The organism is Thermogladius calderae 1633, assembly GCF_000264495.1.
Taxonomy (GTDB): domain Archaea; phylum Thermoproteota; class Thermoprotei_A; order Sulfolobales; family Desulfurococcaceae; genus Thermogladius; species Thermogladius calderae.
The window spans coordinates 340382-452162 of sequence record NC_017954.1; the positions used below are offsets into that span (position 1 = coordinate 340382).

At 54.1% G+C, this 111781-nt stretch carries 132 protein-coding genes, 8 tRNA genes and 2 rRNA genes (2 of these 142 cut by a window edge); 98 read left to right on the top strand and 44 right to left on the bottom strand.

Annotated features, from left to right (window positions below):
- A protein-coding gene (locus TCELL_RS01890; protein ID WP_014737040.1) for a cation diffusion facilitator family transporter crosses the window boundary here: on the top strand, positions 1–704 show its 3' portion. 190 nt of this gene lie to the left of the window's left edge; the window shows 704 of its 894 coding nt (coding positions 191–894); the start codon falls outside the window, past its left edge; it ends in the stop codon at positions 702–704.
- A gap of 8 nt (positions 705–712) precedes the next feature.
- On the opposite strand, the gene TCELL_RS01895 is transcribed toward TCELL_RS01890, so the two are convergent.
- Positions 713–1273 carry a chromate transporter gene (locus TCELL_RS01895; protein WP_014737041.1) on the bottom strand — a complete coding sequence of 187 codons (561 nt, stop codon included), beginning with the start codon at positions 1271–1273 and terminating at the stop codon, positions 713–715.
- 187 nt (positions 1274–1460) lie between these two features.
- Between TCELL_RS01895 and TCELL_RS01900 the strand changes: the two genes are divergently transcribed.
- On the top strand, positions 1461–4574 hold the full coding sequence (locus TCELL_RS01900) for a DEAD/DEAH box helicase (RefSeq protein ID WP_014737042.1): 3114 nt from the start codon (positions 1461–1463) through the stop codon (positions 4572–4574).
- Positions 4575–4604: 30 nt separating this feature from the next.
- On the opposite strand, the gene TCELL_RS01905 is transcribed toward TCELL_RS01900, so the two are convergent.
- Positions 4605–4961, bottom strand: a complete 357-nt coding sequence (locus TCELL_RS01905) for a hypothetical protein (protein WP_162097822.1) — start codon at positions 4959–4961, stop codon at positions 4605–4607.
- 88 nt (positions 4962–5049) lie between these two features.
- Here TCELL_RS01905 and TCELL_RS01910 point away from each other — a divergent pair.
- Positions 5050–5152: transfer RNA gene (locus TCELL_RS01910), tRNA-Glu, on the top strand.
- Between the two features lie 18 nt (positions 5153–5170).
- Here TCELL_RS01910 and dcd read toward each other — a convergent pair.
- From dcd to TCELL_RS01935, 5 genes are all read right to left on the bottom strand, one after another.
- A complete protein-coding gene (dcd, locus tag TCELL_RS01915) occupies positions 5171–5698 on the bottom strand; it encodes a dCTP deaminase (RefSeq protein WP_014737044.1) in 528 nt (175 codons plus the stop codon).
- A gap of 312 nt (positions 5699–6010) precedes the next feature.
- Positions 6011–6928 carry an FAD-dependent thymidylate synthase gene (thyX, locus tag TCELL_RS01920; RefSeq protein WP_014737045.1) on the bottom strand — a complete coding sequence of 306 codons (918 nt, stop codon included), beginning with the start codon at positions 6926–6928 and terminating at the stop codon, positions 6011–6013.
- Between the two features lie 53 nt (positions 6929–6981).
- A complete protein-coding gene (locus TCELL_RS01925) occupies positions 6982–7743 on the bottom strand; it encodes an anaerobic ribonucleoside-triphosphate reductase activating protein (RefSeq protein ID WP_014737046.1) in 762 nt (253 codons plus the stop codon).
- A gap of 27 nt (positions 7744–7770) precedes the next feature.
- A complete protein-coding gene (locus tag TCELL_RS01930) occupies positions 7771–9681 on the bottom strand; it encodes an anaerobic ribonucleoside triphosphate reductase (protein ID WP_014737047.1) in 1911 nt (636 codons plus the stop codon).
- Between the two features lie 173 nt (positions 9682–9854).
- Entirely contained in the window at positions 9855–10544 is a 690-nt protein-coding gene (locus TCELL_RS01935; protein WP_238529031.1) for a 16S rRNA methyltransferase, read from the bottom strand.
- On the opposite strand from TCELL_RS01935, the gene TCELL_RS01940 reads away from it, so the two are divergent.
- From TCELL_RS01940 to TCELL_RS02025, 18 genes are all read left to right on the top strand, one after another.
- Positions 10528–10977: a ribonuclease P protein component 4 gene (locus TCELL_RS01940; protein ID WP_157864682.1), complete on the top strand. Its 450-nt coding sequence runs from the start codon at positions 10528–10530 to the stop codon at positions 10975–10977. The two genes, TCELL_RS01935 and TCELL_RS01940, sit on opposite strands and share 17 nt — an antisense overlap.
- A complete protein-coding gene (locus tag TCELL_RS01945; protein WP_083829948.1) occupies positions 10908–11219 on the top strand; it encodes a YhbY family RNA-binding protein in 312 nt (103 codons plus the stop codon). The genes TCELL_RS01940 and TCELL_RS01945 overlap by 70 nt, the downstream gene beginning before the upstream one ends.
- 60 nt (positions 11220–11279) lie before the next feature.
- Complete coding sequence (locus tag TCELL_RS01950; RefSeq protein ID WP_014737051.1) at positions 11280–11747, top strand: 30S ribosomal protein S19e; 468 nt, start codon at positions 11280–11282, stop codon at positions 11745–11747.
- A gap of 50 nt (positions 11748–11797) precedes the next feature.
- Positions 11798–12127: a DNA-binding protein gene (locus tag TCELL_RS01955; protein WP_014737052.1), complete on the top strand. Its 330-nt coding sequence runs from the start codon at positions 11798–11800 to the stop codon at positions 12125–12127.
- 2 nt (positions 12128–12129) lie between these two features.
- Positions 12130–12285 carry a 50S ribosomal protein L39e gene (locus TCELL_RS01960; protein WP_014737053.1) on the top strand — a complete coding sequence of 52 codons (156 nt, stop codon included), beginning with the start codon at positions 12130–12132 and terminating at the stop codon, positions 12283–12285.
- A 12-nt stretch (positions 12286–12297) separates the two neighbouring features.
- Positions 12298–12591 carry a 50S ribosomal protein L31e gene (locus tag TCELL_RS01965; protein ID WP_014737054.1) on the top strand — a complete coding sequence of 98 codons (294 nt, stop codon included), beginning with the start codon at positions 12298–12300 and terminating at the stop codon, positions 12589–12591.
- A gap of 24 nt (positions 12592–12615) precedes the next feature.
- Positions 12616–13293, top strand: coding sequence for a translation initiation factor IF-6 (locus TCELL_RS01970; RefSeq protein WP_014737055.1), 678 nt, complete (start codon positions 12616–12618; stop codon positions 13291–13293).
- Positions 13293–13556: a 50S ribosomal protein L18Ae gene (rpl18a, locus tag TCELL_RS01975; RefSeq protein WP_014737056.1), complete on the top strand. Its 264-nt coding sequence runs from the start codon at positions 13293–13295 to the stop codon at positions 13554–13556. Before TCELL_RS01970 ends, rpl18a begins: the two co-directional genes overlap by 1 nt.
- The gene (gene pfdA / locus TCELL_RS01980) at positions 13553–14038 is read left to right on the top strand and encodes a prefoldin subunit alpha (protein ID WP_014737057.1); all 486 of its coding nucleotides are present in this window, start codon (positions 13553–13555) and stop codon (positions 14036–14038) included. Before rpl18a ends, pfdA begins: the two co-directional genes overlap by 4 nt.
- A 23-nt stretch (positions 14039–14061) precedes the next feature.
- Entirely contained in the window at positions 14062–14946 is an 885-nt protein-coding gene (gene ftsY, locus TCELL_RS01985; RefSeq protein WP_014737058.1) for a signal recognition particle-docking protein FtsY, read from the top strand.
- A gap of 11 nt (positions 14947–14957) precedes the next feature.
- Complete coding sequence (locus TCELL_RS01990; protein WP_014737059.1) at positions 14958–15143, top strand: protein translocase SEC61 complex subunit gamma; 186 nt, start codon at positions 14958–14960, stop codon at positions 15141–15143.
- 4 nt (positions 15144–15147) lie between these two features.
- Positions 15148–15621, top strand: a complete 474-nt coding sequence (locus tag TCELL_RS01995) for a transcription elongation factor Spt5 (protein WP_014737060.1) — start codon at positions 15148–15150, stop codon at positions 15619–15621.
- A gap of 2 nt (positions 15622–15623) precedes the next feature.
- Entirely contained in the window at positions 15624–16136 is a 513-nt protein-coding gene (locus TCELL_RS02000) for a 50S ribosomal protein L11 (protein WP_014737061.1), read from the top strand.
- Positions 16136–16780: a 50S ribosomal protein L1 gene (locus tag TCELL_RS02005; RefSeq protein ID WP_014737062.1), complete on the top strand. Its 645-nt coding sequence runs from the start codon at positions 16136–16138 to the stop codon at positions 16778–16780. Before TCELL_RS02000 ends, TCELL_RS02005 begins: the two co-directional genes overlap by 1 nt.
- 1 nt (position 16781) lies before the next feature.
- A complete protein-coding gene (locus TCELL_RS02010; protein ID WP_238529032.1) occupies positions 16782–17807 on the top strand; it encodes a 50S ribosomal protein L10 in 1026 nt (341 codons plus the stop codon).
- Between the two features lie 86 nt (positions 17808–17893).
- Positions 17894–18223: a 50S ribosomal protein P1 gene (gene rpl12p / locus TCELL_RS02015; RefSeq protein WP_048163561.1), complete on the top strand. Its 330-nt coding sequence runs from the start codon at positions 17894–17896 to the stop codon at positions 18221–18223.
- Between the two features lie 89 nt (positions 18224–18312).
- Entirely contained in the window at positions 18313–21018 is a 2706-nt protein-coding gene (gene alaS, locus TCELL_RS02020; RefSeq protein ID WP_014737065.1) for an alanine--tRNA ligase, read from the top strand.
- Between the two features lie 58 nt (positions 21019–21076).
- Positions 21077–21151: transfer RNA gene (locus tag TCELL_RS02025), tRNA-Arg, on the top strand.
- 108 nt (positions 21152–21259) lie between these two features.
- On the opposite strand, the gene TCELL_RS02030 is transcribed toward TCELL_RS02025, so the two are convergent.
- On the bottom strand, positions 21260–22537 hold the full coding sequence (locus tag TCELL_RS02030; protein WP_014737066.1) for a tRNA (N(6)-L-threonylcarbamoyladenosine(37)-C(2))-methylthiotransferase: 1278 nt from the start codon (positions 22535–22537) through the stop codon (positions 21260–21262).
- A 76-nt stretch (positions 22538–22613) separates the two neighbouring features.
- Here TCELL_RS02030 and TCELL_RS02035 point away from each other — a divergent pair, with 76 nt between their 5' ends.
- The 11 genes from TCELL_RS02035 to TCELL_RS02085 all read left to right on the top strand — a co-directional run bounded on the left by TCELL_RS02035 (position 22614) and on the right by TCELL_RS02085 (position 30065).
- A complete protein-coding gene (locus tag TCELL_RS02035) occupies positions 22614–23045 on the top strand; it encodes a translation initiation factor IF-2 subunit beta (protein WP_048163564.1) in 432 nt (143 codons plus the stop codon).
- Positions 23042–23365 carry a DUF424 domain-containing protein gene (locus tag TCELL_RS02040; RefSeq protein ID WP_048162930.1) on the top strand — a complete coding sequence of 108 codons (324 nt, stop codon included), beginning with the start codon at positions 23042–23044 and terminating at the stop codon, positions 23363–23365. The genes TCELL_RS02035 and TCELL_RS02040 overlap by 4 nt, the downstream gene beginning before the upstream one ends.
- Before the next feature lie 24 nt (positions 23366–23389).
- Positions 23390–24439: a 60S ribosomal export protein NMD3 gene (locus tag TCELL_RS02045; protein ID WP_014737069.1), complete on the top strand. Its 1050-nt coding sequence runs from the start codon at positions 23390–23392 to the stop codon at positions 24437–24439.
- 7 nt (positions 24440–24446) lie between these two features.
- A complete protein-coding gene (locus TCELL_RS02050) occupies positions 24447–24779 on the top strand; it encodes a translation initiation factor aIF-1A (protein ID WP_014737070.1) in 333 nt (110 codons plus the stop codon).
- Complete coding sequence (locus TCELL_RS02055) at positions 24776–25558, top strand: serine protein kinase RIO (RefSeq protein ID WP_014737071.1); 783 nt, start codon at positions 24776–24778, stop codon at positions 25556–25558. Before TCELL_RS02050 ends, TCELL_RS02055 begins: the two co-directional genes overlap by 4 nt.
- Positions 25531–26142, top strand: coding sequence for a KH domain-containing protein (locus tag TCELL_RS02060; protein ID WP_014737072.1), 612 nt, complete (start codon positions 25531–25533; stop codon positions 26140–26142). The genes TCELL_RS02055 and TCELL_RS02060 overlap by 28 nt, the downstream gene beginning before the upstream one ends.
- 193 nt (positions 26143–26335) lie before the next feature.
- Positions 26336–27466 (top strand): hypothetical protein, encoded by a 1131-nt coding sequence (locus TCELL_RS02065; RefSeq protein WP_014737073.1) that lies wholly within the window; start codon positions 26336–26338, stop codon positions 27464–27466.
- Entirely contained in the window at positions 27444–27707 is a 264-nt protein-coding gene (locus TCELL_RS02070) for a hypothetical protein (protein ID WP_014737074.1), read from the top strand. Before TCELL_RS02065 ends, TCELL_RS02070 begins: the two co-directional genes overlap by 23 nt.
- Before the next feature lie 56 nt (positions 27708–27763).
- Positions 27764–28402, top strand: coding sequence for a 30S ribosomal protein S3ae (locus tag TCELL_RS02075; RefSeq protein WP_014737075.1), 639 nt, complete (start codon positions 27764–27766; stop codon positions 28400–28402).
- A gap of 54 nt (positions 28403–28456) precedes the next feature.
- Positions 28457–29731 carry a bifunctional sugar-1-phosphate nucleotidylyltransferase/acetyltransferase gene (gene glmU, locus TCELL_RS02080; protein ID WP_014737076.1) on the top strand — a complete coding sequence of 425 codons (1275 nt, stop codon included), beginning with the start codon at positions 28457–28459 and terminating at the stop codon, positions 29729–29731.
- Positions 29721–30065, top strand: coding sequence for a DUF2095 family protein (locus TCELL_RS02085; RefSeq protein WP_014737077.1), 345 nt, complete (start codon positions 29721–29723; stop codon positions 30063–30065). The genes glmU and TCELL_RS02085 overlap by 11 nt, the downstream gene beginning before the upstream one ends.
- Before the next feature lie 14 nt (positions 30066–30079).
- Here the strand turns inward: TCELL_RS02085 and TCELL_RS02090 are convergent, their stop codons facing one another.
- Positions 30080–31309: a redox-regulated ATPase YchF gene (locus TCELL_RS02090; protein ID WP_048162937.1), complete on the bottom strand. Its 1230-nt coding sequence runs from the start codon at positions 31307–31309 to the stop codon at positions 30080–30082.
- A 127-nt stretch (positions 31310–31436) separates the two neighbouring features.
- On the opposite strand from TCELL_RS02090, the gene TCELL_RS02095 reads away from it, so the two are divergent.
- The 16 genes from TCELL_RS02095 to TCELL_RS02170 all read left to right on the top strand — a co-directional run bounded on the left by TCELL_RS02095 (position 31437) and on the right by TCELL_RS02170 (position 41757).
- Positions 31437–32093 (top strand): 50S ribosomal protein L15e, encoded by a 657-nt coding sequence (locus TCELL_RS02095; protein ID WP_014737080.1) that lies wholly within the window; start codon positions 31437–31439, stop codon positions 32091–32093.
- Positions 32066–32527 carry an RNA-binding domain-containing protein gene (locus tag TCELL_RS02100; protein ID WP_014737081.1) on the top strand — a complete coding sequence of 154 codons (462 nt, stop codon included), beginning with the start codon at positions 32066–32068 and terminating at the stop codon, positions 32525–32527. Before TCELL_RS02095 ends, TCELL_RS02100 begins: the two co-directional genes overlap by 28 nt.
- 45 nt (positions 32528–32572) lie before the next feature.
- Entirely contained in the window at positions 32573–33154 is a 582-nt protein-coding gene (locus TCELL_RS02105; protein ID WP_014737082.1) for an RNase P subunit p30 family protein, read from the top strand.
- A 1-nt stretch (position 33155) separates the two neighbouring features.
- Entirely contained in the window at positions 33156–33596 is a 441-nt protein-coding gene (locus tag TCELL_RS02110) for an Rpp14/Pop5 family protein (protein ID WP_014737083.1), read from the top strand.
- Between the two features lie 140 nt (positions 33597–33736).
- Positions 33737–33821 (top strand) — tRNA-Leu (locus TCELL_RS02115).
- A 79-nt stretch (positions 33822–33900) separates the two neighbouring features.
- Positions 33901–34644 (top strand): archaeal proteasome endopeptidase complex subunit alpha, encoded by a 744-nt coding sequence (gene psmA, locus TCELL_RS02120; RefSeq protein WP_014737084.1) that lies wholly within the window; start codon positions 33901–33903, stop codon positions 34642–34644.
- Positions 34645–34742: 98 nt separating this feature from the next.
- The gene (locus tag TCELL_RS02125) at positions 34743–35438 is read left to right on the top strand and encodes a ribosome assembly factor SBDS (RefSeq protein ID WP_048162939.1); all 696 of its coding nucleotides are present in this window, start codon (positions 34743–34745) and stop codon (positions 35436–35438) included.
- A complete protein-coding gene (gene rrp4 / locus TCELL_RS02130; protein WP_014737086.1) occupies positions 35435–36160 on the top strand; it encodes an exosome complex RNA-binding protein Rrp4 in 726 nt (241 codons plus the stop codon). The genes TCELL_RS02125 and rrp4 overlap by 4 nt, the downstream gene beginning before the upstream one ends.
- 1 nt (position 36161) lies before the next feature.
- Complete coding sequence (gene rrp41, locus TCELL_RS02135) at positions 36162–36890, top strand: exosome complex exonuclease Rrp41 (protein ID WP_014737087.1); 729 nt, start codon at positions 36162–36164, stop codon at positions 36888–36890.
- 10 nt (positions 36891–36900) lie between these two features.
- Complete coding sequence (gene rrp42 / locus TCELL_RS02140) at positions 36901–37749, top strand: exosome complex protein Rrp42 (RefSeq protein WP_014737088.1); 849 nt, start codon at positions 36901–36903, stop codon at positions 37747–37749.
- Positions 37750–37763: 14 nt separating this feature from the next.
- On the top strand, positions 37764–38024 hold the full coding sequence (locus TCELL_RS02145) for a 50S ribosomal protein L37ae (protein WP_048162941.1): 261 nt from the start codon (positions 37764–37766) through the stop codon (positions 38022–38024).
- A gap of 6 nt (positions 38025–38030) precedes the next feature.
- Positions 38031–38579 (top strand): Brix domain-containing protein, encoded by a 549-nt coding sequence (locus TCELL_RS02150; RefSeq protein WP_014737090.1) that lies wholly within the window; start codon positions 38031–38033, stop codon positions 38577–38579.
- Positions 38563–38808: a KEOPS complex subunit Pcc1 gene (locus tag TCELL_RS02155; protein ID WP_014737091.1), complete on the top strand. Its 246-nt coding sequence runs from the start codon at positions 38563–38565 to the stop codon at positions 38806–38808. Before TCELL_RS02150 ends, TCELL_RS02155 begins: the two co-directional genes overlap by 17 nt.
- Positions 38805–39179 (top strand): prefoldin subunit beta, encoded by a 375-nt coding sequence (locus tag TCELL_RS02160; protein WP_014737092.1) that lies wholly within the window; start codon positions 38805–38807, stop codon positions 39177–39179. The genes TCELL_RS02155 and TCELL_RS02160 overlap by 4 nt, the downstream gene beginning before the upstream one ends.
- Positions 39180–39219: 40 nt before the next feature.
- On the top strand, positions 39220–39477 hold the full coding sequence (locus tag TCELL_RS02165; protein ID WP_238529033.1) for a hypothetical protein: 258 nt from the start codon (positions 39220–39222) through the stop codon (positions 39475–39477).
- A 69-nt stretch (positions 39478–39546) separates the two neighbouring features.
- Entirely contained in the window at positions 39547–41757 is a 2211-nt protein-coding gene (locus TCELL_RS02170; protein WP_014737094.1) for an elongation factor EF-2, read from the top strand.
- A gap of 65 nt (positions 41758–41822) precedes the next feature.
- On the opposite strand, the gene TCELL_RS02175 is transcribed toward TCELL_RS02170, so the two are convergent.
- Positions 41823–41920, bottom strand: a tRNA-Asn gene (locus tag TCELL_RS02175).
- 127 nt (positions 41921–42047) lie between these two features.
- Between TCELL_RS02175 and TCELL_RS02180 the strand changes: the two genes are divergently transcribed.
- The gene (locus TCELL_RS02180; RefSeq protein WP_048162942.1) at positions 42048–42287 is read left to right on the top strand and encodes a MarR family transcriptional regulator; all 240 of its coding nucleotides are present in this window, start codon (positions 42048–42050) and stop codon (positions 42285–42287) included.
- Here the strand turns inward: TCELL_RS02180 and TCELL_RS02185 are convergent.
- Positions 42240–43514 (bottom strand): MBL fold metallo-hydrolase, encoded by a 1275-nt coding sequence (locus TCELL_RS02185; RefSeq protein WP_014737095.1) that lies wholly within the window; start codon positions 43512–43514, stop codon positions 42240–42242. The genes TCELL_RS02180 and TCELL_RS02185 overlap by 48 nt on opposite strands.
- An 86-nt stretch (positions 43515–43600) precedes the next feature.
- On the opposite strand from TCELL_RS02185, the gene TCELL_RS02190 reads away from it, so the two are divergent.
- From TCELL_RS02190 to TCELL_RS02210, 5 genes are all read left to right on the top strand, one after another.
- Positions 43601–43981, top strand: a complete 381-nt coding sequence (locus tag TCELL_RS02190; protein WP_014737096.1) for a nascent polypeptide-associated complex protein — start codon at positions 43601–43603, stop codon at positions 43979–43981.
- Positions 43968–46556 carry a DNA-directed DNA polymerase I gene (locus TCELL_RS02195; protein ID WP_014737097.1) on the top strand — a complete coding sequence of 863 codons (2589 nt, stop codon included), beginning with the start codon at positions 43968–43970 and terminating at the stop codon, positions 46554–46556. The genes TCELL_RS02190 and TCELL_RS02195 overlap by 14 nt, the downstream gene beginning before the upstream one ends.
- A 69-nt stretch (positions 46557–46625) precedes the next feature.
- A complete protein-coding gene (locus tag TCELL_RS02200) occupies positions 46626–46913 on the top strand; it encodes a 30S ribosomal protein S26e (RefSeq protein WP_014737098.1) in 288 nt (95 codons plus the stop codon).
- A 62-nt stretch (positions 46914–46975) separates the two neighbouring features.
- Positions 46976–47287, top strand: coding sequence for a hypothetical protein (locus TCELL_RS02205; protein ID WP_014737099.1), 312 nt, complete (start codon positions 46976–46978; stop codon positions 47285–47287).
- A gap of 43 nt (positions 47288–47330) precedes the next feature.
- Positions 47331–47810: a protein-lysine N-methyltransferase gene (locus TCELL_RS02210; RefSeq protein WP_014737100.1), complete on the top strand. Its 480-nt coding sequence runs from the start codon at positions 47331–47333 to the stop codon at positions 47808–47810.
- Here TCELL_RS02210 and TCELL_RS02215 read toward each other — a convergent pair whose 3' ends face one another.
- Complete coding sequence (locus tag TCELL_RS02215; RefSeq protein WP_014737101.1) at positions 47811–48575, bottom strand: tRNA (adenine-N1)-methyltransferase; 765 nt, start codon at positions 48573–48575, stop codon at positions 47811–47813.
- 142 nt (positions 48576–48717) lie between these two features.
- On the opposite strand from TCELL_RS02215, the gene TCELL_RS02220 reads away from it, so the two are divergent.
- Positions 48718–49158 carry an ASCH domain-containing protein gene (locus TCELL_RS02220; protein WP_048162943.1) on the top strand — a complete coding sequence of 147 codons (441 nt, stop codon included), beginning with the start codon at positions 48718–48720 and terminating at the stop codon, positions 49156–49158.
- Positions 49159–49171: 13 nt separating this feature from the next.
- Here the strand turns inward: TCELL_RS02220 and TCELL_RS02225 are convergent, their stop codons facing one another.
- Entirely contained in the window at positions 49172–49351 is a 180-nt protein-coding gene (locus TCELL_RS02225; RefSeq protein ID WP_048162946.1) for a ribbon-helix-helix domain-containing protein, read from the bottom strand.
- Between the two features lie 66 nt (positions 49352–49417).
- The gene (locus TCELL_RS02230; protein WP_014737104.1) at positions 49418–50863 is read right to left on the bottom strand and encodes a glycosyltransferase family 39 protein; all 1446 of its coding nucleotides are present in this window, start codon (positions 50861–50863) and stop codon (positions 49418–49420) included.
- A gap of 69 nt (positions 50864–50932) precedes the next feature.
- Between TCELL_RS02230 and TCELL_RS02235 the strand changes: the two genes are divergently transcribed.
- Both TCELL_RS02235 and TCELL_RS02240 read left to right on the top strand, forming a co-directional pair.
- Positions 50933–52210, top strand: coding sequence for a hypothetical protein (locus TCELL_RS02235; RefSeq protein ID WP_014737105.1), 1278 nt, complete (start codon positions 50933–50935; stop codon positions 52208–52210).
- 22 nt (positions 52211–52232) lie between these two features.
- Positions 52233–52316, top strand: a tRNA-Ser gene (locus TCELL_RS02240).
- Between the two features lie 160 nt (positions 52317–52476).
- Here TCELL_RS02240 and TCELL_RS02245 read toward each other — a convergent pair.
- The 3 genes from TCELL_RS02245 to TCELL_RS02255 form a co-directional block, all read right to left on the bottom strand.
- On the bottom strand, positions 52477–53514 hold the full coding sequence (locus tag TCELL_RS02245; RefSeq protein ID WP_014737106.1) for a molybdopterin-binding protein: 1038 nt from the start codon (positions 53512–53514) through the stop codon (positions 52477–52479).
- 70 nt (positions 53515–53584) lie between these two features.
- Positions 53585–53890 carry a carboxymuconolactone decarboxylase family protein gene (locus tag TCELL_RS02250; RefSeq protein WP_420834838.1) on the bottom strand — a complete coding sequence of 102 codons (306 nt, stop codon included), beginning with the start codon at positions 53888–53890 and terminating at the stop codon, positions 53585–53587.
- A 94-nt stretch (positions 53891–53984) separates the two neighbouring features.
- Positions 53985–54263, bottom strand: coding sequence for an ATP cone domain-containing protein (locus TCELL_RS02255; RefSeq protein WP_157864683.1), 279 nt, complete (start codon positions 54261–54263; stop codon positions 53985–53987).
- 173 nt (positions 54264–54436) lie between these two features.
- Between TCELL_RS02255 and TCELL_RS02260 the strand changes: the two genes are divergently transcribed.
- Positions 54437–55384 (top strand): NAD-dependent epimerase/dehydratase family protein, encoded by a 948-nt coding sequence (locus tag TCELL_RS02260; RefSeq protein ID WP_048162950.1) that lies wholly within the window; start codon positions 54437–54439, stop codon positions 55382–55384.
- Positions 55385–55465: 81 nt separating this feature from the next.
- The gene (locus TCELL_RS02265) at positions 55466–56653 is read left to right on the top strand and encodes a glycine C-acetyltransferase (protein ID WP_048163576.1); all 1188 of its coding nucleotides are present in this window, start codon (positions 55466–55468) and stop codon (positions 56651–56653) included.
- A gap of 3 nt (positions 56654–56656) precedes the next feature.
- Here TCELL_RS02265 and TCELL_RS02270 read toward each other — a convergent pair whose 3' ends face one another.
- From TCELL_RS02270 to TCELL_RS02340, 15 genes are all read right to left on the bottom strand, one after another.
- Positions 56657–57187 carry a DUF1616 domain-containing protein gene (locus TCELL_RS02270; RefSeq protein ID WP_014737111.1) on the bottom strand — a complete coding sequence of 177 codons (531 nt, stop codon included), beginning with the start codon at positions 57185–57187 and terminating at the stop codon, positions 56657–56659.
- Entirely contained in the window at positions 57184–57666 is a 483-nt protein-coding gene (locus tag TCELL_RS02275) for a DUF1616 domain-containing protein (protein ID WP_014737112.1), read from the bottom strand. Before TCELL_RS02275 ends, TCELL_RS02270 begins: the two co-directional genes overlap by 4 nt.
- Entirely contained in the window at positions 57663–59330 is a 1668-nt protein-coding gene (locus TCELL_RS07475) for a DUF58 domain-containing protein (protein WP_202945697.1), read from the bottom strand. The genes TCELL_RS02275 and TCELL_RS07475 overlap by 4 nt, the downstream gene beginning before the upstream one ends.
- A gap of 49 nt (positions 59331–59379) precedes the next feature.
- On the bottom strand, positions 59380–60225 hold the full coding sequence (locus tag TCELL_RS02285; RefSeq protein WP_014737114.1) for a hypothetical protein: 846 nt from the start codon (positions 60223–60225) through the stop codon (positions 59380–59382).
- On the bottom strand, positions 60212–61930 hold the full coding sequence (locus TCELL_RS02290) for a hypothetical protein (protein ID WP_014737115.1): 1719 nt from the start codon (positions 61928–61930) through the stop codon (positions 60212–60214). Before TCELL_RS02290 ends, TCELL_RS02285 begins: the two co-directional genes overlap by 14 nt.
- On the bottom strand, positions 61927–62178 hold the full coding sequence (locus TCELL_RS02295) for a hypothetical protein (protein WP_014737116.1): 252 nt from the start codon (positions 62176–62178) through the stop codon (positions 61927–61929). Before TCELL_RS02295 ends, TCELL_RS02290 begins: the two co-directional genes overlap by 4 nt.
- A gap of 1 nt (position 62179) precedes the next feature.
- On the bottom strand, positions 62180–62839 hold the full coding sequence (locus TCELL_RS02300) for a hypothetical protein (RefSeq protein ID WP_048162958.1): 660 nt from the start codon (positions 62837–62839) through the stop codon (positions 62180–62182).
- On the bottom strand, positions 62836–63483 hold the full coding sequence (locus TCELL_RS02305; protein WP_014737118.1) for a hypothetical protein: 648 nt from the start codon (positions 63481–63483) through the stop codon (positions 62836–62838). Before TCELL_RS02305 ends, TCELL_RS02300 begins: the two co-directional genes overlap by 4 nt.
- Before the next feature lie 10 nt (positions 63484–63493).
- Positions 63494–64468: an AAA family ATPase gene (locus TCELL_RS02310; RefSeq protein ID WP_014737119.1), complete on the bottom strand. Its 975-nt coding sequence runs from the start codon at positions 64466–64468 to the stop codon at positions 63494–63496.
- 32 nt (positions 64469–64500) lie between these two features.
- Positions 64501–64947 carry a hypothetical protein gene (locus TCELL_RS02315; RefSeq protein WP_014737120.1) on the bottom strand — a complete coding sequence of 149 codons (447 nt, stop codon included), beginning with the start codon at positions 64945–64947 and terminating at the stop codon, positions 64501–64503.
- 24 nt (positions 64948–64971) lie between these two features.
- Positions 64972–65637: an ABC transporter ATP-binding protein gene (locus TCELL_RS02320; RefSeq protein WP_014737121.1), complete on the bottom strand. Its 666-nt coding sequence runs from the start codon at positions 65635–65637 to the stop codon at positions 64972–64974.
- A 26-nt stretch (positions 65638–65663) separates the two neighbouring features.
- Positions 65664–67169, bottom strand: a complete 1506-nt coding sequence (locus tag TCELL_RS02325; RefSeq protein ID WP_014737122.1) for a hypothetical protein — start codon at positions 67167–67169, stop codon at positions 65664–65666.
- Positions 67153–68286, bottom strand: coding sequence for a hypothetical protein (locus TCELL_RS02330; RefSeq protein ID WP_014737123.1), 1134 nt, complete (start codon positions 68284–68286; stop codon positions 67153–67155). The genes TCELL_RS02325 and TCELL_RS02330 overlap by 17 nt, the downstream gene beginning before the upstream one ends.
- Positions 68283–69143 (bottom strand): hypothetical protein, encoded by an 861-nt coding sequence (locus TCELL_RS02335; RefSeq protein WP_014737124.1) that lies wholly within the window; start codon positions 69141–69143, stop codon positions 68283–68285. Before TCELL_RS02335 ends, TCELL_RS02330 begins: the two co-directional genes overlap by 4 nt.
- A 19-nt stretch (positions 69144–69162) precedes the next feature.
- Positions 69163–69260: transfer RNA gene (locus tag TCELL_RS02340), tRNA-Leu, on the bottom strand.
- Positions 69261–69412: 152 nt separating this feature from the next.
- Here TCELL_RS02340 and TCELL_RS02345 point away from each other — a divergent pair.
- The 11 genes from TCELL_RS02345 to TCELL_RS02395 all read left to right on the top strand — a co-directional run bounded on the left by TCELL_RS02345 (position 69413) and on the right by TCELL_RS02395 (position 76297).
- Positions 69413–69934, top strand: a complete 522-nt coding sequence (locus TCELL_RS02345; protein ID WP_014737125.1) for a 50S ribosomal protein L16 — start codon at positions 69413–69415, stop codon at positions 69932–69934.
- Between the two features lie 45 nt (positions 69935–69979).
- Positions 69980–70990 (top strand): diphthamide biosynthesis enzyme Dph2, encoded by a 1011-nt coding sequence (gene dph2, locus TCELL_RS02350; RefSeq protein ID WP_014737126.1) that lies wholly within the window; start codon positions 69980–69982, stop codon positions 70988–70990.
- A complete protein-coding gene (locus TCELL_RS02355; protein WP_048162960.1) occupies positions 70965–71624 on the top strand; it encodes an METTL5 family protein in 660 nt (219 codons plus the stop codon). Before dph2 ends, TCELL_RS02355 begins: the two co-directional genes overlap by 26 nt.
- Positions 71621–72187 carry an exosome complex RNA-binding protein Csl4 gene (locus TCELL_RS02360; protein ID WP_014737128.1) on the top strand — a complete coding sequence of 189 codons (567 nt, stop codon included), beginning with the start codon at positions 71621–71623 and terminating at the stop codon, positions 72185–72187. Before TCELL_RS02355 ends, TCELL_RS02360 begins: the two co-directional genes overlap by 4 nt.
- Positions 72187–72807 carry a DUF2067 family protein gene (locus TCELL_RS02365; RefSeq protein WP_014737129.1) on the top strand — a complete coding sequence of 207 codons (621 nt, stop codon included), beginning with the start codon at positions 72187–72189 and terminating at the stop codon, positions 72805–72807. Before TCELL_RS02360 ends, TCELL_RS02365 begins: the two co-directional genes overlap by 1 nt.
- A gap of 26 nt (positions 72808–72833) precedes the next feature.
- Entirely contained in the window at positions 72834–73109 is a 276-nt protein-coding gene (locus tag TCELL_RS02370) for an RpoL/Rpb11 RNA polymerase subunit family protein (protein ID WP_014737130.1), read from the top strand.
- A gap of 82 nt (positions 73110–73191) precedes the next feature.
- Positions 73192–73494 carry a hypothetical protein gene (locus tag TCELL_RS02375; RefSeq protein WP_014737131.1) on the top strand — a complete coding sequence of 101 codons (303 nt, stop codon included), beginning with the start codon at positions 73192–73194 and terminating at the stop codon, positions 73492–73494.
- Positions 73494–73805: a transcription factor S gene (locus TCELL_RS02380; protein WP_014737132.1), complete on the top strand. Its 312-nt coding sequence runs from the start codon at positions 73494–73496 to the stop codon at positions 73803–73805. The genes TCELL_RS02375 and TCELL_RS02380 overlap by 1 nt, the downstream gene beginning before the upstream one ends.
- Positions 73806–73897: 92 nt before the next feature.
- Positions 73898–74647, top strand: a complete 750-nt coding sequence (locus TCELL_RS02385; RefSeq protein WP_014737133.1) for a DNA polymerase sliding clamp — start codon at positions 73898–73900, stop codon at positions 74645–74647.
- Positions 74625–75791, top strand: a complete 1167-nt coding sequence (locus TCELL_RS02390; protein ID WP_014737134.1) for a DNA primase small subunit domain-containing protein — start codon at positions 74625–74627, stop codon at positions 75789–75791. The genes TCELL_RS02385 and TCELL_RS02390 overlap by 23 nt, the downstream gene beginning before the upstream one ends.
- Positions 75788–76297 (top strand): hypothetical protein, encoded by a 510-nt coding sequence (locus tag TCELL_RS02395; RefSeq protein ID WP_014737135.1) that lies wholly within the window; start codon positions 75788–75790, stop codon positions 76295–76297. The genes TCELL_RS02390 and TCELL_RS02395 overlap by 4 nt, the downstream gene beginning before the upstream one ends.
- On the opposite strand, the gene TCELL_RS07295 is transcribed toward TCELL_RS02395, so the two are convergent.
- Complete coding sequence (locus TCELL_RS07295) at positions 76265–76663, bottom strand: hypothetical protein (protein WP_052307203.1); 399 nt, start codon at positions 76661–76663, stop codon at positions 76265–76267. The genes TCELL_RS02395 and TCELL_RS07295 overlap by 33 nt on opposite strands.
- A gap of 56 nt (positions 76664–76719) precedes the next feature.
- Between TCELL_RS07295 and TCELL_RS02405 the strand changes: the two genes are divergently transcribed.
- The 10 genes from TCELL_RS02405 (at position 76720) to TCELL_RS02445 (ending at position 88462) form a co-directional block, all read left to right on the top strand.
- Positions 76720–78720 (top strand): hypothetical protein, encoded by a 2001-nt coding sequence (locus TCELL_RS02405; protein ID WP_162097824.1) that lies wholly within the window; start codon positions 76720–76722, stop codon positions 78718–78720.
- 1 nt (position 78721) lies between these two features.
- Entirely contained in the window at positions 78722–79519 is a 798-nt protein-coding gene (locus TCELL_RS02410) for a translation initiation factor IF-2 subunit alpha (RefSeq protein WP_014737137.1), read from the top strand.
- Positions 79516–79716, top strand: coding sequence for an RNA-protein complex protein Nop10 (locus tag TCELL_RS02415; protein ID WP_014737138.1), 201 nt, complete (start codon positions 79516–79518; stop codon positions 79714–79716). Before TCELL_RS02410 ends, TCELL_RS02415 begins: the two co-directional genes overlap by 4 nt.
- Positions 79717–79760: 44 nt before the next feature.
- Positions 79761–79835, top strand: a tRNA-Asp gene (locus TCELL_RS02420).
- Positions 79836–79906: 71 nt separating this feature from the next.
- The gene (locus TCELL_RS02425; protein ID WP_014737139.1) at positions 79907–80635 is read left to right on the top strand and encodes a phosphoglycolate phosphatase; all 729 of its coding nucleotides are present in this window, start codon (positions 79907–79909) and stop codon (positions 80633–80635) included.
- Positions 80632–81285, top strand: a complete 654-nt coding sequence (locus tag TCELL_RS02430) for an HAD family hydrolase (RefSeq protein WP_014737140.1) — start codon at positions 80632–80634, stop codon at positions 81283–81285. The genes TCELL_RS02425 and TCELL_RS02430 overlap by 4 nt, the downstream gene beginning before the upstream one ends.
- 74 nt (positions 81286–81359) lie before the next feature.
- The gene (locus tag TCELL_RS07480) at positions 81360–81509 is read left to right on the top strand and encodes a hypothetical protein (RefSeq protein WP_157864685.1); all 150 of its coding nucleotides are present in this window, start codon (positions 81360–81362) and stop codon (positions 81507–81509) included.
- A gap of 453 nt (positions 81510–81962) precedes the next feature.
- Positions 81963–83462: ribosomal RNA gene (locus tag TCELL_RS02435) — 16S ribosomal RNA — on the top strand.
- 197 nt (positions 83463–83659) lie between these two features.
- Positions 83660–87342 (top strand): 23S ribosomal RNA (locus TCELL_RS02440).
- Together the 16S and 23S rRNA genes form the textbook arrangement of a ribosomal RNA operon.
- Before the next feature lie 247 nt (positions 87343–87589).
- Complete coding sequence (locus tag TCELL_RS02445) at positions 87590–88462, top strand: geranylgeranylglycerol-phosphate geranylgeranyltransferase (RefSeq protein WP_162097825.1); 873 nt, start codon at positions 87590–87592, stop codon at positions 88460–88462.
- Here TCELL_RS02445 and TCELL_RS02450 read toward each other — a convergent pair.
- Positions 88451–89449 carry a bifunctional phosphoglucose/phosphomannose isomerase gene (locus TCELL_RS02450; RefSeq protein WP_014737144.1) on the bottom strand — a complete coding sequence of 333 codons (999 nt, stop codon included), beginning with the start codon at positions 89447–89449 and terminating at the stop codon, positions 88451–88453. The genes TCELL_RS02445 and TCELL_RS02450 overlap by 12 nt on opposite strands.
- A 64-nt stretch (positions 89450–89513) precedes the next feature.
- Between TCELL_RS02450 and TCELL_RS02455 the strand changes: the two genes are divergently transcribed.
- On the top strand, positions 89514–90146 hold the full coding sequence (locus TCELL_RS02455) for a hypothetical protein (protein ID WP_014737145.1): 633 nt from the start codon (positions 89514–89516) through the stop codon (positions 90144–90146).
- 6 nt (positions 90147–90152) lie between these two features.
- Here the strand turns inward: TCELL_RS02455 and TCELL_RS02460 are convergent, their stop codons facing one another.
- Positions 90153–90428 (bottom strand): hypothetical protein, encoded by a 276-nt coding sequence (locus tag TCELL_RS02460; protein ID WP_014737146.1) that lies wholly within the window; start codon positions 90426–90428, stop codon positions 90153–90155.
- 306 nt (positions 90429–90734) lie between these two features.
- Between TCELL_RS02460 and TCELL_RS02465 the strand changes: the two genes are divergently transcribed.
- The 6 genes from TCELL_RS02465 (at position 90735) to TCELL_RS02490 (ending at position 98060) form a co-directional block, all read left to right on the top strand.
- Positions 90735–92339, top strand: coding sequence for a hypothetical protein (locus tag TCELL_RS02465; protein ID WP_048162963.1), 1605 nt, complete (start codon positions 90735–90737; stop codon positions 92337–92339).
- An 80-nt stretch (positions 92340–92419) separates the two neighbouring features.
- Positions 92420–93346: an N-glycosylase/DNA lyase gene (locus tag TCELL_RS02470; RefSeq protein ID WP_157864686.1), complete on the top strand. Its 927-nt coding sequence runs from the start codon at positions 92420–92422 to the stop codon at positions 93344–93346.
- 34 nt (positions 93347–93380) lie between these two features.
- Positions 93381–93980: an HD domain-containing protein gene (locus TCELL_RS02475; protein WP_014737149.1), complete on the top strand. Its 600-nt coding sequence runs from the start codon at positions 93381–93383 to the stop codon at positions 93978–93980.
- Between the two features lie 85 nt (positions 93981–94065).
- Positions 94066–95202: a radical SAM protein gene (locus TCELL_RS02480; protein ID WP_014737150.1), complete on the top strand. Its 1137-nt coding sequence runs from the start codon at positions 94066–94068 to the stop codon at positions 95200–95202.
- Between the two features lie 3 nt (positions 95203–95205).
- Complete coding sequence (locus tag TCELL_RS02485) at positions 95206–95571, top strand: hypothetical protein (RefSeq protein ID WP_014737151.1); 366 nt, start codon at positions 95206–95208, stop codon at positions 95569–95571.
- Between the two features lie 62 nt (positions 95572–95633).
- Positions 95634–98060 carry a valine--tRNA ligase gene (locus TCELL_RS02490; RefSeq protein WP_014737152.1) on the top strand — a complete coding sequence of 809 codons (2427 nt, stop codon included), beginning with the start codon at positions 95634–95636 and terminating at the stop codon, positions 98058–98060.
- A 12-nt stretch (positions 98061–98072) separates the two neighbouring features.
- Here TCELL_RS02490 and TCELL_RS02495 read toward each other — a convergent pair whose 3' ends face one another.
- On the bottom strand, positions 98073–98771 hold the full coding sequence (locus TCELL_RS02495; protein WP_014737153.1) for a metallophosphoesterase family protein: 699 nt from the start codon (positions 98769–98771) through the stop codon (positions 98073–98075).
- Between the two features lie 73 nt (positions 98772–98844).
- Between TCELL_RS02495 and TCELL_RS02500 the strand changes: the two genes are divergently transcribed.
- Positions 98845–99114 (top strand): hypothetical protein, encoded by a 270-nt coding sequence (locus TCELL_RS02500; RefSeq protein ID WP_014737154.1) that lies wholly within the window; start codon positions 98845–98847, stop codon positions 99112–99114.
- Here TCELL_RS02500 and TCELL_RS07620 read toward each other — a convergent pair.
- Positions 99065–99283 carry an ATP-binding protein gene (locus TCELL_RS07620; protein ID WP_083829956.1) on the bottom strand — a complete coding sequence of 73 codons (219 nt, stop codon included), beginning with the start codon at positions 99281–99283 and terminating at the stop codon, positions 99065–99067. The genes TCELL_RS02500 and TCELL_RS07620 overlap by 50 nt on opposite strands.
- 67 nt (positions 99284–99350) lie before the next feature.
- Here TCELL_RS07620 and TCELL_RS02505 point away from each other — a divergent pair, with 67 nt between their 5' ends.
- Positions 99351–100025 carry a CehA/McbA family metallohydrolase gene (locus tag TCELL_RS02505; RefSeq protein WP_014737155.1) on the top strand — a complete coding sequence of 225 codons (675 nt, stop codon included), beginning with the start codon at positions 99351–99353 and terminating at the stop codon, positions 100023–100025.
- A 2-nt stretch (positions 100026–100027) separates the two neighbouring features.
- On the opposite strand, the gene TCELL_RS02510 is transcribed toward TCELL_RS02505, so the two are convergent.
- The 6 genes from TCELL_RS02510 to TCELL_RS02535 all read right to left on the bottom strand — a co-directional run bounded on the left by TCELL_RS02510 (position 100028) and on the right by TCELL_RS02535 (position 104647).
- Positions 100028–100894 carry a hypothetical protein gene (locus TCELL_RS02510; RefSeq protein WP_048162965.1) on the bottom strand — a complete coding sequence of 289 codons (867 nt, stop codon included), beginning with the start codon at positions 100892–100894 and terminating at the stop codon, positions 100028–100030.
- Between the two features lie 93 nt (positions 100895–100987).
- Complete coding sequence (locus tag TCELL_RS02515; RefSeq protein ID WP_014737157.1) at positions 100988–101878, bottom strand: ATP-grasp domain-containing protein; 891 nt, start codon at positions 101876–101878, stop codon at positions 100988–100990.
- On the bottom strand, positions 101875–102234 hold the full coding sequence (locus tag TCELL_RS02520; RefSeq protein ID WP_238529034.1) for a hypothetical protein: 360 nt from the start codon (positions 102232–102234) through the stop codon (positions 101875–101877). The genes TCELL_RS02515 and TCELL_RS02520 overlap by 4 nt, the downstream gene beginning before the upstream one ends.
- Before the next feature lie 24 nt (positions 102235–102258).
- Positions 102259–103170, bottom strand: a complete 912-nt coding sequence (locus TCELL_RS02525) for a hypothetical protein (RefSeq protein WP_048162966.1) — start codon at positions 103168–103170, stop codon at positions 102259–102261.
- Positions 103137–103958 (bottom strand): S-methyl-5'-thioadenosine phosphorylase, encoded by an 822-nt coding sequence (locus TCELL_RS02530; RefSeq protein WP_014737160.1) that lies wholly within the window; start codon positions 103956–103958, stop codon positions 103137–103139. The genes TCELL_RS02525 and TCELL_RS02530 overlap by 34 nt, the downstream gene beginning before the upstream one ends.
- Before the next feature lie 2 nt (positions 103959–103960).
- The gene (locus TCELL_RS02535) at positions 103961–104647 is read right to left on the bottom strand and encodes a phosphoribosyltransferase (protein WP_048162968.1); all 687 of its coding nucleotides are present in this window, start codon (positions 104645–104647) and stop codon (positions 103961–103963) included.
- 55 nt (positions 104648–104702) lie between these two features.
- Here TCELL_RS02535 and TCELL_RS02540 point away from each other — a divergent pair, with 55 nt between their 5' ends.
- Entirely contained in the window at positions 104703–105887 is a 1185-nt protein-coding gene (locus TCELL_RS02540) for an MFS transporter (RefSeq protein ID WP_014737162.1), read from the top strand.
- Here TCELL_RS02540 and TCELL_RS02545 read toward each other — a convergent pair.
- Positions 105877–106437, bottom strand: coding sequence for a flavin reductase family protein (locus TCELL_RS02545; RefSeq protein WP_238529035.1), 561 nt, complete (start codon positions 106435–106437; stop codon positions 105877–105879). The genes TCELL_RS02540 and TCELL_RS02545 overlap by 11 nt on opposite strands.
- 98 nt (positions 106438–106535) lie before the next feature.
- Between TCELL_RS02545 and TCELL_RS02550 the strand changes: the two genes are divergently transcribed.
- The 8 genes from TCELL_RS02550 to TCELL_RS02585 all read left to right on the top strand — a co-directional run.
- A tRNA-Leu gene (locus tag TCELL_RS02550) sits at positions 106536–106620 on the top strand.
- Positions 106621–106677: 57 nt separating this feature from the next.
- Complete coding sequence (locus TCELL_RS02555) at positions 106678–108021, top strand: signal recognition particle protein Srp54 (protein ID WP_014737164.1); 1344 nt, start codon at positions 106678–106680, stop codon at positions 108019–108021.
- 77 nt (positions 108022–108098) lie between these two features.
- Complete coding sequence (locus TCELL_RS02560) at positions 108099–109412, top strand: tRNA pseudouridine(54/55) synthase Pus10 (RefSeq protein WP_014737165.1); 1314 nt, start codon at positions 108099–108101, stop codon at positions 109410–109412.
- 44 nt (positions 109413–109456) lie between these two features.
- Entirely contained in the window at positions 109457–109759 is a 303-nt protein-coding gene (locus TCELL_RS02565; protein ID WP_014737166.1) for a 50S ribosomal protein L21e, read from the top strand.
- Between the two features lie 5 nt (positions 109760–109764).
- Positions 109765–110127, top strand: a complete 363-nt coding sequence (locus TCELL_RS02570; RefSeq protein ID WP_014737167.1) for an RNA polymerase Rpb4 — start codon at positions 109765–109767, stop codon at positions 110125–110127.
- 143 nt (positions 110128–110270) lie between these two features.
- Complete coding sequence (locus TCELL_RS02575; RefSeq protein WP_048163597.1) at positions 110271–110852, top strand: DUF655 domain-containing protein; 582 nt, start codon at positions 110271–110273, stop codon at positions 110850–110852.
- Positions 110836–111669, top strand: a complete 834-nt coding sequence (locus tag TCELL_RS07300; RefSeq protein WP_083829959.1) for an rRNA adenine N-6-methyltransferase family protein — start codon at positions 110836–110838, stop codon at positions 111667–111669. The genes TCELL_RS02575 and TCELL_RS07300 overlap by 17 nt, the downstream gene beginning before the upstream one ends.
- 17 nt (positions 111670–111686) lie before the next feature.
- Positions 111687–111781: the beginning of a methyltransferase gene (locus TCELL_RS02585; protein ID WP_014737170.1), read on the top strand. The gene runs 487 nt beyond the window's last position; 95 of the gene's 582 nt are visible here — the first part of the coding sequence; its start codon is at positions 111687–111689; the stop codon falls past the right edge of the window.

Genomic DNA, 111781 nt, shown 5'->3' on the forward strand with positions numbered 1-111781 from the left:
ACACAAAGCCCGACGAGGAGCACCCCTTCGGCCATGGAAGAGCCGAGGAAGTGGCCGCCATCATAATAGGTGTACTGCTCTGTGTGGTGGGGTACGAGTTCGCTGTATCCAGCTATGATAGGCTCGTCTCTAGGGAGACACTAGTGTACTCGCTCACACTAGTCTTGGTTCTACTGGTCTCCGCAGCTGTCAAGGAAGCCCTGGCCATGTGGGCTTTCAGGCTGGGGGAAAAGTTTAACTCTGAGTCCATAAAAGGTGATGCGTGGCACCACAGGAGCGACGCAATAGCGACTGGGCTACTAGCTCTCGCTATATTGACAGCCGGTGGCACGTACTGGTGGGTCGACGGCGTAATGGGGTTGGTGGTATCGGCCTTCATAGTGGTGACAGGGGGCAAGATCGTCCTCGACGCCTCGAGCGTCTTACTTGGTAGAGCCCCGTCGAGGGAGGAAGTAGAGGAGATAGTAAGCGTGGTCAAGAAAGTGAGCCCGAAAGTCCAGAGCGTACACCACATACACGTACACAAGTACGGCGAACACACAGAGGTGACCCTCCACGTGCACTTACCGGACGACATGTCTCTCTCGGAGGCGCACGAGATAGCTACTTTAATAGAAGACGTTTTGAGGAAAGAGCTCGGGTATGAGGCTACAGTACACGTAGAGCCGGCCAGTGCTAAAAGACTCAAAAACCACGCCGACTAAGTCCCGGTTTACAACCCGAGTATTAGTCTGATAAGTATGCTCAACCCCGCCGAGGCGAGGATCACATATATTGGATGTAGTCTCGCTAGGTATAGTAGCGCGAAGGCTATCACGAATATGACCGCCGAGATCACGTCGATAAAGGGAGGTCTCTCGACGACGAGGACGCTCCTGCCGACGGTTACTAGCGCGTAGAGTATGAGCGCTACCACGGCGGAGTTTATACCTCTGAACACAATTCTAGCCGCCTCTGTGAACATGTAGCGCGTAAGGAACATCGCTATTACTAGTATCACCAGATAGGGGGGCACTACCACGCCCATAGTAGCAAGTATCGAGCCGGGTATGCCCCCTAGCTTGTAGCCGATGTAAGTCGCGGAGTTAATCGCTATGGGACCCGGCGTACTCTCTGCGATACCTAGTATTTTGACGAACTCGTCCTCGCTAATCCACTTGTTGATCTCAACTAGCTCCTTGTACAATAACGCTATCCCACCATACCCTCCGCCGAACATGAAGAACCCTATCTTCATGAACTCTAGGAACAACTGGAGTAGGCTAACACCCATCTCATAAGTCACCTAAACATAAAGACTCGGGGCTATCTATTAAACTAGGGCTCGTAGTCTAAGCAAATACCAGTTACGCAGACTCGTGTAGAGCATGGAGGTAGGGCGAGGCGGCCAGAAACGGGGCGTAGGAGTGGTAAATTAGGGCCTCCCCCCATTTGATTAATAGGTGTCAGGAGTACAGAGTATGAGAGTCGATACTAAGGCTCTGCTCGAAAGGCTGGGCTACAAGTACTACTACGAGGTAGAGGAGGCTTCTAACCCAGACTACGTGGACGTGAAGTTTTCGGACTTGGTGCCCGAGTTTAGCGGGCTGAGCATAGGGGGTAAGAGACTCTACAGGCACCAGCTCGAAGCTCTTGAAGCCTTGAAGAACGGTGAGAACGTTATACTGATCTCCGGCACCGGTAGCGGTAAAACTGAGGCGTGGGTCTTATACGTCTTGGACCAGGTTAGAAGGGGCACACCCCTCAAGGTAATAGCCGTCTACCCGACGCTAGCGCTCGCGAACGACCAAGTTAAGAGGATAGCAAATTACTCTGGCCTGTTGAAAATCGGGTTCACACAGCTCGACAGTATACGGGTCAAGCGGCTGTCCGCGGGAGGGAGGAGAAGGCTGGTCGAAGAGCTAGGGAAGGTCAAAATCGTGGTGACAAACCCGGCTTTCCTCTTAAACGACTTGAAAAAGTTCCTCATAACCCAGAGTTCGGCGCTCTTACACAACTTCTACAAGGGTCTAGACTTACTCGTTATCGACGAGATAGACTTTTACGGTCCTCGCAGTTTAGCCCTCCTACTAGCTATACTCAAAATTCTAGGGAAGGTGTCGGACAAGAAGCCTCAAGTCGCCGTGCTAGGGGCGACGATATCCAACCCGGAGGATCTCGGCCTATTCCTAGAGGAGGTCACTCGAAGGAAGTACCGTGTAATTAGGGGTAAGCCGTTCAGGGTCGAAAACAGGACTTACATTGTCCTAGGTAAAAACCTCAGGGAGATATGGGAGAGGTTGAGGCGCGAAGTAGAGAGGCCTGAGCTGAGGGGCAGAATCCCCCCGGAAGTAAGGGTGGCCATGGAAAAATTCGACGTTTTTGCCGAGAAGCCGTACTTCTACCTCCAGTTCCTCGAGTCGCTGGGATTAGAAGTGCCCCCGATTCACCCAGACTACGTTGAAATACTGAAGGGCTATTTCGAAGACGACTACGTCACAATCGTTTTCACTAAGGGTATAAGCCAAGCAGAGGAGGTTTTGAGGGACCTCAAAAACAAGTTAGGAGAAGGAATTCCTGCCGCGACACACCATCACCTGGTACCGAAGGAGAAACGGGAGGAAATAGAGGAGAAAACGAGGAAGGGGTTTATCAAGCTGTTGATATCCCCCAGAACTCTCTCACAGGGGATAGACATTGGCGAGGTAGCCAGGGTGGTCCACCTAGGTCTGCCTGACGACGTTAGGGAGTACTACCAGCGAGAGGGGAGGAAAGGGAGGAGAGCCGAGCTGGGCTACTCGGAAACCGTAATAATACCCACTGGTCGGTGGGACAGAGAACTGCTCGCCAACGGCTTTGAGGCGCTCAAAGAGTGGCTTAACCTCGGAGCCGAGAAGACGATAATCAACCCGAGGAACCTGTATCTCCACTTGTTCCTTGGCCTGACGAAGCTCTTGTCACCGTGGTTTAAAGAGGAGTTGAGTGAGCTCGAGAAGGAGGCCTTAGAGAAAGCAGGTCTGCTCTCGAGCGACAGAGTCAGCTTAGACTACCTGAGAAGAGTCTACGAAAAAATCAACTTCTACGAGTATGCTCCACCGTACGGTATCAAGAGGTACCTGGTAAAGGGCGGCGAAGAGGTGGCCTTAGAACCGATAGGACACTGCGACCTCGTAGAGAGGTTTCAGCCGGGTTGCATCGACTACGGGGAGGAGGCAATAGTTGTTTCCCTAGAGAAGGCTGCGAGTACGAGACGGGTCGCGAGGGTGATAGAGAAAGGTTTCAGGGAGATAGACTTCTACCAGGACGACGCGTTCAGGCTCGCCTTGGAAGAGTACAGGTACATAAAGGACGGGTGGGGCGAGAAGCCGAACATACTGAGGGACATCCTAGCTGGAAGAATATCGTCTTACGAGCTCTGCGTGGTCTACGTGCCCTCGAGGGGGTTCGGGGTCTACAAGAAAGTCCCAAACCGCTGTATATGGACAGTGAGGTCCGAGAAACCCAAGTCGATAAGGGTCGGGGGAGAGACCATCGTCTTCTACGATAGGAGGAACATATACCTCCCAACTCCGACAGGAGGCGAGTACAGGGACTTCACCTACGGATACAAGTTTGACGTAGACCCCGCAGAGAACGCTGAGCTCCTCAAGCTGGCCCTCGCCAGCCTGATGATAATTCTCAGGAAGAGGCTCGGTATAGCCTTCGAGACCATAATGTACGATGTCGTCAAAGTCGGTGAGACGAAGTACTTCAACCTCCACGAACCCGAGTCAGCGGGTCTAATAGACAGCATAGACTGGGACACCGTTAGGAGGGCTGTTGAAGAATACACATTCACACCGCTCGACAGAATATTGCTATCCCAGATAGACGAACTAGCGTACTCTACACTAGTCTCGTACGAGTTTAACTGGGAGGTCGTCAGGCAGGAGGTCCTTAGGGTCATTGATTACATTGTTGCCAAAAAGAAGCTCCCGCTTCTCGTGAGGGGGGTCAGGGTGAAAATCCCGAAACCTAGCAAGGCTTTGAAGATAGGCGCCCTCTACGCGTTTACGGAGGTGTCAGGCGAGGACTCCCCTAGACCGGTGATGATCGCGGGGCTCAGCTTCTTCGACGGCGAAGACGCGTACAACGTCGTGGAGTCCTACCCGCCAATACCCTACATTAAGCCGCCGGAGTCGTTAAGGTCTCTCGAGGCACTCATAGCCGAGAAAGTCGACTACGAGGACTACAAGCTCGTGGTCGAGTCCAAAGATAAGACGTTAGAGCAACTAAAGAAGGCCAATCTCAGAACATTGGTCAGAGTACTCGAAAACGCTGAGCCCGGTAAGCTGATCGATATAAGGGAGGTAGGTAGACCAGAATGGCTCAGGGGCCTGAGCTTGAGAGACGCCCTTGTCGAGACGGGGTTGCTCACGCCAGGTGTCAGTATCGAGAGCGTGTCCCTGTCGATTACACGCGTTTTCGAGAAGGGTAAAATGTATCCAGAGACCAAGAACGTCATAGAGGCGTTCCTAGGGGAGCAGTCTAGGTCCTTGTACTTAAGCTACCTACTCCTCACCTCGTCGGAAGTAGAGAAAGCGAGAACCGAGTAGAGAAGGGTCCCCGTATAGTATTGGCTAGGGTCAGACGCCCCCACCATTACTGTGCTGCTCGTGTTTCTTGAATGCGCCGGCTATCTCGTCCCACCAGATGAATAGAATGCCCAAGACTATTATTTGTCCAATGTCGGGGTAGAGTGTCGAGCCCTTGCTAGTCGACTCCGTGATGAGTAGTGGTAGGACTGTTAACTGGACGCCAGTAGAGGTAACGACGAGATAGATCACAGTGTAATGTAGGATTACTACCACTAGACCAAGTATGGTAACGACGACTCTGAGTAGAGGACCTCTGAGTAGGGATGAGAGGATTATCAGCACGACTACGAGGGCTCCGACGATCGATGATAGCTCGTATACGGGGCCGGGCGAGAACACGCTCAACACCGTGTCAAGCCGTCGAGCTGGGGGCTAATGTTAAATAGGGGAGGCATTGAAATTTAAAACTCCTCTATTTATAGATTTAGAAGGAGCCGCCGTAGTATAGCCCGGTCAAGTATGCGGGCCTCTCGAGCCCGTGACACCCTAGGCCCGTGAGGGTGCGGGACACCCGGGTTCAAATCCCGGCGGCGGCACTAGGAATAAAGTCTCCTCTAGCTCTTGTCCTTTAACGCTGGTGTTACACCACGTTGACCCTGGTACTTGCCACTGTAAGGCTTGTAGACAGGGCTACTCGTTCTAAGGAAAACTACGTGGAGGAAACGCTGGCCAGGGTACACTTTAACGGAGTTGGGACCTCCAACGATTTCAATAGTCACCTCTCCTTTGAACCCGGCGTCTATCACTGTAGGAGGTATGTAGATACCGGCTCTAGCGAAGGTACTCCTCAGATTGACCAGACCGACGAGATCGGCTGGCAGCTCCACCCATTCCAGGGTTGTTGTTAGGACGTGTTCGTACGGCTTTATTAGAAATCCCCCCTCGCCGACTCTCTCACACTCAAGGAAGTCTGTTACGTTCATCTCCCTCGTGTCTATTACACCCCCCGTCTTAAACCTGCAGAACTCGTCCCCGAACCTCAGGTCAACGCCGTTCTCTCTCACAGTATCCTCGTGAAGAGGGTTTATCACGAGGAGTTTCTTTTCGAGATAGACCTTGATATCCCAATCGCTCAGGATCATAACGTCACCTCGTACCACTACTATCTACTACCTATCGTTACTCATTAAAGGGTTGGGTTAGGCGAGATGTAGTTCATCTCAGTTCAGGAAGACACAAGGACAATTCTCAAGTAGAAGTTCTCGTATATGGTCTCCGACCTGAAGTTTGCGGGGACAACGCTCTGGTAGTTCGTTGGCAGAACAACTATCACGGTCCCGTTTTCTCTTACAGCGAGCTCTATAACAGGGATTTGTTAGCGGTCGCGCGTTACACCAATGCCCAATAGGGTATTTAATAACCTTCAGTATACTAGTGGAGTCTACTTCGTGAACTCAGCTTGTCCGTGTGTACCTCTGGAACTCCGAGACCGAGTAGAAGAGACACTCTTGTATTTTGTCTCTCGGCACCAGCTCAGGGCATCTCTCAATTGTGAAAGAGCACTTCTTACCCGCGAAGTCCTCTAGGCTACACGGACTGCTTCTGGCTCTGTTCTCCATGAGGACACAGCGTGGGCCGGAGAATTTGAATATGAGGGGGTCGACCTTAACGAGCTCTTCTCTTACAGCCCAGGCAACCCACCTGATCTCCCACTGGGCTCTGCTACAAGTCCTTAATGGTATGAATACCTCGAGTAATTCCCGGGCGTTCATGCTCACAATGACCCTTGTCTTCACGGCCTGGGGTAGGAGGAACCTAGCGTCCTCGTAAATAACCCCGCTTTTGAGAACCTCGTAGTAGTCTCTAACGCTCTCAAGCAACCTCTCCAGAAACACCCTGTTCTTAAGCTCGACAACCTTTGGGGGCACGATGAAGGCCTCGCCGACAACGTCTAGGAGAGTATCGAAGTCTAGCCCCATCTCGAGGAGCCTGTCTATCACCTCGACCTCGCCAACGTCATCGCCCGTCAACCCAGTTACTTCTCTGGCTCTAGACACCAAACTTCTCAGGTACTTGTCGCTGTACCTCTGGCTTAGCTGGGAAAACGAGGCATGCCTGTGCCTAACCAGTTGGTGGCTACACACCCTGCTGCAAACAACCTCGAACACGTAGATGCTGTGCTCTAGTGGGCTACCGTGCCCTCTCTTAACCAACTCGGTAATCCACGTCTCTATTTTGTTTTCGTCCATTTTCTCCGCGATACTCTCGAAGTCTTTCGGCGTAATGGTGAGCTTAGCCGAGATGGCAATGAGTTTCTGCGCGTCGGGTAGTCTAGCTACAAGCCTGGCCGAAGGGTAGTGTTTAGTTGGCATCCAGCTATCCTACCGGCACCAGGTATCGCTGGCAGGGATTAAAACGGTGTATTTCAGCTGGACAACCACTTTTTTACCCTTACGCGGAAGCCCAGCTTGGTTACCGTCTCGGCAACCCCGTCTAGTAGACCGTTGTCCGGGTTACAGAAGAGCTTGCACCACTCAGGGTCTCTCGGCGTGGTAACCGGCTCACCGAGTAGCGGCTGGACAACAACAATAAGCTTGCCGATTTTGGACAGGTAGGGTTGGATTTTAACCAGGTATTCTGCTACGAGGGCTGGTTTACTAAACTTGGTAATAGGGATTCTCAGCTCTAGAGGTACACCGTAGTCGGCTACGAGCATAAGCCCTCTTTCGTATAGAGACCATAACTTCGAGGCCGTCTCGGAGTCGTGTCCGTACATGACTTCAGGAGGGAGCTTCAGGTCCGTGGCAATGTGGTCAACTAGCCCCTCTTTGAGGAGCCTACTCAGTGGTGAATACAACGTTAAGTTTGTGTTAACGCTGGTCCTCCCCCCTATGTTGTTCTTCACCAATCTGAGTAATCTACCCAGCTCATACCACTGTACTAGGGGCTCTCCACCGGTCACGTGAAGGTAGTCGACCAGCATCTTGGCCGCGTTTAGTTCGTCAAGCAATCTCTCGATATCAAGGAGTCTACACCTCTCCGGGTTGTTCACGGCGAGTTTCCAGTTATGGCAGAAGGGGCATCTCAAATTACAGCCACAGAGCCATAGGGTGAAAGTGACTGAGTCTACAACGTCGACTAGACTAACATTCTTCCAACCAGCTCCTACAAGTCTGATGTCCTCCATAACAAAAACCCGTTCATGACCCTCGCGCTACGCGTAGTGCTTTCTAGTCCAGAACTCCTTCCTCCTGTACGGGTTCCAGTTCTTCAGTGGTCTGTAGTACCCTATGATCCTGCTCCAGATCTCCACGTTTGTGTTGCCACACACCGGGCACTTAGTGTATAGGCCGGTAAAGGTCCTATTACACGAGGGGCAGTATGTCAGGGCAGGTGTGAAGCTCCAGTAAACGATGTCCGTCTCCATGATCCTCTTGGCGAGCTTTGCGAGGGCTTCCGGCTCCGGTTCTTCGCCGAGGAATATGTGCATCATAACTCCTCCTGTGAAATACTTCTGGACTCTAGCCTCAATCTCTATCCTCTCGGCTAGATCGATTTCGCCATAGTACGGCGCTATACTTGTACTGTACACCGGGTTCTCCGGGTCGGGAAGGTACTCGGCTAGCTCGGGGTACAGCTTCATATCAATAGAGGCCATCTTAGGCGACGCGGACTCCGCGGGGACCTCCTCCACGTTCCACGGTGTACCGGCCTCCCTCATCCACTCCCTTGCGTGGCTGGTCGCGAACTCCACCATTTTCCTCATCAACTCGGCGGCTCTCAACCAGTCTTTCCTAGACCCCTCGAGCCATAGTTTGGGTTCTCCCATGTAGATCGCGGCGGCCTCGGGTAGTCCTACTAAACCAATGGTGTTGAAGTGGCTAGAGGGGAACTCAGGCATGTACTCCAGTATCATACTGTAGAGACCCGGGTACTGCTTCATGAGCTTCACGTACCTCTGCCTGAACCAGTCGACAGTCTCTTTTACCAGCTCGAGCCTCTCCTCGTATAACTCCCAGAACTTGGACTCCTCTCTCTGGGACTCGAGTACAACCCTAGGTAGGTTAACGTCGACGACGTTCACGCTACCTGTTATGTCTGGCATAGCCCATAGCCCTCCGAACCTCTGCCTCTCCAGCTTACTCCAGTACTCCTCCTCAGCCTCCTCGAGGTCCTTCCTCGTAAGCGAACTACCCTTTAGGCTGAAGCCTCCTGTCTTAGAGTACGCGTACATGAGCTCGTTTCTGTCGATGGCAATCCTGCAGCACATCGCGAAAGACCCGTCGGGGTCGACAACCCTCGTGTTGAGCCAGTAGAAGCTACCCCTCTTAGCCGCGGTCTTGAACACTAGCTCGTGAATCTCGGGGTCGTCCCAGATCCAAGAGGCAGTGGTCATGAGCGTCGGTATAGGGAACGTAAACGGCTGTCCAACGGCGTCGCCCTCCATGAGCAGTTCGAACATCGCCTTCAAGAACGTCTTGGCCTCGTCCTCGTATGCCCCGAGAGGCTCGACCTTCTTTCCGTCGTACACGGCGTAATCTCCCTCAAGAGCCTTCTTGGCAGCGTTCATTGTGACGGTAAAGTTTGTGAACGGTGTTTGCATACCGACTCTAGTCGGGTAGTTGAGGTTGAAGAGCAACCTCTGTATTTGTTGCTTAACGGTCTTGAAGTCCAGCTTGTCGTTTCTAATAAATGGACCAGCATACCACTCAACGCTTGAGAATGCTTGAGCACCAGTGAAGTAGTGCTGTAGGGTTATCAGGTAGTTGGCGATGTGGTCTACATAGGTATCGAAGTGTTTGGCCGGCCTCGACACGACTGTGAAAGTCTTCAGGCCCTTCTCCAGAAGCCTGCTAACACTGTGGCCCGAGCAGTATGGTATGTATATACTGTAGGGTAGCTTGTGGATGTATATCAGCCCCGCCTTATGGGCTTTCAGAATTCTCGAGGGTATCAAGTCCAGTAGGTCTTTTTTCATATACTCCTCGAGTAGGTAGCTGAAGAAACCTGTAGGACCCATATACCTGTTAGCGTTCTCGTTTACGTCTAAACTATTCCATCTAGCGTACTCTACTAGTGGGTCGACCTTGCTCTCTATTTTATGACTCACGATCTGCTGATCCATGAAAATTTCACCTGATCCAAACCCTTGAAAAGTATTCTTGCTGTTAAACTATTGGTTTTAGTAGGTTTAAAAGAGAGTGATAATTTCGTTATTATACCTAATTATTAAACACCGTAGAAGTGAAAGATCACCATTTTGGATTATTTGATCTAGATCTAACAATAATTATTTAGTTAAGGGCTTAATAAACCTAGCTTTACTTCAAATGCTGTGATCAGACGCGATGCCACGATCCATGTCGGCAACGACTCTTTGTAGATGGAATATTTCACTGTAGCGATCTGAAGTGTTTTTGTATCGAAGTCCCCCTGTTGGAATCCCCCTATACCTACGGCGTAGTTGTTCTCCAGGGCCTCCGTTACTATGGTGTTAAGCCCTTTGGGCTCGCCCCTCTCCCAGAGTAGTATAATACCTTTTAAGCCGTTTCTACGAGCGAAGTCCTCTAGACCGTAGTCTTCAATCTTGATCAGGGGCTCACCTTCCCCAGGGGGGACTCTACCCTCGGATAAAAGTTGCTCCATTAGTCCCACAAACCTGTTGTAGTTGCGGGGTATTCTCACGCCCGTCTTGAAAGATATGATACGTCCATGGTAGGTGTGGACGAACACGTTGACTAGACCACTCCTGCCAGCCGGCCCGTCGAGGACCTGTAGAAGAGTCGTGTGGACTATGTCTGGGCGCCCCCTCTTAACCCAGTCTCTGAGCTTCCTGGCAGCGTGGTAGTGGATAGAGATATCGAGTAGTACCCTGGACGGGTCTTTATCCCGCCTTCTCGCGTTTTTAACAACGGATTGTTCGCGCCTTATCTCTGGCGGTACGAGCTCGAGCCCGGACTCTAGGAGTAGTATGGTCAGTGTCTTCACACTCTCCACCTCGTCGAATGAGATCGCGGGAGGTGGTTTATTTAGCACGCTCTTCAGCAAGAGTCTAAATAGGGTTAGCGGAGGCACGGTTTTGAAAGACGTCCTCAGGGACATAGCGAAGGAGAGAATGGTCATACTCTACGACATGGCGCTAAAAGCGGTTAGGAGCGGCGACAAGGACTTGGCGAGAAGGTACGTCGAGTTATTGGTCGACATCGCTGGTAAGAGCCGGACGAGGCCGCCCAAGAGTATTAGGAGAGGGTACTGCAGGAGGTGTTACATACCTTTAATACCCGGGTTAACAGCAAGGTATAGGATAGTTAGCGAGGGTAAGGGCTCAAGGCTGGTTGTTACATGCCTAGAGTGCGGTTGGAGAAGGAGGTTCATGATAAAATCAAGGAGGAGGTCAGGAAGAGACTCGAGGGCAAGGTAGATGTACAACTAGGTAAAAGGGGTATTACAGAGGGTTTTGTGAAAGAAGTTAAGACGAGGTTGAGTAAGAGGGGCGTGGTGAAGGTCCGTGTGCTCAAGTCTTATCTAAGGGCAAGCGGGTCTGATGTAGAGGAGATAGCTAGAGAGATTGCCTCGAGAACCGGCGGCGTCGTTAGAGACGTTAGGGGGCACACGTTTATCATTGTTAAGAAGCGCGGCGCCGACTCGGCAGCTGTCTATTAACATTTAAAACACCTTAACGATTTTAAACTACATCTAGCTTGCTTAAGGGAGTGCTTTGGGATGGTCAACGCGCTGGAGGTCCCAGCAGACAGGCTAATAAAGAGACTGGCCGCGTACTTGAAAGAGAACGTGCCAGAGGTCAAGCCGCCCAGTTGGTACTTGTTTGTTAAAACCGGCTGCTTCAAGGAGAGGCCGCCTTCGGACCCGGACTGGTGGTACGTTAGGGCCGCGAGTATACTCAGAAAGATGTACAAGGCCGGCGAGCCGGTCGGGCTGACCGAGCTGAGAGTCGTCTACGGCGGTAGGCAGAGGAGGGGTGTCAGACCCCCTCACTTTAGGAAGGCTGGCGGAGGTGTAATCAGGAAGATCCTCCAGCAGCTCGAGCAGGCACAGCTGGTGAGGAGAACCCGTAAAGGTAGGGTACTCACCCCGCAGGCTATAGCGATAATGGACAGGGTGGCGCTCGAGGTAGCGAGGGAGTACGCTAGGGAGAATCCCGAGTACGCCAGGTACCTAGCTACCACCTAAGCCTTAAGAGGATCAAAAACAGTTTTAGACAACTAGGTGGGTGCTTCGTCGTGGCGGCTGGCTACGAAGACGAGGAGTTAGAGGAGATCAAGAGGAGGAAGCTCGCCGAGTTGCAAAGAAAGATGGAGGAGGAGAGGCAGCGCAGAGCGCAGATCGATGCGGCGCTCCGGCAGATCTTGACGCCCGAGGCTAGGGAGAGGCTGGCAAACTTGAGGCTCGTTAAACCGGAGCTAGCACAGGCCCTGGAGGAGCAGTTAATCAACTTGGCTAGGAGTGGGAGAGTTAAAATACCCATAACCGATGATTTTCTCAAGAGACTGCTCGCAGAAATATACGAGCAGACACATAGGGATACAAAGATTGAGATAAGGAGGAAGTGAATATGGCCCGCTTCAAACCCCTAGCCAGGAAGCTCAGGTTAGCAGCTGCCCTTAAGAGTAATAGACCCATACCTATCTGGGTCACGCTCAAGACGAACAGGAGGGTTAGGAGGGCCTTTAGGCTGAGACACTGGCGTAGGAGCAAGCTGAAACTGTGAGGGGTGGTATAGTTGAGCGAGGCACAAGTCAAGAGGTCTGTCCACATAATACCACTTTCCCGCGTCTACTTCGGTAGAAGAATGAACAGAGCTGACAGAGCCGTCAGACTCGTAAAAAAGTATGTTGCGAGGCACTATAAACAAGCCGAGAAGATAGTCATCGACCCTCTGGTGAACAAGCTCATCTGGTCGAGGGGGAGAGAGAAGCCCCCTAGAAGAGTAGTGGTCGAAATAAGGTATAACCCCGAGGAGAAGACGGCAAAGGTGCTGCTGGCTAGGAGTACTCGCAAGACAAAGAACGCGTGAAACTCAACTAGGTGTTTTAATTATATGGAGATTGTGAAGCTGAGCGTTTATGGTAACTCGAATATAGGGGTCTACATTTTCGTAAACAACGAGATCGCACTTGTACCCCCGGGTCTCCCACGGGACGACCTGGAGATGATCAGCGAGATACTGGGCGTAAACATTCTCGAGTTCAGAGTAGCTGGCAGTCCTCTCAATGGAGTTTTTGTGGCGGGAAACGACAACGGGATCTTGCTCCCCTATTTTGTCCACAGCTCGGAAATAGACTGGTTGAAGAAGGAGGTCTCTAGGTACGGTCTCGAAGTGAGAACCCTGAAGTCCCGTGTCACGGCGTTGGGGAATGCGATACTCCTCAACAACAAGGCGGGTATTGTGTCTCCGGATTTCTCAGAGGAAGATGTGAAAGAGATGGTAGAAGTGCTGCGTATCAACGTGGTAAGGAGGAGCCTGATGAACCTCCCCATACCCGGTAGCTTAGGTGTCGTGAACGACTTTGGAGGTATAGTTCACCCCGACTTACCTGAGGACGAAGTAGGTTTCGTCAAACAGGTTCTAGGAGTCACAGTTGAGAAGGCTACAGTCAACGCTGGAGTTCCGTTTATAAAGAGTGGATTAATTGCTAATAATAGGGGTGTCATAGTCGGGGGCATAACAACGGGCCCCGAGATACTGAGGATAAAGAGGGGTTTCGGTGGTGGCTGATGGGAGAGGTGAAGGTTTACAGGGTTACGGGTAGAATGCTCGTCAGCCACGACAGGTACCCTACATGGCAGAAGTTCACGAAGGAGGTTAGGGCCTTGACAAGAGAGCAAGCCCTGGAGAAAGTCTACTCCTTGCTGGGGAGCAATCACAAACTCAGGAGGAAACACATAGTTGTTGAGAAAATCGAGGAGATACCGCTCGAGGAGGCTATGGACCCGCACGTGCGGGAGCTTCTGAAGGTCGAGAGGCTGGTAGTTAAATGAGTAAGAAGCCGGGTGAAGAGGGGAGGGCTGTATCCCTAGAGGAACTAGTTGCGAGAGCTGAGGAGTTGAAGGAGTACGCTGGCGCGTTGCAGTCGGCACTAAACACCTACCTGACACAGTACGCAGAGTTACAGCTGGTTCTAGACACTCTGAGAAACCTGCCACAAGGAGAAACCCAGATATACGTCCTCTTAAATAGGCTCGGCTCTGCTATGGTACCGGCTGTAGTGAAAGACGGTTGGGACAAAAATGTAATAGTGAACCTGGGCCTAAACTACTACGCAAAGGCGAGTAGGGACCAAGGCGTCAGCCTGCTGGAAAAAAGGCTACAGGCGGTGAAGAGGATCGTTGACAAACTGCAGAGGGACTACAAGTCTGTACTAGAGGAGTACTCGTACATCCAGCAAATCCTCACCCAGGTATTTGCTCAACTACAGTCTAGGCAAGCAGGTTCTACCAGCGTAGAAAGCGGAAGTAGATAATAGAGAACCTATAGGGTGTTTTCTTGTTTCGTAGGCTCAAGAGTGTCTTCTCAAACTTCGTCGAGAGAGTTGCGTCAATAGCGTTCTCAAAGGAGAAGCTACTAGGCGAGCTAGAGGAGCTGAAGCTAGAATTATTGTCGAACGACGTCGCTCTAGAAGTAGCGGAGGACATATCAAGCAAGCTTAACAAGGCTATAGAGGACAACGTGGTCAAGTCTAGAGAAAAGCTCGTAGAGTACTTGAAGGAGACTATCCTAGGCTACTTCCGCGAAGCAGGTAGTATCGAGTTCGACAAGGCTGTTAGAAGCGAGAGGCCTTTCAAAATAGTCTTCCTAGGCGTAAACGGTGTCGGCAAAACCACCACTATAGCCAAGATAGCCTACTACCTTAAAGAGAAGGGCTTGAAGCCCTTGATGGTGGCCGCGGATACCTTTAGGGCTGGAGCTCAAGAACAGCTGAAGATACATGGGGACAGAATAGGGGTCCCAGTCTTTACGGGTAGGTATGGGGTGAGCCCTGCCTCGGTGGCGTTCGATAGCATAGCATATGCGAAGAGCAGGGGCTTCGACGTGGTACTCATCGACACAGCTGGTAGAATGCACACAGACGTAGACTTGGTTGAGGAGTTGAGGAAGGTAGTGAAGGTCGTTAAGCCACACATGAAAATACTCGTAGTAGACGCCTTAACAGGGAACGACGCTATAGAACAGGCACGGTTCTTCAACGAGAAAGTAGGCGTAGACGCTGTTGTGATAGCTAAAGTAGATGCTTACGAGCAGGGGGGTGTCCCCGTGAGCATAGTCTACGCGATTAAGAAGCCAATCCTGTTTATAGGCGTCGGCCAGGACTACAAAGATTTAAAACTGTTTGACCCAATTGAGTACCTGGAAAGAATTTTACCCGCTTAGAAAGGGTGTCCGTGTTGGACTTGCGGGAGATGGTCGACCAGTGGAAGAAAATTTTCACTCTCGCGTCTAAACCCGAGAGAGACGATTTCATGACCACGCTCAAGTTGAGTTTACTTGGTATGGCTATCGTAGGGGGTATCGCGTTTATCATAAGAGTGATCTTCTACGCCTTCCTCTTCCCACAGATAGCGGGGTAGCAGTATGTCCTCGGAGGAGGCTAAGATATATGCGGTAAGGACCACCGTAGGGCGTGAGCTGGACGTAGTCCTCATCCTGGAGAGGAGGATAAAGGAGCTGGCAGAAAAAGGCGAGGACGTCGGCATAGCCAGCCTGATAATACCCCCTGGTGTAAGAGGTTACATTTTCATCGAGGCTACAAAGCCCACGGGCATATACAAGGTCATATCCGAGGTAAAGCACTTGAAGAGCTCGTCTCTCATACTAGTATCCAAGGAGGAGATAGAGAGGCTCATCAAGCCAAAGCCGGTAGTGGAGTCCATCAAAGTCGGCGACATAGTAGAGATCGTGAGAGGGCCGTTCAAGGGCATGAGAGCTCAGGTCACCAACGTGGATAAGAATAAAAACATGCTTACGGTTAGCATTTTAGAAGCTACTCACGCGATACCTATAACTATCTCAGGTGAGTACGTGAAGCCTGTTAAGAAGGGTGATTAGCCGTGGGTAAGAAAGTCGTTAGGGTTATGGTGGAGGGCGGGAAGGCTAACCCTGGTCCGCCACTGGGTCCAACCCTGTCCTCTCTTAAGTTGAACGTGCAGGAGGTCGTAAAGGCGATCAACGAAGCCACGAAGGGATTCGAGGGTCTCAGCGTCCCCGTCGAGATCCATGTAGACACCTCGACTAAGAAGTACGAGATCAAAGTAGGCGTACCCACCACGACAGCCCTTCTATTGAAGGAAGCGGGGGCTAGCCAGTTCACAGGTGACCCGGCTCACCAGAAGATAGGCGATCTAAAGATGGAGCAGGTCATCAAAGTGGCCATCTTGAAGAAGGATAAACTGACCGCTAGGACCCTCCGGTCCGCGGTCAAGACCGTTCTCGGTACAGCCAGGTCGATAGGTCTGACCGTGGATGGTAAGGACCCCAAGGAGGTGCAGAAGCTTGTTGACGAAGGTTTTTACGACGAGTTACTAAAGAAGTTTGAGACCGAGTGGGAGAAAGAGGTGTCTTGATGCCCATAACCAAGGAGATGCTTGTCCAGGCTGTAGAAAAGGCGGTATCGCACAAGCACGCTAACTTCAAGGAGACCGTGGAGCTGATAATAGTACTGAGAGACGTGAATGTGAAGGAGCTGGGCGGTAAAGTGAGAGAAACGGTGTTCCTGCCCAAGGGGAGGGGCAAAGAACGTAAAGTGTGTGTTGTGGCTGACGGCGAGATGGCGGAGAGAGCTAGGCAGGCAGGAGCTCACATGGTTCTTACGCCGGCCGACCTCCAGGGTATGACAAAAAAGAACGCAAAGAAGATTGCAGACACGTGTGATTGGGTTCTAGTCAAGACGGATCTAATGGCTGTCGTGGGTAGAACTCTCGGGCCGGCTCTTGGCCCCAGAGGTAAGGCACCGGTACCTGTCCCGCCCGGCTCGGACATGGTGGCCCTGATGAACAGGTTCAAGAACGCTGTGTTGGCCAGGCTAAAGGACCAGCCACAAGTAATGACTTCTATAGGCACTGCTGACATGAAACCCGAGGACTTAGCCGAGAACGCACTCGCCGTGATCTCGGCCGTGGAGACAAAGCTTCCCCAAGGTGTAGCCAATATCGACAAGGTTATAGTCAAGACTACGATGGGGATACCCGTAGAGGTTAGAGGTGTCTAGTGTGCCAGCCCTCATGCAGAAAAGAGAGATCCCTGAGTGGAAAGTCAAGCAAGTAAAGGAGCTAGCAGAGGAGATCAAAAGGCACAAAACGATCCTCGTAGCGGACCTCACAGGTTTCCCTACGAACAAGCTTCAGGAGCTGAGAAAGAAGATAGGCAAGGTAGCATTTATCAAGGTCGTAAAGCCGAAGCTACTAGCCATCTCGCTGAGGGAAGCCGGGATAGACCCCGAGAAGACGGGTCTAACGAAGTACTTGACGGGCCAAGTAGCCCTCCTATTATCAGACATTAACGCGTTCGAGCTCAACAGCCTTCTCGAGAAGCACAAGTCGTACACGTACTACAAGCCCGGCGACGTGGCGTCGAGCGAGATCGTTATACCGGAAGGGGACACAGGCATACCTCCAGGACCTATGTTGAGCGTGTTCGGGAGGCTTAAAATACCAACAAAAGTCGTTGGGAACTCTATTCAAATAGCCAAGGACACGGTCGTGGCTAAACCGGGCGACCAGATATCACCGGAGCTAGCCAGCCTACTCCAGAAATTGGACCTCCCCTTAAAGGAGGTCAAGCTGAGAGTCAAAGTGGCTTACGACGGCGGGATCCTCATCCCCGGCGATAGACTGGCGTTGAATGTCGACGAGTACGTAGAGCTCTTGAAGGTAGCGGCTCTGGACTACCTGAAGGTAGGCGTCGAGATAGCGTGGCCGGAGCCCGACATCCTAAGGCTAACCCTGGTGAAAGCCCACAGACAGGCACTAGGTCTAGCAGTAGAGACAGCCTTCGTGACCCCTGACACCGTGGAGCACATTATTAGGGTCGCTGAGAGTAAGGCCCTGGCGCTAGCAGCGGCCGTGTCAGAGAAGGCACCAGAACTGGGACTCAAGGTCAGCGTGGTTCAGCAACCATCTCAGCCTCAGCAGCAGGCTACCGAGAAGAAGGAGGAAGAGAAGAAAGAGGAGGAGAAGCAGGAGACGATCAGCGAAGAGCAACTGGCTGAAGGGCTCGGAGCCCTCTTCGGGATGTAGCCTATTTGGTTCACGATAGTTTTAAAACCCTTGCATTAATTTAAAAAGCCCTGAAACAATCTACAATGCGTGTAGAGGTGATGTCTATAGAGTACATCTATGCTTCCCTACTACTCTATAGAGCCGGCAAGGAGATAAATGAGGAAAACGTGAAGAAGGTCCTGGAAGCAGCTGGTGTAGCCGTAGACGAGGTAAGGGTTAAGTCCCTCGTTGCGGCGCTCAAGACGATCGACATAGGCAAGGTGCTAGAGCAAGCACTAGCGGCGCCTGTTGCGGCAGCCCCAGTAGCTCAGCCGGTACAGCCTCAGCAGCAGGCTGCCGAGAAGAAGGAGGAAGAGAAGAAAGAGGAGGAGAAGCAGGAGACGATCAGCGAAGAGCAACTGGCTGAAGGGCTCGGAGCCCTCTTCGGGATGTAACACACCCCAGTTCTACTCCCACGAAGCAGCAGAAGTATTTTAATATAACAGCGGGTTTCTATACTCTTTGATGCCTACCGGGGGTATTCTTGTCTACAAGCGACATAGACCTAGGATACTTGAGGAGGTACGGGTACGAGAAGTACAGGTGCATCAAGTGCGAAGGAGTAATATGGAGTACGAGACCTCGAGAGACGTGCCCCGATAGACCCTGCTCTAAGTACGAGTTCCTCTACAAGGACTATAAGAACCTGAGACCTCTCTCCCTCCGAGAGGTTAGGAGCAGGTTCATCGACTTCCTCGTAAGGAGAGGCCACGAGGTCGTCGACCCCTATCCTGTACTAGCAAAGTGGCGCGACGACCTCTACTTGACGATTGCGTCGATAATAGTCTTCCAGCCGCACGTGACCGACGGTCTCGTCGATCCACCCTACAACCCTCTCGTGATAGTTCAGCCGTCGATCAGGCTGACAGACATAGACAACGTCGGGCTCACTTTCGGTAGGCACATGACTAGTTTCGAAATGGGGGGCATGCACGCCTTCAACAAGCCCGGTAAGTTTGTTTACTGGGTCGAGGGAGTCCTAGACAACACGATAGACTTCTTCACAAAGGAGATCGGGCTGAGCATGGACGACATAGTCTTCAAAGAGTCTTGGTGGGAGGGAGGGGGCAACGCTGGCCCAGCCCCCGAAGTGCTGGTCGACGGTCTAGAGGTGGCTACGCTCGTATTCATGAAGTATAAGGACGCAGGTGGTAGGTGGGTAGACAACCCCGTACTAGTCGTCGACTGCGGGTATGGTATCGAGAGGATCACGTGGCTTACTCAGAGAACCCCGACCGGCTTCCACGCAGTGTACGGTAGCCTGGTAGGCAAGTTCAAAGACCTCCTCGGGGTCGAGGAGCCCCCTAGCGATGTCCTGAAGAAGATCGTGTACGAGACTAGCGACAAGGAGATATCCTCTGTGAGCGAACTCCTAGACCTCGCTACCAAGTTGGGCTTCGGCGAGTACGCTAAAGACTTAGAGAGGAGCGTCTACACGTACTCTATACTCGACCATACGAGGACGCTAGCTCTAATGCTCGCGGACGGGATAGTCCCGTCAAATACAGGAGAAGGCTACTTAGCGAGGCTAGTGGCTAGAAGGCTCGCGAGGAACGTACTACTCGCTGGCGTGGAGCTTAGCAAGGTAAGAGACGTTGTACTGGAGCTAATCAACGCCCAGATAAACTACTGGACCGGGGACTACGTCTTCGGCAAGCTGGCTGGTAGAAGAGACTACATCCTGGAAGTGGCACAGGCGGAGATAGGCAAGTTCGTTGACACGTTAGTCGAGAGCGAGAGCCTTGTTAGGAAAATCGTCTCCAGGAAAAAGCAGCTGGGCCTAGAAGACCTGATCTCGATATACGACTCTTACGGTATACCCCCGGAGATAGTTGTCGAGAAAGCCAGGTCTCTGGGCACCAACGTCCAGTTACCACCAGACTTCTACTCGGTCGTGGCAGCGAGGCACTCTGCGCCGCCGAGGCTAGCGAAGCAGGTCGAGAAGCAGGAGGAGTTCGAGTGGGCGAGTAACCTGTGGGAGACGGTGCCGGAGTTCCACATCGACCCCTATAAGAAGAGCACGGAGGCTAGAGTGCTAGGCGTTAAAGGTAGGCTGGTGGTCTTGGACAGGACAGTGATCTATCCGAGGTCGGGTGGGCAGGACTACGACACGGGCATCGTGAGGTTTGGCGAAGAAGTCTACAGGGTTCTCGAGGCGTACAAGTTCGGGAACGTCATAGTCCACGTGCTAGACCGTGAGCCCTCTCTCAGACCAGGTGACACCGTCGTAGTCGAGGTTGACTGGGGTAGGAGGTATAGGCTTATGAGACACCACACGGCGACCCACATAGTTCTCGCAGCCGCCAGGAAGGTACTGGGAGAACACGTTTGGCAAGCCGGCGCCGAGAAGACCGTCGAGAAGGCTAGGCTAGACATAACCCACTACAAGCCCCTGTCAAAAGAGGATGTAGAGGCCATAGAGAAAGAGGCTAATAGAATAGTCGACTTAAGGATCGATCTAAACTTCAACACCTTGAGTAGGTTTGACGCTGAGAAGAAGTACGGGATTAGGCTGTACCAGGGTGGTTCGGTCTATTCGAGTAACGTAAGAGTCGTCGAGATACCAGGTTTCGACGCTCAAGCGTGTTACGGGACGCACGTCAAGAACACAGCCGAGGTCGGCGGGATAAAGATAATCAACGTGGACAGGATACAGGAGGGCGTTGTCAGGCTGGAGTTTGTATCGGCAACCAGGATACCAGAGGTCATGAGAGACTTCATGGATGAAGAGCAGAAAGCCCTGAGTATCCTGGGCGGGGACAACATAGTTGCGGCTGCCGAGAGAATAGTAAACGAGCTCAAGGAAAAGACATCCCTCTTAAGCAGGTACAGGGGTCTCCTCAAGGAGATCCTCCTCGAGAGGAGCGTTGTGAGCGCGAGTTGCGGGTTCGAGTACTACTTCGTCCTCATACCGATAGAGGACGAGGCGCTTAGGAAGGAAGTCGTTGAAGAGGCCGCCTTGAAGAGGAGAGCAATGGTTGTCGTCTTAATGGGCGACTTACTCGAGATAGCGGTAGACCCTACTAAGGCGAGAGAGAGGGGTTTGGACCTCACAAAAGTGGTAAAGGAGCTCGGTCAGTACGGTAAAGGCGGGGGTAAACCAGACCACGTGATAGTCAAGCTATTCAAGCCCACAGACCCCGGTCTTATCAACCATGTAATCGAGAAGGCTGTTTGCTCCAGTAAATAGCCTCGAAGGCGTCGCGCTCATTCTTTTAAACCGGTTTAACTCATAGAAGCATAAAGGCGGGCCCGTCGCCTAGCCAGGATAGGGCGCCGGCCTTCTAAGCCGGAGGCCCGGGGTTCGAATCCCCGCGGGCCCGCTTGGGCAGAATATCTCATCTTAAGGATTAACCCCGTCGCGGGGAGACTACGCCCACTTCTAGACTGAACTCAAGAAAACACGCGTGAAAGCCGTTGGACGGAGTTGTCTAGTTTATTACGTAGCCGCGTAAGTCGAAGAATGTGGCTTCACTAATCGCTACCTTAACCCACCTCCCGTAGTCTAGATCCTCCTCCGATCTCAGGACGACCGGTATGTAGTTTTCAAGCCTACACACCCAGCCTTTTTCTTTTTCTGTGGTGAAGCAGTTCTGAACCGTGTTGACGTACCTCTGTTTGTCTTCGAGACCCACCTGTTCTATTACTCTCAGTGCTTGGAGCACACGTGATTTCTTTGTCTGAGTAGGGATCTGGGGTAGAGACGTGGCTAGCGTCCTAGGTCTTATACTGTAAGCCGCTAGGTGTACTCTTTCGAACCTTAGCTTCTTGATGACTTCTACTGTGTCCTGGAAGTCCTCGTCCGTCTCGTGTGGGAAGCCGACGAGTATGTCGGTGGCGATACTAATGCCCGGGATCTTGCTCTTCAGTTCCTCGACGTAATCGATGTACTCTTCAACGGTGTACTTCCTCCCCATAAGCTTAAGTATCCTGTTACTGCCCGATTGGAGGGGTATATGGAGGAACTTGTAGACTTTCCTATGCTGTAGGGCTTCCACGAGGTCGTCTAGGATGTAGCTCAAGTGTTCGGGGTTGAGCATGCCAACCCTTACCATGAAGTCCCCCTCGACCTCAGCCACGGACTCGATTAACTCCGGCAATTTCCGGGTCTTGTAGAGGTCGATCCCGTATGTGCCGAGGTCCATGCCGGTGAGTTCTATCTCTACAGCACCAAGCCTGACAGCTTCTTCGACAGCCTTCTTGACGTCCTCGATGGGGTGGCTTACGAGCACCCTCCTAGCGTGTTTCACGATGCAGAAAGTGCAGTTGCCCAGGCAGCCCTCCTGTGCGGGTATTGGAGCTATTCTACCCGTCAAGAAGACACCTATAGACCCCCTGCTCCTAAGCCCTGTCAACAAGACGACTCTAGAGTTGGACTCGACGGCGAGGTATATTTTGTCGGCGTTCTGAGGCGAGACGATACTGGCGTCAGGCGCCAGCTTGGCTACCTTATAGGGCTGGGCCTTGGCGAGGCAGCCCGCGACCACTAGTTTTTTACCGCTCTCCTTAGCTAGTCTGTAAAGCTCGGCGATCCTCCTCGCCATCCTATACTCGGTATCGAGCCTTACAGTACACGTGTTGATCACTAGGGCGTCAGCGCTGGTAGGGTCGTCTACTATACCATGCCCCCTATCGGTGAGAACTCTCTTCATTAATGCCTCGTCGCTCTTGTTCAAAGCACATCCATAGGTCTCTAGGTATACTTTCATCTAGTCTTCCTCAACGTTACTTTGAATGAGAGTTATTAAAGCCCTATTAACCATTAAATCTAGGAGCGTGGTCTTGATGTCAAAACGTGCTAGGGACTACGCCTACGAGGAACTACTCGAGAGAGCCTACAGTAGGCTCCCGCAGAAGACCAGTAGTGGCGAAGTCTTCGAGGTGCCCAAGGCGGAAGTTACAGTTGTAGGCGGTAAGACTATAATAACGAACTTCAGGAAAATAGCCGACGTTCTAGCACGCGACGAGTCTCTCCTCCAGCACTACTACATCAAGGAGCTGGGTGTACCAGCTGTGATCAACGAGGCGGGCCAACTGGTGCTGCAGGGTAAGTTCAATGCTATAGTGATTAACAAGTTCCTAGACATGTTCGTGAAGAAGTACGTTAGATGCCCGACCTGTGGTAGCTATCACACCAAGCTGATAAGGAAGGGCAAGGTCTTTGTTCTCAAGTGTGAGGCGTGCGGCGCCGAGACAACAGTGGAGGCGTTCAAATGAGCGTTCGTGAAGTCGCGGTGAGGGTGTACGTCAAGACCTACAACACGGAGAGCGGGCTTCTTGTAGCAGCGTGCGACGAGGACGTTTTGGGGCTTAGGCTTGTAGACGAGTCACGGGGTATCAACTTCTACGTGGACCCGTCTTTCTTTAAAGGAGAGGTCTTGGACGTTGATAAAGCCGTGAAAGTCCTAAGGAAGGCTAGTATGGCGAACATTGTGGGTAACAGTATCGTGGGGCGGGCTATAAGCGAGGGCCTTGTCAGAGAGGATACCGTGCTTGTTGTGAACGGCGTTAAAGTAGCTATGTTCGTAACCTTGTAGGCGTCCCAGGAGCGGTGGGTCGTAGTGAGGTACTGCCTAAATTGCGGTAGAGAAGTCTCTGACGAAGACTACGTCAACGGCTACTGCATAGATTGTTTCAGGAAGATTGGAAACCCCTTTACTAAACAAGTCTCTCTGGAGCTAAAGGTCTGTAGTAGATGCGGCTCAATATTCTATAAGGGCGAGTGGCACCAGGATAGCATGGAAAACATAGTCAGGAGGTACCTCCTCGACAACCAGGCCAAGTACATGATAGCCTCGGCAGAGCTGATCTCGGTGGAGCCCTCGGGCGAGCCTAGGGAGTCCGCTAAAGGGGTTTACGTCCAGAACTGGTTATTTGGGATAGTTCTGAACAAGAAGCATTTCGTGCAGTTCAACCAAGACGTCAGGATATCCGTTTCAAGAACCATATGCCCGAGGTGTTTGGCTCGTGCCAGCAGGAAAATCTCGGCCGTAGTACAAGTCAGGGGAGTTAATGCTCAAGCTCACAGAGGCTTAGTGGAGGGGGTTATCATGTCAAACCCGGGTTACAGCGAGTACTTGGTAGACGTAGAAGACGCCCCGAACGGGTTTGACATAAGGTTCGTCGACCAGCTTCCTGCTCGGAGGTTGGCATACGAGCTGGCTAGGTTGCTAGGGGGTCATGTGAAAGAGACCTTCAAGTCGACCAGGTACGACGCGCGGAAAGGTGTTTGGCAGGGTATACACACGTTCTCGGTCAGGCTTCCCGATGTCACAGAGGGCTCTATAGTCAGATACGGCGGTGAGCTGTGGGTGGTGAAGAAACTCGACGTAAGAGGGATCCAGTTAGAAGCGGTTTCTTCCTCTAGGAGAACGACTGTACCGTTATCGGAGTACTGGAGTGGACACCTCTCTATCGTCGAGAACTACTACGTTAAGGGGGTGTACGAGGTGGTTGCTGTGGACAAGTCTATGGTCTATTTGCTGGACCGCGACTCGGGGGAGGTAAAGGAGTTCCTGTTGACAAACATACCGTTTCAGGTCAAGCAGGGTGATTACGTTAAAATACTTGTTATAGATGATAAAGAGTATGTCTTGAAGTATGGTCAATAGGGTGATTATGCTGTCGAGGAAATCAGTTGGGGAGCCGAGCAGTAAAGAACCACCTCTTCCCGGCGAGGGGACTATAATTTGCGGTGTCATCAAACACCTCGGTGGCGACTACGTGCTGGCTAAGTGCATGGACGGAGTTGACAGGAAGCTACGAATACCGGGAAAAATGAGGAGGCGCGTGTGGATTAGCGAGGGAGACATCGTGCTCGCGGGCGTGTGGGACTTCTCTCCAGAAAAAGGCGAGGTGTTGTACAAGTACGGTAGGAGCGAGCTAGAGAAACTGATGGAGAAGGGTGTTGTGACGAAGGAGTTTATCGACGCGATCAGTGAACTTGTATGACTAAGGGTCATGAGAAGCGGATTAAAGACGACGATTTATTCGAGACCGTAGAAGAGGTTTTTGACACCAGAACTGTTCTGAACGTTGTCGAGTTGATGAGGAGGAAGGTCATCAAGAGGCTGGCTGGTACTATAAGCGCTGGTAAAGAGTCTAGGATTTACTTAGGCTACACCTACGACGATAAACCTGTGGCCGTGAAGATATACCTGACAAGTAGTGCTGAGTTCAGGAAAGGGATGTGGAAGTATATAGCAGGAGACCCTAGGTTCGCCGGCTTCTCGCCGCGTAATACGCGTGAACTCGTGTACGCTTGGGCTAGGAAAGAGTTCAGGAACTTGGCGAGGCTTTACGAGGCGGGTGTAAGGGTTCCAAGGCCTATTAGCGTCTACAACAACGTGCTCGTAATGGAGTTCATAGGCGAGGACGGCCTCAGATACCCGTTACTGGTCGAAGCTTACAGAGACTTAGAGTTGGAGGAGCTCGAGAAGATACACGACAAAGTCTTGGAGGAACTCGAGAAAATGGTCTGCAGGGCTAGGCTGGTCCACGGCGACCTGTCGGAGTTCAACATCATGGTGACCCCCGACGCAGACGTGGTCATAATAGACGTTAGCCAAGCACTCGACGTAGGGCACCCCAACGCGCTTGAATTCCTAAGGAGAGACGTAGAGAGAGTTGAGAGCTTCTTCAAGGATGAGGTAGGGCTTAATAGCGTTAAAGACCCTAATAGTATCCTCGAGGTACTACTCAAATGTCTGGAGAAGAGAAAGGTAGAATGATTATAGGGGTCACGAAACTTTACGAGAAAATCCCCTTGGAGAGGATTGGAGTCTTAATAGGTAACGAGGGGAGGGTTAAGAGAGAGATCGAGGAGAAGACTAGGACTAGGTTAACCGTAGACTCGACCAGCGGTATGGTCATAATTGAGCCAGCGTTTCCTTCAACAACGACATATGAGCTGATGAAGGCGAGGGAGATCGTCAGAGCGATCGCCAGCGGCTTTTCGCCCGATAAAGCCATGAGCCTCCTAGGGGAAGACCAGGTCTTGATGATCATCGAGCTCAAGCAGTACGTAGGCGACAAGCCTAACCATATACAGAGGATCCTTGGAAGGGTGATCGGGGAAGGGGGTAAAGCAAGAAGGGTTCTAGAGGAGATGACCGGCACGTATATCTCGGTATACGACACTAATGTAGCCATCATAGGCGACTACGAGTCGGCCCAGGTAGCGAGAGCAGCAGTGGAGATGCTAATCGAGGGTAGAAGGCACAGTACAGTCTACTCATACATTGAGAGAGAGATGGACAAGCTGAAGAGAAGGAGAATGAGGGAGCTATGGAGGCCTAAAGAAGAAGCTGGATGAGGGTCGAACCTCAGTAGCGGGCCTCGTCAGCACGTCCAATCTACGCTTAAACCCGGATTCCCTCTTCATCGGCTTGGCGTCATCTTCTTTAATTAGACCTCGCGGGATATAAACTTGAGGTACAGGCTAGGGGCACACAAGCAGGCAATTGCCGGTGTACACGTTTTCGACCGGGTAGTCCGGAGGGGTTTGCTTGAGCTCTATTGAGCAGGTGTTTTCGAAGAGTTTTATAAGAGTAGTGCCCCGTATAGACCTCGACTCTATTCTAGCAGCTAGTACTATGCTTCACAACTTGTCTGAGCGCGGGGTCGATGTTGCCATTAGCTTCGACACTACGAGCATATTGGAAGGGAGAGAGGAAGTAGTCCTTCTAGGCTTGCCGCAGCCCAAGGGGGCTAAGGCTATCGTCCTAGGCAAGCACCCGAACTCTACGTTGACAGGGTCTGTTGTCTACGAGATGGAGAGGAAGTTTGGTGTTCACGCCTGGGACAAGGTCTTATCAATCGCGGCAGGCGTTTACGAGGGCGTGGATGTTGGGAGGGAAGGCCCTAAAGGGGTCGAGAAATCGATTCTTAACGAGCTCTTAACCAAGGGCTTGATAGAGCAAGAACTGGGCTTCAGGGTATGGGGGTACAAGAGAGTGAGTATACTGAAGGCGTTGACAAGAACGATAATTCCTCCTTTGCCCGGCTTGACCGGTAGAGAGGAAGTCGTAATGAAGATGCTGGCAGAGCTAAAGTTGCAACCGGGAATGAGGGCTTCCGAGACGGGGGTTGAGCAGGACCCAAACCTACTAAGGAAGTTCATCCTGTTGCTGGAGTCGAATATCGTGGGCGACAAGGCTCTTAAAGAGAAAATAGAACGTAGGCTGGTTGGTTACGTTTACACGACGACCATAGATGGGACTCTAGTCGACCTCGTCGAGCTGTTGGGGGCCTTCTTGGTGTTCCTGAGCCTTGTAAAGGGGGCGCCTTACCAACTACTCGAGGTGACACTCCACCAGAGACTCGCCTACGACTTCCTCAACGTATACGAGGACGCAATCGACATAGTAGCCAGGGCTATGTCTACCCCCCTCGCCAGCCCCAGTAGAGTTACCGAGATGCCCGAGCCGTTGAATAGGCCTGAACTACTCGTAGAGGCGCTAAGGTTCATCTACCCGATCGAGTCCAGGAAACCGATTATTGTCAGAAGGGACGGGGAGTTGATGACGACCGTTGGCGAGCTCTTGAGAGTCGGCTACCCGGTAGAGGAGGTTTACGAGAGTTGCGGTCCCGACCAGCTGTGTAGGGTCAGAGAGGATGGAAGTCTCGTTAAGGCTTAGTATCGAGCTAAACGCAAGGGAGGCAAGGTCTGTATACGTCTCGCTTAAGCCTGACAACGAGTACCCTGGTCGTGACCTATATATAGAGGATCGCGTAGTCGAGAGAGACGGTAAAGGGGTTTACATTCTGGAGGTTAAATGCCAAAGTAAGGAGACCTGCTTAAACACAGTTAAGGGGACAATAGACGAAGTGCTTGCTCTAGTGAGCGTAGTGGTCAAAATTGGGGACTTAGTGCACTGAAAGCTTAAAAGTTAGTAAACTAATCTGCTTTTAACCCGAAGAGAAGGGATGCTTACATGGCGGCCAGAAAGGGAGTGATCAAGGACAAGTGGAAGTTGAAAAAGTGGTTCAACATAGTGGCACCTCAATCGTTCGGAGGCGTTGTTCTGGCTACTACACCGTCTGATGACCCTATGAAGCTGATCGGTAGGACTGTTGAGACTACATTGTACGATCTAACGGGCGACATATCGCAGGTTCACGTGAAGCTATACTTCCAGGTAGTCGACGTTCAAGGAGACCAGGCCATTACCAGGTTCAAGGGCCACGAGCTGGCTAGAGACTACATGAGAAGCCTTATAAGGAGGAAGAGTAGCAAGATACAGGGGATTTTCGACGTTACGACAAAAGACGGTTATGTTGTCCGGCTAACGATCGTCACCTTGACAAGCTTTAGGTGTAACACCAGCCAAAAGAAGGCGATTAGGAGGATTATGAGAGAGTATATCTACGAGAAAGCGTCGAGCTTGACACTGGACGAGTTGGTCAATGAGATACTGGGAGGCAAGGTGTCCGCCGACATAGCCGAGAGGACCAGGAAAATATACCCTGTTAGAAGAGTAGAGGTCTACAAGAGCAAGCTCCTCATGGTACCCGGCCCCGCCGGTCCTCAACCGGCCAAGGTCATCTCACCGATACAGAAAGGTGCTGTGTAAGACTTTTTACGAGTAGGCTACATATAGTGCTCACAGTGGTTTATTTTGAAAGCGGTGATCCTAGCCGCGGGTAAAGGGGAGAGACTGAGACCGATCACCGAGACCAGGCCTAAGCCTCTGATACCTATACTGTGTAAACCACTACTCGCGTGGCAACTTGAGTGGATCGAAGGCTTGGGCGGTCTAGTCGACGAGGTTATAATCGTAGTGGGCGACATGAAAGACAAGGTAATAGAGTTTCTATCGAAGACTGCGGCAAACAAGAAAATAAGGGTTGTCGAACAGGAGCAACAGCTTGGTACAGCCCACGCTGTCTTAAGGGCCGTGGAGGGGGTCGAGGAGGAAGAGGACGTTCTCATCGTATATGGAGATGTGTTTTTGGGTAAACCGGAGTTGCTACTCGAGGTAGCCAAGCGGGAGGGCAATGCGATACTGGGCGCGGAGGTGGACGACCCCAGTCAGTATGGGGTGCTATTAACAAAAGGCGAAGACTCGCTAGATAAAATCTTGGAGAAGCCCAAGGAACACCTCTCTAAAGTGGTCAACGCTGGGGTGTACAAGCTCAGGGTGGGAGATATACTCTCGAACAGGGACATACAGTTTAGCCCGCGTGGAGAGCTGGAGTTCACAGACATAGTTAACAAGATAGCGAGCGTAAGCGATGTAAGGGTTGTTACAGCGCCGAGAGGGAGCTGGATAGACATAGGGTTACCGTGGCAGGTCATCGAGGCAAATAAAACCGCCCTTAGCAACCTGAGAGGACAAAACATAAAGGGGGTAGTGGAGCAACCTGTCGTGATACACGGTGACGTCTACATAGGCGAGGAGAGCCAAATAAAGGCGTTCACCTACATCGAGGGCCCGGTTTACGTAGGCAGAAGAGTAAGGGTGGGCCCCTCTGCTAGACTTAGACCTTACAGCGTGATATGCGACGGCTCAGTGATAGGGTTCTCCGTGGAAGTGAAAGAGAGCGTTATCTTCGAGAACGTCCACGCAAATCACCTGTCCTACATCGGGGATAGTATTGTGTGCGAAGGAGTGAACCTGGGGGCAGGGACGGTCACGGCTAACTTGAGGTTCGACGAAAAAACCGTTAAGATGAGGATTAAGGACAAGGTCGTCGACTCTGGTAGGAAAAAACTTGGTAGCGTGATTGGGGGCTACGCGAAGACCGGCATAAACGTCTCGCTAATGCCAGGGGTGAAGGTGGGTTCCTTCTCGTGGATATATCCAGGAGTCGTGGTTACGGGCGACGTACCGCAGAAAACGATATTAAAGCCCGAGACTAAGGCTAGAGTTGATGTGATGAAGTTTGAGAATGAGCACTGATGAGTTCAGAAGAAAGTACCCGAACCTCGCTAAGGAGATACTGGACGGGCAGTATGAGGGTATCAGGCTGACTGTAGACCAGGGCTTCTCCGATCCATGGCATGGTTATCTTCCTAACGTCTACGACTACTTAAGGAGGTGTAAGGACGAGAACGAGGCAGTAGAGGTCATAGAGTACCTGGTGAAGCGCGGCGAGATACCTCTAGAGGAAGGCGAGGAGCTGAAACGAGTAGTCCGAGAGCACGGGTTAGCGTACTTCGGGGAGAGGAAGTCTCACGACTACTACTACAAGGTGGCTCAACGTTACTGGAAGTCCTTAAGGAAGAACAGGTGACAGCGCTATAGACGTCAACGTCTCGATTTGGCTGAAACGACCTTAATGACGTCGCCGTACTTGAGCTGGTAGTCCTCGCCGACTCTCTCCTTAGTACGTGCATTAATAGCGTACAAGAACCCTTCACCCAGGTCTGTGTGTATCATGTACGCGAGCTCCTTGGCTGTAGTCCCCCATGGAACTAGGTAGACATCAGGTAACACGTTGCCGTGGTGGTCTGTGTACTTGTTAGCATCCTCGACAGGGTAAACGGGTATTAAGCGTAGCACTTCGAATACAGCTTTGTTCAATAGCGACTGAACCCCGGTGCTACCATAGACTCTTAAGACGCTTTCTTCTATGAGCTCCAGCGCCCTCTTGTACTGTCCCGATAGCTTCTTTTCGTCGACAACCCTAAACGAGGGGTCTCCGGGCAGGTACTCTACGACTCCGTCTGCTGCGAGTTTCCTCAGCAACAACTCTGCGAGGGAGCTTACAGGTACTACGCTCTCTTTGCCGAAGACCTCTACGAGCCTCCTAACATTCTCGCTAGCCTCCGGCACATCTATTTTGTTGGCTGCTATAACTATCGGCTTGCTCAGCCTTCTAACAGCTAGGCTAAAGGACCTGACATCGTCCAGCGACCAGTTCTTCAAGTTCTTGCTTTCCAAATCCACTTCTCTTAGGGCCTCGACGATGTGTTGTTTCCTTATGGATAATCCCGATAGGCTTCTCGCTAGTAGGTCGACCTGGTCCACGGTACTGTGGAGGCTCCGCTGGATTTTAGTCTCCCAGAGCTTCTTGACGACGCCCCAGAACCACTCGTCAATCTCGGCCTGAATAAGTTTGACCTCTTCTACCGGGTCGAATGAACCAGGTCGTACAGGCCTCCCTTCGGGGTCAGTGGATCCGGCCGCGTCGACAACGTGGATCAACACGTCTGCTTGGCGAAGGTCATCCATGAACTTGTTGCCGAGCCCTCTACCTTGGCTCGCCCCTGGTATCAGTCCAGCCACGTCCATAATCTTAACCGGCACGAACCGCTCGCCCCTAATACAGGCACCCGTCCTAGGGTTGCACGAGGGTAGGTTTAGTTCTACGTGGGCGCATCTTATCCTGATGTACCCAACTCCCACATTGGGCTCAATAGTCGTAAACGGGTGGTTCGCTATCTTCACAGTCGCGAGCGTCATAGCGGAGAAGAGCGTTGATTTACCGACGTTCGTCTTACCCACAATACCGATGAGGCGCTCTGGTGGAGGCATGACACTCCACTACAACATTTAGGGGGGTGAACACGCCCTCTTAAAATGTGTGGCCCGATCCAATCTTATATAAGTTTTTTAAGCTTGTATAACGGTTAGAGTGTAGAGTCAGGTAGCGGTGGGCCGAATGGCCAAGAGCATGTACCACTACATTGCGATGCTGTGGAAGAAGCCCTACGAAGGAACCATGAAAGACTTGATGAGAGAGCGGTTGATGAAGTGGAGGAGAGAAGCGGCTGTAACTAGAGTGGAGAAACCTACTCGTCTTAACAGAGCGAGAGAGCTGGGTTACAAGGCTAAAGTAGGGTTTATTGTGGTAAGGGTCAGAGTAAGGAAGGGTGGACTAAGGAAGCAGCGACCCTCGAGTGGTCGTAGACCCAAGCGGATGGGTGTCTACGGTTATGCGCCTGCGAAGAGCCTGAGACTGGTAGCAGAAGAGAGAGCCGCGAGGAAGTACCCGGGCTTGGAGGTGCTGAACAGCTACTACGTCGGCGAGGACGGCAGATACAAGTGGTACGAGGTCATACTCGTCGACCCCAACCACCCGTCTATCTGTAAAGACCCGGAGGTAAACTGGGTCTGCGAACCGCAGAACAGAGGGAGGGTATTCAGGGGTCTAACCAGTGCTGGCAAGAAAATGAGGGGTCTGAGGAAGAGTAGGGGGCTGAAGGGCACTCATAAGCACAAGTGGAAGAAGAAAGCCAAAGAGAGGAGGCTGAAGAAGAGGCACGAGGCTAGTAGGGGAGCAAGAGAACCTTGGAGCGAGGCAGAAAAGAAGAAGTAAAACTCGGTGTAAAAGAGGTAGAGGTATCTACACACTGCCACGCGACGGAAGACTGTTCGAGAGTCCTGGTAGCTCTCCACAACGTTATACCCGCCGAGCTTAGAGACCGCGTGAGAGTCGAAGAAGAGGACCTAGAGGGCTTCTACGGGAACAGGATAAAGGTCATGAAGATTAGAGTCGGAGAGAAAGGCGTGCTCGAGAACATACTGAGAAACCTGGGCAAGACCGATAGGTCTCTACTAAACGCCTCGCTAGACCTGAGGTTTGATGGGAGAACTGGGAGGTTTTTCATAAGACTCGACAAGCAGAGCCTCTTTCAAGGCAAATTCGTCTTGAACGACGCCGACGACGTGGTCAAGGTAGTCGTCCACTTTAAGGGCTTAAAGAACGTGAACGAGTTAAGGTCTCTCCTCGACTCGATCCCCGGGGAGTGAGGTAGGAGGCTCTACGAGCATAGGGGTGGTTTTACGCTAATCGACTTGTGGCTGAAAGACTACAAGCTAGTAGATGAGGCTAAGAGACTTGGGTACAAGGTGGTTTCGGTCGAGGGGTTAGACTCAGGCGAGGTGTCAGTGGACCCCAACGTTTTCTCGAAGGTCGTCGTAGTCTCGGACAACATAGGTAATCTTAAGAGCGCTCTTGCCGGTCTCAAGAAACCCAAAACCGTTGTGAGCGTCGTTCCACTGAATGTCGAAGTAGCAAGGTGGGTAGCCCACGATAGACGCGTCGACAGCATTATCATGACGTCGAGGAACCAGGTTGTGTTTGACAAGAAGCAGGCGTCGGTTATGAAGTACTACAATAAGCCCCTTGAGGTACCGTTTACGGAGATAAGGGGGACGAACGAGAATAACCTCGCAGGGTTCGTTAAAAGACTCAAGTTGATGATCTCCAGGAAGGTGCCAGTCATAGTATCGAGCGGTGCTAGTGACGTTCTCGAATACCATCACCCCTTGGTGGTCTTGTCGTTTATCGTGAAACTATTAGACGTGGACTACGAGACGGCGAAGGCAATGCTTTCTACGCATCCTTACAAAGTCCTCACTAGAACGGCGATCTGACGTGGACATTTACCAGTTATTATCGGTCCTCTCTATAATACTGTCGGGAATCTCTCTCGTCACCGTTCTCGTAGTTCTCTTAGACCCGACGGTAGTTTGCAAGGCATTTACGTGGTTGTCGCGTGCTAGGAGAGTCGGAAGGTACAGGAAGAGGTACCTCGCCATAATGTACTACCCTCCAGGTCGCTTTAAGGAAACAGGGGAGTTGGAGAAGGCTTTGAGATCGGTTGTGATGAGGTCTTTCGGAGTTGTCTACTTAGCTAGTATAGACCCCAAGGTTGTATACTTCGACCCGGGCGGGTCTAAGGCTATAGTGAGGTTCAATGGTAGGTTTAAGGTCGAGTTTCTAGCTTCTCTAGCGGCTTCTAGTGAGCTGGGTTTCAAAATAATACCCGTGGGTATAGCAGGCACGTTTAAGTCTGCGAAGAAGAAGCTTGGTTGACTGCCTAATTTAATAACTCCGGACTGCATTAGACTTCACCAGATGATGAAGCCGCTCCAACATGACAAGTGAAGAACTCGCGACGAACTGAGTTCTCGTCTCAAGCTTAAAACCCAGGTTAAGTAAAGTACTTGTTGAGAGCGGGGGTGCCCGAGCCAGGCCAAAGGGGGCGGACTTAAGATCCGCTGGTGTAGACCTGCGTGGGTTCAAATCCCACCCCCCGCACTAACCGGGCTGATAACGACTTGAGACCCAATTCTTATAAAACCCTTGATTCATTGAGTACAAATCAGCGGTGGTTTAGATGAGTTTCGGGATATCAGCGGCGGCCTACGACAGGGCGATCACGATATTCTCACCCGACGGACGTATATACCAGGTTGAGTACGCTTTCGAGTCTGTTAGAAGAGGCTGGACTACAGTTGGGTTGAAGAGCAAAACAGCGGCAATGGTTGTTGTGGAGAAGAAGAAAATAGCGCCTCTAGTTGACGAGAATTTGATACAGAAGATATTCAAAATAGACGACCACGTTGGCTCGAGTTTCGCTGGTATCGCGAGCGACGGGCGCGTCTTGATCGAGTATGCTAGGCAGGTAGCCTTGTTACATAGGCTGTATTACGACGAGCCAGCCCCCATAGAGTACCTTGCGAAGAGGGTATGCGACGTGAAGCAGGCTTACACGCAACACGCAGGTGTTAGGCCTTTCGGTGTAGCAGTGATATTCGCAGGCATAGACGAACAGGGGACGCAACTCTTTATGACAGAGCCTAGTGGGAGATACCTCAGCTACTACGCCGTGGCCATCGGTGAGAAAGCCAACGCGGTATCGGAGTTCATGGAGAAGAACTACAAGTACGACATGAGCGTAGAGGAGACGATCAAGCTCGGAATACAGGCTATCGCCTCGGTGCTCGATGCAAAGCCCTCTAGTGAGTTCATCGAGGCCGGCTACGTTGACACCGACTCCAGGAAATTCAAGATAATGAGCAGACAGGAGATAGACGACGTGTTAAAGCAGCTGGCAAAGGAAGGAAAAGTGAAAATGTGAAACACCACCTTCTCATCAGTACCTAGAGTGTAATACAGGAAGTTATTTTACCCTGTTAGTTAAAGAATCTGTAGTTTAGTGTAGAAGAGTGATGTGTTTTGACAGATAAATACGTGATAGTGAGGCTCGAGGAGAAGGGGCACAGGTTTGAAGTGTTGGTTAACCCGGATTTAGCTCTGAAAGTAAAGGAGGGGAAGCCTGTTAACGTAGACGATCTTCTCGTAGGTGACTTCATTTACAAGGATGCGAGGAAGGGGTTGAAGGCGTCACCCGAGAGCCTGAGGGAGGTTTTTAAGACAGACGATGTCAGACAAATAGCCCTCGAGATCGTTCGGAGAGGCGAGATTCAGCTGACGGCTGAGCAGAGGCGGAAATTTGTCGAGGAGAAAAAGAAGCAGATCATAACCCTTATATCAAAAAACGCCGTGGACCCAAAGACTAAACTTCCAATACCTCAGAAGAGGATCGAATTGGCAATTGAGCAGGCAAAGGTTTCGATAGACCCATTCAAGCCCCCCGAGGCTCAAATGGAGGAGATCCTTTCTAAGATTGCGCGGGTGATACCAATAAAGATCGCCAAGGCGTACCTCAGTGTGAGGATTCCACCAGAGTATGCTGGGAAGATCCATAAGCCGATTACGCAGCTAGGCGAGGTAAAGAAGTCGACTTGGATGAATGACGGTAGTTTATTAATGGAGATAGAAATACCGGCAGGCATGCAACAGGAGTTCATAGACAAGGTGAACAGTTTAACAAAGGGTACGGCACAGGTCAAAATTATTAGCGTGGGTTGAGAGACTTGAAGCTCAAGGTCTACGTAGCGGATAGGCAGATTGTTAGGCCGGGGGATACTCTAGCCGAAATAGAGGAGGACGGGAACCAAGGCTTTAAGAGGCTACCGGAGAAGCACGTATACCTAGTAAACAACAAGATTTACTCCGACGCCTACGGGGTTGCCTCGGTCTCCGAGAACGACATAGCTGTCATACCATTCAACACTGTGTACTACCCTAGAAGAGACGACGTCGTGATCGGCGTTATCGAGGGGATCGGGATAACAGCTTGGGAAGTCAACATCAGGAGCCCGTATAAGGCCTACTTGAACGCGAGCGACGCTATAGAGAATTTTAACCCCTTATACCACGACTTGAAGTCCTACCTGGACGTAGGTGACATGGTACTAGCCAAGATCGTCGCCTTTGACAGGACGAGAGACCCCCTCCTCACGATAAGAGGTAAAGGTCTTGGCAAGATCATCGAGGGCATCGTAATAGAGGTTAAACCGAGTAGGATCCCTCGGATAATAGGCAAGAAGGGCAGTATGTTCAATTTGCTGACAACGAAAACGGGTTGCGACATAACAGTCGCCCAGAACGGCTTCATATGGGCGAAGTGCCCGGACGAGTACAGGGGGGAGGTTTTAACCCAGGCTATTAAGATAATAGAGGAAAAGCCACATGCGAGGGGCTTAACGGAGGAGGTAAAGCAGTTCCTGGAACAAAAACTGGGTGGTTAATGTGTCGGAATCTAAACCCAAGCTAATCCGCGAGGACGGGTTGAGGGTCGACGGTAGGAAACCAGACGAACTGAGGCCCATAAGAATGGAGATAGGCGTACTGAAGAACGCGAACGGCTCCGCCCTAGTTGAGTACGGTGGAACAAAAGTTCTAGCAGCTGTGTACGGACCTAGAGAGGTAATACCCAAGGCTGTGCAGCTCCCGGACAGAGCCGTACTAAGGGTGAGGTACCATATGGCCCCGTTCTCGACCACAGAACACAAATCGCCTGCTCCTACAAGGAGAGAGATAGAGTTGTCCAAAGTCATAAGAGAAGCGCTGGAGTCAGTGGTATTCGCAGACCAGTTCCCCAGAGCCAGCATAGACGTGTTCATTGAGGTGATACAGGCCGACGGCGGTACAAGGACGGCCGGGTTGACAGCAGCGTCGTTGGCGCTAGCCGACGCGGGCATACCAATGAAAGACTTAGTGGCCGGGGTCGCGGTGGGCAAAGTAGAGGGGGTCCTAGTACTAGACATAAACGAGCTTGAGGACGAGTACGGCGAGGCAGACCTGCCTGTAGGGTATGCTGTGGGCATTGGCGAGATAGTCCTACTTCAGCTGAACGGTGTTCTAACAGTGGAAGAGTTCAAGAAGGCCATTGAACTCGCGAAGAGGGGGGCCGAGAAAGTGTATGCTTTGATGAAGGAGACGTTGCACAAGAAGTATTTGTCCGCACTAGAGTCGTGAGGTGGGCTCTATGTCGATAACTCCTCAAAGAGAGCCTATAATGCCCAAGATAAGGGCTGAGACAATAGTAAGGATGCTGAAGAAGGGTGAACGTATAGACAACAGGGGTCTTCACGACTACAGGAACATCTCGGTAAGCGTCGGCATAATAAGTAAGGCGGAAGGAAGCGCCCTAGTGAAGCTGGGGGGTACGCAGGTTATAGCGGGTGTGAAAGCGGAGCTGGGCACGCCTTTCGAGGATAGGCCGAATGAGGGGGTTTTACAGGTTCACGCCGAATTCGTACCACTAGCCTCCCCCTCCTTCGAGCCCGGACCCCCGAACGAGGAGGCGATAGAGGTCGCAAGGGTAATAGACAGGAGTCTCAGAGAGCCTAAGGTAGTAGACCTATCTAAGCTGGTGATCCAACCAGGTAGGCTAGCGTGGGTTATATACGACGACGTCTACGTGATAGACCACGACGGGAACATACTAGATACCGGAATGATAGCGTCCATGATAGCCCTCGCCACGTCGAAGTTACCTAGACTCGACACAACAGCGGAGGGCATCAAAGTCGTCTACGGGACCAAGGATACACCTCTACCGATAAACACTCTCGTGACAACGGTAACCATGGGCGTGCTAGGTGATATTCTGGTCGTAGACCCGTCGCTCGAGGAGGAGAGCGTGATAGACACGTTCTTGTCGATCTCGGTGGACGAGAAGGGACGTATAGTAGGCCTACAGAAGAGAGGGCCGAGAAGTATCACGCCTAAAACGTTGGACTCTGCTGTCGAAATAGCTTTAAAGGCTGGCGAACAAGTCTTAAGCTTTATAAGGAGGGTTATAAGCAATCCACAAGAGTACACGAAGTGGTAGACCAGGTGTTGCTTATGGGAAGGACGAAGGTCGTTGGTCCCGCCGGTAGGTTCGGGGCGAGGTATGGCTCTACTTTGAGGAAGAAGGTTAGGGACGTATTGCTCAAGAGGTATTCTCCCCAGCAGTGCCCCTTCTGTGGCTACACGGGTGGAGTGGTGAGAGTGTCGGTCGGTCTGTGGACTTGTAGAAAGTGCGGAGCCGTTTGGGCCGGCGGCGCGTACTACCACAGGACAGAGATCAGCAAGTACTTTCCCAAGGTTGTTGTAAGGGAGTAGAAGGGGTTGTTTTTAGTTACTACGTCGCATCGCCCGAGCCAGAGACTCAGGTCTTTCGTTAAAGACCTCACCCTCGTCTTACCCGGCTCTGTCAGAGTTACCAGAGGTAAAAGAAGACTCCTTGATCTAGCCTACCTCGCGTTGCTATTGAAAAAGAAGTATCTAGTTGTAGCCGCGAATAAGAAGGGAAACCCGGCGGTTATTCACGTCTATGTAGTCCACTACGATGCCGAGGGTAAAGTCGCGGCGTCGAGGTACTTTGACGTCCTCCTAGGTGGCGTAAGGCTCTCCAGAGAGGGAGGAGCCAAGTTAACGACCCCCATAACATCATACAGTAGCGTCGACGAGTCGAACTGCTCTAGCAGTAAGTGCCTAGAACTAGCAGGGTTATTGATGAGCTTACTTAGGGACTTCATCAACAAGTCGTCAGCCTTCAAGATATCTCTACACGACGAGGGGGGTAATGTAACGGTTAAAATACTTTCTCGGAATGGAGATGTAGTCGGCCCCGTGTTAAAGGTGAGGGGCTTCAAGACTTATGGAGAACAAGGTTGAGCTCGAGGTAAGAGGTCTCGACGAGAACATCACTAGGTCCATCGTGGAGTCTCTGCGGCCAGAGATAGAGAGCCTACCGGAGGCCTGCAGAGGCGAGCTAGAGTTGAAGGAGTCTACGCTCAGGGTCGTTGTATCGTGTACTAGGATAGGTCTTTTAAGAGCGGTTGTTAATAGTATAATAAGTACCATATCAATGCTTATGGAGTTAAAGGCGGTGATCGAGGAATGAGCGAGCAGAGATTGCCACCTGAGGTTCAGCAGTTGATAGCACAGTACCAAGCTATGAGGGAGAGCTACGTCAAAGTCGACTCAGAGCTAAAACTCGTAGAGGCCGAGATATCCGAGATAGACAACGTACTAGAGAACCTGCAGTATCTACAGGACTCCACGGAGGTCTACAAGCTTATAGGTCAAGTCTTGGTAAAGAAAAGCAAGGACGAAGTGGTCAAAGAACTCCAAGAGAGGAAGGAGCTACTTAGTTTGAAGAAGGAAAAGTATAGGAAACAGCTAGAGGTTCTTTCCCGGCAGCTAGCAGACCTCGAGAGCAAGATCAGAGAGGTACTATCAAAGTATGGATTCGCGACCCAGAAGCAGACCTAAGCTCGTGGGCTTAAATCTGGACAACATAAAAGACGACGACATGGAAGAAATCGCTCTGAGAGTCGAGGAGGCAATCAGGGATTTCATCGACGAGAAGGCGCGGGGTCTAGTCGAGGCTGACGTGATAGTCCGGTTGGAGAAGACTACGGAGAGAGTCAATGTAGTAATCGACGTTAGGCTAAGAGGGGGAGTGACGGGTGGGGCGCTCGACATCGACACGCTATTAAGGGACTCGGTTAACGTCGGTAAGAGAAAGTTCGAGGAGCTCATATGCAAATACGCGAAGGGGACTACCTGACATCCGATTTTTAACCCCCATATACATGAGGTCTTTTAGTACGGTTACGTGGGCGAGGTTGGTTTACGCATGGTCAAGTATAAGCAGACTAGTGAAGTCTTGAAGATAATGAAGAACCTAGAGCAGGTCAGGAATATAGGCATAACAGCGCACGTCGACCACGGGAAGACGACGCTGTCCGACTCACTGTTGGCAATGGCTGGTCTGCTCTCTGAAAAGATCGCAGGCCAGGCATTAGCGCTGGACTACTTAGATATCGAGCAGAAGAGGCAGATGACCGTCAAGGCGGCAAACGTTAGCTTGTACCACGAGTACAGGGGCAAGCCCTACGTGATCAACCTGATCGATACACCAGGGCACGTCGACTTTCAGTCGAAGACTATAAGGGCGTTGAGGGTGATCGACGGCGCTATTGTCGTAGTCGACGCTGTTGAGGGAGTGATGACGCAGACGGAGATGTACCTTAGAGTGGCGTTGGAGGAGATGGTGAGACCGGTACTGTTCATAAACAAGATCGACAGGTTGATAAAGGAGCTTAAATTGTCCCCGACAGAGATACAGCAGAGGCTAGTCCAGATAATTAAGGACATCAACTCGCTGATAGCCACTTACGCCGACAAAGAGTTCCGAACAGCGTGGCAGCTCGACCCGGCTAAAGGTCAGGTCGTATTCGGTAGTGCTAGGGATAGATGGGGCTTTTCAGTACCTATGGCCCAACAAAAAGGCATCAAGTTCAGCGATGTTGTTGATGTCTACCAGAGGGGTAAGGACGCACTACCCGAGCTACAGAAAGTAGCCCCGCTACACGAGGCCATTCTCGACATGGTAGTTAAGTACGTCCCCAACCCCAGGGAGGCACAGGCCTACAGGATAAGGAAGATATGGCACGGTGACTTGAATAGCGAGGTGGCAAAAACGATGCTAGAGGCGGACCCGAACGGACCGTTGGTGATGTTGGTCAACGATGTTAGAGTAGACCCGCACGCCGGCCTCGTGGCTACTGGGAGGGTATACTCGGGTACTGTTAGAGCTGGAGAAGAGCTTTGGCTGGTTAACGCGAGGTTAAAGCAAAGAGTTTTACAGGTAGGGCTGTACATGGGCCCGTACAGGGAGCTGGCTGACGAGATAAGCGCCGGCAACATAGCGGCCGTTCTGGGACTGGACAAGGCCAGGTCTGGAGAGACCGTGTGCTCTCTCGCAGTTAGAGACTCAATGACCCCCTTCGAGAGGCTGAGGATGATCACCGAGTCGGTTGTCACCGTGGCCATTGAGCCCAAAGACCCCTCTCAACTGACCAAGCTGATCGACGCGATGCACAAGCTGAGCATAGAGGACCCGAGCTTGGTGGTCAAGATAAACGAGGAGACAGGCGAGTTCTTGCTGAGCGGTGTCGGGACTCTTCACATCGAGATCGCCCTTACTCTCCTCAAAGACTTCTACGGGCTAGAGGTAGTCGCCACCCCGCCGGTGATAGTGTACAGGGAGAGTGTTAGGGCCGGTAGCCGCGTATTCGAGGGCAAGTCGCCGAACAAACATAACAAGTTGTACATAAGCGTATCGCCGTTGGACGAGAATACTATCAGGCTGATACAGGACAGGATCATCACGGAGGACATGGATCCGAGGGACAGGGCTAAGATCCTCAGGGAGCAGGCTGGATGGGACGCAGACGAAGCCAGGAGAATATGGGCTATTGACGACAACATAAACGTGTTCGTCGACATGACTACCGGAGTTCAGTACCTCAGGGACGTAAAGGACACCATCATACAGGGCTTCAGGCTAGCCATGAGAGAAGGCCCGCTGGCCATGGAGCCCGTTAGAGGGGTCAAAGTGGTATTACACGACGCGGTAATACACGAAGACCCGGCGCACAGAGGTCCGGCACAGTTGTTCCCGGCGGTCAGGAATGCTATATATGCGGGCATGTTGACCTCGAGGCCCACTCTACTAGAGCCTATCATGAAACTCGATATAAGAACACCCATGGAGTTCATAGGAAACATATCGACGATAATAACGAAGAAGAGAGGGAAGTTGATAGAAGTCCAGCAGCAGGGGAATCTATCGAGGGTGATTGCTGAGATACCAGTCGCCGAGTCCTTTACAATAGCCGAAGAGCTCAGGAGCGCGACTGCCGGCAAGGCGATCTGGGGGCAGGAGTTCAGTAGGTGGGCCCCAGTACCAGACAGCATGTTAATGGACCTGGTAGCTAAGATCAGGGAGAGGAAGGGGCTCAAACCAGAGCCTCCCAGGCCTGAGGACTTCCTCGGTCCATAGACACTTTCTCAAGCTACGGGTTTTTCATATACTGTTCTTGGTTAACCTTTAGAAGTTGGATAAAGCGCCGGGGCGGGGACTCGAACCCCGGACCACCGGGTTTCCACCAGGCTACCTAACGCGGTTAACAGCCCGGCGCTCTACCAGGCTGAGCTACCCCGGCTCGAGTTCTTATTATATATTGTACGACGGGTTTTATACTTCAACAACCGTTGTCGCCGTTAGTTTCAGGGAGGTGGTCGTGTTTCAACGCCGACCTCCACTAGGGGTGCCCGGAGATAACAAGCACGGTGAGGGTTAAGGTTGACGTAGTCAAACTCTACAAGAGCTTTGTTGAGTCCGGGGTGTTGTTCGTTAGCGTTGAGGACGTCGCTGAGAGGCTCTACACCAACAAGACGTCAGCTGGGAGGATACTGGCTAGGTTAGAGAGACTGGGTCTTGCTAGGAGATGGTCCAAGAACGTGTACGTAATTAGAGCCAGGCTAGTCAACAGTTATGGAGTCTCCGTTGTTAGGGACGTAGATGTTTAGGTCTTTCCCCAGGCTCTCCCTTATGGCGTTAGCCAGGCCTTTAGACGACTCCTCGTCGCCGTGGACTATGACCACGTTGCGTAACGTGTGCGAGTAGGTCTTGGCTATGTCTACTAGCCCGTCTCTACCAGCGTGGCTAGAGAAGTCGAACCACTCGACGCGGGCTTTAGTGAAGTAAACCCCGATCTCCTCCAGCCCTCCTTTCTCGAGGAGCTTATGTCCCGGGCTATTAGGTGACTGGTAGCTAACGAGTAAAACAGCGTTCTTAGGGTCGTCGGCGAGCTTCTTTAGGTACTGGAGACTGGGACCTCCCTTGAGCATACCTGCCGTTGCTATGATGACCCCTGGACTCTTTAGCGCTTTTTTCCTATCTCTCACGTTCTTCACGAAGGTAACCCTTTCTAACGCCCTTGTGTACAGGGACGGGTCTCTCAAGTACTTCTGGTAGTTTAGGTATATACCGCATATCTCTCTCGCCATCCCGTCTACGTAGATGTCTACATACGGTAGCTCGTTCGCGAGTAGCGTCAAGACCTCCTGGCTTCTGCCCACACTGAAGGAAGGTACTAGTACCACTCCGCCACTGGAGATCACCTCCTCGACTACGCTGACGAACCTTTTCTCGACGCGGTACCGGGGTGGGTGTACCCTATCACCGTACGTGGCCTCCGTAATTAGGGTATCTACTTTGACAGGCCACAACTCAGCCCCGCTGAGCGTCCATGTCTGCACCGTATTGATGTCTCCTGTGTATAGAATCCTGTGCCCGCTCCGGGTCTCGACGTAAATAGCTGTGCTGCCGAGTATGTGGCCCGCGTTCATGAAGATCAGCTTAAAACTCCCAGCTTCGACTTCCGCACCGTAATCGACGAACTGGGCGTTGTCGCTCATTTTCACGAACTCGCTGTACTCGTAGTCCACGTTGACTGCGTTTAGCTTCAGAAAGTCTAGTACGAGGAGCCTGGCGATTTCGATCGTGGGCCTCGTCATGTAGATCCTCGGCCTCCCGGTTATGTACATCAAGGGGGCTGCCCCGATGTGGTCGAGATGCGCGTGCGAGATCGCGATCAGGCTTAGATCAGCAGGCCTCACGTGCAGGGGCATTTGAGGACGGTCCTTGTCGTCGAAGTTAATACCGTAGTCTAGTAAAGCCTTCTCCCCGTCCTCGACTAGTATAGCGGCTCTACCTACTTCCCTACCTCCACCTAGTATTCTCAGGCTGGGCATTTTGAATCAACAGGATTCTTCGCTTCGGCTTCTACTTTAATAGGTTAACACGACTTATATAAATTAGACTACCGCGGTGTTTCTCCTTGATACCGGGATTTAGCCCCCGAGAACTGAAGAGAGCACTGAAGAGGATGGGTCTAGACGTCGAAGAGCTGAGCGATGTCGAAAAAGTTGAGTTCTATTTGAAGGACAGGAAGATCGTTATCGAGAGCCCCCAGGTAGTGGTTATAAAGTCTAAGAACCAAACCGTTTTCCAGGTCGTCGGGGAGGCAAAAGAGGAGACGGCTGGGAAGGAGCAAAGAGAAGCAGGGGTCGCGGTAAACGAAGAAGACGTTGAGTTTGTAGCCTCGCAAGCTGGCGTGTCCAAAGAGGAGGCTAGAAGAGCACTCATGGAGACTAAGGGTGATATTGCCGAGGCGATTTTGAGGCTAAGGGAGAGGAGGGGGTCTAGTGAAGTACAGTAAAATAGGCGATGTCTACACACTGGATTTCGACAGGTATGTTTCTACACTGGACTCGCCGGCTTACCTCCTCAATGTCGAGTATAATGGAGAGGCCGGTAGAGCCTGCCTCGTATTTTTGTCTAACGATGGGAGAAGGATAATTAGACTGCTAGACCCCACGGGGCATAAACCATACTTCATAACAGACGAGCCTGCTGACGAGGTCTTGGAGAGGAAGGAGATAACTGGAGACCCTTCTTTCGAGGCTGTTGAGGAGGTTATCAAGGTAAACCCCTTGACCATGCAGAAGGTGAAGTTGACAAAAATAGTTGTTAAAGACCCGCTCGCCGTAAAGAAGCTTAGGGAGCATTTCGCCTCGGCGTGGGAGGCCAAGATCAAGTACCACAACAACTACATTTACGACAACTTTCTCGTGCCCACGATGAGGATAAAGGTTGAAAACGTCAACCATAGACCTGTCTTGTCAATAGTCAAGCCCTCCGTAGACAAGCAAGTCCTGGAGCTCGTCACGAAGCTATTCGGTAATGAACACCCCGAGGTCTACGAGACGTCGATGGGCTTCCTCGACTACTTCGAGGAAATGCCTCCAAACCCCGTGAAACTGGCGGTCGACATAGAGGTCTATAGTCCCGCAAAGGGTAAAGTCCCCTCACCAAAACACGCGGACCTCCCCGTGATATCGATAGCGTTCAGCGCAAGCGATGGGTTTAAGAAAGTCTTAGTCTTGGCTAGGGACGTGAGATTCGGCGAGCCGACCGGCGAGTACCCTTGGGAGGCCGAGATCGAGGTCTTCGATAGCGAGAGGGCTATGATCCTCGAAGCCTACAGAGTCATGTCTAACTACCCTGTGGTCGTGACGTTCAACGGGGACAACTTCGACCTACACTACTTGTACAACAGGTCGATCAACCTCGGTATAGAGAGAGACAAGATCCCCATCAGGATTGCGAGGATAGAGGAGACGAAAGAAGTCCAGGCCAGGTTGGAGTCCTCTATACACATCGACTTGTACAAGTTTTTCTCGAATAAGGCCATTAAGAGCTACGCCTTCGGCAACAAGTACCAGGAGGAGAATCTAGAGGCGGTATCAACTGCCTTACTTGGAATATCCAAGGTTGCGTTCGAGGGAAATCTCGGCGAGAAAGACCTCTCGTTGCTAGTAGCCTACAACTACCGAGACGCCGAGATCACACTGCAGCTGATCACCTTCAATAACGAGTTGGTTTGGAAGCTGATGGTATTAATGGCCAGGATATCGAGAACCGGTATCGAGGACATCTGTAGGAGGAAGATCTCAAACTGGATCCAGAACATGGTCTTCTGGGAGTCGAGGAAGAGGAACTACCTGATCGTGAATAAAGAGGATATCCAGAAGTTCGCAAAGAGCACTCACACCAAGGCTATAATAGAGGGCAAGAAGTACGCTGGCGCTCTCGTGATAGAGCCGCCAATAGGCGTCTTCTTCAATGTAGTAGTCCTGGACATCGCCTCCCTGTACCCAAGTATCATAAAGAAGTACAACCTGAGTTTCGAGACCGTTGATGTAGATTGGTGCTCTAACAAGTATTGGATAGAAGACGAGACTGGAAGGAAAATCCATAGTGTCTGTAGGGACAGACCAGGCCTGATGTCAGTTCTCGTAGGTATACTAAGGGACTTCAGGGTTTTTGTCTACAAGAAGAGAGCCAAGGACAAGAGTCTTCCACCAGAAGTACAGGCGTGGTACGACGTCGTGCAGAAGGCCATAAAAGTCTTCATAAACGCTAGCTACGGGGTGTTCGGCGACGAGGCCTTCCCACTCTACTCGCCAGCTGTGGCCGAAAGTGTTACAGCGATGGGGAGGCGCTCTTTCTTCAGTATCCTTAGTAAGGCGGCAGAGCTAGGTGTAAAGATATTGTATGGGGACACGGACTCGATATTCTTGTGGAACCCGACGCAGGAGCAATTAGGGAGGCTACAGGAGTGGGTTTACAACAACCTCGGGCTGGAGATAGAGCTCGACAAGGTGTTTACCTTCATCGTCTTCACGGGGTTGAAGAAGAACTATCTCGGGCGGTCTAGCGATGGCGGGATCGAGATAAAAGGCCTTATTGCCAAGAAGAAGAACACGCCCGACTTCCTCAAGAACTTCTTCGAGGAGATAATCGAGAGGATGAGAGTCGTCTCAAACCCAGCGGACCTCAAGGAATTCGAGGAATGGTTAAGGAGCGAGGTGAAGGAGAAGTACGTTAGCTTGAAGAGGAAGGAGATAACTCTCGACCAGCTCACGATCAGGACTGGTTTGACCAAGAAGGTCGAGGAGTACACGAAGAACACGCCACCCCATGTTAAAGCAGCTATACAGTTGAAGAACTACGGTATCCACGTTGGGGAGAACGACATTATAGCGTACGTGAAAGTTAAGAGCAAGGACGGTGTGAAGGCGATTCAGTTGGCAAAACTCGCCGATATAGACCCCGACAAGTACATCGAGAACATAAGGAGTAGCCTCGAACAGCTACTTGAGGCGATAGGGCTGGACTGGGACAGCATTATCGGGACGAGGGTAAGCGACCTGTTGGCCAGGTCAAAATAGAGTACACGGGATAGAAAGGTATATAGGCTTTTGATCCAATTAGAGACTCAGCCGATAGGTGATTACCTCATGCCAAAGAAGAGGGAGAGTAGGGGACGTAGAAAGGGTGATAAGGGCAAAGTAGAGATGATACAGTGTGACAACTGCGGGAGGCTTGTCCCCGCAGACAAGGCTATATGTGTCACGAGAATGTACAGCCCTGTAGCTCCTCAATTAGCTCAAGAACTAGAGAAGAAGGGCGCCATAATAATGAAGTACCCTGTTAGGAAGTGCTACTGTATATCGTGCGCTATACACTACGGTATTATCAAGGTCAGACCAGAGGAAGAGAGGAAGGCTAGAGGGCTGGTTATTTAGAGACAGGGATACGGTTTTAACCTCTTTAAGGCATTTAAACGGCTCTGAGAACGGGTGATCGAATGGCTTCCATAAAGAAGGTAGTACTCGTCACCGCGGAACACCACCCCTATCACAAGCTATGGGTCAAGCTGGCGGAGAGGCTATCGAAGGATCTTAACACATCCTTGGACGTCAAAATAGAAGACTACGTTTACATCAACGAGTACGGTGACAAGGACGAGTACGGTATGGCGTGGCTGCCTCAGATTCTAGCCGAGTACGACGACGGGACAGTAAAAGTCCTCTTGTCTCAACTTCCCTTGAACCAGGCCCTCCAACCAGACGAGGAGAAAGCAATAGAGATTATGAAGAGTAAAGCTTTAGGGTCTTAACGGCAAATATTTTTACCTTGGATTCAAACGCGAGGCCTTAGGCATGTACTACGTGCCGTACGTCCCTACCCCCTACCCTGTTGTCAGAAAAATGCTTAGTCTTGCCAACGTCGGACCCGAGGACGTGGTTTATGACCTAGGATGCGGCGACGGGAGGATTCTCATCGTATCGGTCAAGGAGTTCAACGCCAAAAAAGCGGTAGGTATCGAGAAGGACCCCGAGAGAGTGAAGGAGGCGAAAAACAATATTCTAAACCATGGACTGGCCGACAGAGTAGTGGTGATAAACGACGACTTCTTTAACGTAGACATCAGCGAGGCTACGGTTGTAACGCTCTTCTTGTTGACGTCCGTGAACGAGGCCCTGAGACCCAAGCTCGAAAAAGAGCTGAGGGACGGGGCGAGAGTGGTCAGTCACGAGTTCAAAATACCTGGTTGGAACCCGGTTAGAGTTGTCGACGTTAAAGACGACAACGGGTTAACTCACACGGTCTACTTGTACGTTAAAGGAAAACACGCTTGATCAAGGGAGTATTTTTCTACCGAATACTATGTAGCCCGTGTGCCCCGTCATTCTAGGGCTGGGACGCGTGCCCTCTTCGGATACGATGTACTCTCTCAGGAGAACCTCGTATACGTGAATGTCGACGAATAACTCTCGCATCGATGTCACGGTCTTCTCGACCTGGTTGACAGTGGGTAGAAAGGCGACAAGGGGGGATCCCAACTTGAGCGAGTCGTACACGGCTTTGATGGCGTTCCAGGGGTCGGGGATGTCTAGGATAGAGGCGTCAAAATCGCGCTCGTCGACCCCCTCCCTGACGTCCCTTTTGACAAAAACGACTCTCTTTGCGAGGCCAAGCCTCTCCAAATTTTCGGCGGCCTTCCTAAGCTTCGTCTCGTCTATGTCTACGGCGTATACCTTCCCGCTCTCCCCAACCAGGTAGGCCAACACTGCTGTAACGTGCCCCGTCCCTACGCCCCCTTCGAGTACTTTGGACCCCTCTGTGACCCCGGCCAAGTATGCGATCAGGCTCACGTCCTTGGGGTATATTACCTGGGTGGCTCTCTTCATTGACGCAAGGAAGTCGACTGGGAGGGGTCTGAGCAGGTGTACTCTTACTCCCTTAGAAGTCATCACGGACTCGCCTATCTCCCTCCCTATGACTTCTTCGTGTCTGACAAAGCCCTTGTCGGTTCCGAGGATACCGCCCTCGCGGATCACCTGTACGAATCTTCTCTTGGGGTCTATGTAGAAGAGGACCCGATCACCAGGCCGGATCGGCATTACTCGGAACACCGCTCAGTACTGGTGTCATACATCACCGCTCAGCAATACCAGCTATCCTCATCTCAACTATATTTAAAGTTCTTCGGAGTTTAAATAGTGTAGGCAGTCACCGGCTAGTTAGAGGCAGTACGTGGTCTACATGGAAATGTACTTGATAAGCATACTGCCTCTATACACCCACAGGATCTTCACGGGGAAGAAGAAGATCGAGTTGAGGAGGTTCTTTGGGATAAGGCCTTCGCCGGGCAGTCTCTTCGTCGTGTACTCTAGCGGGAGTGTGAGGGCGATCGTAGGGGAGTTCTACGCTGGCGAGGTATTTGTAGGAAGCCCGGACGAAGTAGCCGAGATCGCTCTGAGAGGCGAGACAGGCGTTTCCAAGAGCGACCTGAGGTATATCAAAGGGTCGAGGACAGCGGTGGGGATCGAGATACGCGGGGCCAGGCTTTACAGGAGGCCGGTTAAACTGGAAGAGCTCAGGACGATCTTCCCCGGGTTCCAGCCCCCGCTCAGTTTCAGAGTGTTGAGAGAGGACGAGCCTCTTTACGTCTTGTTAATAAAGAAACTACGAGAGCTCTCGTAAACCAGGAAAAACCCTATCTCATTTCTCGGTCTTTAACCCAGAGCTCCTTTTTCAACAGGTCTCTAATTGCCACTCTTATGACTTCACTCCTGCTACTGTACCTGCCAATTTTGACTAGTTCGTCAATCCCCTCGACGTAAATCTCGGGCATTTTGACGGTGATCAATCTCATCCTAGCAATGCTGTTAGCCATCTTACTCACCAACCTTCTATGGCGTACGGTAAGATTTATAAACCCCAAGCCATTTTTCCCGGGACACTACTGGAGGAGCAGTAGTCTTCCTATTGCCCTCTCCGCCTCGGTCAAGACGCCTCTCCACGACCTAAGGACTTGCAGTACGTCAGTACTGTTGAAAGTGGCTATAATAGTCATCGTGGACGTGTAGACTATTGGTGCGAACTGGACGGCGTAAAAGCTGTACTGTGTTCTCCCACCTATAGCCCACAACAGAGCATAGCCCGCAAGCAACCCGAGTAGCCAACACGACGACTTGGCGAACGCGGTTTTACCCTTCAGGTACCCCGGTAATAGGGCTAGTGTACCGACTAGTGCGAATGACCATACAGGCCAGAACCCGACAGCTAATACAGTCACTCCACCGGGGAAGTAGTAGAGCGTGAAGGAGTTTACGCCGGCGAACCAGTCCCAAGGAGTGGAGCTAACCGGGCAGCCGCCACCGGAGCACTTCACTTGGGTGTGCCAGGCTATAGCCCCCGTGATTGACTGCTTGAACCAGTTAGTGAACCCTAAATAGCCGATCAGGGGTAGACCAGCTAAGATCTGTGCGGCAAGGAACGCCAGCCCGCCGACTATGTAGAACCCTAGTAAGGTAGCGGTGAAATCTAGCAGGTTAAAGCCCTTCTCCACCCGCTTTCGGGCGTACAGCAGGGACAGAGGTATTAGAGCGAAGAGTGCGTTGAACTTGAATAGAGACCCTATAACCACAGCGAGTAGGGCCAACCCGTACCTTTTACTGAGCGCGAAGTAGAAGGACAACGCTGTGAACAAGGAGACGTATATGTCTAACAGCGCGATTGACGACAGGTTTCTTACAAGCGGGTCTACGGACAAGAGTGCGGCTGCTACCAAGCCCGCTACAGTGTTTCCATGTAAGAGTCTCCTTGCCGTGAGAAATGTTAAGAAGATCAACAGAACCCCCGCAACCATGTTGCCGAGCCTCCAGTACAAGGGGTAGTCCCCAACCAACACAATGGTCAAGCCTATAAGGTACTTTCCTAGCGGCGGGTGTTCGAGATTGAGGTACGTGTTGATACCGGAGGCGTCGGGCATCATCCAGCCGGGTATCACGTCTCCCACGTTGACCACTCTCTTAACAGCGTCTAGGAACTCGTTGAGAGCTGTAAGGTTTGTGGAATATGCGTAGAAACCGTTCAGCTTGCTGTAGTCAAGCCTGAGGGCTACACCGTACTCCTTCGCCAACGACTCGACGCGTGTCCTGTCCAGTTTGCCGTCGTAGATGATAGTGTACCCATAGCCCCCCACCTCCTTAGGGGAGAGATGGAACACCTTTAACATAATGTTTCTAGCGGAGGCGACATACCACACTTCGTCCGAGACGTAGCCTTTCCCGCCAACGGCCAGTTCATTGTCGGTGAAGCGCGTGTCCCAGTAGTAGAACTGGGTTGCGGACAGAGCCAGAATAACTGCCAGTAAGGCGAGCTCGTATAGTCTCAGCCTAGGCAACGCGACACCTTGCGTTATTATAAATCGGGCGGGTATTAATATAGGGAGTCAGCTCCCGGTGAAGCTCTTTTGAAGGAGAGAGCAGTAGTGTTGCTGGTAGCTCTATTCGCAGGGTTGGCGGCCTTTATTATACACATGCCACCCGAAGTATCGGTCGCCTTGTTCGGGAGAAAGCTTATACAGGCGCCTTTCTACGACGACTTTTACCAGTCAGTCTACAACGGGGTATACGCGAGTTCGTGTTCTGGTGGCGAGAACTGGATTAACGCGCAGGTAATGCGTGCTGTTTGCGAGGGTGTTCCCGTGTTCCCTGTACCTTACTCGGACTACAAGCTGAACCAGCCACCTCTCTACGCTCTGATAGCAAGCTCCATGATCTACCTGTCAAACGCTGTTGGGTATAAGCCTGGAACCCCACAGGCGGGTGCCTTTTTCTACATTCTTCAGTCTGTCGTAGAGGTATCTTTTCTCGTCGTCGCAGCGCTGGTATACCACGGGTTCACAGTCGAGCTTAACGCGCCTATTCAGAGGCGGGTGCTTTCGTTCCTTTTCCCATCTATGGTAGCGTACTCCGTGTACTCTCTTGACACCCTATCCCTCTTCTTGCTGGCCTCCTCGCTCTACTTCGCCTCGCGGGGTCGCCTTACGTATTCAGCGATCGCGCTAGCCGTGGGCTCCTCGGTGAACGCGTTTCTCTTCATACCGCTCTCCTTACTACTCTATCTCAACGCGGTCGGTAACGTAAAGCTGAGTTACCTACCTGTCGTAGCCGGGCTCATACCCTATACAGTGCTAGGTGTGTTAACGCCTTCGGGCTTGGTAGGCTACTTTACGTACGTGGTAGACAACAGCCTGAACAATGGGCTAGCGGTGATATTCAACTACTTCGCGGGCAGGGACGGCTACGGGTACTGGGTCGGGCTCTACATGACTATTCTATTCGTCTTGTTAACCCTATCCGGGGCGGTAGAAGAGGGGGGTCTAAGCACTTACATGGCGTCGTTCACAGCCCTTGCTATAGTGCTAAACCCCTCCTTACCACCTCAATCTCTTTTGCTCCTAGCGCCTCTACTCTACGTGTACACGCCAGGTACTAACGAGCAACTCCTGTTGTACACAGCCGACTTTCTAAACACCATGATAATACCGATGTGGTTTAAGGACTCTACTCTGAGATACTACGCAAACCTCTACCTGGGCCTTAACCTACCAGTCTACGACCAGCCGTGGAGCCTCGACTCGCCTGTCCAGTGGGTTGTCCAGGCGAGGAACGTAGTACTACTCGCACTCTCTCTAGGAGTATTCACCGAGCGTATTAAGCGAGTGATTAAAATTAATAAAAGCTAGAGTAGATAAACCTATAACGCCTGCCGGGGTCGCCTAGCCTGGTAGGGCGCCGGCCTGCTAAGCCGGTGGGGGAAACCCCGCGCGGGTTCAAATCCCGCCCCCGGCGCCTATTTTTTATTTCGAAGCTCACAGCTTGGCATACCGTGTTATGGATGAACAAAGTTAGTAGGGACAACGAGGATTACAGCGAGATCAATAGTAAACGCGAATCGCACGTTGCCCTGCTTGGTACTGTGCGAATCTCTATCGTAAGGCTTTTGTTAATGCTATATGCGTTTTTTCATTTTCTCGAGGTAGTAGTCAGTTAACCCTCCCTCGCCGAGTCTAACTATGTGTTCTCTAGGTACTCTCGCCTTAGACGAGACCCACGGTAGTATTATGTCTAGGAAGTTGAGGTCCGGGAAGTGTATTACCCCGCTTGAGACGCCTATGATGGCCTTGTCTCCCTTGTAAGCGACCATGCTCATCGTGGTCGGCTTAATGGGGATACCGTAGGCTACGACCGTGTCAGCCACCATTCTTATCGCGACCGGTGTCCTATCGGTTGGGTCGACGCTCATGCCCCCGACTGCTATAACCGCTTCGGAGTCCTCGAGCAACTCCTCTATTTTGTGCGCGATCTCCTTCTCGTCATCCCTGGCATAGAGAACTCTACTAGGACTGCAATTGTACTCGGCGAGCTTCTTTACGATGATCCCGCTGGCTTTGTCTCTCTTGAGGCCCTCCACGATCTCGGTGCCCACGACGAGAACCCCGACTCTGGGTCTCGCGCTCGGTATCAGGGCTAGAACCGGGTTGTATGGCCTCGTTTTGTTCAACAGGTCTTCTAGGACCGCTCTAGGCACCTTCAGTGGCACAACGTCAACGACCGCCACCACGTCCCCTTTCCGCACAAAAACGCCGTTTCTCCGCGTTATCACAACCAATAACCCGCTTTCGTTAACAACTCTCAGCCCCTCGGAGTTGACAATAAACAGCCCGTCTTCGCCTGCTCTTACAAGGGCTTTACCCTCTTCCGAAGCCTCTACTACGAGATTTCCACTCGTAATACTACTTGCCAGGGAGATCGCGGCATCCGTCTCGAATACCTCTTCAGTAGACTCTTCCTCGTCGTCTAGCACGTAGACGTAGTAGTGCCCGTTAGCCTTCATTACCTCAACGTCCCTTGTCTCTAGGACTTCGCCCCTTCTCTTCAGAGCCCCTTTCTGGTCGGGTGTTACGATCGTGTAGTCCATTGCCAGTCTCTTCCCTACAGCGTCTTCTACTCGCAGGAGTTTCAAGGTCTCACCTGTGGGAGTTTTCATGTCTAATAAGTAATTGTGTGTATTAAATGTGTAGTGAAGATGGGATGTTAATGGGTTAATGGTCAAAAAACTATTTGTAAAGCTGTTTAGCGTACTCGTACGCTTTTAGACTGTACATTAGTGCGGGGCCGCCGCCCATGCAGACGGCAACTTTGATCACGTCGTAGACCTCCTCAATAGTGGCACCAGCTTTATACGCTTCGTATAGATGCCACTGGATACAGGGCTCGCACCTTATCGCGATGGCTATACCTAGAGAGACAAGCTCTTTGGTTTTCTTGTCTAGAGCCCTCGTGGACTCCGCCTCCTCAACATAGTGAATGAAGTCCTTAAGCTCGGGCGCCTTGCTGAGAAAGTCAGAAAGGACTTGTTTAATCTCGCTTAGGCTCTTTACTAAGGACGCCTCCTCCAAGACTAAACCCTCGCATCTCTAATCTGCGGGAAAGTTAAAAAAGTTAAGCCAGCCTAGATCAGACCTCGGGCTTCCTCCTCTTAACGGCTTTGTCGAAGATGATCCAGTTTCTATACCACTCCTCGTTCTCCCTCTTCAAAAGTTCCAGGACCATCTTCATCAGGTCTTTGCTAGAGATCTCCGTTACGTTTTGCTCGAGGAGTTTTCCCTCGACAATTTTAGCGATCCTTCGGGCAACATCTACCGGTGCTCCTGTTTTGATAATGCTGACCACGATCTTCTCCGGTATGAACTCTTCCTTGCTCCCGTCTCTCTTTATCACAAAGATACTACTCACACCTACCGCCCCTATTTAATATAAGCGGTGTAAATATATATCCTTTATGCACGTATGTACAGGGTCTTTTGCCTACGGGGGTCTAGTACATAACCGTCTCCCATAAAAGGCACTCTTGAATAGGGGGAAAGTCTTATTCTCACGGGGTGTCTTATAGCAAAATGTGGTTAGCCATGATAATCCTAGTCACGGGCTCTACCGGGCAAATAGGGTCTGAGCTGGTGCCAGCTCTAAGGGAAGTTTACGGCAAGGACAGAGTGATCGCCTCCGGTAGGAACGTGGCCAAGCTAAGAGAGATAGGCGAGCCGTACGCCGAGCTCGACGTGCTGAGACGGGACGAGATAGCCAGAGTCGTCAAAGAGTACAAGGTTAACGTGATAGTCCACCTGGCCGCGGTGTTATCGGCGAAGGGAGAGCAGGACCCCTCTCTCGCCTGGGACATCAACACCAACGGGACGCTAAACGTGTTCGAGGTAGCGAGGGAGAACAGGCTCGACATGGTTGTAGTACCCAGTAGTATTGCCGTCTACGGGCCCGAGACGCCTGACAACCCTGGCGACATAACAGTGATGAGGCCGAAGACGATCTACGGGATTAGCAAAGTCGTCACGGAGCTCCTGGGCGAGTACTACTACTTAAAGTACGGCCTCGACGTTAGGGGGCCCAGGCTGCCCGGCGTCATAAGCTGGAAGACTCCACCTGGAGGAGGTACGACCGACTACGCTGTCGAGGCATTCTACGAGGCTGTTAAGAGGGGGGAGTACACGTTCTGGGTTAGACCCGACACTAGGCTGCCCATGATCTACATGCCGGATGCTATAAGGGCGTTTATGATGTTGATGAGGGCTGATAACAGTGCACTCACGGTCAGGTTCTACAACGTCCAGGGCATGAGCTTCACTGCCAAGGAGTTGGCTGACACTATAGCCAGGTATATACCTGGCTTCAAAGCAGACTTCAAGCCAGATCCGCTGAGGCAGAGAATAGCGGACTCGTGGCCAAAGAGCATCGATGACAGTAAGGCTAGAAGGGACTGGGGCTGGAGGCCGGTGTGGGGTCTCGAGTCCATGGCTAGAGACATGATAGAGAACCTAAAGAAGTCCCTAGGAAAAAAGGGATAGAGAACCCTTAAACCGTTTATTTGCGTCTAATAGATTTATATCCGAACCAGCGATCTATACATATATGGTGTGGTGTTGAGCGTGGGGAGGCTAGACTGGATTACAGAGGAGCTAGAGAACCTGAAGAAACAAGGCCTCTACGTCACTATACGCAAGCTACAAACCGCGCAGGGCCCATGGGTCGTCGTAGACGGTAAGAGAGTCTTGAACATGTGTAGCAACAATTACCTGGGTCTCGCGGCTCACCCGAGGATTAAAGAGGCCGCGATCAAGGCTATACTAGACTACGGTGTCGGCGCTGGGGCCGTGAGGACCATAGCAGGGACTATGGAGCTACACGAGATACTCGAGGATAAACTAGCCAGGTTTAAGAGAAGGGAGGCGGCAGTGGTTTTTCAGAGTGGTTACAACGCCAACCTGGGCGCTCTGAGCGCCTTGGGGTGGGGTAGAAAGGACCTCGTCTTCGTCAGCGAGGAGCTGAATCACGCGAGCATAATCGACGCGATGCGGCTCGCAGGGGCGCCGAAGGTGATATACAAGCACGTGGACATGGAGGACTTGAAGAAGAAGCTCGAGGAGGTCAAGGACTACAGGATCAAAGTGATCGTAACCGATGGAGTGTTCTCGATGGACGGGGACCTCGCCCCTCTCCCTGAGATAGTCGAGCTAGCCGAGCAATACAACGCTATCGTGTACGTCGACGACGCACACGGCGAGGGCGTCCTGGGCGACCATGGTAGGGGGATAGTCGACTACTACAAACTACACGATAGAGTCGACTTCGAAATGGGCACCCTAAGTAAAGCCTTCGGCGTTATAGGAGGGTATGTAGCCGGGGACAGGGAGTCAATCGAGTTCATAAAGCAGAGGGGCAGGCCCTTCCTGTTCTCAAGCGCGATGAACCCGCCAGACGTAGCAGCAGCAATAGCGGCCGTTGAGATACTAGAGGAGAGCGACGAGTTGATCAAGAAGTTGTGGGAGAATACACACATACTACAGAAAGGTCTTAGAGACGCGGGCTTCGACCTAGGCAACACTAAACACCCGATTACACCTGTGATGCTCTACGACGAGAAACTAACGCAGGAGTTCTCGAGGAGGCTGTTCGACGAGTACAACATATTCGCCCAGGCTATCGTATACCCCACGGTGCCGAAGGGTAAAGCTAGGATCAGGCTCGAGCCCTCGGCGGCGCACAAGCCGGAGGACATGAAGTACGTCGTAGACTCTTTCACAGAGCTGGCTAGGAAGGTCGGTTTCTTCAAGTAGTTTTTAACTCCCATAGACCACCTCTACTATCTCGGAGTACTTCCTGTACAGACCTAGTAGGCTTAGTGCAGTAGTGAGTAATGCGAGTGAGGTTAGTACGGGTGTAAGTCTTATTCCAAACGGAGTGTAGTTTAAGACGAGCCCTACTAAGGGGACTATCGCTAGGCTTAACCCTATGGATAGAGCTAGCTCTTCGATCGGACTCAACTCCCTGCTTTGATACAGTGCTCTTATCAGCGAGTATCCCGGTAAGAATAGGACAAAAAGTGAGCCGAACAAGTATCTAGCGAAGGTTAAGATAGGGCTTGTACTCGATACAGCAACCAGCAGGAGTGTTATTGCCTCGACCGATATCAATGTCCAGAACCAGAGCGAGTAGTCGAGTCTCACGACAACTTCTAGGAATGAGCGGGGAGGGTGTGGATCTCTTAGCTCAATGTCACCTCTCGCCCACTCCCTGTAGGCCTCCAAGACACTTTTTATTCCAGTCCTCTTCTTGGCTACATAGTCCTCAAGAGTTTCTTTGTTGCTCAAAACACGACACCCGTCACGTTCAGTCTTAGGAAGACGTATTCGCCCATGTAGACCCACGTGCTGTTATCGGGGGAGTAAACGTACAGCTCTAAAACCAGCGTCTGGTTCAACATAGGGTACGTGAAGGTCACGTTAAAAGGTATTGTCGCGTTCTCGTAGTTGCCGAGGAGTGTGTAGAGACTGAATAGAGGAGGCTTGGGTAGCGGGGTGGTGTTCGAGGGTACCCCTCCATCCCCCACCTTCACGTCTACTCTGAATAAGGCCGTGTAGCCAAGGTGGTTGTAGACGAAGACGTTGAGAGAAATTACCTGTCCTACTCTTACGTTACTGGGGTAGTCCCCTATCTTACCCTCCTTGTTCAGCAACCCTATAGCCGCAAAGTTTTCCGAGGGTCTGGGTAGGGAGACGGCTATGCCGACAACTGACAGAACTATGGATATAGCCAGTATGACTGCGAATACTTCGTCGTCCAAGATCACAGCGCATCGACCACTAAACCGGTTCTCGACAACCCGGGTTCTACGACTTCGGGTAATCTGTAGGCTGTTAAACCGTGCGACTCCAGTATAAACCTTAGGAAGTCGTATTTTAACATAGTCGGCGTACCGTTTACTATCACGTAGGGTGTTTTAGTGTCTCCTACCAGTCTCTTGAACTCCTCGTATATCCTACTAGACTCTACTCTGTGTACCTCCCGCAAGAATACTACCAAAAACGGTTCTTCTAGCGTCATCATCTTGTCTGCCACCATTTTGTAACTGCTGTTTACCGGGCTGAAATCCCAGTTCAAGCTCAGTTCCTCACTTCTAAGCACACTAATCAGGCCAGCAAGAGACTCGAGAGGAGAGCCTGATATAAAGTACTCCCTCAGCGAGGGTGTACGCAGGTAAATATAGAGACTCTCTTTCGCGTCTTTCACATACCAGACCAAGCTGAGGGTAGTCAGAACGAGGCTGTCGAGCTCCTCGTAGTTCGAGGCCACCCAGTCAGCCACTATGAGCAGACCCCCGGACCCCCCAGCCGCCCCTCCCCCGTCTCCTCTAGAGAACTCTTTGACTACGAGTTTGCCCTTACTAGCACTCTTCTTCCAGTGTATCCTCCTGGGCGGGTCGCCCGGTGTGTAGTCTCTACAACCGATGTATTCCCCGTAGAACCCGGAAAACAGTCTCCGCATCAAAATGTACACTCTGCGGGCCAATCTCCACGCAGCGTAGTAATCCCTGGCGTCCCCAGCCGTGATAGTCTCTCCACTCCACTCTCCTAATTCTCCGCGGAGGGGAAAACCTGAACCCGCATACCCTGCGCCCGCTTCTCCTGGTGCGGGTTGAGAGCCTGCCCCAACTTGTCCAGCTGTCAGACTACTACCTAAGCCAGCACCAGTAGCGCCCCCCAACGGAACCCCGGGCTCGGTGTGTAAGACCCTCTCGCGCACGAGTATGAGAGGTGAAGGGGTCTCTCTCAACGCCCTCCTGAGATAAGCTAGCGCTCTCTCGGAAACTACTCTAAACTTTGGGACGACTTTGAAATTCACCTTAATGGCCGGTTTCTCAATACAGGCGAAACCGCTGCTGTCACAGAACCTGGCCTTCACGAGCATGTTAACCAAGCCTATCCTAGTAGCCCTGGCCACGTACTCGTATTCAATAGGCCCGCTCGCTAACCCCCTTCTAACGAAGTTGTCCCCGACGCGTATCTCGTACCAGGCGCTCTCCCCTATCTCAGCCCTCACCCTAATGCGTGCTTCTCCGCCGAGTTCCACTACTTTCCGGTCGGCTTCAGCAATAACGTCAATCTTACTTAGCTTGAACTGGACCAGGCCTAGTCTAAAGGCAGCCGTACTTAGTGCGGAGAACGCCGAGACTATGTTTACGGGCGTCAGTATGTAGATAGGTGTGAAAATCCCCGTGAAGACGGATATCTCGGTAAAACCGCTCCGCGCGTTGCCGGGAGAGGACTTGTAGGCGAGTACGCTTACGGCCGACGACACAGCTTTGGCTAGCAGGCACAAGGGGTCCAAGCTCAGGCAGAGAAGACTCGACGTAAAGGTTGTGAAGCTCGTGTAAGCAGGGTCAACCATTGTAGCGGACGCCAGTACTAGAGCTACCAACGATCTGACGAAGTCCCTCTCAACCAATAGCACCAATAGAAACACGGTGAGCTGAGCTGAAACGGCGACGTAAACGGTTAGAGCCTTAAAACCTCTGTCTGACAACAAATACTCCTCCGGCCAGTAATGTCCCTAATAGAAGAACGAGGATAAAACTGTTGTAACCCCTAGTAGAGGCGGCGAGCCTTAGGTACTCTAGGAGGTCTCTACTCTGGGCGGTCTGGTCGATCACAACCTCTCTACCGCCTCTAATTTCGTCTAGAAAGTCCTTGTTAAGGCTGAACAGGTTGTTGACGAAAATATTGCTGGACGGTATTATAAACACTGTACCGTTGAGGTACCTGAACGCGACGCCTACGCAGAAGCTGTCCATCGGTTCGCCAGGGTCGTAAAAACCGTTACCGTTCAGGTCTATGTACGAGAAGGGTGAGGAGTACAAAATACACTCTCCACCCGGTCCCCAGCTTTCGATGGGGCGAGGTTTTTCAAGAACGACGGTTACGTTTAGCGGCCTGGAGAAGACCACGGGTTCGAACCTAGTGCCGTGCTTGGAAACTTCATCTAGCAGTGTCCCATTGTATACCGTGACGGTCAGGTTGAGGAGGCTCGGGAACTCCTCTGTGGTGTTGTCGGCCCACATGACGACAGTGCCCCCTTTGGCGAGGTAGTCGGCGACGTACTTCAAGCCGTTACTGTCCAACGAGCTAACAGATGTAAGCACTAGTACAGTATTCTTCGGGTCGAGCCTCTCGAGCTCGCTATACCTCAGGATTATCGCGGCGTTGTACTCTGAGTAGAGAGTCGAGAACCCATCTTTGCCGGTGTTCGCTACTGACTCGGGCTTGTTCGAGGGCACTATAACGAGTACGCTTAGGGACGTAAAAAGCAAGAACGCGGTCACGACAAACAGTAGCGGGCTAGGTCTCGGCATTTCTAATCTCCCTTGCAACCGACTCGGCTTCCTCTCTCTTGGGCTTATCACGCGAGTAGAGCTCCTTCTCTACTAACACGAGTAGCCTCCATAGGAGGCTCTTAATAGCGGTGTTGATCCTTAGGCTGGCAAAATGCTCTCTAAGCGTCTCCTGCGCCTCGGGCTTTCTGAACCCCAACTCGTTTAGTAGCCTGTAGTACAGGCCGGCCACTGGCAGCTGGCTGCTGAGGTAATTTATAAACCGAGAGACGCTCCTCGGCGAACTTCTCCTCCCACTTCTAGAACCAACATGTTTCAACACCAAGTACACTCCCCTCTCGTGAGCTACGAGAAGTGGCAGTACAAAAGTGGCAGCAAGGACGATAGACAGGAGTGTCAGCGGGTTTATGTACAGCACAGATACACGGTGTACTGCCGGCTGGTAGACAGAGCCCTCTACTGGGTATACCTCTATTACGGCCTCTACGCGGTCGAACAGCCCCAATCCACCGTTTAAGTAAGCTATACCGTCCTTGGAGACGTCTCTTTCACCACCACTTGTAACAACGACTATTCTGGAAGCGTTCCCCAACGCTCTCACAAGTACGGGTATCGCGTTGGAGAGGCTCACGTATACCGAGGGTGCCTCCACGAGGACGGGGACCTCGGGTCTCTCGACGAGTAGCGGGATCGAGACTGTGCCGCCCAGGTACTTGAAGCCAGGCTCTAGCCTCACTACGAGGTAGTGTGTTCCGGGCGTGGCGTTGTCGGGGATCTTGAAAGTTACAACAACGCCCTCTTCCCTTAAATAGCCCTCGAAGAGCACGTCTCGATCTAGTAGGACAGAGGCAGGACACCCCTCGGCGGGGACTATGTTCGCCGAGACAAGCTCCCCGGGCCGCACAACCCTGGGTACGTTGACTGTTATGTTATTGGTGTATAAGTCTAGTGTCAGGAGTGAAAGGGCCGACGAATTGGCCGAGTCCCGTATCTCGACATGAGCGACCACAGTGTACTTCCCTGCGGGTAACACCTCGCCCAGTTTGCTTGCCGGGGGGATACTTACATCGATCTTGTTGACACCCGTTGAAACAGAGAACTCTTCGGTGACCAAGGTTGTGAGTCCTGGGAGTACAGCCAAGACTAGGGACCCGTTAAAGACGCCCTCTTCTAAGACAACGATCTTAAACGACACGGTGTCGCCTGGGGCAATAGCTTGCGAGCTCGGGTACACCTTGATAGAGCTGCTTGACCTGGACGTGGCTAGGTATACCATTGTCTGGTTCAGTAGGCTGTCAACCCTGTCCAGCAACGAATAGACCTTTCCCGAGTAGAGCGAAGCAGTGCTCTTGTCTACACTACATGCTGTAAGAGTTTTAACGTATGATTCGACGTCTGTTCTCAGCCTCTTGGATAAATCCGCGATATGCTCTAGGGTGGCGGCGACACCGCTCTCGTTGAACACCGTGTTAAGGGCGTCGTGTAGATCGACGAGGTCTTCCACGACACTGCCGTGTAACTGGCTTATTGGTGGAGGTAGGACTGCCTTCGAGTACAGGTTTAGTAAGTCTGTCGAATTGTTGCCGCTCAAGGAGGCTTCCATAACTTTGTACAGTGAGGCGATGAGGGCTTGGCAGTCGAGGCCGGCCTCGTCGGCACGGCCTATGCTTGGGAGGGGGAGCGCGAGGACAAGAGCGAGTAAAACGGCTAAGGCGAGCTTCGTCAAGACGCTAAGACCTCGTAGACCCTGTACGATACCAGGGCTATGAATAGCGTTATTAAGATCCCGTGTAGGACTCCTACAACCCTCCTGTTCTCAAAACTAGGCCTGTTCATGGCGTACGATATGTAGAACGAGAGGATGTTGAGTACAACGTACACGTCCCACCGTGTCTCGCCTAAAAACAGAACCCAGCCATTCAAGACCAGGGTTAAGACTATATACAGGCGCACGAACCTGTCCAGCTCGCTCACACTACCCCACCCTTAAGAACACCTCGGCATTACCGCCCGCGAGACTAACCCTCTCAAGGCAGACAACCCGGTCTTTAAGCCTACCCACGGCTGCGAGCACGTACCCTACGAGAGGGTTGTAGGGGTATTTTAGTAGATCAGCGAACTCGGGCGGTAGATTGAAGAGAACTACTCTCACGGAGCCCTCTTCCTCGAATAAGGCTATGTTATTACAGAGCCCTCTGTTAGAGCACAGGGCACTACGCAGGTCCGCGGTGCTCAGCTTATCGTAGTCGGCTAAAACACTAGATATAGGGAAGGCTATGTACGGTGTATCGGCGTAGCCTACACCAGGTTTTTGAACAGCGTGTGGAGCGCTCTTCGAGAAAACGACGTACTCCTCCCCGCCCGAACCCCTCATATAGCAAGGTCTCACACCCAACATGTCGGCGTCTTGTAGTATACTCGTGATAGCCACGGTCGACGCCAGAGAGTACTCTTTGAGAGATAGAAGCAGGCTCTCGCTCGTAGAAGCCGAGGTGAAGATCAGGACTACACCTATAACAGCTGTCGAGGCACCCATACCTATGATAGGCTGGCTACCCGTTACGACACCGTACGCGATCAGTATAGAAGCGATAACGACTATGTTCAAGCCGGCTACCATGTAGCGCAGTATCAAACCAGCCCACCCAGGTAGTAAACGACGGGTTTAATTATGGTGTCAAATACCACGATGACATCTGCCCTCTCCGAGCTATCGAGAGCAAGATTTTTCGCCATGTAGACGATATACGAATACACCAAGTATAAGAGGTTCACACTCAGGACCGGGCTAAGGTAAAGGGGGATAAAGTAGATCGAGACCAAGACGGCGCTGTCTAAACTAGCCGGTTCTAGTAGCCTGGCCGAAAACAAGACATCGTATACAGCAACCACGGACACGCTCAACGGGTTCTTGATGCCCAGAATTACGCCTAATGTAGTTGACAAAAGTAGGGGCGGTAGGATATACGGTCTGTAGAGAGACTGGTACTTATCCACATCTGTGGAAGAGTAGAGCCCCAGAATTAGAACGGCGAGACACGCTAGATCAAGTAGCCACAGAGGCGTGTTGAGCGATGTGATGAGCGCTTTTACGGTCAAAGGTACGTAAATGAGTAACGGCTGTAAGTCTAGACTCCCCCCTCTGCTTAGTGAAAAGTAATAGGCCTCTAGTACAGCCGTGAACGAGCCTAGTGCTACAACTAGCGATAGTAGGCCGGGGGCAAAATACTCAAGGATCGAGGTTGTAGCTAGTAGTGTGACTACTAGTATATCGAGCATTTCGAGCGACCTACTTTGGGACAGGGACTCTATTTAGAGCCTCTTCGACAAGGCTCTTCGGGGTCACACCCTCGACCTCGAACTCCTCCCTGATCTTGACCCGGTGCGCTAAGATGGGGACCGCGAGGGCCTTCACGTCATCAGGTATAACGTAGTCCCGCCCCTCCATGAAGGCGAGGGTCCTAGACACTCTGTATAACCAGACGCTAGCTCTATGGCTAGGCCCGTAATGCACGGCTCGGGAGCTCCTCACGTAGCTCACTAGATCAACTATGTACTTCTTGACGTTCTCCTCCACGTGCACCCAGTAAGCGATCAACTCGGAGATCTTAGTCACGTCGGACGGTGTGAGCACCTGCTCGACTGGAGGCTGTATCACGTAGTCTGACCTCGAGACTATTTCGAGTTCTTCCTCGGGTGGGTTGTAGAGCGAGGGCAGGCTAGTAGCAAACCTGTCGATCACCGTCTCGATCACGCCGTAAGCCCCGCTCGCGTACTCCTGGGGGATCATCGTCGCGATCACCATGAAAGGCCTGGGCAGAGAGTAGGTGGCCCCCTCGACCGTGACCTGGTATTCCTGCATCGCCTCTATGAGTGCGGCTTGAGACCTGGACGGCACCCTGTTAAGCTCGTCGAGCAGTAGAATATTAGAGAAGACAGGCCCTCTCACAAAGCTCGATGAACCGTCCGGCCTATACACGTGGAAGCCTGTTATATCAGAGGGCAGCGTATCGGGGTGTCCCTGGACCCTCCTGTAAGTCCCACCTATAACTCTGGCTAGCGTCTTTGCTAGAAGGGTTTTACCGGTGCCGGGTAAGCCCTCGATCAGCAGGTGGCCGCTACTCAGAAGCGTTGCCATGCTAAGCTTTACTAAATCCTCCTTCCCGACGTAGACCTTCTTGATCTCGCCTAGGGCTTGTTTGACCATCTCGCGGGCGTGGTCTATATCAAACGACAAGCCTGAATCCCTAGCGAGCCGCTTCATCAATAATTTCACGTTGTCAATATAAGCCTTAACTACCTCTTGTACCTCCTGCGGACTAACCACTTCTTCCTAGTCTTGAACCACAGGTAGGCCCAGGCACGCGGTAGCAGGAAGTACACAGCTATAGGTATGGACGCGAAGCCGACCACTGTGCCGGCTAGCGTAATGTAGCGCCAGGTTACGAAACTGGAATACGAGCTCTCAAGGGACGACAGCTCCTCTCTGGCCAGGGTGAGGTTGCCTTCAACCCACGCCGCCTCTTCGGGGGTCAGGTTGCCTTTGTTTATGAGCGACAAGGCGTTGTTCACGTACTCCTCCACCATACTGGTGTTCATGCCCGCTTGGCTTAGGCTCTTCAACTTAGTAGCTATCTCCTCTACCTGGGCGAGGTAGTCAGGCGACGCAGCCCAAACGACCTCAGCCGCTAAAACGAGGATTGCGAGAACGGCGGCTACCGGCCTGACCATAGAGCTCCTCATCTCGCCTTCGGGGTCTAATCATCCCTAGACCTTTGTTAGAGTCCCGTTGGTTAAAAGGTATTCCTCGTCCCCCGTGAAGCTCTTGATGTTTATCTCCGTAGTGGTGATTACGAAGGAGACCCCGAGCCTGTCCCTAAGCTCTCTTATAGTGTTGAACAGTTTTTCTACACCCTTATCGTCAACGTAGGCGAAGGGCTCGTCCGCGACGACGAGCCTAGGCTTGGTCACCAGGCTCCTAGCCAAGGCGACAACCTGCTTCTCGCCGCCGCTCAACGTCTCCACTCTTCTCTCAAGCATGTGCGGTATTCCGAGCAGCTCGCTTACTTCCCTGACGGCCAGCTCTCTGTCTCTCCTCTTCAGACCCTTAATAATTACCGGTAGCTCTATGTTTTCCTTTACTGTTAGATTAGGGAGCAGGTCTATTGTCTGAGGGATGTACGATATGGTTCCCGATACGAGCCTAGACCTCGCAGCAGTGCCGAGTCTCCACGCGTCGACGCCGTTTATCAGTACCCTGCCCTCGTCAGGCTTTAGCAGTAGGACCATGAGCTTTAGTAGGGTCGTCTTACCGGCCCCGCTCCTACCCCTTACCACGACGATCCTCGAGGGCCCTACTTGTAGGTCGACGTTCTCGAGTACAACCCTTCCGTTAATGGTCTTTCTGACCTTTTCCAGCTTAACGAGCTCCACTAGGCTGACCCTACCCCGCTACACTGCTATACCAATAAGAGGAAACCGTTGCCGTTGTTTAAAACGGTACCGTTGGCCCTATTCGGGTCCACACTCACTTTTACAACCCGGCCGGCGGACACGAGTGCCCCGTTCGTCGCCATGTACCTGTACAGGAGTCTCAGGGACTCTGATCCGCACGGGATCTGTGCCGTCTCAACCCCGTAGAAACCACTCAGCATCATGCTCTGCTTCACGTCGCTACACACCTTCAACCCTGTAAGTTTTTCCTTGAGTAAGAGCCCCGTGTAGACCTCGCTCTCCCTGTACACCCAGTACCACCCAAGGGGGGCCGCTACCCCGGTGAAGGTCAGGACGTAGACGAGGACTGACGTTGCGAGGAAAAGGGCGGACGCAAGAACAGCACGCCTCCTACGGTGCCCGTTGATGGTTAACGGGGCTAGAACTACGATGAACCCGGCCACTCTGTAGATTATGGACTCGTAGCCGGGGATCTCCTCCCCGACAAAGAACGCGATCAGGCCCGCTATAGCGGTGAACCACGCGAGAGAAGAGAGCGTTGTCCTGTCCTTCGACACAGCGTTAATGGCCACGATGAGTAGTGCCGTTAGAACGAGGAGCACTGTCAGAGCGAGACTCACCGTGTCTAGAGAGTAAACGACCTCTGCGACCACGCCCGATAAAGCGACCCCTGTAATAAGGGATAGGAGAGCCGTGACGTCTAATAAACGCTCCTTCACCTTGACTACGAAGACCCCTATTGCTAGCCCGACCAGGCTGAAAATCACAACGTAGGAGACTAAGCTGAGAGCAAGCCAACCCGTTACAGCCGAGAGCGTCGAGAACCTCCCCAGCGTAAGGTACTGCAGGGATTGCGATACGGCTAGCGGCACAGAGGGGACGACAACCCTACGAAACTCCACCGCCCAGTAGGGTAGCGGCTTATATAGCCTGACTACGTGGGCTAAGAACGACGAGAACAGGATGACGGTAGCGATTAGAGAAGTAAGGTGGTGGGTGAACGGAAGCGCCAGCGCGGAGACCACGGGTATAACCGGGCCTAGATTCGCTCTGCTGACGAGGGAGTAGACCATCATTAAGAGGAGGACGTAGGCGTACCCCTCTTTTGTGTAAGCGGCCGTCATCATCAGGACGTTGAAGGCCGCCCCTATCACTATCGCGGCCAGGGCGCCCTCTAAACCCTTCCTAAACGAGTAGACAATTGTTATGATCGACACAGTAATCAAGCTCGTTATCGTGGCTACGGAGAGCAGCAGGCTGGTCCCCGCCACCTCGCTGAAGATAGCCAGTTCAAACGATGTTGCTGGCCAGTAGTTGTTGTAGCCGTCGAAAACGCTGGAGTAAAGGCTAATAGGCGAATACTGGCTCAACACCTGCGAGTTCCGTAGAATACCCCACACGTCGGTCGAGAAGAAAGTACTGCTGGTAATGTAGAGTGCGAGCCTTGCTAGGAGCGGGATTGAGACGGCCAATAGTAGAAGCAGAACACCAATGTTACGCCTCTTCTCCAATTTTGCTGACACCTCTCAACACGATAAACGTCTGAATAATTACGAGGCCCAGGGTGTACAGCAACGTGTTGTCTGGTTGCAGGTCGAGGCTGATACTGTGGAACAGCACCTGGAAGCGCAGAAGCCCGTGGAGAAGCCAGGTAAGCAAGGCCCCGAGAGCATACCCCGACACGAACAAAGCTATTAGGGAGCCTGCGGCCATAAACCTCACCCTCCTCGTATCAAGCACCACCTCGAGAAGCGTGTGCAGGACTTTCCTTTTCGTCTTCAAGTAGTATGACGAGGTCTCGACCAGTACGGCCGTCGAGAGTATCAAGGAGCCAGCTATCCCGAGAAGACTCGTCTCCCTACTCAAGTTGACTACGTCGCCGAAACCCTTGATCGACACGACTCCTTTGAACCCTCCTCTCTGAGACTCGAACAGGGAGACGAGCCAGCTCGGTATGCTTACCTTGAGCCCGTAACCCACGCTGGTGTTGCTCGCGACGGCCTCCAATAGCCTGGTCGCCTGCTCGTCTAGGCTACTACACGTCAAGACGCTGTACTCGCCTACACCTACACCTCTTAGAAGCCTGGCTATATCAAGGCTCGTCAAGACCTCGTCGTCAAGTAGCGTCCCTGTCTCGAAAACGCCGGATACCTCGACTGCTACAGCTTTGTTGTTCAAAACCCCTCTCAGTAGGAGTAGTTCTCCTGGAGAGACGCCCACCTCGCTCGAGACCCGGGCGCCAACCATAACGTTGAACCCGTCTACTCTCGGCTCTCCGACAACCTTGCCTGCGCCAATTACCTGTTGGACCTTGTCTGGTGGTACACCCCGGACTACCACGGGCTTCGCGTCGTTGATCAGCGCAGGGGCTAAGACGACAGGGACACACTTCCCGCCAGTACTGTTGACTACGTAGTCTGCTAAGCGACTCGGTAGTAGACCGGTCACCACGAAGCTGTACCTGTTATAGACCAGTAGGTCACTGCCCCCTCTAGCGACCTCTAGTGGCGCTAGTATAATGTCCCCCGCTATGCTTATGGCGACCATGCTGAAAGAGACGACGACTGCTAGTACCGCTGCCGAAGCGAAGTAGTCTTTGTCGAAGAAGAGTTTCAATAAGACGTTCACCCGTACACCCTCCTCGTCACCCTCCTGGCTATGAACGTGTGGGGTAGTAGGGCGATGGCTGCTATCAAAGCGTAAGAGCGCGCGAAGCCGACTAAGTTTATGTACGGACTTACAACGATCGGGGCCTTCAGGAGGTATTTTGCTACAACGGTGAGAGTACGCGACAGAACTATAGAGAGACTAAAACCGAGGAGTGCACCGGTCACGGCCGTGACCGCGATCGAGAGGAGAAGACCGGCGGCTACGGACCCTCTCCCGCCTCCTAGCTCCCTAATCACTAGTGCCGTGTTCGCTAAGTCGTCCTCTCTTTTCAAGCCGAGTAAGAGGGAGCCCAGGAGCAGTACGGCTAGAGCAAAGTAGACGAGGGCTTCTCCCACGTTCTCGAACTCGCGCACTACACTGGAGGAAGCTATCGACAATGGGTGCAGGCTCTCGTCGCACCCCGAGGCAGGTTTCAACGCCGGCGCCTCATCTGGGAAGTAACCCGTGATGACGACGCTGGTTTTCACCGGGCCGATCTTGACCTCGGCTTGGAGGCGGGTGGGCAGCTCGCTCCCGTACTGGAGTAGTTTTAGTAGTCCAGTGGAAGCCAGCATCTCGACGCCTCCACGGGACCCCTCGGCTACGGAGGGGCAGTAGACTACTAGGGGGATCTCGCTCTCGTTCGCGAGTAACACGCCGACGCTAGCCGGTTGCGCCGGCGGGGCGTTCACTATAGAGCTTAGACCGCTGACGATGACCACGACGGGTGTGAAGAACAACTGTATCATAAAAATTATGCTAGACACGAGCACTGTAAACAGGAGGAGTTCGCCGAGGCAACACCTCGTGAAAGCCACTATCGGGGGCATCTTCATCGGTTCTCCTCCAGCTTAGTGCGGGGGGTGGGATTTGAACCCACGCAGGCCTACACCAGCGGATCTCCCCTGGGCTACTTGAGTCCGCCCCCTTTGGCCTGGCTCGGGCACCCCCGCACCGTAGATATAAATTAAGTGTACAAGGGGTTTTAACCTAGACTTTGCCGACTCCAACCATGAGTGGTCTACGTAAGCAGGTTGGTCAGGGGGTGTGGACTAAGCTTTATTAGTCTAGTTAAGGTTCTCGTATACTCTAGGGTGCTACTTAAATGCCTCTGAGACCGGCAAGGTGCTACACGCACTTCAGCGGGCCGCCGTACACTAGGAAGGAGTACATACCGGGCGTCCCTCAGCCCAAGATAACGAAGTTCGAGATGGGGAACCCGAAAGGCGATTACCAGTACGTGCTGAAGCTAGTGGCGGAGGAGGCCGGGCAGATCAGGCATAACGCTCTCGAGGCCGCGCGTGTAATGATCAACAAGAGGATGAGTGTCGTGGCAGGCGACGTCAACTACTACCTGAAAGTGAAGAAGTACCCCCACCACGTTATCAGGGAGAACAAGATGATGGCGTTTGCCGGTGCCGACAGGCTTCAGGATGGTATGAGGCTGTCCTTTGGCAAACCTATCGGATTGGCCGCCAGAGTTAGCCCCGGTGACGTGATCGTAGAGCTTTACGTGAAGAAGGAGCACTTGGACGAAGCTAAGAAGTCTATGAAAATAGCGGCGTCTAAGCTACCTCTGCCTGCGAGAGTGGTCGTAGAGCCTCTCCAGACGGCTGTTGGGCAGTAGCAGCTACGCTGTCAAGAGCCGTTTTCAGTCCGCAAGGTTAGTACCTTGAAATGCGACACCTACATTGTTGAGGAGAGCCTATTAGTAGAGGAGCTGTCTTCGATATCTGCTTCTAGGCCCCGGGTTCTCTTACAGGCCCCCGACGGGCTAAAGAAGCTGTACGACTGTCTAGGGGGCTTCCTAAAAAAGGTAAGGGACGTCGAGGTCTACTACTCGGCGTCGCCCTCGTTCGGTGCTTGCGACATCCCGCTTGAAGAGGTAGCCCTCCTTAGACCCGACTTAGTAGTCCACGTCGGGCACGCCAAGTACCCCCTCGCCGAGGTCGAGCCCCCTTTAAGGGTCGTGTACGTCCCGGTCTACTACGACGTGACCCCCCGCACCGAGTCTCTACTAGAGATAGAGGGCTTGCTGGGCTCTAGGTCTTGGAGAAGAGTAGCCGTGGTTAGCCCTTTAACGGAGCGTCTAGCGGCTCAGAGGATCGCGGATTACCTGTCCAGCAGGGGTTTCGAGATTAGGGAGGCTTGGGATAGACCTATACTCGGGTGCGACTACCGCTCTGTAATAGCACTGGCAAGCTCGGTAGACGGGTTCATACTAGTCTCTGGGGGGCTGTTCCACGCGTTGGGTGCGGCCTTATACACCGACAACTTGTTGGCCTACGACCCTTACAGGGAGAAGGTCTGGGATCCATCAGTAGAAGCACGCAAGTTGGTCAGAGGAAGGGTTTACACGGTCATTAGACTCCGTAACCAGCCTCTGAGGAGAGCAGTAGTAATCGCCGGCGCGAGGCCGGGGCAGTTCAGGCCCAGTGTACTAAGCATGGTCGCCAAGCTGATGGAGAAGATCGGGGTCGAGTACGTCGTGACGACCGTCTCCTACCTAACCTTGGACAGGCTCCTCACTATAGACGAGACGTTCAGGCCAGACTTCATAGTCGTCACGAGCTGTCCTAGGCTGCCCCTCGACGACTTCCATGACTTCCACAAGCCGGTCCTCACACCAGGAGAGCTCGCCATGCTTGTTTGGGGGGTTGAAAAGTACGTCTTCCCGTGGTAGTCTAGACAAGAAGAGCCTTGAAATAGCCCTTTCCAAGATACCCCGTTACCCGCGTCCAAGGAGGGAGCTGGAGCAGTACGAGACATCGCCGGACGTCGCTGCGGCTGTTCTCTGGGACGCGTACATGATGGGGGATATCGAGGACTCCGTCGTCCTGGAGTTGGGGTGTGGTACCGGCAGGTTCGTATTCGGTGCGCTGATGCTGGGGGCCAGGCTCGGTATATGTCTCGACATAGACGAGGGGGTGCTGGAATACGCGAGGGAGGCCCACTGCAGCCACAGCCGGCAGCTCTGTAGGAGGGTCGTCTACATGGTCGCCGACGCCCTCCACAACCCTGTCGTAAGCGTTGACACGGTCTTAATGAACCCGCCTTTCGGCGTGTACGAGAGCAACCGGGGGCTTGACATGGGTTTCTTGAGCTCGGCACTAGACGTCGCGAGCAGCGTCTACTCGATCCACAAGTACACGGAGAAGGCCGTTGAGCTAGTTAAGACGCGTGCCGTTGAAAAAGGTTTCGGAGTCGTTAAAATAGGCTTTCTAGAATTAAAAATACCGATGATGTTCGAGACTCACCGTAGGAGGGTGCACAGGTTCAAGGCGTTCTACGTCGTGCTAAAGAGGGGTCTGGGTTGAGTAGCGACAAGGTCACACCGGGCGATGTCTTGGGGGTCCTAGAGGAGTTCATAGCGGGTAGCGGCGTATACGAGGATGCTAGTGGGAGGCTCAGGAGTAGCGTCGTAGGCGTGGTTTTCGCGGATAAATTGAGGAAGTCCGTGAACGTGAAACCCGCTGTCGCCAAGACTCTCGTACCGCGTGTAGGGGACATCGTAGAGGGTGTAGTGGTGTACATGAACGACGACCTGGCATTTGTGAGAATTTACTGGATTGAAGACAAGAGATCTGTTAAGCCCGTAAGCATGACTGGGGTTATACACGTCTCGCAGGCCAGCCAAGCATACGTGGAGACGATGTTCGACATTGTCAGGGTCAGCGACGTGGTCAAAGCCAAGGTGATAGGCGGGAAAGGAGTATTCCAGCTCTCCATCAAGGAGCCGCAACTGGGTGTCGTGTACGCGAGGTGTAACTACTGCGGAGGCGAGCTGGTGTACGAGGGTGGCAGGCTGGTCTGTAGCGTGTGTGGGCAGGTTAACAAGAGGAAGGTGAGCACGAACTACGTACTAGTGAAGGGTCAGTGATGCCTCTCGTCAAAAGGGTCTTCAGAGTGAGGTGTGTTAGCGAGCCCTGCGAGAAACTAGCCGAGATGATAAGTGAGCACATAGCTCTTGTAGGCGAATACGCTATAACAATCCACGACAACTGGATATCGATAGAGTTCCACGGATACGAGTCGGAGATCAAGAGGGCCTGGGCCAGGATCAAGAGCCTGTTAGCCGGGTTACCCAAGGCTGGCAGGGGAGGGTTCTCCTTAGAGCTTAATGCTATGTTCAGGGAACTCGGCTCGACCTTCCCGCCCCGTGTTTTAGTTGAGGTGTTGAAGAGGAGGGGGTTCACGGCCGCTCTAGACAAGGACAGCAATAGGGTGATAACTAACGCGGGCAAAGAGGTGGTTTACGAGCTGTCCAAGAGGATAATAGAACTGGCCAAGAGGATACCCGGCAACGTGAGAGGGCTGTCGACTAAGTACTACCTGTTAACTATAGGCGCTCTAACAGGGATCCCTCTGGAGGAGGTCCTGGAGAGAGCTCTCGCGTTATCGCACCTAAGGAAGGATGAAGAGGGGTCTATCGTCCTGGATATCGAGTGGGTCCAGGGAGTAGATGAATTTTTAAAAAAGGTAAAGCATAGTACTGGCTAGCCAGCAAGCAACCGGTGGTTTCATCAATGGAAGTGAGAATTCTGAAGAGGGAGGGAAACGAGCTAGTGATAGAGATCCAGGGAGAGGACCATACACTTGGGAACCTGCTGGCAAAAGAGGCTCTCCTAGACCCGAGAGTAGAGTACAGCGCGTACAGGATCCCGCACCCGCTCCAAGAGAGAATGGAGCTAACACTAGTCACGAAGCAGGGCGAAGACCCGCTCAAGGTTCTCGTCGAGATAATAGACAAGCTAGTCGGTGACATAAGGGCTTTCAGGAGCCTAGTAGAGGAGAAGCTATGAAGAGGGAGTCGAGGGTACTAGCTGTAGCGTTACTCGACGACATCATAGTACTGGCAGTCTATAGGGGAAATTTTTAGAAGAGATGAAAATAGTCCAGGCTCTCGATAGGCTGTTCAGCCTACGGGAGGCCGTTAGAAGCCTGTCCACTTTCAACGAGTTATCGATAGTAGTGAACTGCGAAGGCTCGAAGTACGACCACGCCTGGTTGGGGTTGAGGGTTGTAGAGGGCTCCCAATACCTACCGCTAAGGGAGAAGTACTGTAGTTTTATAAGACTCGCTTCCAGTCTTGTCAAGTATATAAGTTTGGGTGGTGTAGAGGCTCTAGAGTCGGTTGTCTGCGGCGAGACGCCATGCCACGGTTTTGCCCTCGTTGCGGGGGTCTAATGAAGCCGGTGAATGAGGGTGGGACATACTACCTAGTGTGCTCTAGGTGTGGCTACAAGGTCAAGGCTACCGAGCGAGACCTGGCCCTCTACGGGTTGAAGGTAAAAATCGAGCACTCGGAGAAGGAGAAGACGCTCGTACTGAAAGACAGCGGCGAGGCTAACTTGCCTGTAACCAGGGAAGTGACTTGCCCGAAGTGCGGTTACCACGAGGCGTACTACTGGTTCATCCAGACGAGGGCTGCCGACGAGCCTCCGACGAGGTTTTACAAGTGCAGGAGATGCGGGCACGTCTGGAGGGAATACGAGTAGACGGTCGGGCGGGTTGCTGGGTGCTCCTACAAGGCCCCCAAGGTTTAATTCCTCTGGAGCCTAACTAGTTGCATAGAGCGGGTGGTCATTGCTTGAGGCTTAAGTTCTCGAACGCGGCGATATGGAGGTATGTGGTGGCTTCCATTGCGAAGATCATAGAAGAGGGCGTCTTCAAGGCCAACGCTAGTGGTCTAAAGATGAAGGCTCTAGACTCGTCTAATACCGCCCTAATAGACTTAGTAATCCCAAAGGAGTCTTTCGCTGAGTACGACGTTAGCGGGGAGGAGAGGTTCGGCGTTAACTTCGACGACTTCTCTAAGATACTCAAACTAGCCTCAAAGGGGGACGAGCTCGTACTGGAGACTTTCGAAGGCGGTAGGCTAGGTGTGACGTTCCACGGTCACGGGACGAGGACTTTCATCTTACCCAATATCGAGGTGTCGACCGTCGAGGAAATATCCGAGATAGAGCTCGAGTTCCCTGTAACCGCTAGAATCCAGCCGGCTATTTTCGCAGACGTGTTGAGGGAGCTGGAGGTTGTCGGCGACGTGATCACGCTAGAGTCCGAGGCGGGCTCTAGTAAGCTGGTATTCTCCTCGTCCAGCGACGTAGCCGAGGCGAAGATCGAGCTATCTCTCGAAGACGGCTCCCTCCTCGAGTACGTCGTCAACGCCGACGCGAAAGCAAGCTACAGCATAGAGTACCTGGTAGAGATTTCAAGGATCTCGCCGGTGGCAGAGGGCCTCACTCTCAGTTACGGGCCTAACATGCCTATGAGACTCGTCTTCGACATCTCGCAGGGCGGAAGGCTAACGTTCTATGTATCGCCGCGAGTCGAATAAGCAGTTTCTCCGGAGGGTACTCAGGCAATACTATAGTAGGAGGCCTCTCGTAGAGCCGCCCAACCTCCATTCTAGGGAGATAGCCCTCGTAGACCTCGAGAGCGAGGCTTACGTGAGACACCTGAGCTTCCCCTCGATGGCCCAGCTATACCACTTCATTGTAGACCAGAAGACGCCGCTACACTTGTACTACTCGTCAGCAGTCTACGACGACCCCTCGGCGGAGAACATGAGTATGAAGGGCTGGAAAGGCTCGGAGCTTATATTCGACATAGACGTGGACCACCTCCCCGGGTGCGACCTCAAGTTGAAAGTGTGCGTCGAGGACAACAGCGTTCTCGGCGAACACACCGAGAAGTGCCCCTCCGGCTCGGAGCCCGTCGAGGTGAGCGTCATAGAGCCCGAGTGCTTTAGGAAAGGGCTTGGTGAAGCCTCCAAGCTACGCGAGATCCTCGAAGAAGACTTCGGGTTCAAGGACGTTAAAGTCTACTTCTCGGGGCACAGGGGGTTCCACGTGAGGGTCTCCGACGACTCCGCGCTAGATCTAACGAGGGAGGCGAGAGCCTCTATAGCCGACTACGTCTCTTGCGAAAACATGGACGTCTCGCGCCTCTTCCCATCGGATACGTCCAGTAGAGCTGGTTTTGTGTACTTCGGGGAAAACGAGGCCGGGTTCAGGAAGAGGGTTCTAAAACTCGCACTCGAGATGGGTCTGGCCGAGAAGGTGGTAGTCGCAGAGGGCTTTAGGAGCCCGCCTAGACACAGTGAGAGGGGCGTGTTGTACAGGGTGCCCGGTGAATACCTTAGTAACATACTGAGCGACTTATGTGTTAAGGTCGACAAGGTCGTCACAATGGATATTACGCGCCTGTCTAGGTTTGAGGGAGGCATCAATGGTAAAGCGGGCCTCAAGGTAGCGGAGTTTAAAGAGGATGAGCCCTTTAGTTTCACGGAACTGTTCGCTTGGTCGGGGAGAGTAGTGGTAAGCCCGCTCATAGATTTCACGGGCTTCAGGGTATTCGACCAGAAGCTAAACCTGAAGAGGGGGGTCAGGCTGGAGCTGGAGGCTCCCTACGCCATATATTTAATTCTCAAGAAGCTAGCAAATTACGTGAGCGATAAGGGAGTGGAGCCCCTGGTATGAGCAGTCCGCTGACCAGGCTAATACGCGAGGAGATCTGGTCTGCCAAGCTCCTGTCAATCCAAGACGTCAAGTTGCAAGACGTCCAGTCGGGTTTGGAGAGCGGCCTTCAAGCAGGTATAAGTTCTAGCAGAGAGGAGAGAGAGCTCTTCCTAAGAATACTAAGTAGGGTTGTCGAAGACGCGCGTACTCTGGCCGAGTTCAGGCTCTTGAAGGCGTCTCTCGGCGTCGAGCCCCCAGCCGATAGCGTAGACGGGTACGTGCTCAGCCTCGTGTGGCGCTTGAAGAAGTTCCTCGCTCTACTATACTCTGGTTCCTTAGTATCGCATGGAAAGAGGCTCCTCGTCTACTTCAAGTCCGGCTGCGGCAAATACAGAAGAGGTGATGTCGTCTTACTAGAGGCCGAGAAGACGATGCCCTTCTACCTGGAGGACTGTGTTGAGCTAGTAGAGAGACCGATCTACTCGTACCTCCAGCTAAGAGGGCAGGTACTGCAAACTAACAGCTAAGGCGGTCAAGGACACGACAGCCAGTAAGCTGACCATTACGTAGAAGTTGATCTCGAGCCTCCTTTCCTCAGTTATCTTCTTGAAACCCTTTGGTCTAATAGACTCGGTGAAATGCGGCGCTATTGCTCCTACCACGACTAGGAACGCTATTAGTGTGGTGTAGAGCAGTGTGTACCCTACAGCGCTCAACCCATACGAGGCGAGCTGTGAACCAAAGGTCAGGACGAAGTAGGGCCAGTTCGGCACGACCACTATGACGGCTATGATCGACAAGACTACGAACAACGAAAGGGCCTTGTCGGCCACGTAGTCGTAGTCGAACTCGAAGGCTAAGTCCTCTTTAAACCTCCTCGTCTTTCTCGACATGCCTCCCCCCTACGGGTTTAGGTTTTAAATTTAGGTCTCAACTAATAAACACAGCTTTGAAGGTGCTTACTATGAAGGTCAAGAACGTAGTGCCCGGCGTTGTTTTCCTAGCACTAAGCCTGGTCTCCTACTTTGTTCTCGGGTTTTACATCTTGAAGTACGGTTTGCCAAGCGACATCTCGTGGTTCCACATATACGTCGTGAAGTATGCTGGGTACCCACTCGACAGGGGCCTCTCTGTTGTGGCACCCGTCGATCTGAGGTACTACGACACGCTAGGGGATCTTTTAATCAGGGTGCTGGCCCAGAGCTCTGTAGACGTAGTGCCACTAGTAGCGGGGGCTTTAACACTCGCCCTTGTAGCCGCTCTCTCGTATTTCTGGTCGAGGGATCTGCTGACGGCTGGCCTCGCGGCTCTCCTCGTCGCGACAACTCCAGGCTTCGTGTACTGGTTCAAACTGGGGATGTTCGGTCCTTGGAACATGATTCCGCTCACTCTACTCGGCATCCTACTCCTAGTCGCCGCCTCGGGCACGGGGAGCCCCCTGGTCGGCGTGTTAGCGGGGGCAGTCCTAGGGTTTTCGTGGCTGTTGAACGGTAGCGTATGGGCAGTGGTAGCGTCGTACGGCATCACTGCCAGTATTCTCGTGACGGCCGGTAAAATGGGGTGGAGAGAGCTCTCCCCAGCCCAAGTTATACTGGTCGTGTTCCTTGTAGCGGTCTTGCTCGGCTACAGGTTCGTAACCCTCTGGCACGTAGTGGCGTTGGGCTTGCTGGCAGGCCCCCTGGTGGGGTGGTGCTTGGTTAAGAGGTTTAGTCTCAACAAAGCGTCTTCGAGGCTCGTGGCTCTCGTCGTGTCGCTGGTACTCGTCGTCGTGTTGTCTGTGCTCTTGTCGGCGAGCCTGGGCGCCCCCGGCGTCACCGGGGTGTACTATAAGCAGTACAACCCGATGTTCGACCTGGGAGCTCCAGGGCTTCTCCTCGCCCTCGGCTTCCTAGCCTTGTCGAGAACAGCCAAGTATTCGGGGAGTGTAGACCTCTTCGCAAAGGTCCTCCTGCTCTCGATGTCTGTTACCTCGCTCCTCCTGGGCTACGTTGACGTGATCAACGAGCTGTACGCTATAGTAGCGTCCTCCGTGGTGGTCGCCTATGTTTTGACAAAGGTGCTCCACGGGATAAGCGTATTCGAGAAAGGCTTCGGCAGAGCCACCTCTATACTCCTAGTCTCGCTAGTACTCCTGTCGTTTGTAGGGAGCAACGTCGTCTCTTCGACGGCGGTGAGCTGGAGCCCCCCTAGCATCGTGTCTTTGGACATCCCGTTGACCTACATAAACAGGACGGCGGTCGACCTCAGTGGTCTGCCCAGCCTTCTGAGCGCTCTCTCCAACGCCTCTAGCAACAGAACCCTCGTGGTAGCGTACTGGGGCTACACGTACTACGTCCTGGGATATCTAGGCGAGGGGTATACTGCCCTTGCAGGCCCCTCGGGCCCCGTGGAAGGTTGGAGGCTCACGTCTTGGATCATGGTCAGTGACGAGGCCACCTCGGCCGGTATCTTGAGGAGGCTGACTATGGCGTACAACATAAGCAGGGTCTACGTGATCGTGGGGGAGGCTATAAGCATCGAGAACACGGTCTATGGTACTAAGCAGGTGCACTTCGGGAGGGCTATACCTGCGGGTCGTATCGGCACGGTGACCTACCAGCCCCTAGGGGACGTCGCCAGGATACCCGTCTACGTCGCCCTCGCCAACCAGAGTATAACGGACTTCATAGACTACGGTAAGGCGACGTACTTCGTGAACGTGCCCCTGGCATGGACTAGTAGGGCAGCGTCGTCCCTTGTAGTAGAACTCTTAGCTTACGCGGCCCACTCGATGGGTTACCCCACTCTAAACGACATCTACCAGCCCCAAGAGCTCAGCGTAAAGACTCCAATGTTCTTCAGACTCGTCAACACTACACTCATACCGCTGGACACTGCTACTTCGACGTCGGCGACCTTCTACAATTATTACCTGTTGGCACTATACGAATTCCGCGAGGTGACGGTCTAAGGTGGTAGTCCCAAGGAAACCCCTACCAGACCTAGGAGAGCTAGTAGTCGCCACGGTGAGAGAGATATTCGACTACGGCGCTTACGTCACCCTAGACGAGTACAACGACTTGAAGGCGTACTTGCCTTGGAGCGAGGCCTCCACTAAGTGGGTCAAGGACCTTCACGAGGTCATATACGAGGGCGAGAAGATAGTCGTCAAAGTCATAAGAGTGGACAGAAGGAAGAACGAGGTAGACGTCTCCCTGAAGAGGGTCTCCGATGGGGACAAGCGCAGGAAGATGATGTGGTGGAAGAGGTTCCTGCGGGGTGCCAAGATAATCGAGACAGTAGCCAAGTCTATGGGCTGGAGCCTAGAAGAAGCCTATAGGGACGTGGTCTGGAAGCTTGAAGACCAGTTCGGGGAGCCACTAACTGCGCTTGAAGAAGCCGTGGGTAAGGGGGAGGAGGTTCTTATTAAAGCCGGTGTACCCGAGAAGTGGGTCAAGCCTATTCTCGAAGAGGCGTCTAAGCACGTGAAGCCTAGGAAGATCTCGGTCAAGAGGGTCGTCTTGCTTAGGAGCCTGGAAAGAGACGGCGTTGTGAGGGTGAAGGGCGTCCTCGAAACCCTGGACAGGGAGATAACCGGGCAAGGACTAGCGGCGAGAATATACACGGCTGGCTCCCCGAGGTACGTCGTAGAGGTGGAGGCTGGGGACTACAAGACAGCGGAGGCGGTTCTGGAGAGGTCGCTTGAGCGTGCGCTCAAGAAAGCCAAGGAGCTCGGCGTCGAAGTCTCTGTCGAGAGTGTGAAGTCTTGAAGTGGCTCATGAGGAAGTGCTCTAGGTGTGGCAGGTATACCCTTGCGACAGACAAGTGCCCGTACTGCGGGGGAGAGCTGAGAGTCCCACACCCGCCCAGGGCTAGCCCGGACGACAAGCTTGTCGTCTACAGGTTACAGGCCAAGTTGGAGTCGGGCCTCTTGAAACTAGACGAGAAGCCTCCTTACGTGCCGTGAAACAACTTTTTAAAACCCTACAATGCAGTATCCAAATTTACAGAGCCGCCGTAGTATAGCCCGGTCTAGTATGCGGGCCTGTCGAGCCCGTGACCCGGGTTCAAATCCCGGCGGCGGCGTACATACTGATCGCGCCGCCCTACCCGTCTCTTTAAAAACCCTGTAGATCTTCCAATAAATCTCATAGTGTATGGTGGTAAGCGTGACCAGAGTAAAGATAGTGTTCACCGACCTAGACGGGACCTTGACCGAGTCTAGGAGGACGTACAGGATCCACCTGGGGGCCGTCGAGGCGATGAGAAGGCTACAGAGCTTAGGTGTACGTGTTAGCATAGTATCCAGTAACGCCCTCCCGGTAGTCATAGGCCTGCACAGGTATCTAGACTTGGACGGCCCCGCTATAGCAGAGACCGGTGCATTAATATATAGCGAGGACCTCGGAATAGTAGAGCTACCGTCGAGGTCGGCTAGAGAAGCTTACTCGGACGCTCTCTCTAGGTTCAGGGGGCTTGTGGCGGACTCGTGGCAGAACAGGTTCAGGCTTTACGACTTCGCTCTCAGACTAGTTGATAGGGCCAACGGCGACCAGGTCTACAAACTGGTGAAGGACTACGTCGAGGGCAGGTACGACTGGGTGAGAGTAGGCTACAGCAAGTACGCTATTCACCTGACACCACGGGACGTGGATAAAGGCAGAGCCGTCAAGTTCGTCCTCGACAGACTGGGGTTGGACCCTAGTGAGGCTGTAGCTGTGGGCGACAGCTCTATGGACGCGAACCTTCTGAAAGCAGTGGAGCTGGGCGTGGCAACTGGAGACGCGGACGAGGAGCTCAAGGCGGTGGCTAAGCTAATCGTAGACGAGCCCGCAGGAAGGGCCATCGTGAAGCTCGCCGAGTTGATCGAGGGCGGCCAGCTGTGATTAGGGCTGTCTTGTTCGACATGGACGGCACGATACTGGACTCGGAGGACTTCATAACCTGGAGCTTCCTCGAGGCCTCGCGTATAGTGGGCGTCGAGGTAGACGAGGACGCGATCAGGAGAAACATCGGTAGGCCTCTAGACGAGTTCTCCGCCCTGGTATTCGGGGGGCTGCGTAGAGAGAAGTACCTCGAGCTGATGAAGGTCAGGGCTAAACTAGTAGAGGAGAACTGGAAACGGATGATCAGGGTCTTCGACGACGTCTCCGGGGTTCTGAGCCTTCTGAGGAGCAAGGGGTTCAGACTCGCGGTAGCCTCCTCCAGTAAACTGGAGAGGATAGTCGAGTACCTCGGCTACTTCAACATACTCGGCCTCTTCGACACGGTCTCGGGAGTCGTTGACGGGGTACGAGGTAAGCCCTACCCGGACGTGATCCTGAGAGCTCTAGGCACGATTGGTGTTGGAGCCGGGGAAGCGGTATACGTCGGCGACAGGGAGGTCGACTGCCTCGCCGCCAGGTCGGCAGGGGTCGGCTTCGTGCTGGTCAATAGGAAAAACTACGGGTACGATCAGGGCGTGTGCCGACCAGACTACGCTATAGAGAGCCTCAGGCCTCTCCCAGACCTCCTCCTGTATATCAACAAAAATTGATATGTTTGTGAACATAATTTTCTCTTTGAATATAAAAGGGGCTTTAGTAATAAGATAGCCCTTGGGTGAAATACGTGGACATAAACATAGTGGACTTGATCATATATATTTCTCTGACAAAATCGGTTGAGCTAAGTAGGGCGAACGTTGCGAGCAGAGACGCGGTTATTACGCAGAGCCTTAGAGCGGCCACCGTAAACCAGGAGGAGCAAGCCCCAGTCTAGTGGTGGCACACACCACATAGTCACATCAACACCTGGCTTCGAGGAGCTTAAAGTCGACCCTGGTCCGAGCTAGGTCTAGGCCTCCTACACGGTAAAAGGCCCCCGCTACGGGGGCGAGTGACCGGCCTCGGTAGCCATCTGTTGCAGGTTAATTAGGTCTTACAGGCAATACTATATACAGCCCCGCGGCACCCGGCGGCGGCGCGGTTCCTACGCTGGGTTATACCAGCGAGTGAGGAATCGGCCTCCTGCCGCGGGGACAGTTGAGCTGGTTAATGAAGAGATCAAAGGGGGTAAGGTTTATAACACCCTCAGAGTAAGATAGTTATGCTGGAACAACGCTTACCACGTGGGGACTCAAGAAAACCGGGGACTTTAACCCCGGGAACCTTGAGTCCGACGGGGGCAGGGCGGCGTGGCGCACGAGGTAGCATGCCTCCCGCCTTGCGGCTAACTCCGGTTGATCCTGCCGGACCCGACCGCTATCGGGGTAGGGCTAAGCCATGGGAGTCGTACGCCCCGCCGCCGCGGGGCGTGGCGGACGGCTGAGTAACACGTGGCTAACCTACCCTCGGGAGGGGGATAACACCGGGAAACTGGTGCTAATCCCCCATAGGGGAGGAGGCCTGGAAGGGTTCCTCCCCGAAAGGGTGCGGCGGGGGTTATCGCTGCCGCACCGCCCGAGGATGGGGCTGCGGCCCATCAGGTAGTTGGCGGGGTAACGGCCCGCCAAGCCTATAACGGGTAGGGGCCGTGAGAGCGGGAGCCCCCAGTTGGGCACTGAGACAAGGGCCCAGGCCCTACGGGGCGCACCAGGCGCGAAAACTCCGCAATGCGGGAAACCGTGACGGGGCTACCCCGAGTGCCCCCGATAAGGGGGCTTTTCCCCGCTGTAAGGAGGCGGGGGAATAAGCGGGGGGCAAGTCTGGTGTCAGCCGCCGCGGTAATACCAGCCCCGCGAGTGGTCGGGACGATTATTGGGCCTAAAGCGCCCGTAGCCGGCCCGGGAAGTCTCCCCTTAAATCCTCGGGCTCAACCCGAGGGCTGGGGGAGATACTCCCGGGCTAGGGGGCGGGAGAGGCCGGGGGTACTCCCGGGGTAGGGGCGAAATCCTATAATCCCGGGAGGACCACCAGTGGCGAAGGCGCCCGGCTGGAACGCGCCCGACGGTGAGGGGCGAAAGCCGGGGGAGCGAACCGGATTAGATACCCGGGTAGTCCCGGCTGTAAACGATGCGGGCTAGGTGTTGGGTGGGCTTAGAGCCCACCCAGTGCCGCAGGGAAGCCGTTAAGCCCGCCGCCTGGGGAGTACGGCCGCAAGGCTGAAACTTAAAGGAATTGGCGGGGGAGCACCACAAGGGGTGGAGCCTGCGGTTTAATTGGAGTCAACGCCGGGAACCTCACCGGGGGCGACAGCAGGATGACGGCCAGGCTAACGACCTTGCCCGACGCGCTGAGAGGAGGTGCATGGCCGTCGCCAGCTCGTGCTGTGAAGTGTCCGGTTAAGTCCGGCAACGAGCGAGACCCCCGCCCCTAGTTGCTACCCGGGGCTCCGGCTCCGGGGCACACTAGGGGGACTGCCGCCGTTCAAGGCGGAGGAAGGAGGGGGCCACGGCAGGTCAGCATGCCCCGAAACCCCCGGGCTACACGCGGGCTACAATGGCGGGGACAGCGGGATCCGAACCCGAAAGGGGGAGGTAATCCCTCAAACCCCGCCGTAGTCGGGATCGAGGGCTGCAACTCGCCCTCGTGAACGCGGAATCCCTAGTAACCGCGCGTCATCAGCGCGCGGTGAATACGTCCCTGCTCCTTGCACACACCGCCCGTCGCTCCACCCAAGGGAGGAGGGAGTGAGGCCTGGTCTCTTCGGAGGCTGGGTCGAACTCCCTCCTCCTGAGGGGGGAGAAGTCGTAACAAGGTAGCCGTAGGGGAACCTGCGGCTGGATCACCTCCTGCAACCCCGCCGCCGGGGGGCATGCTACGTGAAAAGCCACTGCCGCCCTGCCCCTCTCTCCGATGCAGCACAGGGCCTCAGAGCCCTGTGTAAAGGGCGTTATTCCTCCTCCGATAACGGGAGGGGGAGATGAACGCCGCAGGTAGGTCTATCAGGGGTGCTAGTCGAGCTCCGCGTGGGCGTTGCTCTCGCATCCCAGGCTACGGCGAGGAAGCCGCCTGGTGGATGGCTCGGCTCGGGCGCCGAGGAAGGCCGTGGCAAGCTGCGATAAGCCCGGGGTAGGCGCAGGCAGCCGTCGAACCCGGGATCGCCTAATGGGACCTCCTGCCACGGGCTTTAAGCCCGTGGCGCCCGGGAAACCGTCGAGGGAGTACCGGGCGGGAACCCCCCGAACGGAAACATCTTAGTAGGGGGAGGAAGAGAAATCAAACTGAGATCCCCTGAGTAGGGGCGACCGAAAGGGGGAGAGCCCAAACCAAACCCCCACGGGACGACCGTGGGGGGATGTGGGGTTACCGGCTCCACGGCTAGGGGTTCGACCCCGAGCGGGCCTACCCACGGTAGCCGAAGTGGCCTGGAATGGCCCGCCGTAGAGGGTGACAGCCCCGTAGGCGAAACCGTGGGGGCTCGCGCCGTGGAGCAGAGTACCACGGCTTGGTTGTGCCGTGGGAAGTAGGGGGTCACCGACCTCCAAGGCTAAACACGTCCCGAGACCGATAGCGAACTTAGTACCGTGAGGGAAAGCTGAAAAGCACCCCGCAAGGGGGGTGAAAAGAGCCTGAAACCAGGCGGCTACATACGGCGCTGCCCTAAAGAGGTGACGCCCCCGAAGGAAACCGGGGCGACCCGGGAGTACGAGGGGGGTTGATCAGGGTGGCGCCGTCCGTCTTGAAACACGGGCCGGGGAGTCCACGGCAGTGGCGAGCTTAAGGGGTTAAACCCCGTAGGCGTAGGGAAACCGACATGCCCGCAACCACGGTTAAGCCGTGGCGAGGGGCGGGGTCCCAAAGGGCCCGGAGTCACTGCCGTGGGACCAGAAACCGGGCGATCTAGGCGGGGGCAGGGTGAAGCCGGGGGAAACCCCGGTGGAGGCCCGAAAGGGTTCTGACGTGCAATTCGTTCCCATGACCCCCGTCTAGGGGCAAAAGACCAATCAAGCCCGGTGATAGCTGGTTCCCGCCGAAGTGGGTCTCAGCCCAGCCCCGCCTGAGGTGGGCCACGGGGTAGAGCTACGGATTGGGGGTGCAGGAGCCGAAAGGCTCCGGCCTCCAGTCCAACTCCGAACCCGTGGTCACCGTAGAAGGCGGGAGTGGGGTTCCCCGCCGTAAGGGTGGGGGCCGAGAGGGGAACAACCCAGACCGGGGTTAAGGCCCCTAAGTGCCGGCTAAGTGCCAATCTTAAAGGGCGTCCCACGGCTCAGACAGCGGGGAGGTGGGCCTAACAGCAGCCATCCTCTAAGGAGTGCGTAACAGCTCACCCGCCGAGCCGTGGGGCCCCGAAGATTGGTCGGGGCTTAAGCCGGCCGCCGAGACCCCGGGGCACGGCCCCTATGGGGCCGTGATCTGGTAGGCGGGCGTCGGGTCGGGGCAGAAGCCGGGCCGTGAGGTCCGGTGGACCCGATCCGAGTGCAGATCCCGGCGGCAGTAACAGCGAAGAGGGGTGGGAATCCCCTCCGCCGGAAAGGACCAGGGTTCCTCGGCAACGGTCGTCGGCCGAGGGTTAGCCGGTCCTAACCCGGGCCGTAACTCGGACCCGGGGAAAGGGAAACGGGTTAACACTCCCGTGCCGCGGGGGTAGGCGCGGCAACGCAAGCCCAGCCTCCGACGCCTCCGGATAGGCGGACTGGGGGCGGTCGAATGACCGCGACCCAGCTAACCGGTGAAGGCCCCGGAGTACCGTAATGGTGAGAAGGGGCTGAAGCCGGGAATGGGGCCCCGTTAGGGGCCTTCCGCCGACTCCGGGGGCCCTTGAAAAGGGGGCTGGGAACGATCCCCCGCGCCCGTACCGAGAACCGACACAGGTGCTCCTGGGTGAGTAGCCCCAGGCGTGTGGGGGTTAACCCGGGCCAGGGAACTCGGCAAATTGGCCCCGTAACTTCGGGAGAAGGGGTGCCTGCGGTTCTGGGGCGCACCCCTGGAACCGCAGGTCGCAGTGCCTAGGGGGGCCTGACTGTTTAATAAAAACATAGGTCCCCGCTAGCCCGAAAGGGTTTGTACGGGGGCTGAATCCTGGCCACTGGCGGTCCGTGAAACCGGGGTACAACCCGGCGAAGCGCCGCTGAAGGCCGGGAGTAACTCTGACTCTCTTAACGGGAGAGCCCCATCGCTTGGCAGGTCGTAGGCTTATCAGTCCCTGGCTACAAATTGGCGGTCGGGGGCGTATAATTGAGTGGTAATGAGCTGATAAACGGCTATGTGATCGGGCTAATAGATGCCGAGGCCTCGTTTTCGGTTAGTGTAAAACTACAGAAGGACCTAGTGTATGGTATAAGACTAGACCCAGCATTCAGTATCACGCAGCTCGAGGAACAGACGCTGAAAATTGTGAAAAACGTAATCGGCGCAGGGAGGATAATTAAGAAACCCGGGCAAGAGCACCTGTACGTGCTAATAATAGACAATATGAAGGAGCTAAACGAACAATTGATACCCTTCATAAACAAGCACGTTGGGCTACTACACTCAAAAAGAAGGCAATACGAAATATTTAGAGAAATTGTGAGTGCCCTGTACAGAGGTGAGCACAAAGACCCACTAAAGCTCAGGGAGCTCATTCTAAAAGTGTATGAATTGTCAAACCTGAGCAGAAAATCGCGCAGGAAAAGGGCCCTCAGAGAGGTACTTGAAATAATCGAATCTCGTATTGCCAAGCGGTGGGGCCTCCCGGGAGAAAGGTAGCCAAATGCCTTGCCGGGTAAGTTCCGGCGCGCATGAATGGATCAACGAGGTCCCCACTGTCCTGGCCCGGGGCCCCGTGAAGACACGGAGCCGGTGCACAGGCCGGCAACCCCCCGCAGGGCGATAAGTCCCTGTGGAGCTTTACCGCAGCCTGGCGCTGACCTCTGGGCTGTGGTGCGTAGCGTAGGTGGGAGCTTGTGAAGCCACACCTCCGGGTGTGGCGGAGGCGCCAATGAAACACCACCCACTACAGCCTGGGGGCCTCACCCCGGGGGAGACCCTGGGGGACAACGCCAGGTGGGCGGTTCGGCTGGGGCGGCACGCCCGCGAAAAGATAACACGGGCGCCCAAAGGTCGGCTCAGGCGGGTCAGAGCTCCGCCGTAGAGTGCAAGGGCAAAAGCCGGCCTGACCGGACCCTTGAACACAAGGGGTCCGGCCGGGAAACCGTGGCCTAGCGAACGCTCGTGTCCCCCTCGGTGGGGGCCGGGCATGACAGAAAAGTTACCCCAGGGATAACAGGGTCGTCGCGGGCGAGAGCTCCCATCGACCCCGCGGTTTGCTACATCGATGTCGGCTCTTCCCATCCTGGGGGTGCAGCAGCCCCCAAGGGTGGGGCTGCCCGCCCATTAAAGGGGAACGTGAGCTGGGTTTAGACCGTCGTGAGACAGGTCGGACTCTACCCGCGGGGGGCGCGGGCCGCCTGAGGGGAAGGTGCCCTCAGTACGAGAGGAACGGGGCGCCGCGGCCTCTAGTCTACCGGTTGTCCTGGCGGGCAACGCCGGGCAGCCACGCCGTGTGGGGTAACCGCTGAAAGCATCTAAGCGGGAACCCCTCCCCGAGACGAGGCGGCCGTCCGTCACGGGGCCACCCGTGGCGGGTAGGGCTCCCGTAGAAGACGGGGTTGATGGGGCGGGGGTGTGAGCCCCAAGGGTTCCCCCGAGGGGTTCAGCCCGCCGCTCCCAAAAGCCCGACGCCGTAGCTACTCACCCGGGAGCGAGAGCGTTAGCCCACGCGGGCTCGGGCACGTCTCCTGATAGACCTACCTGCGGCGTAGACCCCCCTCACTCCACTTTCTGGGCATGTTCTCGTGTCCTCGAGTGTAGGAGTGGTATTGGTGAGTTTACCGTAGGTTAGGAGAAGGCCTCAGCTAGGGTAACGCTCTTCACCGGTCCGTAAACCGTCGTCTCATCACACCGTATTTAACTCTGTTTCCCAGGTTTAAAACAGTGGTGCGGTGCTTGGGGCTACGCGACTACGTAGCGATGACAAGGCCTGTTAACAGCCTCATGAGCGGCTTGGGTGCCCTCATGGCTCTCCTGGTCTACAGGGGGTATACTCCACCAGGCATCCTGGTGGCTGTCGTCGCTACAGCGACGGGCTACCTCTCTACAGCGGCCTCAATGCTCGTGAACGACTACGTTGACGCGGCGGTTGACGCGGTGAACAAGCCGTGGAAACCTATACCGTCAGGCCGGGTCAGCCGGGAGACTACTAGGAGCCTCGGGCTAGCCCTGGCAGTGTCCTCTATAGTCCTGAACGCGCTGCTCGCACTCGCCGAGCCGGGCTTGGGCTGGCTGCCCGCACTGGTGGTAGCAGTCTACACTCTCGTGGGGCTGGCCTACAGCTACCTCAGGGCTCACTGGTGGAGCCACTTACTCGTCTCGCTCTCAACCACGGGGCCCGTCGTCTACGGGTACGTGCTCGCGGGACCGCCACAGGGGAAGCTGGCCTTCACAGCCGCCTTCACAGTACTCGTCTTCCTCGTCACTACGGGTAGAGAGGTCGTCAAGGCGCTCCAGGACGTGGAGGGTGACAAGAAAGCCGGCTACAAGACGATACCAATAGTCTTCGGCGCGGAGGCGTCGAGGAGGCTGGTCCTAGTGATCGGGGCCTCCGCACCCTTTTTGGCCCTCGTAGCGTACGCGTTCAACGGTAGCACCGCCTTCCTAGTCCTCATACTGTTGGCGGCGGCCGCCTACCTACACCAGGCGGTGAAGGCCTACTCTAGGCCCACGGACAAAAAGGTGCTGGAGGACGCGAGAGTGAAAATGCTGGCTTCGATGGTGTTGGGGCTTGTCGCCTTCTGGGCCTCAGGGCTTTAGCGTGCCGACCCCGAAGATCCTCCCAGCCGCGCTCTTGTACCTCGCAATACTCTCCGTCGCAGCGGGGTCCAGCCCCCGCTTCAGCGCCAGCTCCACGCTCGCCAGCCCGAACAACATGGCGGCGTAGAGGACCTTCCCCACCTTGTTCACCCCCCTCAACGCGAGTACCCTGACTCTCCTCCCCCTCCGCTCGTGCTCCCCCACCATGAACTCGACGAGGCCCCTCCCCGCCTGGTCGTCGGGGTCGTAGAACGCGACAACCCGGTATTCGTCGAACAGGGGCTTCTCGTAGCCGACTATGTCGTTGTGCATCCACTCGGGTGCCACGTCTACCTTGACCACTATCTTCGAGTTCTCGTTGAACTCCGACTTAGCCCTCACAGCCAGGGGCTCCAGGGGGCTGTGAGTCGCGACAACGAGGAGCTCTCTGCTGTAGGCGAACTCCGCTAGCGATGAGGCCTCGCTGGCTATCTCCCCCGCCTCTCTCTCCAGCTGCCTCTTAGCGTCCTCGACCTCGGCTCTCGACGCGACGGTGAGGCCGCTGGAGTCCAGTACGCCTAGCACGCCGGTCAGCATGTGGGGGAAGCTCACCCTGGGTAACAGGCCTACAGGGGTCTTGAACACGGGGAGCCCCTTCTCCGTGGCCAGCTTCTCGAGTAACCCCCCGCTTGTTATCGCCACCACCTTGGCCCCCTTCTCGAGGGCCCTGGCCGTGGCCAGTAGGGTCTCGTGTGTGTTGCCACTGTAGCTCACGCTGACGAAGAGCGTCCTAGCAGACACGTAAGATGGGACTATGTGGGACTTCACAACCTCCACGGGGACGCTGAGCCTTTCCAGCGCTAGTAGCTTGACGACGTCCCCTACAATACCGCTACCGCCCATCCCCGACACCACGATGTTCTCGAACGGCCCCTCGACAGAGACGCTACCCCACTTGGAGAGCGCGTCCTCCACTAGTCTAGGCCAGTTGAGGTAGTCCCCCCGCATGCCGCCACCCAGACCACTTTATATGGAGCAAAGAGTATTTTAGTGTAGGCGTGAGGAAGCCCTCTTGCGCGTAGTCGAGGTGCTGGCCCGGGGCAGGCACGTAGTCTACACCAGCGACATCAACGTAGTGCTCAAGCTCGTCGCGAGGTTTGTTGAGGAGACCACCGGCGGCCGGATCAACGTCGTGGCGGAGGGGGGCGTCACAGAGGCCCTGGCGGCAGTCTTGACCAAGGGGTTGGAGAGGGTGGTGCTAAGCGAGAAGCCTGAGGAGGGCCTGCCGGGCCCTGAGACTAGACTGGTCTGCGTAGACAAGCCGTGTTTCGACGTCCCAGCCGAGAACGTGGTCGTCTTCCTGACGCAGAGGGTCAAGGCGCCCAGGTTCTACACGAGGCACTACCTGAGGAGGCTGGACTGGGGCGTGTACGTCTTCGAGACACCCTCGACAGGCGAGAGGGTAGTCCTCACAACTAGCGGCGGCCGTCTAGTAGAGGGGACCGGCCTAGCCCCCCTCGAAGAGAGGGCTCTGGAGCTCGTCAAGAAGGCGATGCTCGACTACGGTGAGCTGAAGGTGAGCGACGTGCTGTTCCTTATAGAGAGGGAGATGGGCGTGTCCAAGAACGCGGCCAGGGAGATACTCTCTAAACTGGTGTCTAGAAGGTACCTCAGGGTCAGGAGGGGGGTAGTAGAGCTAGCGTAGAGCCCGTCAAGAGCCGAGCCTCCGCATCCCCCTCACGTACACACCTGTCAGCGGGAGGCAGTCCCTCAGCCCCGCGAGGACGGAGTTGACCTCCTCCTCGGGCCCTATGATGTCTATGTAGAGCTGATCCCCCCTGCTCACTACCAGCACCACGAGTTCTCCCCTGCGGTAGAGGCCGACAGGTCCATCCCAGACCGGCTCGCCCAGCAACTCCGAGAGCCTTCTCGTGATACGCGAGGGGCCCTCTGCCCCCAGCTTAACGTCGAGGGAGACGTGGTACATAGGCCACCATCGCGCGAGGGCTTGGAGTCGGAGGTGTCCAGGTAACCCCGGGCTACTGTAACCAGGTGTCGGTGGTAATATGTCTTTGCAGAGGCCGCTTTAAGAAGGCCACTCCTTACGAAGCAGCCGTGGATCGGTGTATTGCTGTTAGGCGTACCCCGAGGCCCTTTCGCGTGCGTGTCGAGGCGTTGGTCGTGGACGACGAGCGCGAGCAAAAGTTTATAGATACAAAACTTGTTTAACTGCTATAGGGGGCTCCTAGTGCGCGCTTGGCCACGCTGGCTCAGCCGGCATTACGTGGCTCTATTGATAGCTGTCGGGGTACTCTCGGCCTCCATACCTCTCGGGACATACCTAGTGGTCGAGCCTGGGGTCTACCTGGAGTTCAGGTTCCACGAGCCCTCGCACGACAGGAATATCGATGTGACAGACCAGCTGTCTTTGAGCAGGGACGTATACCTGTGTGTGAGGGCGGAGGCTGTCGCCCCTGTCCCAAGCGACACTCTTCTACTGGGCTTCAAGTGCTACAAGGGTATACCCCTCCTCCTAGTCCCGTACAAGAGCATCGAGCCGGCGTTGAGGGCCTGGGCCTCGGTGCTCAGGTCGAGAGGAGTACCAGGCGACGGGCAGGCAAACCACTTCTTCGGCCTAATAGTACACGCTGTCTTACTGGACTCCTCAAACAACAGCGTGTTGTACGAGACGACATACTCGCTCCCGGTTAAACTCGGCGACCTCTTGTCACCGCGAGCGCTGAAGTACACTGTCTCGGTGTCCAAGGCCGGGGGACTCTACCAGGCGGTCTACAGAGTAGAGAACGTCCTGTTAAGGCCTGTGAAAAACGTTGAAGTTCTCCAGGTCGAAAACGTCGAGGCGAGCACTACTCTACTGACTTCGGGTAGTGTAGACCTGAAGTGCGCCCCCGCGTACCCCCCATTCTACTACTGCGAGAGGACGTACACTAACAAGCCAGAGTACGTGACAGCGTACCTGCCTCCCAGCTACTTCAGGGCAGAGAACGGAATACTCTACGTTAAAACGCCCGTGTTGATCGCGAACAACCTCTTCTCCTACTCAGGGGTGGTCATGGTCAGCATGAATATAGGGCCCCGGCGAGAAGAGGCTAAGCTCACCGTCGGCACTGGAGACATCTTGCCGAACATAACGCGTGCTAGCCTGCCGGACATAAGCCTGCAGCTAGCCGGGAGAACGTGGGGAGGAAGCACCTACTACTACGGCGTCGGTTACCCGGTTGCGCCCAATTCTAGTGCGTGGTTGTACATATGGGCCAGGCCAATACAGCGGTTCGTCGAGGCCTACCTATGCAGTTCGAGTGAATGTACCCGCCTGCAGGGCCGGGACAGAGTAGAGGCGTTCATAACAGACGTCCTGGTGAACGGCACCACCATACAGGGGGGTGTAGAGCAGGGGTTGCCGCACCCCTACATCATGGACAAGTTCTTTAACGCAACCACTAGAACCCTGCTTGTAATACCGGACACCGCCCTGAGCGACGGGGCGCTGAGCCCGGGCGAGTCCGTCTCTCTAGGGAACGTATTCCAATACTACGACACCTGCGGGAGCGGGTCCGGAGTAGGGGTATCCGGCTCGGTCATAGCGATGGGTGTTTGCGCCGCCCTCGGCCTCGAGACTAGCGGCGCGGCGTGCGCGGTGGCCGCGACTCTCGCCTCAGCAATACAGATATCGCTGGGCACTGAGCGGCCCGGCTTCTACGTTACGGGCGGTATGTATAATGTTGGCAGTTTGCAGGGCATCGGCTACAACGTCGACAAGTACGTGTACGTAGCAGTCAGCAAATACAATTACACGCAACCGCCCCCATGGTGGTGTCCATGGTGCGGCAGCTGCGTCTACAATGTTCCAGCTGGCATATACTTCGAATTCGCCTAACCCAAACATAGCGCCTAGACAGAGTTCAACGGTGCAACCTCCCCCTAAACTTGCGTTTTTCCCGTCGTGCCCACACCGGCTTGGCGAGCGTTTATTTGTACTCAACACGACATTTACTTCACGGCCTACCGCCTCAGGGGATCGGGACGCTGATAGTAGACCGTGATAGGGTAAGGTTCATAGCAGGGCTCTTGAGGGGTCTCGGGGGATTCCTCGAGTGCTTCGAGAGGGCCGACCCTCAGTTCAGCGCGGTGAGGCAGGTCGTTGAGAGGCTTGGCTGCGGGAAGTCCGCTGTCCTAGTCGTAGCCAACTCCCTGGTGAGCTACCAGCTCAGTACTACCGGCGAGGTGTACTGGACGGAGTTCGCCAAGTGGGTGGTGTCGTCGTCGGGAGGGCTGTACGAGGTACACAGGGGCTTCCTCGAGTCCACGCGCTTCAACAGGGCCAGGCTGTTAGACAAGCTCGACAGGCTCAGCAGGTTCTACGCTTCGAGGTTGGCGGCGGAGCTCGAGGCCGACCCGCTGAGGTACTGTGGCAACCTCCAGGGACTCGTGGAGGAGCTGGCGAGGACGATGGGTGGAAGCCCCGAGGACAAGACGATCGCCTTCGCGGGTAAGATGCTGAGGTACGTCTGCTTGGCGTGCGGCTCGGAGACGAGGGGGGACGTAGCCGTACCCGTAGACCGGAGAAACGCCCTGCTACTGCTAGCAGGCTGTCTCGTGAGGGGGTGTGGCGGGAGCCTAGACGAGTGCGTGGGCTTGTTGATGACAAGGCACAAGAGGACCGCCCTGGCAGCCCTCAGAGAGCTCTGCACCACGGCCGGAGTGGACTGCGTGAAGCTGGACGCCCTCACCTGGGCACTAGCAGGGGCGCTCACGGGTAGGAGGCGGATGGACGAGATCCTGGAGGCGGCGAGGGGCTGTCTTGGCGGTGAGCGTATCGAGATTCTCTCGGAGCTCTACAGCGAGTTCTCGAAATGCCTAGAGCCCCGGACCAAAGGGGTTTAAAGACGAGGGCCCTCATGTAAACGTGGGTGCGCCCATGGAAGGAGTCGTGGCCGAGGCTAGGCGCGTAGCACGGGAGTCGCTGGGGTCGGACTTCGACCACGGGTACCCCCACGTGGAGAGAGTGAGGAAGTGGGCTTGGGAGATCGTTAGGGAGGAGGGGCTGAAAGTCGACCCCCTCGTGCTAGACCTCTCGGTATACCTGCACGACGTCGGGAGAGTCATAGGGGAGCCCCACGCCTACTACTCGGCGGTCTTCGCAGCGGGGTTCCTCAGGAGGTGGGGCTTGGACGACGCGGTCGTCGAGAAGGTTGTCAACGCCATAGAGTACCACAGCTTCAGTTACTCGCGCTCGAAGAAGGTCTGGCCTATGAGCACCGAGGCCCTCGTCCTGAGCGACGCCGACAAGCTCGATGCGCTGGGCGTGGTAGGGTTCCTACGGGTTTTTGCGTACAACTGGAAAACGGGCGGTAGTATGGACGACATTATAAGGCACTTCCACGAGAAGATATTCAGGCTGAAAGACCTAATGCACTTCTCCTACTCCAAGAGGAAAGCGGAGGAGCTGACGAGCAGAGTCGAGAGAGTGGTCAAAGAACTTGTAGAGGAGCTCTCTTCCTCGGGTAAAGAGTCATAGGCCTCCGAAGGCCAGCCCCTACTCTAGGCTTAACGGAGCGGGGAGGCCTAGACACGGTTTTAAGAGCCTTATCCTAGAGAAAGTGATGAAGAACATGTTCGAGGTCTTCATACTTAGACCCGACGCCCTCGCAGTGTGGGAGGACGAGGTAGTAAGAGAGAGGCTGTCCTGGTACCACAGCGTGATGGTCGACGAGAAGCCGGCGAAGTTCATAATCGCTCGCAAGGTCGAGGTCCCCGAGGACCCGTACAGGTTGGATGACATGAGAGAACTGTGGAAGGTCCACGAGAGGGCTGCCAGGGACTTCGACAGCCTGCTGAGAGAGGTCAAGAGCGCCGACGCGACCCCTGCCTCGTACCTGAGGAGACCCGACCCCAGGCACAGCTACCTCGACGTGAAGATAGCTATCGCCCGCAGGCTCATGGACCCCTGTAGGCTGTGCGAGAGGAGGTGCGGCGCCCGCCGGCTCAGCGGCCAGCCCGGCGTCTGCTTAATGGCCGACAAGTGCATTGTTCACTCGGCCTTCCTCCACATCGGGGAAGAGGCGCCGCTCGTACCTAGCGGGACTATCTTCTACGGCGGCTGCAACTTCAAGTGCGTGTTCTGCCAGAACTACGACATCAGCCAGGTCAACGCGAGAGGCGGCGAGGTTGTCTCGAGCCTGGAGCTCGCCAAGGTCCAGAGGGCTCTAAGGTTGAGAGGTGCGCGCAACATAAACCACGTGGGAGGCGAGCCGACGCCTCACGTGGCCTTCATACTCGAGAGCCTCAAGTTCCTCGACGTGAACGTGCCGCAGTTGTGGAACAGCAACATGTACATGACCGAGGAGGTCGCGAGGCTGCTCCTCGACGTGGTAGACATATGGCTCCCAGACCTGAAGTACGGGAACGACGAGTGCGCCTGGCGGCTAAGCAAGGTTAGGGACTACTGGGCGGTAGCGACGAGAAACATTAAGATGGCGCACGACTCAGGGGACATGATCATAAGACACCTGGTCTTACCCGGGCACCTGGAGTGCTGCACTAGGAGAGTCCTACAGTGGATATCCGAGAACACGCCGAGGGCGCTAGTGAACGTCATGGACCAGTACAGGCCAGAGCACCTAGTCCTGAAGTACCCGGAGAAGTACAAGGAGATAGCGCGGAGGCTCAGGCGCGACGAGATCCTCGAGGCTTATAAAATGGCCGAGGAATTTAAGTTAGAGTACAAACAGGTGTCTTAGCCGATGCTGCCGGACAGTGTAAGGGAGGTGTACTTCAGCGACTACTACAGGGTACTGGTGGTTGAGGAGGACGACAAGGTCTTCGTAAGCGTGGACGTGTACAAGAAGGGCTTTGACTACCCTGTCACGAGAACTAGCTGCGTAAAGGAGGACTTTTGCCTGATATATTCGACTCTAGACCCAGCTCTGGCGGGCCCCGAGCTCAAGGACGTGACCCTGAGCCTCGAGGTCGTGGGCTCCAAGACCCCAGGCGGTGTGGAGACGTTGAACGTCAGGTGGGTATTGAGAAAGCCCGTCGGAGAAGACGTGTTAAGAAAGGTGTTCGAGACCTCCTGGCTTCTAATTAGGGCAAAACCCACTCCACAGTGAGCCGTTGAACGTTTTTAATCACAAACGGCTACTTTATAACACCTAGCCGGACAGGTGTCGCGTTGCCGGACACGTACAAGCCTAGGTTAAAGGCGACTCGCTGGAGCCCCAGTAGAGAGGTCGAGCTATTAGAGCTGTGGGAGAAGGAGGGTTTATACAAGCCCGATCTAGACTCGAAAGAAGTGATAGTGATAGACACACCGCCCCCGTACGCTAGCGGCAAGTGGCACGTGGGAGGCGCAGCGCACTATGCCCAGATAGACATGGTGGCAAGGTATTTCAGGATGAAGGGCTACGCCGTCGTGGTCCCCTTCTACGCTGACAGGAACGGGCTACCGGTAGAGGTACAGGTTGAGAAGAAGTACGGTGTCAACCCCCACGAGCTCTCCAAGACCCCCGAGGGTAGAGAGAAGTTCCTGGAGCTGTGCAGACGCTTCCTGGACGAGGCCGAGAACGAGATCGTTAAAGTGTGGAGGAGGCTAGGTTGCAGCTTCGACTACTGGAGAGAGGGGACGGACAGCGCCAAGTACAGGACGATAACACAGGCGACCTTCATAGACCTCTACAAGAAGGGGCTGATCTACGAGGCCGAGAGACCCGTTAACTGGTGTCCGAGATGTAGGACGACGCTCGCGGACTCCGAGCTCGAGTACGTCGAGAGGGACGACTACCTGTACTACATAAAGTTCAAAGTCAAGGAAACCGGCGAAGACGTTGTCGTCGCCACTACTAGACCCGAGCTCCTCAGGGCTTGCAAAGCCCTCGTCTACAAACCGGGCGACGAGAGGTACGAAAGGCTGAAAGGTCTCCACGCTGTAGCCCCACTGTACGGGACAGAACTGGTAATAGCCGAGCACCCGGAGGTAGACCCCTCCTTCGGCACGGGCCTCATGATGGTGTGTAGCTTCGGAGACCACGTCGACGTCAAGATGTTCAGGGACCTAGGGCTCCAGCCCGAGATAATCATCGACAAAGAGGGCAAGATGACGGAGAAAGCAGGCTTTCTCGCGGGGCTAACCGTTGAGGAGGCGCGGAGAAAGGTCGTCGAGGCGCTCGAGTCGAGCGGGCTGATAGTAAAGAAAGAGGCCATTAGGCACTCGGTGCCAGTCTGCTGGAGGTGCAAGACGCCGACTCAGATCATCGCGACGAGAGAGTGGTTCCTCAAACAGGTGGAGTTCAAGAATGCGCTGATCGACTTGGTCGACAAAATCGTTTTCAGGCCCGAGTTCCACAAGAGCAGGCTAATATCGTGGATTAACAGCGTAGCAACGGATTGGCCTATAAGCCGGGACAGGTACTACGCCACCGAGGTCCCTGTCTGGCGTTGCACGAGCTGTGGTAGTGTGCTTGTCCCGGAGCCGGGCACGTACTACAGGCCCTGGAGAGACCCACCGCCATGGGACAGGTGCCCCGTGTGCGGGGCGCCCAGAGACAAGCTCGTCGGCGAGAAGAAAGTGTTCGACACTTGGTTCGACAGCAGTATCTCGGTGCTCTACGCTTCTGGGTACATGCACAACCCCGGCCTTTACAAGAGAGTGAAGTACACTCTGCGCCCGCAGGGCGTAGACATTGTGAGGACGTGGCTCTACTATACAATCCTGAGAGTGTACCAACTAAAAGGAGAGCCGGCCTTCAGCTGGGTGAGGATAACGGGGATGGGGCTAGACGAGAAGGGTGAGGAGATGCACAAGTCCAAAGGCAACGTCATAGACCCAGACCCCTACCTGGAGAAGTACGGGGCAGACGCCTTCAGATTCTGGGCTGCAGCGAGTGGGAGGCTAGGGTACGACTACAGGTTCTCTGAACAGCTGATCAAGACAGGGCTGATGTTCGCCACCAAGCTGTGGAACATAGCGAGGTTCGTATCAAGTTTCCCCGAGCCGGGCGACTACAAGCTCAGGCCTGTAGACGAGGCAACCTTAGCCTACTTGAATGCCGTCCTCGAGAGGGTCGACAGGGCTTACGCCGAGTTAGATGTTTACGAGCCGGTACACGAGATATACCAGTTCGCCTGGAACTACTTCGCCTCTCAATACGTCGAGTTAGTTAAGTCGAGGGCCTACAACCAGAGCGGGAGGTACAGTAGCGAGGAGCAGAGAGGGGCTTGGTTCACTCTACACTACGTGTTGAAGACTCTTCTCAAGATGCTGGCGCCGATAATGCCGTTCGTCACAGACGCCATTTACAGAGAGCTCTACGGGAAGAGCGTGCACACAGAGGAGTTCCCCAGAGTAGATAAGACGCTTGGAGAGAAAGGGCACGAGCTAGCGAAGCTTGTAGAAGAGGTCAACTCGGCTATATGGAGGTTCAAGAAGAAGAACAATATGCGGCTCTCCGACCCCGTAAAGGCCAAGGTCTACCTACCCGCCAAGCTCAGCGGGGCCTTGGAAGAGGTCGTAGACCTCCACAGGCTCGAAGATGTCGAGTTATACGAGGAGCCGCCCGCGAACGCGGCGGATATCGGTGGCGGAGTCTACATTGCGTTGTGACCGGGTGCTTTTTCACTCGAGGGTGATCTCGACGATCCTCCCCCTAGCCGGGAAGGAGACGTTGTATACAGGCGTGTCTCCGACGACCACCCTCTCGTACACCCCCCTGTGGGCGTGAGCGTGGATAGCCAGGCTGAAACCGCCTTCGGCTAAGACTCTCTCGAAGTCGGGGTTGGCTAGGTAGTCCCATATATCGCGGGGCTCGCCAGCGAGGTTCTTGAAGGTCACCCCGTAGTGCGTCAGCAGTACGATTTTCTGGCATCCACGGGCCCGGCACTCCCTGCTCATTCTCAGCACCTTCTCCGGTAGAGTCTTGTAGTAGGCTCTTAGACCCGGCATATGCCTCTCCTGCCACTTCGTCGGCCTGTTGAGCGCCCCCCGAGACCCTATAATACACAGCCTCGTACCAGATACCTCGAGGTCGAGGACCTCGTCGTTCAGCCACCTGACCCTCCCGTAGACTCTCCTATACTCGTCCTCAAACCCCACGTACTCCTCGTTGCCGAAAACCGCTACAATAGGTACGCCTCCAAACCGCTTGAGGAGCTCTTCGTAGACTGGTTTAAAAGCGGCTATGTTGTTGTGCTCCACTAGGTCGCCCGCGAGTAGAACCACGTCCGGCTCTATAGAACCAGCTTTCTCGAGAGCGCTCAGGAAACTCGAAGTGTAGGCCGGGGCGTGTATGTCGCCGGTGGCTAGGATCAGTACCACAGGAGTACCCTGGGTAAATTTATAAAAACCTCGTTTTATCAATAATCTCCCAGCTCCCAGTTGCGGTGGTGCTATGACTGTAGGCTTACTGAGGGGTGCGGAGAAGTCTGGTCACAAGGGCTGGACTACAGTCTATTGTGCGATTTGTAACAAGAAGCTGGACTTATTCGCCGCGTACGACACAAAAGACGTCTTCTACTGCCCCACCTGCGTCTCAAAGGGTAGAGATGCGTACTTCTGTAGTGCCGACGCGAGAAGGCTACACTACAGGTGCCCCTACTGCGGAGGCGAGCTCAAGCCGTACTTCCCTCTGGAAGAGACTTTCCGTCAACAAAGACCTTGATGGCCCTCCTAGGGCAGAGAGGTACGCAGGCAAAACACCCTATACAGCGAGAGTCGTTAACGCGTATTTCACCGTTCTTATCCGTGTAAAAGACGTGTAGCGGGCACAGGTCGACGCAAAGCATACACTTGTCGCACTTCTCAATGTCCAGCACCACTCTATAACTCATGACTCTCAGCTAATACTTTAAACTGTCCAACCCGGTCTAAAATACCGTTGAAGAGCGGTGCTAGGAAGTGAGGGTCAAGGCCGACCTCCACATACACTCCCTCTACAGCGACGGGAAGAACTCTCCAAGCGAGATAGTCCACCGTGCTGCAGACATCGGGTTAGCCGTGATATCGATAAGCGACCACAACACCTTCGAGGGTAGTATGAGAGCCGTAAGGCAAGTACCCAAGGGCGCACTGGAGGTGCTGGTGGTTCCTGGGGCGGAGGTTAGGACGGACAGAGGAGACGTGTTGGTCTACTGCGAACACCCTTTCGACACGCCGTATAGGCTTGAAGAGCTTGTCGATAAAGCACACGAGAACAACTGTCTCGTGGTCCCCGCTCACCCGTTCGACCTCTTCAGGCTCGGTATAGGCGAGTACGTGTACAGCGTGAGGGGGTGGGACGCTATAGAGGTTTGGAACGCATCTTCTACCAAGGCCTCCAACAGGAGGGCGGTTCAGGCGGCCAGGGAGCTGGGCCTACCCGGGCTAGCCAACAGCGACGCGCATGTAGTCGAACAGGTCGGTTCCGCCTACACGATCGTCGAAGTAGACGACCTAGGGCTTCAACACGTTTTGGAGTCCATTAGGAGAGGCCGGGTACATCCAGTATTCGGGCATCACGGAGTGAAAGCGACCTTTAAGTGGGTCGAGTGGAGCATTGAGAGGAGGATTAGAGACCTGTTGGAGGGCAAGTAGCCCTACGCCGTGAGTAGCCCTTCGTAGATGGCTAGGAAGGTCAGCACCGCCAGTTCCTCGACGTACTCGTTAAAGCTAAACCCCTGCCTCCTCACTTCGGCATCTACCTCGAGTAACCTCTTAGCCGCCTCCCTACTGGCCAGGTCTTTCTCGACCAGCTCTCTAACAGCGCCTCTGAGGTTAACTGGAATACGGGGCGTAATCAGGTCGAGGTAAGTAGCCAGTATACTGGCCTCCGCGCTCTTGAACCTCTTCTTGTAGTTGAGCATGTTCTTCAGTAGCCCTATGACTGGGAACTCGTGTGTGTCGAGAAGCGTAAATGCGGGCCATTTAGACGACAAGACTCTGAACACCTCGCTGAAAGAAACCGTTGAGCTGATCAACGTGACGCCTGTAAGGTCTGTGGAGGCAAGGTGGTCGAGCATGTCCGTCCTATGGACGCTTCTCAGCGCGTCTAGGAAGGTCTTGATGTCCCCAGGCCTGTTTGCCGAGAGGAGGTTCTCCAGCACCCTCTTCACTTGTGCGTGGTCTCTCAGAATACTCTCGGTACCGGTGTACCCGAGCGAGAAGGCGTACAGGAGGCTCGGCACTATCAACGAGGGGTAGACCCTGCCACACCACCTGAAGGCCTCCCTTAGGGCTTTGTTGAGAAACCTGCCGAGTTCGACCGAGGGTAGTGAGAGGTCGCCTCTTCTAACCCGCTCCCCTATCGAGGTCGCCTCGTTTACGAGGTCCGATACCGAGATACTGTTGCACACTAGGCTAACCGACTCGAGGTCTACTCTCAACCTGTGATAACCACCCGGCTTGATAGGGGTATCGACTGCTAGGTAGACCCCGTAGAGGAAGGACTTTACTACAGTGCTCACGTGGACCACCCCTTTTACCACTCGTCTCGGAGGACCTAGAGATCAGGCTGAGAGCTCCTCCTCACCACTCCGGACGGTTTGCTACTCATCATCTCACTTCTTTATCTTATCTTTCAGGAGCCTAATTATATCCCTCGAGGGGTCTACGCCGGTGGCCTGCTTGAGTCCGTGCCACTGCGGGAACGCGTTTACCTCCAGGATGAACAGTTTGTTTGTTGTCCTGTCTAGTGCGATGTCTACCCCAGCGTAGTCGAGTTTTAAGGTCTTAGTAGCCTCTACTGCTAGTTTGAACGCTTCAGGGTACTCGCTCTCGTCGACTTTCACCCCTCTAGCGCCCTGCGCTACGTTGGTCTTCCACTTACCCTCCACGACCCTCTTCATACCGGCGACTACTCTATCACCTACCACGAACAACCTGAAGTCGAAACCAGGCTTTTCCAAGAAGACCTGGTAGTAGCTTGGTATACCCATCGATGACAGCCCCTTAGTCAGCTGGAAAGCGACATCGGGGTCGTCTACAAGCGTCGAGCCGAGCCCTAGACTCCCCGTGATGGGCTTTAGAACGGCTCTTTTGGCTTGCTCTACGTACCTCATCGCAGTGAACGGGTTCTCGGTGACCAGTGTGTTAGGGACGGGCAGTCCAGCAGATGCCAATGCTAGAAGACTCCTCCACTTGTCTCTGGCAGTAACTGAGGCGATTGGGTCGTTGACTACCGGGACAGTTTTTGAAAGTGCCTCCAAGACGCCGATCCTCTTCATGAAGACCTCAAGCGACATGAACACCCCTACACCTCTGAGAACAGCACCGCTTATGTCTAGTTCTCTGTTGTGATACTTCACGCTGATTTTCCCGTCTACTATATAGGAGTCGAGACCCTGAACCCTGACGTACTCTGCCTCCACGTTCTCCTCGGAGGCAGCCCTCAACAAGTCTACGACGGACTCGGATAGTGTCGACCTATAGTGGATTATCCCTATCTTCATCTCGGGTACAGCCTCAGAGAAGCGATAGCGGTGACGAAAGAGGCTAGTGCCAATGTGGCACAGGTAGACAGGGAGTAGTACGAGCCGCTGAGGACGTAGCCTAGGAGCCCCCCGAGCGACACGGCAACTACTAATAGTAAGACGAGGACGGCCGCCTCTCTCAGGCTTTTAACGTAGTCGACGTACTTGACGTAATAAGCCATCGAGAGCAAGAACAGCACGACGCCTGTCACGACAGTGTAGAGGCTCGCCTGGTAAGTTATAAGGAGACTGCCGATGCCTGAGGCTGCTAGGGCGGCGTAAGTGTACCTCCTAGTGTACAGCCTGATACCGGGCATGCCGTATACCACGCTCAACAAGTCGTTTACACTCGTCTCTTATTAAGATTTTAACTCGTTTATAAAGAGGGACAAAATCGCGAAGTAGACAAGCGACTCTAGCGGGTCGGTATTCATTTGAATGCTATGGAGCCTTAAACCAAGCCGTGTGAGCTCCACAACTCTCTGTTTCACGAGGAACTCTTCAACACTGTTGTACAGTAGTACAAGGTGCCCCGAGAGTGGCGCCTGCTCGAGGCTCACGTAGACAGAGTTGATTCCCGCGCTTCTCAGCGCCTGTGAGAAGAGGAGTCCAGCGGGCTCGAGGAACCTCGTCGACGACACGTAGACGGCTCTCTCCGACACCACCTCCTCTAGGTTACCGATATACTTGTTGACCATCTCCTCGCCCAAGACGCTGAAGCCCTCCTCGGCGTGTTTACGTAGTCTCCTCCCCCTCGCGTCGAGCCTGTCCCCGTACAGGCCTGCGTAGTACTTGAACACCGTGATCGCCTCTAACGTTGCGTACTCCACTTCGTCGTGGACGCCTACGAACCGCACACTCTCAAATCTGCTCAGGAGCCCTCTGGCCCTCTCGTCTCTTGGCTGGGGTAACACCAGAACTGCCTCATACCCGAGAGTCCTGGTGGTTTGGAGTAGCTCGTAAACAGCTGGGGAGTAGGGGTTTGACGCGTATGCGAGGATCGGGCCTCCCTCTCTATAGGGGGCTACATGGTAAACAAAAGACTCGACGTCGTAGAGGAGAACCGTCCTAGACGGGTTTAACACGTTGTTAAACCAGTATACTAGCGAAGCCGGTAGGAACCCGTGCCTATCGTACAGGACTACTAGGTGGGGAGGGTCGGACAACGACTTAGGGGTCTCGGCGACCAGTTTATTCGATAGCTCCTCTAGTCTATTTAGGCTGGCTAAAAAACGCTCTAGATAAGCGCTGTCTCTAAGCTTCTGCAGCAACTGCACATCCGCTCATCTGGTTTATCGGGTAATCTTCTCACAATCAGCGGTATTAAACTCCTAGCCTTCACCGTGTTCTCCTCCATGACTCTGACCACTTCCTCGGCTGTGACGGGGCGTTCAGCCCACACGTCGTAGTCGGTGACCATGGCTACCGTGGCGTAGCACATCTGTGCCTCGCACGCCAGGTTGACCTCGGGTACCAGGGTCATGCCGATGATGTCGGCCCCGAAAACGTCTCTCCACAACCGGCTCTCGGCTCTCGTACTGAACCTCGGCCCCTCGATGCATATGTACGTGCCCTTAGGGTGAACCCTGAGCCCAGCTACTTCCTTAGCCGCCTCCAAGATGACTCTCCTCAGGTGTTCGCAGAAGGGGTCGGCCATACTCACGTGAGCCACGGTACCGCCCTCGAAGAACGTGAAGTCCCTTATGCCTTTGGTCATGTCTATGAACTGGTCTGGTACAACGAAGTCGCCCGGCCTCATTTCTTCGCGCAGGCTACCTACAGCGGCGAACGATATGACCCACGAAGCGCCCAGAGCCTTGAGCGCCCATATGTTGGCTCTGTAGTTTATTCTGTGCGGGGGTATTCTGTGTCCTCTACCGTGTCTGGGCAGAAAGGCTATTTTTCTACCGTCGAGCTCCCCGACCACGACCTTGTCACTGGGCTCCCCGTACGGTGTGTAGACCTTGTACTCGTTTACGTTCTTTAGCTCGGGGATGTTGTAGAGACCACTACCCCCTATAATGGCTATCTCCGCCTGGACCGGGGGCTTAACTAGCAAGTCTAACCAGCCTCAACCACGTATCTCCCGGTCTTCTTGTCGTACTTGAGGAGCCCCTTTTCCACGAGGGCGCTTACGGCCTCCTTGTAGTAGGCCTCTCCTACGTCCACGCCATACCAGTCCTTGAAAGACTCGACTATCTCCTCGTACGACCACTCCCTCTTGCCCGCCTCTTTGAGGGTCTCCAACACCATTCTCTTTATGAACTGGGTGGTGTCCTCGAGCCTAGTCCAGGGGTACTGGAACCACCACCAGTCTTTTACCTCGATGTAGTAGTAGTCCGGCTTGAACTTCGCGACGCTACTAATCCACTGGAGGGCGGCTGTTCTGAGCTCGCTGGGCCTCCAGTTCTCCGCGATGAAGTCCCTCGCAAGTTTGAGGGTGTCACCAGTGTCCACAATGTCGTCAACCACTAGCACCTTGAAACCCCTGAGGTCAAGCTGGTAGGGGAACTTTATGATAGCCCTCTCCTCCGCCTTCGCTGCCTCTGTCCAGTGTTGGCTCTGTATGCTCAACAAGTTCTCTACTCCGAGGAAATCACAGACAAGCCTGCCGGGTACGTAGCCTCCTCTCGATAGCGCTACCACGATGTCTGGTTTAAACCCGTTGCTTTTTACTATGTTCGCGAGACCACGGGACCACTCAACGATCTCTTCCCAGGAGACCAGTTTCACTTTTACCCGTGGCATGGTCTCACAAAATTAATAAAAACGCCCCCCGCTTATAGGATTTACGGCGTTGATTATGAGGAGAGCAGCCGTAGTACTCTTAGTAGTCATGTTGCTCGCCTACGGTCTAGTCTATTTCCACAGGGTCATGACGGGCATAATGAAGGAAGAGATCGAGGGGTTCGCCGAGTACTACAAAGTGGACCCAGAATACCTGCTGGCGTTTTTCCCTTCAGCGTACTTCTACGCGTACGCCCTATCACAGCTGTTCATGGGTAGCCTCGTTGACACCTACGGCGTGAAGAGAGTTGGGGCCCTGATGATGGGCCTGATGGGCTTGTCGACCGCTCTCATGATGTTGCCGTCGCCTGCGGCGTTGATGCTGGGTAGGACGCTGGTAGGGGTGTCGGCGGCTGTGGTGTTCGTGGGGACTCAGAGAGTAGCCTCGCTCTACTTCGCGTCAAGTAGCCAAGCGATAATAACATCGCTGCTGTTAATGACCGGAAACATAAGCGGGCTCCTCGCGACCTACCCTCTACGGGTCTTCCTATCTTACTACGGGCTAGCAGGGCTCCTCACGATCCTAGCGGTATTCGCCTTCACGATCATGGTCCTCGTATATCTTCTAGCGTGGGATGTCGGCACGCGGAAGAAGGGGCTCGGGCTTAGAGAGGTGTGGGGTAAACTAGGTCACTTGTCCCGCGAGAAACACGCGTGGGCGACAGCGCTGGGCGCCGTGGCGTCTTACGGGACTGGGACGGCATTTCAGGCGGCCTGGGGCCAGGACTTGATGTCGCGGGCGTTCGGCTACGACAAGTTCACGGTGAGCATACTCCTGATGTATCTCGCACTCTCCTTCGTGTTGTCAGCGCCTCTAGTAGGGGTCTTGAGCGATAGGGTAATAGGGAGGAGGAAGCCCGTCTTGATCGCGTCCAATACGGTTTCCACGATCTCGTGGGTTTTGATAATAGCCTCGCTACTACTGCGCAGCAGCCCTCTACTCCTCGCCGGGCTGGTACTCCTCGGCGTATCGATGGGGCTACACATAGTAGCTCCGCCTATGGCCAAGGAGCCCTACGGCATCGACTACTCGGCCACGGCTACATCGTTCTTCAACCTCGTCTTATTCACTGGGATCGCCGTGCTACAGAGCACAGAGCCTTTCGTCGGGCCACTCGCGAACTCGGCGTTGAGTCTCACCGTCTCTCTGCTGGGGCTAGTACTCGTGGCGGCCTGGACACGCGAGACGCTCAGGTCTTAGGGACAACAGTCACTTTTCCGGGGCCAACGAACACCCGCCTCCTCATGTGCATGAGTATCCTAGCCCTACCAAGGTTCCAGCTGTACTTCTCGTAGAGGTCTTGCCTCACGTGGACTGCGAGCGACCGGGCTAGGACGAGGGCCACAGACTCCACGTCTACCATCCTCTCGACCCTGCACTCTACGAACCCGTAAGACCCCTTGACACCAGGCGGCTTGACGAACTTCGAGGGAGCCGGTTCGAGGCGTAGGAGTTTCCACTTGTCGACACTCTTACCGCTCAGGCTACCGGCCTGGTAGACCAGGCCAGCGTGCTCCTCCCCCATCACGTTCACCGTGAACTCGCCTACTTCGAGGAGGTTCTGGTACGTCTTCGTCTCCTTGTCCAGGGCAAGGGAGAGGATAAAGGGCTCGTCGTTCACGGGCATAACCCAAGACGCCGCCATCACGTTCAGCCTGCCCTCCCTATCGGAGGTCACGATGAGGTATGCTGGTCTGGGGTGTAGGACGTGGTACTCGTTTGGGTCTAAGGACACGTACACATGTTCCACCAGGACCCTCCCAATGCTATAATTACTCCACCAGAACTCTATATTAACCCAGGTGCTGGAATAATTAAAAAACCCCGAGTGAATATCTAAGAGACTGAGCGGGGGTGCCCGAGCTAGGTCAAAGGGGCCGGGTTGAGGACCCGGTGGCGTAGGCCTGCGTGGGTTCGAATCCCACCCCCCGCACTAACCGGACCTGGTTAAAGAAGTGGATTGGCACCAGACTCTCAGGGTAGGTAGGATTTGGTACTCGACGGCTTAAGGAGGATCGTCAGGAACTTCATTGAGTCCAGAGAGTACGAGACGAGCGTCAACGAGTTCGTGAAAGAGCTCCAAAAGGAGTTGATCAGGAGCGACGTGAACGTCAGGCTCGTTATGGACTTAACCAAGAAGATCAAGGAGAGAGCGGCCGAGGAGAGGCCTCCTCCCGGGCTGACGCGGAGGGACTGGTTCCTGAGCATAGTGTACGAGCAACTAGTGAACTTGTTCGGTGGGCCCGAGAGGCCGCAGGTAAAGCCGCCCAAGAAGCCATGGGTCGTTCTGCTCGTGGGGTTGCAAGGCTCGGGTAAGACGACTACTGCGGGCAAGCTCGCCTACTTCTACAAGCTGGAGGGCTACAAGGTAGGGCTTGTAGCAGCTGACACTTTCAGGCCTGGCGCCTACGAGCAGCTTAAGACTCTCGGCGAGGCAGTTGGCGTCCCAGTGTACGGCGAGCCAGGTTCCAAAGACGCGGTGTCCATTGCCGTGAAAGGCGTCGAGTTCTTCAGGGAGAAGGGGTTCGACGTGATAATCATAGACACTGCGGGCAGACACCACAGAGAAGAAGACTTGCTGGCCGAGATGGAGGACATCGCTGGGAGGGTGCGGCCAGACGAGGTGGTGCTCGTACTGGACGCCTCGATCGGTCAGCAGGCGTTCGAGGTCGCCTCGAAGTTCCACAACAAGACTCCCGTCGGCTCCATAATTGTGACCAAACTCGACGGCACAGCGAAGGGGGGCGGGGCACTCTCAGCGGTGGCAGCCACTGGCGCCAGGATAAAGTTCGTGGGTACCGGGGAGAAGATCGACGAGCTCGAGGTCTTCGACCCCAAGAGGTTCGTCGCCAGGATTATGGGGCTCGGAGACCTGGAGGGCCTGCTAGAGAGGGTCAAGAAGGCTAAAGTTGAGCTGAGCGAGAAGGACGTCGAGGACATCCTCGAGGGGAGGGTTAACATGAGGATCGTGTACAAGCAGTTGGTGAGCCTGAGGAAGATGGGCCCGCTCAGGAAAATACTGGAGATGATACCCGGGCTTCAGGTCAGGATGCCCGTCGAGGTAGACTCGAAGACCTTGGAGGAGAAGATGGAGAAGTGGCTGGCCGCCATAAACTCGATGACGTACGAGGAGCTCGACAACCCGGAGGTTATAGACAAGAGCAGGGTGAAGAGGATATCCTACGGCGCTGGTGTAGACCCCGAGGACGTGAAGGCCCTCCTAAAGCAGTACGAGGCGGTCAAGTCCATATCGAAGCAGTTGAAGAGGCAGAAGAACCTGCTCGCGAAGATGGGCCTGGACACGAAAAAGCTCGGCGAGCTCATGAAGAGTTGAGTACCAGCGTTAACCCATCACCTAAATTAACCCTAGCTAGATCCTTGAGCTATAGCTACCCCTAGAAGTGGTGCGTTATGAGCGTCGACGACGTGATAGGACGAGTCGAGAAGGCGCTATTGAAGTACCCTCTCTGCGACCACTGCCTCGGCAGGTTGTTCGCTAAGATGGGACGCGAGCTCGGGAACGAGGAGAGGGGGAGGGCTCTGAAGACCCTGCTGTCTATGGTGTACGACCTGAAGTTGAGGACTGCGGGCGAGGGAGGGGTGAAGGAGGAGCTATACACACTCGCGAGGCACGGGGGAGAGCCCCTGACGAGGCTGTACAAGAGGGTCTACGGAGAGGACGTGGCCGTCGACAAGTGCTATGTCTGCGGCGGGCTCCTCTCGCGTACGCTTTTCAACGAGCTAGCCGAGAAGGTCTCCGCGTATTTGAGGGACCTGGACGCGTCGACCTTCCTCGTTGGAGTGAAGCTCGAGCAAAGCGTCCTCGAGCACGAGCTGGAGGTAGCCAGGGTGGCGGGGTTCGACTACAGCGAGTCGATAAAGAACGAGGTGAAGCGAGAGGTCGGTAAGCGGGTCGCCCAGATAACGGGTCTTCAACCCTCTTTCACTAACCCGGACGTCGTAGCTATAATACACATACCCAGCCTACACGTCGAGCTAGAAGTTAAGCCGGTCTACTTGAGAGGTTACTACGTGAAGACGGGTAGGAACATATCCCATACGCCCTGGATCACGAGTGACGGTGCCAGGAAGTACCCTCTGAGTATACAGGAGTTCGTCGACAGTAGGCTGAGAGACTTGTTCAAGGCAGACGCGGTCCTGATCCACGCCGCTGGGAGAGAGGACGTGGACGCGAGGATGGTCGGTACAGGCAGGCCGCTGGTCGTCGAGGTCGTTAGACCCCGCCGCAGGAAGGTCGGTCTGAGCGAGCTGAACTCTCTCCTCGAAGGCGGGGCAGTGACCGTTAGGCTCGAGGGCTACGCTCAGCCCCGGGACAAGAGGGTTGTCAAGGAGAACCTGGGGAAGAAGGCGAAGGTCTACAAGGTCTTGGTCCTCCTAGGCGGGGAGGTCAACGGAGACAAGCTCAGGCAGCTCGAGGACTCCTTCCAGGAGAGGGTCGTAACGCAGAGGACCCCGACGAGGGTCTTGAGGAGGAAGAAAGACATTGCGAGGAGGAGGAAGGTCTACTCCGTCAAGGTGGCCTCAGTAATGGGTAGACTGGTCGAGGTCTTGATCTACTGTGAGAGCGGGCTCTACGTCAAGGAACTAGTCCACTGCGATAACGGCAGGACAGACCCTTGCTTCGCAGGTGTACTAGGGGTACAGGCCTTACCCCTCGAGCTGGACGTGCTCGGCTTCGCTGGGAGGCCAGGATTAGACTTTTAAAAGCCTAAAGAGTATTCGTTTTCAATGCTTAAAAGGGTTCTAGTATGGTCAAGGCGCCCAAGGGTTACAGGCACAGGACAAGGAAGCTGTTGAAGAAAGACGTAAGGGAGAGAGGTGCTGTACCAGCACTCAGCCGGATCCTCGTGGAGTACAAGGAGGGCGAAGTAGTCCACATAGACATTAACCCGTCTGTTCACAAAGGCATGCCGCACAGGCGGTACCAGGGGAAAACGGGAGTTGTGGTAGGCAAGAGGGGGAGGGCCTTAATAGTTAAAGTAAACCTCGGAGGCAAGGAGAAAATACTGTTCGTGAGGCCCGAGCACGTCGTAAAGGCTGGAGCAGGCTGAGCGAGTTGAGCAGGGTTATTAGGCTAAACGTAGTCGAGCAGAAAGTACTGTCCAACCCCGAGGCTGCACACCTCCTCAAGGACGTCGTCGAGAGAATAAAGAGTAAGGAGGGCAGTATCTCGCCGTTCCTGGCCAAGACGCTAAACTACCTTAGCAAGCACTCCAAACTCAAGGAGGACGTCGGGGTAGAAGCCGTCAAGTCCTTCCTCAAGGGTTTAGGCTACAAAGACGAGACCATAGTTATGATAATCAACCTGTGCCCTAAGACGGTAGAAGACCTCAGGATTCTCCTTGACTATGAAGAGAGGTACGTCGAAGAGAGCGTCCTAAACGAGACAGTAGAGTACATGAAGAACGTCTGCCTGTAGTCCCCCCTATAGGAACCTTTGAGGTGTGCTAGGAAATATTAGACTCCTTCGAATTCTTATTTAGTGAGGGTGTTTGAGAGGACTGAGAGGTTTTGTCCAGGAGAGGGCTAGAGTCTAGGAAGGAGGCTGGCAGAGAACCCGCGATGTATGTTCTAGACTATTTGGAGACAGGTAACCCCTCCGACCGGCACTTCGAGCACAGGAACCAGCCTTTGGTTCAAGGCGTCGGGGTCAAGTACCTCTCACTACTAGAGGCTATTCCACTACCTGCTGTAAGGGTCGAGATCTTCGAGAGGATAGACCTAGGCCCTCACAGCAAAGTGAAGCACATCATCCACGTCTCGTACGACGACTTGACCAGCGTAGCTAGGTCGAATCTACCCGAGGCCCTGAAGAGGGTCGTGGCGGAGAACGAGAAGCTGTACACGGAGTTCTTCAACATAGCAGAGCCCATAAACATCAGACTCCATGCCCTAGAGCTTCTCCCAGGCGTGGGAAAGAAGACGATGAAGACTATACTGGAGGAGAGGGAGTCTAGGAGGTTCGAGAACTTCGCGGACATTAAAGAAAGAGTTAAGATAGACCCCATAAAGACCGTGGTCGAGAGGATCATCAAGGAGATGGTTGGAGGCGAGAAGTACTACCTGTTCATAAGACCCAGAGAAAGGACTGCCGGCGAGGTCTATTTGGGCTACTTGGAGAGACTCCATGGTGAGCTCCTATAATGTGGATCCAGACTCTTTCCGGGCAGTCTTCAAGAGGGTCGTGGAGAAAGTTAAATCTAGCCGTGTCAAGCTGAGGAAGAGCCTCAGCCAACACATAACAGCGAGCCCTCGCGTCGTCGACTGGGTCTTAGAGAGCGTCGACGAGTCCGCTGTTACCCTAGAAGTGGGGTCCGGCACAGGTATTCTCACGTACTTCCTGTGCAGGGCTGTAAAGGCCCCGGTATTAGCAGTGGAGATCGATAGCGTTTTCGCCGACCTCTCCCGGGAGGTCGTCCGCTGCCGCAACGCCGTGGTATTGGTAGGCGACGTCCTAGACCTGGAAATAACAGCCCACCAGGTCGTGTCCAGTGTCCCCTACGCGATCTCGGGTAGACTGCTTTCTAAGATAGCGCGGAGCAACAGCGTCAGGAGGGCGGTTCTAATCCTCCAGAGGGAAGTAGTGGACAGGATGCTTTCGAGCCCGGGTGAAGACGCTTACGGGAGGTTGAGCGTCCTCGTTAGGCTACTCTTCGACGTGACTCCAGGCCCTCTCTTCCACAGCACGGAGTTCTACCCGAGACCAAAGGTGGAGTCGAGGGGTGTCGTCCTCGTGAGGAAAAGGATGTACGACGACGAGGTAGCACTCGTCGAGGAACTGACTAGGGCGATCTTCCCGTTCAGGAGGAAGATCGTGGGGGGTGTGGTGGAGAGGTTGTTCAAGGTCAGTAGGGAGGAACTAGGTCGCATAGGCTTAAACTGGTCGACGAGAGTCTACGAGCTGAGCGAGGGAGAGTTGCTACGTTTAGCGGTGTACCTGAGGTCAAGAGGTATACTATAGAAGGCATCAAGATCGCGTTGCTCAAAGACGTGTATGAGCCTAGCGACGACACCTGGCTTGCGGCCGGCCTGCTGGGGAGTATCAAGACGTCTCTGGGGAGGAGGCTGAAGAC

Bases quoted from the DNA above. Each gene is read 5' to 3' on its own strand.
- TCELL_RS02170 (WP_014737094.1), top strand. From the start codon at position 39,547: ATGGTCAAGTATAAGCAGACTAGTGAAGTCTTGAAGATAATGAAGAAC.
- TCELL_RS02200 (WP_014737098.1), top strand. From the start codon at position 46,626: ATGCCAAAGAAGAGGGAGAGTAGGGGACGTAGAAAGGGTGATAAGGGC.
- TCELL_RS02425 (WP_014737139.1), top strand. From the start codon at position 79,907: ATGGTGGTAAGCGTGACCAGAGTAAAGATAGTGTTCACCGACCTAGAC.
- TCELL_RS01930 (WP_014737047.1), bottom strand. From the start codon at position 9,681: ATGGATCAGCAGATCGTGAGTCATAAAATAGAGAGCAAGGTCGACCCA.
- TCELL_RS02005 (WP_014737062.1), top strand. From the start codon at position 16,136: ATGCCCATAACCAAGGAGATGCTTGTCCAGGCTGTAGAAAAGGCGGTA.
- TCELL_RS02310 (WP_014737119.1), bottom strand. From the start codon at position 64,468: ATGAAGCGGCTCGCTAGGGATTCAGGCTTGTCGTTTGATATAGACCAC.
- TCELL_RS01960 (WP_014737053.1), top strand. From the start codon at position 12,130: ATGGCCCGCTTCAAACCCCTAGCCAGGAAGCTCAGGTTAGCAGCTGCC.
- TCELL_RS02450 (WP_014737144.1), bottom strand. From the start codon at position 89,449: ATGCGGGGGGACTACCTCAACTGGCCTAGACTAGTGGAGGACGCGCTC.
- TCELL_RS02035 (WP_048163564.1), top strand. From the start codon at position 22,614: ATGTCAAAACGTGCTAGGGACTACGCCTACGAGGAACTACTCGAGAGA.
- TCELL_RS02560 (WP_014737165.1), top strand. From the start codon at position 108,099: ATGAGCGTCGACGACGTGATAGGACGAGTCGAGAAGGCGCTATTGAAG.
- TCELL_RS02485 (WP_014737151.1), top strand. From the start codon at position 95,206: ATGCTGCCGGACAGTGTAAGGGAGGTGTACTTCAGCGACTACTACAGG.
- TCELL_RS02070 (WP_014737074.1), top strand. From the start codon at position 27,444: ATGGAAGTCTCGTTAAGGCTTAGTATCGAGCTAAACGCAAGGGAGGCA.
- TCELL_RS02245 (WP_014737106.1), bottom strand. From the start codon at position 53,514: ATGAAAACTCCCACAGGTGAGACCTTGAAACTCCTGCGAGTAGAAGAC.
- TCELL_RS02030 (WP_014737066.1), bottom strand. From the start codon at position 22,537: ATGAAAGTATACCTAGAGACCTATGGATGTGCTTTGAACAAGAGCGAC.
- pfdA (WP_014737057.1), top strand. From the start codon at position 13,553: ATGAGTAAGAAGCCGGGTGAAGAGGGGAGGGCTGTATCCCTAGAGGAA.
- TCELL_RS02345 (WP_014737125.1), top strand. From the start codon at position 69,413: ATGCCTCTGAGACCGGCAAGGTGCTACACGCACTTCAGCGGGCCGCCG.
- TCELL_RS02395 (WP_014737135.1), top strand. From the start codon at position 75,788: ATGAGCAGTCCGCTGACCAGGCTAATACGCGAGGAGATCTGGTCTGCC.
- TCELL_RS02055 (WP_014737071.1), top strand. From the start codon at position 24,776: ATGACTAAGGGTCATGAGAAGCGGATTAAAGACGACGATTTATTCGAG.
- TCELL_RS02370 (WP_014737130.1), top strand. From the start codon at position 72,834: ATGGAAGTGAGAATTCTGAAGAGGGAGGGAAACGAGCTAGTGATAGAG.
- TCELL_RS02260 (WP_048162950.1), top strand. From the start codon at position 54,437: ATGATAATCCTAGTCACGGGCTCTACCGGGCAAATAGGGTCTGAGCTG.
- TCELL_RS02460 (WP_014737146.1), bottom strand. From the start codon at position 90,428: ATGTACCACGTCTCCCTCGACGTTAAGCTGGGGGCAGAGGGCCCCTCG.
- TCELL_RS07295 (WP_052307203.1), bottom strand. From the start codon at position 76,663: ATGTCGAGAAAGACGAGGAGGTTTAAAGAGGACTTAGCCTTCGAGTTC.
- TCELL_RS02225 (WP_048162946.1), bottom strand. From the start codon at position 49,351: ATGGCTAACAGCATTGCTAGGATGAGATTGATCACCGTCAAAATGCCC.
- TCELL_RS02565 (WP_014737166.1), top strand. From the start codon at position 109,457: ATGGTCAAGGCGCCCAAGGGTTACAGGCACAGGACAAGGAAGCTGTTG.
- dcd (WP_014737044.1), bottom strand. From the start codon at position 5,698: ATGATCCTGAGCGATTGGGATATCAAGGTCTATCTCGAAAAGAAACTC.
- TCELL_RS02085 (WP_014737077.1), top strand. From the start codon at position 29,721: ATGAGCACTGATGAGTTCAGAAGAAAGTACCCGAACCTCGCTAAGGAG.
- TCELL_RS02060 (WP_014737072.1), top strand. From the start codon at position 25,531: ATGTCTGGAGAAGAGAAAGGTAGAATGATTATAGGGGTCACGAAACTT.
- TCELL_RS02220 (WP_048162943.1), top strand. From the start codon at position 48,718: ATGGAAATGTACTTGATAAGCATACTGCCTCTATACACCCACAGGATC.
- TCELL_RS02205 (WP_014737099.1), top strand. From the start codon at position 46,976: ATGGCTTCCATAAAGAAGGTAGTACTCGTCACCGCGGAACACCACCCC.
- rpl18a (WP_014737056.1), top strand. From the start codon at position 13,293: ATGGGAGAGGTGAAGGTTTACAGGGTTACGGGTAGAATGCTCGTCAGC.
- thyX (WP_014737045.1), bottom strand. From the start codon at position 6,928: ATGCCAACTAAACACTACCCTTCGGCCAGGCTTGTAGCTAGACTACCC.
- TCELL_RS02380 (WP_014737132.1), top strand. From the start codon at position 73,494: ATGAAGCCGGTGAATGAGGGTGGGACATACTACCTAGTGTGCTCTAGG.
- TCELL_RS02145 (WP_048162941.1), top strand. From the start codon at position 37,764: ATGGGAAGGACGAAGGTCGTTGGTCCCGCCGGTAGGTTCGGGGCGAGG.
- TCELL_RS02315 (WP_014737120.1), bottom strand. From the start codon at position 64,947: ATGAGGAGCTCTATGGTCAGGCCGGTAGCCGCCGTTCTCGCAATCCTC.
- TCELL_RS02040 (WP_048162930.1), top strand. From the start codon at position 23,042: ATGAGCGTTCGTGAAGTCGCGGTGAGGGTGTACGTCAAGACCTACAAC.
- TCELL_RS02375 (WP_014737131.1), top strand. From the start codon at position 73,192: ATGAAAATAGTCCAGGCTCTCGATAGGCTGTTCAGCCTACGGGAGGCC.
- TCELL_RS02480 (WP_014737150.1), top strand. From the start codon at position 94,066: ATGAAGAACATGTTCGAGGTCTTCATACTTAGACCCGACGCCCTCGCA.
- TCELL_RS07620 (WP_083829956.1), bottom strand. From the start codon at position 99,283: ATGAGTTATAGAGTGGTGCTGGACATTGAGAAGTGCGACAAGTGTATG.
- TCELL_RS02050 (WP_014737070.1), top strand. From the start codon at position 24,447: ATGCTGTCGAGGAAATCAGTTGGGGAGCCGAGCAGTAAAGAACCACCT.
- TCELL_RS02165 (WP_238529033.1), top strand. From the start codon at position 39,220: ATGGAAGAAATCGCTCTGAGAGTCGAGGAGGCAATCAGGGATTTCATC.
- TCELL_RS02095 (WP_014737080.1), top strand. From the start codon at position 31,437: ATGGCCAAGAGCATGTACCACTACATTGCGATGCTGTGGAAGAAGCCC.
- TCELL_RS02365 (WP_014737129.1), top strand. From the start codon at position 72,187: ATGCCTCTCGTCAAAAGGGTCTTCAGAGTGAGGTGTGTTAGCGAGCCC.
- TCELL_RS01925 (WP_014737046.1), bottom strand. From the start codon at position 7,743: ATGGAGGACATCAGACTTGTAGGAGCTGGTTGGAAGAATGTTAGTCTA.
- TCELL_RS02535 (WP_048162968.1), bottom strand. From the start codon at position 104,647: ATGCCACGGGTAAAAGTGAAACTGGTCTCCTGGGAAGAGATCGTTGAG.
- TCELL_RS02515 (WP_014737157.1), bottom strand. From the start codon at position 101,878: ATGAAGATAGGGATAATCCACTATAGGTCGACACTATCCGAGTCCGTC.
- TCELL_RS01950 (WP_014737051.1), top strand. From the start codon at position 11,280: ATGGTCAACGCGCTGGAGGTCCCAGCAGACAGGCTAATAAAGAGACTG.
- TCELL_RS02305 (WP_014737118.1), bottom strand. From the start codon at position 63,483: ATGCTCGATATACTAGTAGTCACACTACTAGCTACAACCTCGATCCTT.
- TCELL_RS01970 (WP_014737055.1), top strand. From the start codon at position 12,616: ATGGAGATTGTGAAGCTGAGCGTTTATGGTAACTCGAATATAGGGGTC.
- TCELL_RS02155 (WP_014737091.1), top strand. From the start codon at position 38,563: ATGGAGAACAAGGTTGAGCTCGAGGTAAGAGGTCTCGACGAGAACATC.
- TCELL_RS02390 (WP_014737134.1), top strand. From the start codon at position 74,625: ATGTATCGCCGCGAGTCGAATAAGCAGTTTCTCCGGAGGGTACTCAGG.
- rrp42 (WP_014737088.1), top strand. From the start codon at position 36,901: ATGTCGATAACTCCTCAAAGAGAGCCTATAATGCCCAAGATAAGGGCT.
- TCELL_RS02090 (WP_048162937.1), bottom strand. From the start codon at position 31,309: ATGCCTCCACCAGAGCGCCTCATCGGTATTGTGGGTAAGACGAACGTC.
- TCELL_RS02540 (WP_014737162.1), top strand. From the start codon at position 104,703: ATGAGGAGAGCAGCCGTAGTACTCTTAGTAGTCATGTTGCTCGCCTAC.
- psmA (WP_014737084.1), top strand. From the start codon at position 33,901: ATGAGTTTCGGGATATCAGCGGCGGCCTACGACAGGGCGATCACGATA.
- TCELL_RS02215 (WP_014737101.1), bottom strand. From the start codon at position 48,575: ATGCCGATCCGGCCTGGTGATCGGGTCCTCTTCTACATAGACCCCAAG.
- TCELL_RS02575 (WP_048163597.1), top strand. From the start codon at position 110,271: ATGTATGTTCTAGACTATTTGGAGACAGGTAACCCCTCCGACCGGCAC.
- TCELL_RS01940 (WP_157864682.1), top strand. From the start codon at position 10,528: ATGGTCAGTGTCTTCACACTCTCCACCTCGTCGAATGAGATCGCGGGA.
- TCELL_RS02335 (WP_014737124.1), bottom strand. From the start codon at position 69,143: ATGAAGATGCCCCCGATAGTGGCTTTCACGAGGTGTTGCCTCGGCGAA.
- TCELL_RS02475 (WP_014737149.1), top strand. From the start codon at position 93,381: ATGGAAGGAGTCGTGGCCGAGGCTAGGCGCGTAGCACGGGAGTCGCTG.
- TCELL_RS02210 (WP_014737100.1), top strand. From the start codon at position 47,331: ATGTACTACGTGCCGTACGTCCCTACCCCCTACCCTGTTGTCAGAAAA.
- TCELL_RS01895 (WP_014737041.1), bottom strand. From the start codon at position 1,273: ATGGGTGTTAGCCTACTCCAGTTGTTCCTAGAGTTCATGAAGATAGGG.
- TCELL_RS02075 (WP_014737075.1), top strand. From the start codon at position 27,764: ATGGCGGCCAGAAAGGGAGTGATCAAGGACAAGTGGAAGTTGAAAAAG.
- TCELL_RS01995 (WP_014737060.1), top strand. From the start codon at position 15,148: ATGTCCTCGGAGGAGGCTAAGATATATGCGGTAAGGACCACCGTAGGG.
- TCELL_RS02185 (WP_014737095.1), bottom strand. From the start codon at position 43,514: ATGCCCAGCCTGAGAATACTAGGTGGAGGTAGGGAAGTAGGTAGAGCC.
- TCELL_RS07300 (WP_083829959.1), top strand. From the start codon at position 110,836: ATGGTGAGCTCCTATAATGTGGATCCAGACTCTTTCCGGGCAGTCTTC.
- TCELL_RS02160 (WP_014737092.1), top strand. From the start codon at position 38,805: ATGAGCGAGCAGAGATTGCCACCTGAGGTTCAGCAGTTGATAGCACAG.
- TCELL_RS02500 (WP_014737154.1), top strand. From the start codon at position 98,845: ATGACTGTAGGCTTACTGAGGGGTGCGGAGAAGTCTGGTCACAAGGGC.
- TCELL_RS01900 (WP_014737042.1), top strand. From the start codon at position 1,461: ATGAGAGTCGATACTAAGGCTCTGCTCGAAAGGCTGGGCTACAAGTAC.
- TCELL_RS02285 (WP_014737114.1), bottom strand. From the start codon at position 60,225: ATGCCGAGACCTAGCCCGCTACTGTTTGTCGTGACCGCGTTCTTGCTT.